The organism is Roseivirga seohaensis subsp. aquiponti, assembly GCF_001267955.1.
In the GTDB taxonomy this organism is placed as follows: domain Bacteria; phylum Bacteroidota; class Bacteroidia; order Cytophagales; family Cyclobacteriaceae; genus Roseivirga; species Roseivirga seohaensis.
In genome coordinates, this window is the sequence record NZ_JSVA01000010.1 from 173,014 (window position 1) to 288,356 (window position 115,343).

Annotated in this window: 99 protein-coding genes, 2 tRNA genes and 1 other RNA gene; 53 read left to right on the forward strand and 49 right to left on the reverse strand. The window is 39.3% G+C overall.

The window, feature by feature from the left end; all coding sequences use genetic code 11:
- The first annotated feature begins 196 nt into the window (after nt 1-196).
- From OB69_RS10290 to OB69_RS10300, 3 genes are all read left to right on the forward strand, one after another.
- Nucleotides 197-973, forward strand: coding sequence for a hypothetical protein (locus OB69_RS10290; RefSeq protein WP_053223642.1), 777 nt, complete (start codon nt 197-199; stop codon nt 971-973).
- A 258-nt stretch (nt 974-1,231) separates the two neighbouring features.
- Nucleotides 1,232-1,423: a hypothetical protein gene (locus tag OB69_RS10295; protein ID WP_157608543.1), complete on the forward strand. Its 192-nt coding sequence runs from the start codon at nt 1,232-1,234 to the stop codon at nt 1,421-1,423.
- Between the two features lie 111 nt (nt 1,424-1,534).
- Nucleotides 1,535-2,854, forward strand: a complete 1,320-nt coding sequence (locus tag OB69_RS10300; protein ID WP_157608544.1) for a tetratricopeptide repeat protein — start codon at nt 1,535-1,537, stop codon at nt 2,852-2,854.
- On the opposite strand, the gene OB69_RS10305 is transcribed toward OB69_RS10300, so the two are convergent.
- The 3 genes from OB69_RS10305 to OB69_RS10315 form a co-directional block, all read right to left on the reverse strand.
- Nucleotides 2,851-3,177, reverse strand: a complete 327-nt coding sequence (locus tag OB69_RS10305; protein WP_053223645.1) for a hypothetical protein — start codon at nt 3,175-3,177, stop codon at nt 2,851-2,853. The two genes, OB69_RS10300 and OB69_RS10305, sit on opposite strands and share 4 nt — an antisense overlap.
- 116 nt (nt 3,178-3,293) lie before the next feature.
- Nucleotides 3,294-3,369, reverse strand: a tRNA-His gene (locus OB69_RS10310).
- A gap of 62 nt (nt 3,370-3,431) precedes the next feature.
- On the reverse strand, nt 3,432-4,769 hold the full coding sequence (locus OB69_RS10315) for a dihydroorotase (protein ID WP_053223646.1): 1,338 nt from the start codon (nt 4,767-4,769) through the stop codon (nt 3,432-3,434).
- Nucleotides 4,770-4,839: 70 nt separating this feature from the next.
- On the opposite strand from OB69_RS10315, the gene OB69_RS10320 reads away from it, so the two are divergent.
- Together OB69_RS10320 and OB69_RS10325 are read left to right on the forward strand one after the other, a co-directional pair.
- Complete coding sequence (locus tag OB69_RS10320; RefSeq protein WP_053223647.1) at nt 4,840-6,165, forward strand: DEAD/DEAH box helicase; 1,326 nt, start codon at nt 4,840-4,842, stop codon at nt 6,163-6,165.
- Nucleotides 6,166-6,217: 52 nt separating this feature from the next.
- Complete coding sequence (locus OB69_RS10325; protein ID WP_053223648.1) at nt 6,218-7,093, forward strand: DUF4097 family beta strand repeat-containing protein; 876 nt, start codon at nt 6,218-6,220, stop codon at nt 7,091-7,093.
- 48 nt (nt 7,094-7,141) lie between these two features.
- On the opposite strand, the gene OB69_RS10330 is transcribed toward OB69_RS10325, so the two are convergent.
- Nucleotides 7,142-8,053: a hypothetical protein gene (locus tag OB69_RS10330; protein ID WP_053223649.1), complete on the reverse strand. Its 912-nt coding sequence runs from the start codon at nt 8,051-8,053 to the stop codon at nt 7,142-7,144.
- Nucleotides 8,054-8,107: 54 nt separating this feature from the next.
- Nucleotides 8,108-9,586: a M28 family peptidase gene (locus OB69_RS10335; protein WP_053223650.1), complete on the reverse strand. Its 1,479-nt coding sequence runs from the start codon at nt 9,584-9,586 to the stop codon at nt 8,108-8,110.
- A gap of 188 nt (nt 9,587-9,774) precedes the next feature.
- Here OB69_RS10335 and gcvP point away from each other — a divergent pair, with 188 nt between their 5' ends.
- A complete protein-coding gene (gene gcvP, locus OB69_RS10340; protein WP_053223651.1) occupies nt 9,775-12,678 on the forward strand; it encodes an aminomethyl-transferring glycine dehydrogenase in 2,904 nt (967 codons plus the stop codon).
- A 180-nt stretch (nt 12,679-12,858) separates the two neighbouring features.
- Here the strand turns inward: gcvP and OB69_RS10345 are convergent, their stop codons facing one another.
- A complete protein-coding gene (locus OB69_RS10345) occupies nt 12,859-13,446 on the reverse strand; it encodes a hypothetical protein (protein ID WP_053223652.1) in 588 nt (195 codons plus the stop codon).
- On the reverse strand, nt 13,443-13,784 hold the full coding sequence (locus OB69_RS10350; RefSeq protein ID WP_053223653.1) for a PadR family transcriptional regulator: 342 nt from the start codon (nt 13,782-13,784) through the stop codon (nt 13,443-13,445). The genes OB69_RS10345 and OB69_RS10350 overlap by 4 nt, the downstream gene beginning before the upstream one ends.
- A gap of 196 nt (nt 13,785-13,980) precedes the next feature.
- Here OB69_RS10350 and OB69_RS10355 point away from each other — a divergent pair, with 196 nt between their 5' ends.
- From OB69_RS10355 to OB69_RS10380, 6 genes are all read left to right on the forward strand, one after another.
- A complete protein-coding gene (locus tag OB69_RS10355; protein WP_053223654.1) occupies nt 13,981-15,990 on the forward strand; it encodes a BatA domain-containing protein in 2,010 nt (669 codons plus the stop codon).
- 1 nt (nt 15,991) lies between these two features.
- Nucleotides 15,992-17,248: a dihydroorotase gene (locus OB69_RS10360; protein ID WP_053223655.1), complete on the forward strand. Its 1,257-nt coding sequence runs from the start codon at nt 15,992-15,994 to the stop codon at nt 17,246-17,248.
- Nucleotides 17,241-17,774, forward strand: a complete 534-nt coding sequence (locus OB69_RS10365; protein WP_053223656.1) for a DUF4199 domain-containing protein — start codon at nt 17,241-17,243, stop codon at nt 17,772-17,774. Before OB69_RS10360 ends, OB69_RS10365 begins: the two co-directional genes overlap by 8 nt.
- A 120-nt stretch (nt 17,775-17,894) precedes the next feature.
- Nucleotides 17,895-18,440, forward strand: coding sequence for a DUF4199 domain-containing protein (locus OB69_RS10370; RefSeq protein ID WP_053223657.1), 546 nt, complete (start codon nt 17,895-17,897; stop codon nt 18,438-18,440).
- Nucleotides 18,441-18,446: 6 nt separating this feature from the next.
- Nucleotides 18,447-19,412, forward strand: coding sequence for a glycosyltransferase family 2 protein (locus OB69_RS10375; protein ID WP_053223658.1), 966 nt, complete (start codon nt 18,447-18,449; stop codon nt 19,410-19,412).
- The gene (locus tag OB69_RS10380) at nt 19,409-20,389 is read left to right on the forward strand and encodes a glycosyltransferase (RefSeq protein WP_053223659.1); all 981 of its coding nucleotides are present in this window, start codon (nt 19,409-19,411) and stop codon (nt 20,387-20,389) included. Before OB69_RS10375 ends, OB69_RS10380 begins: the two co-directional genes overlap by 4 nt.
- On the opposite strand, the gene OB69_RS10385 is transcribed toward OB69_RS10380, so the two are convergent.
- Entirely contained in the window at nt 20,368-21,135 is a 768-nt protein-coding gene (locus OB69_RS10385; protein WP_053223660.1) for a class I SAM-dependent methyltransferase, read from the reverse strand. The genes OB69_RS10380 and OB69_RS10385 overlap by 22 nt on opposite strands.
- A 325-nt stretch (nt 21,136-21,460) precedes the next feature.
- On the opposite strand from OB69_RS10385, the gene OB69_RS10390 reads away from it, so the two are divergent.
- Genes OB69_RS10390 through OB69_RS10400 form a run of 3 tightly spaced genes read left to right on the forward strand, consistent with a single transcriptional unit; the run spans nt 21,461 to nt 25,851 of the window.
- The gene (locus OB69_RS10390) at nt 21,461-22,936 is read left to right on the forward strand and encodes an efflux RND transporter periplasmic adaptor subunit (RefSeq protein WP_071387061.1); all 1,476 of its coding nucleotides are present in this window, start codon (nt 21,461-21,463) and stop codon (nt 22,934-22,936) included.
- An 8-nt stretch (nt 22,937-22,944) separates the two neighbouring features.
- On the forward strand, nt 22,945-24,324 hold the full coding sequence (locus OB69_RS10395; RefSeq protein ID WP_053223661.1) for an ABC transporter permease: 1,380 nt from the start codon (nt 22,945-22,947) through the stop codon (nt 24,322-24,324).
- 15 nt (nt 24,325-24,339) lie between these two features.
- Complete coding sequence (locus OB69_RS10400; protein ID WP_053223662.1) at nt 24,340-25,851, forward strand: TolC family protein; 1,512 nt, start codon at nt 24,340-24,342, stop codon at nt 25,849-25,851.
- 29 nt (nt 25,852-25,880) lie between these two features.
- Here the strand turns inward: OB69_RS10400 and purB are convergent, their stop codons facing one another.
- Nucleotides 25,881-27,224 (reverse strand): adenylosuccinate lyase, encoded by a 1,344-nt coding sequence (gene purB, locus OB69_RS10405; RefSeq protein WP_053223663.1) that lies wholly within the window; start codon nt 27,222-27,224, stop codon nt 25,881-25,883.
- A 204-nt stretch (nt 27,225-27,428) separates the two neighbouring features.
- Between purB and OB69_RS10410 the strand changes: the two genes are divergently transcribed.
- The 3 genes from OB69_RS10410 to egtD all read left to right on the forward strand — a co-directional run bounded on the left by OB69_RS10410 (nt 27,429) and on the right by egtD (nt 30,905).
- A complete protein-coding gene (locus OB69_RS10410; protein WP_053223664.1) occupies nt 27,429-28,544 on the forward strand; it encodes a ferredoxin--NADP reductase in 1,116 nt (371 codons plus the stop codon).
- Between the two features lie 117 nt (nt 28,545-28,661).
- On the forward strand, nt 28,662-29,936 hold the full coding sequence (gene egtB / locus OB69_RS10415) for an ergothioneine biosynthesis protein EgtB (protein WP_053223665.1): 1,275 nt from the start codon (nt 28,662-28,664) through the stop codon (nt 29,934-29,936).
- Between the two features lie 3 nt (nt 29,937-29,939).
- Nucleotides 29,940-30,905, forward strand: coding sequence for an L-histidine N(alpha)-methyltransferase (gene egtD, locus OB69_RS10420; protein ID WP_053223666.1), 966 nt, complete (start codon nt 29,940-29,942; stop codon nt 30,903-30,905).
- Here egtD and paaD read toward each other — a convergent pair.
- The 5 genes from paaD to OB69_RS10445 all read right to left on the reverse strand — a co-directional run bounded on the left by paaD (nt 30,902) and on the right by OB69_RS10445 (nt 34,448).
- Nucleotides 30,902-31,399, reverse strand: a complete 498-nt coding sequence (gene paaD, locus OB69_RS10425; RefSeq protein ID WP_053223667.1) for a 1,2-phenylacetyl-CoA epoxidase subunit PaaD — start codon at nt 31,397-31,399, stop codon at nt 30,902-30,904. The genes egtD and paaD overlap by 4 nt on opposite strands.
- Before the next feature lie 91 nt (nt 31,400-31,490).
- On the reverse strand, nt 31,491-32,246 hold the full coding sequence (gene paaC / locus OB69_RS10430) for a 1,2-phenylacetyl-CoA epoxidase subunit PaaC (RefSeq protein ID WP_053223668.1): 756 nt from the start codon (nt 32,244-32,246) through the stop codon (nt 31,491-31,493).
- A gap of 2 nt (nt 32,247-32,248) precedes the next feature.
- Nucleotides 32,249-32,866: a phenylacetic acid degradation b gene (locus tag OB69_RS10435; RefSeq protein WP_053223669.1), complete on the reverse strand. Its 618-nt coding sequence runs from the start codon at nt 32,864-32,866 to the stop codon at nt 32,249-32,251.
- Nucleotides 32,867-32,875: 9 nt separating this feature from the next.
- Nucleotides 32,876-33,862: a 1,2-phenylacetyl-CoA epoxidase subunit PaaA gene (paaA, locus tag OB69_RS10440; protein WP_053223670.1), complete on the reverse strand. Its 987-nt coding sequence runs from the start codon at nt 33,860-33,862 to the stop codon at nt 32,876-32,878.
- 1 nt (nt 33,863) lies between these two features.
- A complete protein-coding gene (locus OB69_RS10445) occupies nt 33,864-34,448 on the reverse strand; it encodes a TetR/AcrR family transcriptional regulator (protein ID WP_053223671.1) in 585 nt (194 codons plus the stop codon).
- Between the two features lie 69 nt (nt 34,449-34,517).
- Here OB69_RS10445 and OB69_RS10450 point away from each other — a divergent pair, with 69 nt between their 5' ends.
- Both OB69_RS10450 and OB69_RS18600 read left to right on the forward strand, forming a co-directional pair.
- Nucleotides 34,518-35,012, forward strand: coding sequence for a hypothetical protein (locus OB69_RS10450; protein ID WP_053223672.1), 495 nt, complete (start codon nt 34,518-34,520; stop codon nt 35,010-35,012).
- A gap of 121 nt (nt 35,013-35,133) precedes the next feature.
- Complete coding sequence (locus tag OB69_RS18600; RefSeq protein WP_157608545.1) at nt 35,134-35,298, forward strand: hypothetical protein; 165 nt, start codon at nt 35,134-35,136, stop codon at nt 35,296-35,298.
- A gap of 38 nt (nt 35,299-35,336) precedes the next feature.
- Here the strand turns inward: OB69_RS18600 and OB69_RS10455 are convergent, their stop codons facing one another.
- The 6 genes from OB69_RS10455 to OB69_RS10480 all read right to left on the reverse strand — a co-directional run bounded on the left by OB69_RS10455 (nt 35,337) and on the right by OB69_RS10480 (nt 41,579).
- The gene (locus OB69_RS10455) at nt 35,337-36,284 is read right to left on the reverse strand and encodes a hypothetical protein (RefSeq protein ID WP_053223673.1); all 948 of its coding nucleotides are present in this window, start codon (nt 36,282-36,284) and stop codon (nt 35,337-35,339) included.
- Nucleotides 36,285-36,314: 30 nt separating this feature from the next.
- Nucleotides 36,315-37,196: an outer membrane beta-barrel protein gene (locus tag OB69_RS10460; RefSeq protein WP_053223674.1), complete on the reverse strand. Its 882-nt coding sequence runs from the start codon at nt 37,194-37,196 to the stop codon at nt 36,315-36,317.
- 11 nt (nt 37,197-37,207) lie between these two features.
- On the reverse strand, nt 37,208-37,975 hold the full coding sequence (locus OB69_RS10465) for a hypothetical protein (protein WP_053223675.1): 768 nt from the start codon (nt 37,973-37,975) through the stop codon (nt 37,208-37,210).
- Nucleotides 37,965-38,546, reverse strand: coding sequence for an RNA polymerase sigma factor (locus OB69_RS10470; RefSeq protein WP_053223676.1), 582 nt, complete (start codon nt 38,544-38,546; stop codon nt 37,965-37,967). Before OB69_RS10470 ends, OB69_RS10465 begins: the two co-directional genes overlap by 11 nt.
- Before the next feature lie 179 nt (nt 38,547-38,725).
- On the reverse strand, nt 38,726-41,233 hold the full coding sequence (locus OB69_RS10475) for a PspC domain-containing protein (RefSeq protein WP_053223677.1): 2,508 nt from the start codon (nt 41,231-41,233) through the stop codon (nt 38,726-38,728).
- Nucleotides 41,234-41,243: 10 nt separating this feature from the next.
- Nucleotides 41,244-41,579: a PadR family transcriptional regulator gene (locus OB69_RS10480; RefSeq protein WP_053223678.1), complete on the reverse strand. Its 336-nt coding sequence runs from the start codon at nt 41,577-41,579 to the stop codon at nt 41,244-41,246.
- Between the two features lie 239 nt (nt 41,580-41,818).
- Between OB69_RS10480 and OB69_RS10485 the strand changes: the two genes are divergently transcribed.
- The gene (locus OB69_RS10485) at nt 41,819-43,018 is read left to right on the forward strand and encodes a putative type IX sorting system protein PorV2 (RefSeq protein ID WP_245620800.1); all 1,200 of its coding nucleotides are present in this window, start codon (nt 41,819-41,821) and stop codon (nt 43,016-43,018) included.
- Nucleotides 43,002-48,086, forward strand: coding sequence for a putative type IX secretion system sortase PorU2 (gene porU2 / locus OB69_RS10490; protein WP_082338152.1), 5,085 nt, complete (start codon nt 43,002-43,004; stop codon nt 48,084-48,086). Before OB69_RS10485 ends, porU2 begins: the two co-directional genes overlap by 17 nt.
- A 13-nt stretch (nt 48,087-48,099) precedes the next feature.
- On the opposite strand, the gene OB69_RS10495 is transcribed toward porU2, so the two are convergent.
- The gene (locus tag OB69_RS10495) at nt 48,100-49,167 is read right to left on the reverse strand and encodes an acyltransferase family protein (RefSeq protein WP_053223680.1); all 1,068 of its coding nucleotides are present in this window, start codon (nt 49,165-49,167) and stop codon (nt 48,100-48,102) included.
- Nucleotides 49,168-49,199: 32 nt separating this feature from the next.
- Complete coding sequence (locus OB69_RS10500; RefSeq protein ID WP_071426762.1) at nt 49,200-49,787, reverse strand: ankyrin repeat domain-containing protein; 588 nt, start codon at nt 49,785-49,787, stop codon at nt 49,200-49,202.
- Between the two features lie 238 nt (nt 49,788-50,025).
- On the opposite strand from OB69_RS10500, the gene OB69_RS10505 reads away from it, so the two are divergent.
- Together OB69_RS10505 and OB69_RS10510 are read left to right on the forward strand one after the other, a co-directional pair.
- A complete protein-coding gene (locus OB69_RS10505; RefSeq protein ID WP_053223681.1) occupies nt 50,026-52,110 on the forward strand; it encodes a helix-turn-helix domain-containing protein in 2,085 nt (694 codons plus the stop codon).
- Nucleotides 52,111-52,113: 3 nt separating this feature from the next.
- A complete protein-coding gene (locus OB69_RS10510; RefSeq protein ID WP_053223682.1) occupies nt 52,114-52,371 on the forward strand; it encodes a hypothetical protein in 258 nt (85 codons plus the stop codon).
- Between the two features lie 94 nt (nt 52,372-52,465).
- Here OB69_RS10510 and OB69_RS10515 read toward each other — a convergent pair whose 3' ends face one another.
- The 5 genes from OB69_RS10515 to OB69_RS10535 all read right to left on the reverse strand — a co-directional run bounded on the left by OB69_RS10515 (nt 52,466) and on the right by OB69_RS10535 (nt 54,936).
- The gene (locus OB69_RS10515; RefSeq protein ID WP_053223683.1) at nt 52,466-52,681 is read right to left on the reverse strand and encodes a (4Fe-4S)-binding protein; all 216 of its coding nucleotides are present in this window, start codon (nt 52,679-52,681) and stop codon (nt 52,466-52,468) included.
- Nucleotides 52,682-52,742: 61 nt separating this feature from the next.
- Entirely contained in the window at nt 52,743-53,507 is a 765-nt protein-coding gene (gene map / locus OB69_RS10520) for a type I methionyl aminopeptidase (RefSeq protein ID WP_053223684.1), read from the reverse strand.
- A 108-nt stretch (nt 53,508-53,615) separates the two neighbouring features.
- Nucleotides 53,616-53,699 (reverse strand) — tRNA-Leu (locus tag OB69_RS10525).
- Between the two features lie 173 nt (nt 53,700-53,872).
- A complete protein-coding gene (locus tag OB69_RS10530) occupies nt 53,873-54,169 on the reverse strand; it encodes a putative quinol monooxygenase (RefSeq protein WP_053223685.1) in 297 nt (98 codons plus the stop codon).
- Complete coding sequence (locus OB69_RS10535) at nt 54,169-54,936, reverse strand: SAM hydrolase/SAM-dependent halogenase family protein (protein WP_053223686.1); 768 nt, start codon at nt 54,934-54,936, stop codon at nt 54,169-54,171. The genes OB69_RS10530 and OB69_RS10535 overlap by 1 nt, the downstream gene beginning before the upstream one ends.
- 94 nt (nt 54,937-55,030) lie before the next feature.
- Between OB69_RS10535 and OB69_RS10540 the strand changes: the two genes are divergently transcribed.
- The 4 genes from OB69_RS10540 to OB69_RS10555 all read left to right on the forward strand — a co-directional run bounded on the left by OB69_RS10540 (nt 55,031) and on the right by OB69_RS10555 (nt 61,148).
- On the forward strand, nt 55,031-56,002 hold the full coding sequence (locus OB69_RS10540) for a PhoH family protein (protein ID WP_053223687.1): 972 nt from the start codon (nt 55,031-55,033) through the stop codon (nt 56,000-56,002).
- The gene (locus OB69_RS10545; RefSeq protein WP_053223688.1) at nt 55,974-56,408 is read left to right on the forward strand and encodes a GNAT family N-acetyltransferase; all 435 of its coding nucleotides are present in this window, start codon (nt 55,974-55,976) and stop codon (nt 56,406-56,408) included. The genes OB69_RS10540 and OB69_RS10545 overlap by 29 nt, the downstream gene beginning before the upstream one ends.
- 137 nt (nt 56,409-56,545) lie before the next feature.
- On the forward strand, nt 56,546-59,728 hold the full coding sequence (locus tag OB69_RS10550; RefSeq protein WP_053223689.1) for a TonB-dependent receptor: 3,183 nt from the start codon (nt 56,546-56,548) through the stop codon (nt 59,726-59,728).
- A gap of 79 nt (nt 59,729-59,807) precedes the next feature.
- The gene (locus OB69_RS10555) at nt 59,808-61,148 is read left to right on the forward strand and encodes an alkaline phosphatase family protein (RefSeq protein WP_053223690.1); all 1,341 of its coding nucleotides are present in this window, start codon (nt 59,808-59,810) and stop codon (nt 61,146-61,148) included.
- A 93-nt stretch (nt 61,149-61,241) separates the two neighbouring features.
- Here the strand turns inward: OB69_RS10555 and OB69_RS10560 are convergent, their stop codons facing one another.
- Entirely contained in the window at nt 61,242-61,841 is a 600-nt protein-coding gene (locus tag OB69_RS10560; RefSeq protein WP_053223691.1) for a Crp/Fnr family transcriptional regulator, read from the reverse strand.
- A 149-nt stretch (nt 61,842-61,990) separates the two neighbouring features.
- Here OB69_RS10560 and OB69_RS10565 point away from each other — a divergent pair, with 149 nt between their 5' ends.
- Genes OB69_RS10565 through OB69_RS10610 form a run of 10 tightly spaced genes read left to right on the forward strand, consistent with a single transcriptional unit; the run spans nt 61,991 to nt 74,174 of the window.
- Entirely contained in the window at nt 61,991-64,072 is a 2,082-nt protein-coding gene (locus OB69_RS10565; protein WP_053223692.1) for a ComEC/Rec2 family competence protein, read from the forward strand.
- On the forward strand, nt 64,060-64,842 hold the full coding sequence (locus OB69_RS10570; RefSeq protein WP_053223693.1) for an enoyl-CoA hydratase/isomerase family protein: 783 nt from the start codon (nt 64,060-64,062) through the stop codon (nt 64,840-64,842). The genes OB69_RS10565 and OB69_RS10570 overlap by 13 nt, the downstream gene beginning before the upstream one ends.
- A gap of 49 nt (nt 64,843-64,891) precedes the next feature.
- Nucleotides 64,892-66,826 (forward strand): RecQ family ATP-dependent DNA helicase, encoded by a 1,935-nt coding sequence (locus OB69_RS10575; RefSeq protein WP_053223694.1) that lies wholly within the window; start codon nt 64,892-64,894, stop codon nt 66,824-66,826.
- Nucleotides 66,827-66,832: 6 nt separating this feature from the next.
- On the forward strand, nt 66,833-67,429 hold the full coding sequence (locus OB69_RS10580) for a hypothetical protein (RefSeq protein ID WP_157608547.1): 597 nt from the start codon (nt 66,833-66,835) through the stop codon (nt 67,427-67,429).
- 10 nt (nt 67,430-67,439) lie between these two features.
- Nucleotides 67,440-67,808 (forward strand): carboxypeptidase-like regulatory domain-containing protein, encoded by a 369-nt coding sequence (locus OB69_RS10585; RefSeq protein WP_245620801.1) that lies wholly within the window; start codon nt 67,440-67,442, stop codon nt 67,806-67,808.
- Nucleotides 67,798-68,352 (forward strand): NUDIX hydrolase, encoded by a 555-nt coding sequence (locus OB69_RS10590; RefSeq protein ID WP_053223696.1) that lies wholly within the window; start codon nt 67,798-67,800, stop codon nt 68,350-68,352. The genes OB69_RS10585 and OB69_RS10590 overlap by 11 nt, the downstream gene beginning before the upstream one ends.
- Nucleotides 68,353-68,408: 56 nt before the next feature.
- Nucleotides 68,409-71,249 carry a FlgD immunoglobulin-like domain containing protein gene (locus OB69_RS10595; RefSeq protein ID WP_053223697.1) on the forward strand — a complete coding sequence of 947 codons (2,841 nt, stop codon included), beginning with the start codon at nt 68,409-68,411 and terminating at the stop codon, nt 71,247-71,249.
- Nucleotides 71,250-71,301: 52 nt separating this feature from the next.
- Complete coding sequence (locus OB69_RS10600; protein ID WP_053223698.1) at nt 71,302-72,018, forward strand: tetratricopeptide repeat protein; 717 nt, start codon at nt 71,302-71,304, stop codon at nt 72,016-72,018.
- Nucleotides 72,018-72,974, forward strand: coding sequence for an L-threonylcarbamoyladenylate synthase (locus OB69_RS10605; protein WP_053223699.1), 957 nt, complete (start codon nt 72,018-72,020; stop codon nt 72,972-72,974). The genes OB69_RS10600 and OB69_RS10605 overlap by 1 nt, the downstream gene beginning before the upstream one ends.
- A 15-nt stretch (nt 72,975-72,989) precedes the next feature.
- Nucleotides 72,990-74,174, forward strand: a complete 1,185-nt coding sequence (locus OB69_RS10610) for a phosphoglycerate kinase (RefSeq protein WP_053223700.1) — start codon at nt 72,990-72,992, stop codon at nt 74,172-74,174.
- An 86-nt stretch (nt 74,175-74,260) separates the two neighbouring features.
- Here the strand turns inward: OB69_RS10610 and OB69_RS10615 are convergent, their stop codons facing one another.
- The 6 genes from OB69_RS10615 to OB69_RS10640 all read right to left on the reverse strand — a co-directional run bounded on the left by OB69_RS10615 (nt 74,261) and on the right by OB69_RS10640 (nt 79,889).
- A complete protein-coding gene (locus OB69_RS10615; RefSeq protein WP_053223701.1) occupies nt 74,261-74,749 on the reverse strand; it encodes a hypothetical protein in 489 nt (162 codons plus the stop codon).
- A gap of 62 nt (nt 74,750-74,811) precedes the next feature.
- Complete coding sequence (locus OB69_RS10620) at nt 74,812-75,429, reverse strand: ABC transporter ATP-binding protein (RefSeq protein ID WP_053223702.1); 618 nt, start codon at nt 75,427-75,429, stop codon at nt 74,812-74,814.
- Nucleotide 75,430: 1 nt separating this feature from the next.
- The gene (lpxA, locus tag OB69_RS10625; protein ID WP_053223703.1) at nt 75,431-76,213 is read right to left on the reverse strand and encodes an acyl-ACP--UDP-N-acetylglucosamine O-acyltransferase; all 783 of its coding nucleotides are present in this window, start codon (nt 76,211-76,213) and stop codon (nt 75,431-75,433) included.
- Entirely contained in the window at nt 76,210-77,598 is a 1,389-nt protein-coding gene (locus OB69_RS10630; RefSeq protein WP_053223704.1) for a bifunctional UDP-3-O-[3-hydroxymyristoyl] N-acetylglucosamine deacetylase/3-hydroxyacyl-ACP dehydratase, read from the reverse strand. Before OB69_RS10630 ends, lpxA begins: the two co-directional genes overlap by 4 nt.
- Before the next feature lie 24 nt (nt 77,599-77,622).
- The gene (gene lpxD, locus OB69_RS10635) at nt 77,623-78,642 is read right to left on the reverse strand and encodes a UDP-3-O-(3-hydroxymyristoyl)glucosamine N-acyltransferase (protein WP_053223705.1); all 1,020 of its coding nucleotides are present in this window, start codon (nt 78,640-78,642) and stop codon (nt 77,623-77,625) included.
- 17 nt (nt 78,643-78,659) lie between these two features.
- On the reverse strand, nt 78,660-79,889 hold the full coding sequence (locus OB69_RS10640; RefSeq protein WP_053223706.1) for an HD domain-containing protein: 1,230 nt from the start codon (nt 79,887-79,889) through the stop codon (nt 78,660-78,662).
- A 50-nt stretch (nt 79,890-79,939) separates the two neighbouring features.
- On the opposite strand from OB69_RS10640, the gene porX reads away from it, so the two are divergent.
- From porX to OB69_RS10655, 3 genes are read left to right on the forward strand one after another with little or no spacing between them, the layout of a single operon-like run.
- Nucleotides 79,940-81,505, forward strand: coding sequence for a T9SS response regulator signal transducer PorX (gene porX / locus OB69_RS10645; RefSeq protein WP_053223707.1), 1,566 nt, complete (start codon nt 79,940-79,942; stop codon nt 81,503-81,505).
- Nucleotides 81,505-81,939 (forward strand): tRNA (adenosine(37)-N6)-threonylcarbamoyltransferase complex ATPase subunit type 1 TsaE, encoded by a 435-nt coding sequence (gene tsaE / locus OB69_RS10650; RefSeq protein ID WP_053223708.1) that lies wholly within the window; start codon nt 81,505-81,507, stop codon nt 81,937-81,939. Before porX ends, tsaE begins: the two co-directional genes overlap by 1 nt.
- The gene (locus tag OB69_RS10655; RefSeq protein WP_053223709.1) at nt 81,932-83,158 is read left to right on the forward strand and encodes an alanine dehydrogenase; all 1,227 of its coding nucleotides are present in this window, start codon (nt 81,932-81,934) and stop codon (nt 83,156-83,158) included. Before tsaE ends, OB69_RS10655 begins: the two co-directional genes overlap by 8 nt.
- Here OB69_RS10655 and OB69_RS10660 read toward each other — a convergent pair.
- The gene (locus OB69_RS10660; RefSeq protein ID WP_053223710.1) at nt 83,155-83,574 is read right to left on the reverse strand and encodes a BLUF domain-containing protein; all 420 of its coding nucleotides are present in this window, start codon (nt 83,572-83,574) and stop codon (nt 83,155-83,157) included. The genes OB69_RS10655 and OB69_RS10660 overlap by 4 nt on opposite strands.
- Before the next feature lie 130 nt (nt 83,575-83,704).
- Between OB69_RS10660 and OB69_RS10665 the strand changes: the two genes are divergently transcribed.
- Nucleotides 83,705-84,157 (forward strand): GreA/GreB family elongation factor, encoded by a 453-nt coding sequence (locus OB69_RS10665; RefSeq protein ID WP_053223711.1) that lies wholly within the window; start codon nt 83,705-83,707, stop codon nt 84,155-84,157.
- 9 nt (nt 84,158-84,166) lie between these two features.
- Here OB69_RS10665 and OB69_RS10670 read toward each other — a convergent pair whose 3' ends face one another.
- The 6 genes from OB69_RS10670 to OB69_RS10695 form a co-directional block, all read right to left on the reverse strand.
- On the reverse strand, nt 84,167-84,376 hold the full coding sequence (locus OB69_RS10670) for an alkylphosphonate utilization protein (protein ID WP_053223712.1): 210 nt from the start codon (nt 84,374-84,376) through the stop codon (nt 84,167-84,169).
- Between the two features lie 62 nt (nt 84,377-84,438).
- Nucleotides 84,439-86,034, reverse strand: coding sequence for a M1 family metallopeptidase (locus tag OB69_RS10675; protein ID WP_053223713.1), 1,596 nt, complete (start codon nt 86,032-86,034; stop codon nt 84,439-84,441).
- Between the two features lie 45 nt (nt 86,035-86,079).
- Nucleotides 86,080-87,996: a DUF3857 domain-containing protein gene (locus tag OB69_RS10680; protein ID WP_185096898.1), complete on the reverse strand. Its 1,917-nt coding sequence runs from the start codon at nt 87,994-87,996 to the stop codon at nt 86,080-86,082.
- 53 nt (nt 87,997-88,049) lie between these two features.
- Nucleotides 88,050-89,924: a DUF3857 domain-containing protein gene (locus tag OB69_RS10685; RefSeq protein WP_053223715.1), complete on the reverse strand. Its 1,875-nt coding sequence runs from the start codon at nt 89,922-89,924 to the stop codon at nt 88,050-88,052.
- A 109-nt stretch (nt 89,925-90,033) separates the two neighbouring features.
- Entirely contained in the window at nt 90,034-90,486 is a 453-nt protein-coding gene (locus tag OB69_RS10690) for a DUF1569 domain-containing protein (RefSeq protein WP_053223716.1), read from the reverse strand.
- A gap of 25 nt (nt 90,487-90,511) precedes the next feature.
- Nucleotides 90,512-91,936: an amidohydrolase family protein gene (locus OB69_RS10695; protein ID WP_053223717.1), complete on the reverse strand. Its 1,425-nt coding sequence runs from the start codon at nt 91,934-91,936 to the stop codon at nt 90,512-90,514.
- A 92-nt stretch (nt 91,937-92,028) separates the two neighbouring features.
- Here OB69_RS10695 and OB69_RS10700 point away from each other — a divergent pair, with 92 nt between their 5' ends.
- Together OB69_RS10700 and OB69_RS10705 are read left to right on the forward strand one after the other, a co-directional pair.
- Entirely contained in the window at nt 92,029-92,883 is an 855-nt protein-coding gene (locus tag OB69_RS10700; protein ID WP_053223718.1) for a sterol desaturase family protein, read from the forward strand.
- Nucleotides 92,884-93,441 carry an MOSC domain-containing protein gene (locus OB69_RS10705; RefSeq protein WP_053223719.1) on the forward strand — a complete coding sequence of 186 codons (558 nt, stop codon included), beginning with the start codon at nt 92,884-92,886 and terminating at the stop codon, nt 93,439-93,441.
- Here the strand turns inward: OB69_RS10705 and OB69_RS10710 are convergent.
- Nucleotides 93,365-93,676, reverse strand: a complete 312-nt coding sequence (locus tag OB69_RS10710; protein WP_053223720.1) for a hypothetical protein — start codon at nt 93,674-93,676, stop codon at nt 93,365-93,367. The two genes, OB69_RS10705 and OB69_RS10710, sit on opposite strands and share 77 nt — an antisense overlap.
- Nucleotides 93,677-93,863: 187 nt before the next feature.
- On the opposite strand from OB69_RS10710, the gene ssrA reads away from it, so the two are divergent.
- Nucleotides 93,864-94,233: a transfer-messenger RNA gene (gene ssrA, locus OB69_RS18225) on the forward strand.
- Nucleotides 94,234-94,350: 117 nt separating this feature from the next.
- Here ssrA and OB69_RS10715 read toward each other — a convergent pair.
- Genes OB69_RS10715 through OB69_RS10735 form a run of 4 tightly spaced genes read right to left on the reverse strand, consistent with a single transcriptional unit; the run spans nt 94,351 to nt 100,557 of the window.
- A complete protein-coding gene (locus OB69_RS10715) occupies nt 94,351-95,331 on the reverse strand; it encodes a hypothetical protein (protein WP_053223721.1) in 981 nt (326 codons plus the stop codon).
- Nucleotides 95,324-98,578 (reverse strand): hypothetical protein, encoded by a 3,255-nt coding sequence (locus OB69_RS10720; protein WP_157608548.1) that lies wholly within the window; start codon nt 98,576-98,578, stop codon nt 95,324-95,326. The genes OB69_RS10715 and OB69_RS10720 overlap by 8 nt, the downstream gene beginning before the upstream one ends.
- A gap of 1 nt (nt 98,579) precedes the next feature.
- The gene (locus OB69_RS18475; protein ID WP_053223723.1) at nt 98,580-99,212 is read right to left on the reverse strand and encodes a condensin complex protein MksE; all 633 of its coding nucleotides are present in this window, start codon (nt 99,210-99,212) and stop codon (nt 98,580-98,582) included.
- Nucleotides 99,199-100,557 (reverse strand): hypothetical protein, encoded by a 1,359-nt coding sequence (locus OB69_RS10735; RefSeq protein WP_053223724.1) that lies wholly within the window; start codon nt 100,555-100,557, stop codon nt 99,199-99,201. The genes OB69_RS18475 and OB69_RS10735 overlap by 14 nt, the downstream gene beginning before the upstream one ends.
- A 364-nt stretch (nt 100,558-100,921) precedes the next feature.
- Between OB69_RS10735 and OB69_RS10740 the strand changes: the two genes are divergently transcribed.
- Nucleotides 100,922-101,170: a hypothetical protein gene (locus tag OB69_RS10740; RefSeq protein ID WP_053223725.1), complete on the forward strand. Its 249-nt coding sequence runs from the start codon at nt 100,922-100,924 to the stop codon at nt 101,168-101,170.
- Between the two features lie 135 nt (nt 101,171-101,305).
- Nucleotides 101,306-102,568, forward strand: a complete 1,263-nt coding sequence (locus OB69_RS10745; protein WP_053223852.1) for a replication-associated recombination protein A — start codon at nt 101,306-101,308, stop codon at nt 102,566-102,568.
- Between the two features lie 161 nt (nt 102,569-102,729).
- Here the strand turns inward: OB69_RS10745 and OB69_RS10750 are convergent, their stop codons facing one another.
- The 3 genes from OB69_RS10750 to OB69_RS10760 are packed head-to-tail and all read right to left on the reverse strand — an operon-like array spanning nt 102,730 to nt 104,263.
- Nucleotides 102,730-103,506 (reverse strand): SGNH/GDSL hydrolase family protein, encoded by a 777-nt coding sequence (locus tag OB69_RS10750; RefSeq protein ID WP_053223726.1) that lies wholly within the window; start codon nt 103,504-103,506, stop codon nt 102,730-102,732.
- A gap of 3 nt (nt 103,507-103,509) precedes the next feature.
- Nucleotides 103,510-103,767: a hypothetical protein gene (locus tag OB69_RS10755; protein WP_053223727.1), complete on the reverse strand. Its 258-nt coding sequence runs from the start codon at nt 103,765-103,767 to the stop codon at nt 103,510-103,512.
- Nucleotides 103,754-104,263 carry a DUF4494 domain-containing protein gene (locus tag OB69_RS10760; RefSeq protein ID WP_053223728.1) on the reverse strand — a complete coding sequence of 170 codons (510 nt, stop codon included), beginning with the start codon at nt 104,261-104,263 and terminating at the stop codon, nt 103,754-103,756. Before OB69_RS10760 ends, OB69_RS10755 begins: the two co-directional genes overlap by 14 nt.
- 186 nt (nt 104,264-104,449) lie before the next feature.
- On the opposite strand from OB69_RS10760, the gene OB69_RS10765 reads away from it, so the two are divergent.
- The 6 genes from OB69_RS10765 to OB69_RS10790 all read left to right on the forward strand — a co-directional run bounded on the left by OB69_RS10765 (nt 104,450) and on the right by OB69_RS10790 (nt 115,238).
- Nucleotides 104,450-105,616: a THUMP domain-containing class I SAM-dependent RNA methyltransferase gene (locus tag OB69_RS10765; RefSeq protein WP_053223729.1), complete on the forward strand. Its 1,167-nt coding sequence runs from the start codon at nt 104,450-104,452 to the stop codon at nt 105,614-105,616.
- Nucleotides 105,617-107,803 carry a patatin-like phospholipase family protein gene (locus OB69_RS10770; protein WP_157608549.1) on the forward strand — a complete coding sequence of 729 codons (2,187 nt, stop codon included), beginning with the start codon at nt 105,617-105,619 and terminating at the stop codon, nt 107,801-107,803.
- A 138-nt stretch (nt 107,804-107,941) separates the two neighbouring features.
- Nucleotides 107,942-111,322: a methylmalonyl-CoA mutase family protein gene (locus tag OB69_RS10775; protein ID WP_053223731.1), complete on the forward strand. Its 3,381-nt coding sequence runs from the start codon at nt 107,942-107,944 to the stop codon at nt 111,320-111,322.
- Between the two features lie 348 nt (nt 111,323-111,670).
- The gene (locus OB69_RS10780) at nt 111,671-112,210 is read left to right on the forward strand and encodes a hypothetical protein (protein ID WP_053223732.1); all 540 of its coding nucleotides are present in this window, start codon (nt 111,671-111,673) and stop codon (nt 112,208-112,210) included.
- A gap of 63 nt (nt 112,211-112,273) precedes the next feature.
- A complete protein-coding gene (locus tag OB69_RS10785; RefSeq protein ID WP_157608550.1) occupies nt 112,274-114,682 on the forward strand; it encodes a hypothetical protein in 2,409 nt (802 codons plus the stop codon).
- Nucleotides 114,683-114,740: 58 nt separating this feature from the next.
- A complete protein-coding gene (locus OB69_RS10790; RefSeq protein WP_053223734.1) occupies nt 114,741-115,238 on the forward strand; it encodes a hypothetical protein in 498 nt (165 codons plus the stop codon).
- Nucleotides 115,239-115,343 lie beyond the last annotated feature (105 nt).

Consider the following 115,343-nt stretch of genomic DNA (forward strand, 5'->3'; position numbering starts at 1 on the left):
ACTTAAACTTTAGTTGTTTTTAATTTTTTCCTTTTATACCTTCATGGTCGTAAACAAAGTAATTTTCTGCGTTTACAAAAGAACAGAGACACATCTATATTGAACTTCATAGAGAAGTTGGCTTCCCTCCTTATTCTATAAGGGTGCTGTTGGTATGTACATGCCTATCCTTAATCTGTTGTTTAAAAAATTTTGCATGAGAACTTTAAGCCAATCGAATTTTATTAAAATAATTGAAGGAAAAGATTATGATTTCCTCATTAATGGATTTGCTTTCAGTCTAAAAGAGCCTGTTCAGTTAGAAAATGGCCAATTTCACTCACAACACATATATCATTTTAAGAATTGTAGGCTCCCACAGTTGATAGTATCAGAATCGGACGTATCATCACAATGGGTTTTTGAAAACTGTCAGATTGATGAAGTAGCTATTGAATCTAGTAGAGTAGCCAATATTCAATTTGAGAATTGTGTGATTGGTGATTTAGTCTATAAATTTAATCCAGATGCAGGAGCTTTAAGAATTCATGCCTGTAAGATCGATCATTTAGAATATCTCTCAAATTCTAAATTCCATTCCCTCTATATTGGATGCAACAACCTATTGGACAAGGTGAATATTCTTAATAACGGGATTGATAATACAAGTGCATCAGAATTTTACTTATGTCCCGAAAAATTTAATGCCATTAGGATTGAAAAGCTAACAGCATCCAAAATGGAGATAGGAACCTTTGGTGAATATTCAAATTTGTACTTGAATGAAATACGTGCAGACCATTTATTGTTGAGAAACTGTCATAGTAATAACTCGAAGGTTATTTTTAAAAGGATTCGCCCAAAAAGTAAAAATGGCGGGTTGCTTCAATTAATTGACTCAACAGTTGGTGCTTCTGTTTTCGAAGATGACTTTTTTAAATCTTACTTCTCTGTAGAATATAAAAACAGTACCATCGATAGTTTCGCCCTATGAAATGGTTGATTTTCTTTGCTTCTAATAAATCCCACCAATCCGCCTTTATTAAGGAGTAAATTTCAGTCGGTAATTTTTGAAATACCACATTATTCTCCAAGATGAATAGTACACTTTAATGCAGATATAATTTAATTCAAACAAAGGGTTTTATAATATAATTTGGTTATACTAATAGTTGAAATAAAAATTGTTATACTATTGGTGTTGAGTGAAATAGAAATCATATATTCGGGTCTAAACACTAAAACCAACATTATGAAAAAGTTAACCATTTTATTCGTATTTGTATTATTTGCTATGGGCTGTGCTGATAACATGGATACTGTTCCACAACCTATAGAGCCAGATACTACCATTGATGCAAACCTTGATGCTCCAAAAAGCTCTACCCCTGAAGAAGAAGAAGATAAGCCGATGCCTCCAAGATTGCCTAAAACTAATGGCTAAGGTTCATAGTTAAGGTTAACTATATATTTCTGTCTTTTTGTTTTGTTTTGACTTGAAATAATACCGATATTGAGGCGGTAAAATTTCTTGTCTGGCTTTTTTGTGCCTAAAATGAAAAGACTATTCCTTTTGATGATTATGCTTTTTCCCTTGACTCTCATTGGGCAAGTAAAGGAGTATAATGATTTAGTGGGAAAAGCTTTGCATGCTTTGGGTAATGATCGCTCTACAGAGGCTATTGAACTTACTCAAGAAGCCTTTTCATTGGCTTTCAAAAGAGGGGATACTTATCGTATGGTAGTGGCAAAAAGCACAATGGGTTACATCGGCATGACTGTAAGAGATTATGAGTCTGCTTATATAAACTATTCTGACGCGCTGAATTATTTACAGAAGTCTGACACTATTGATTTATATAATAAAGTATCTATTTTACGAAATCTAGCTCTCATTAAATCAAAATATTCTGATTATAAGATGGCAGCTGCCTTCTATAAAGAAGCTTATGAAACGGCTAGAGTTTATGTGAGAAGATACCCTGAATTGGCAAAGCAAAATGGTGATTTGAGTTTGCTTGTAGACCTTCCGTATTTTATGGCCATGCAAATGAAGAATAGTGGAGACTATACAGGAGCGGGTGAAATTTTATTGAATCTTTGGGAGGAATCAGAATTTAAAGGAGATACAGTGTCTTTGGCTAGGGCTCTCAATCAGTTAGGGATTATTAAGCTTGCTAATAAGGATTATTTAGAGGCACAGAACTTTTTTTCCTATGTAGCATTTAATAATGGCATTGATCCAGATACTAGAGCAATAGCCTTACAAAACTTGGGTGCTAGTTATTTAAGGTTAGGGAATTTGGAAAAAGCTGAAAAGTGGTATTCTGAAGCCCTAGCATTAAAAATTGAACATTCAAGTGCACGTTCTCAATTTGTTACTCTCTTAGATTATGGTGAGCTTGAATATAAAAAAGGAAATTCAACTGCGGCCATTGAGAAGTGGGAGTTGGCTCTAAAAACCTTCGATAAAATTGAAGCAGAGCCAGATTTGTTTATGATATATGATTGGCTACAAAAGGCTTATTTACAGATTGATATTACCAAGGCCGCTCGTTATGGCGATTTATATACCTCAAATATCCGAAACTGGATGGATATACAGCGTAACCAGAAGGATAACCCTAGCTTACAAGCTTTTAACACTAGAATAGATCAAGTATTAAGTAGTAGGAGAGAAAAGGCTGAGCAATTGGCTTTGATTAAAGAATACTGGCCATTGGGATTGGGGGTGGTGTTATTGCTTACCTTTTTATTGTATCACTTTCAGTTATTTCTTACCAAGCAAAGACGAATATTGATTGAAAAGCGTGTGCGAGAGGTTAGAGCAGCCAAAGCCCAAGAGATCTTGGATAAAATCAGAAGAGACCTTTAATTGTTTCCTTCTACATAAACAGCATAAAGCGATTTAATCCCTTCACGAAGTCTATGGTTTTCTTCCAGAATATCTAGCTCATTATCTTGTAACTCTCTTTGTATTGGACCTTGGTTTAGAATAAACCAATGTAGGTTAATTTGAGGGTAAACCCTCAAAATGGATTGAAGTGCATCATATCCCGGTTTTGTTTTTTCATCAATATACGATTTAACAGTGGGGCCTGATAGAGCCACCTTCCGAGCAAACTCTGCCGAATTTCCTTTCTCGTAATTGTCGATAATCCACTTTATCTTTTTGCCTGGGTGTTGGTCGAGATCCATCAATACGAATATAAGTTATTTATCCTGATTGATGGATTCACTTGTATATAAAATTGTTTTCAGCACTATTCGGGCATAAAAAAAGAGAGCTACTTAAGTAACTCTCTAAATTTTCTGGGTGGAAGATGGGACTCGAACCCACGACCCTCGGTACCACAAACCGATGCTCTAACCAACTGAGCTACAACCACCATTTAATTGGGTTTGCAAATGTAAGAGTTCGGTTTGAATTTGCAAATACTCTTAACTCATTTTTATCGATCAAATTCTAATCTATTTCCAGAACCTATATTATTTATTTCTCCATTTGAGAACACTCTTTTACCAGAAACAATTGTATTGGTAACTCTAGATTTAAATTGATGCCCTTCAAACGGAGACCATCCGCATTTTGAAAGCACATTCTCCCTGCTTACTTGCCAAGGATTATTTAAGTTTACAATAGCAATGTCTGCATAATAGCCTTCTCTTAAATAACCTCTTCTGTCAATTTGGAATAGGTCTGAAACCGCATGAGAGGTTTTTTCTACAATCTTTTCTAAGCTTATTTTACCTTGATGGTAAAGATCAAGCAATGCGACTAAAGAATGCTGTACCAATGGGCCACCTGAAGGAGCTTTGAAATAGCTGTTTTCTTTTTCCGCCAAGGTATGCGGAGCATGGTCCGTAGCAATTACATCAATCCTGTTTTCTATTACCCCTTTTAAAATTGCATCTCGGTCCGAAGCTGTTTTAACAGCTGGGTTCCATTTAATAAATGACCCTTTTTCAGCGTAATCCTGATCTGAAAACCATAGATGGTGAACGCAGGCTTCTGCCGTGATTTTTTTCTCCCTCAAAGGAATGTCGTTTCTGAAGAGTTCAAGCTCCTTCGCAGTTGAGATATGCAGAATATGAAGTCTTGCGCTTTTCTTTTTGGCCAAGTCAACAGCAAAGGATGAAGAAGCGTAACAAGCCTCTGCGCTTCTAATAATTGGATGTTCACTCATTGGAACATCTTCTCCATATTTGGCCTTCGCTTTGGCGGTATTGGCCTGAATTATTTCTTCCGATTCGCAATGGGTGGCAATAAGTGTAGGGGAATTTTCAAAAATATTTTCTAACGTCTTCTGATTATCAACCAACATGTTCCCCGTAGAAGAACCCATAAATACTTTTACACCACAGACTTTTCGTGGATCAGTTTTCAGAACTTCGTCCAAGTTGTCGTTTGAAGCTCCCATAAAGAAGGAGTAATTGGCCAAGCTGTTTTTAGCTGCAATTTGATATTTATCTTCAAGTAATTTTTGGGTTAACGTGTTAGGTACTGTGTTGGGCATTTCCATAAACGAAGTAATGCCGCCTGCCACAGCTGCCTTGGATTCTGTATAAATTTCTGCTTTATGAGTAAGTCCTGGTTCTCTAAAGTGAACTTGGTCATCAATTAACCCAGGCAATACATATTGACCGCTGGCGTCAATCACCTCATCGGCATTGAGGTGCTGAAGATCCTTGTCGATTTTTTGGATGAAACCATTTTCTATAAAGATGTCGGCTTCAAAAATTTTGTTTTCATTGATCAACTTTCCGTTGAGAATCAGTATTGAAGACATGCTAGTGTTTTTTATTGTGTAATGGGTTAACGTAATTGCAAGTTATTACCAAATAACTCCTCTGCAATTTATGGCCGAAGAAAACATTTCGTTCGAAGAATTAAAATTGAGTCGCCAGTTCCTCAATGCCATAGATGATCTTAGGTATACCGAACCGACACCAATTCAAAAAAGGGCCATTCCAATCGCTTTGGCAGGGCATGACCTATTGGGTATAGCACAAACGGGAACGGGTAAAACTGCTGCCTTTGTACTGCCTATTCTTATGAAGTTAAAATATGCTCAGGGAGATCATGCGCGGGCATTAATATTAGCTCCAACACGTGAGTTAGTAATGCAAATCGAGGATAATGCTAGGGAATTGTCTCGTTATACAGATTTAAGAATCGTGAGCTTATATGGAGGTTTGGGGCCAAAACAGCAAATAGAAGCTATTGAAAAAGGCGTGGATATAATAGTGAGTACGCCACAACGCTTTTTAGATATTTATTTAAAGGGGGTAATTCATACTAAGTTAATCAAAACTATGGTGTTGGATGAAGCCGATAAAATGATGGATATGGGTTTTATGCCTCAGATCAAGAATGTGCTTGAAGTAGTTCCTAGAAAACGCCAGAATATGCTTTTCTCTGCAACCATGCACGATAAAGTGATTTTGCTGACTGAAGACTTTCTGGAATTTCCTGAGAAAATTGAAATAGCTCCACAAGCTACCGTAATTGATACCATTGAGCAGCGACTTTATGAAGTGCCTAACTTTAAGACTAAGATTAACCTACTAGAATATTTTCTGAAGCGAGAAGAGTTTCAGCGGGTGATTGTTTTTACCAAAACAAGAACCAATGCCGATAACGTTTCTAAATTTATTGAGCGAAAGCAGCTTGGGCCTGTTCGAGTGATTCACGCCAATAAGGGGCAGAACTCTCGAATCAACGCCATGTATGAATTTAAGGAAGGAGATATCAGGGTATTGGTTTCAACCGATGTTACAGCGCGAGGAATGGACATTAGCATGGTGAGCCATGTAATCAATTTTGATGTGCCTTTAATAGATGAAGACTACGTGCACAGGATAGGAAGAACTGGTAGGGCCAATAATGCCGGAATTGCCATCACTTTTGCCAATGAATTGGAAATGTTTTCGGTAGCTAAAATCGAAGCACTAATTCAGAATACAATTACTCGTCACAATCTTCCTTCAGAAGTATTTGTAGAAAAAACACCTTTTATAGAGTCACAAGAAATTGCTCGGGCAATTGATGACCTTAAAAAGAAAGATGATCCAAATTTTAAAGGAGCATTTCATGAGAAAAAGAAGAAATTCTCAACCAAGGGAGGAAAGCCATCTTCGAGTAGAACAAAGGGTAAAGGGCAGCGTAAAGGAAAGAGAAAATAGAAATCTGGTCGAATTCTATTAAATTTACTATTAGATCAAAACTCAAATAACAATGAAAAAAATGATTATATCTGTTGGAATAGGGCTGGTTTGCCTTGTTACAGCACCAAAGGCCAATGCCCAGAGGGATGGCGAATTCCACTTAGATAAGACTTATAGCATTGGCGCTTCGGGAACGCTCTATCTAAATTCAGAAGATGCTGAAGTAAGAATTACAGGAAGTAGTAGAGCCGATGCTCATGTTAAAATTGACCGTACGCAAGAAGTAAGAGGCTTTTCTTCTGGCAGATCAGAATTCAATGTGATTGTAGAAAATCGAGGTGATGATTTACATATCACTGAGCGTGAAAGAAGTGGCGTTAGAATTCAAATGGGTTCTATTAGGACTGATTACCGTATTGATATTGAATTACCTGAGTCGGTTTCTATTCGTGTGAAAGGCGAAGACGATGATTATGTGGTTAGAAATGTAAATGGCAAAATTTATATGGAAACCGAAGATGGAGATATTGAAATTATTGATTGCAAAAGCAGTGATTTAGAATTTAGACTTGAAGATGGAGACCTTAGAATTGATGGAGGAAGTGGGGCTTTAACTGTCGAGTCTGAAGATGGTGATGTGGAAGTGAGGGCTGGAAACTTTAGCGACATTGATATTGATATTGAAGATGGAGATGTGATGTTAGAAACTTCGTTATCAGATAATGGAAGGTATATTGTTCGGGGTGAAGACTCTTCAATTGAATTTGTAGTTACCAACGGAGGTGGAGAATTTTCAATACTTAAGGATGATGGTAGTGTTCGCGCTTCAAGTGCATTTGAAACTGTTCGGGAATCAGACCATCGTTCGGAATTCAAGTTGGCTGGAGGTAAGGCCAATGTGGAAATTAGAACCGAAGACGGCAGAGTGAGACTTAGTAGAAATTAATCTACATAAAAAAATAGAATGACAGGCGTAGCGAGAGTTGCGCCTTTTTTAATGTAGTGGTTTTGGTTTTAATCCTTGGTCTTCTTCATTCCATTCCCATTCGCTTACCAATGCCCCTCCAAGAAAATAATTTCTGTGAATCTGTGCTGAACGGTAATTCTTTTTTATCGTGATGGTTGATTCTACATCTAAGATTGGGCTTAGTCGCTTCAAGTAATTTATATACTGAAGGTCTCCAAATCCGTAGTATTCTTGCCATTGAAGCAAAGCTCCAATGAGGGCGCTTTCAGTATCTTTTCCTGATTCAATAAACTCAATGAATTTCTGCTCGATCAAAGTCAGGCCTGATTCGGATGAGGGGAAACGCATTAAGTGTGCTTGAAAAGCTTTGGCCAAATAAGGGAATTCGTTGGAGGGAAGAAGAGTGAAATTCTCCAAATCTCTAGGGTCATTAGAGCAAAAGGCTTGATAAGCATCAGAGGCAAAATTGAAATCATTCCTACCTAAAATTCTTCTCTGCTCAAATAAGCTAGGGTACATTTCAGTGGGTAATTCTCCCAAGCCCATTAGTTTTTTATAGCCTCTAACTTGCCCTACGCAAACTAGAGAAATTTTGACATCACCTCTGTCTTGTTGTTTAAACCAATGAAGTAGCGCAATTAAATTCACTTGGCAGAATAAATCGTATTCAAACCAAAGAACCACTTCATTATAGGTTTCGAAGTTTTGGATTTTCTTAAACTCATCAATAACCTTTTCTTCATAGTCACTTGAGCTGGTTTGAGTAAAAGAAGTCATAAAAGTTTCTCTAGCTCGCCAAAATTCATCTGTTCCGAAGGAATTAAGCACAGGGCCATCGCTTAATACTTCGCGCCAAACCGCGCTGTCTCCGCTAATGCCCGATTTAGTAAGAAGGTAAAGGCTACTATCGCCATTGAGAATATGTAGAGTGCTTTGCATAAAAAAAGGGTTACCCGAAAGTAACCCTTTTCAAATTTAATTCAATCGTGATTTTTAACGATCGTAAGTCATATCATCTGTTCTATCAACAGGTACTCTTTGATCGCGGTTAGCCAAAATCCAAGCAGTATGGAATACCAACTGACCTCTTTGAGCCATTACGTCAAATTCAATTTTGTCAACAGTATCCGTTGGTCTGTGGTAATCAGCGTGAACTCCGTTGAAATAGAAAATGATTGGAATACCTTTTTTAGCAAAGTTGTAGTGATCAGATCTGTAGTAGAAACGGTTGGTATCAGCCGGATCGTCAAATCTGTAATCTAGGTTTAAACCAGTGTATGTGATGTTAGCATACTCAGAAATTACTTTTAAGTGGCTAGAAAGTTTTTCAGAGCCAATTGCATAAACGTAGTTTCTATCGTTTTCATGCTCAGGGTCAACACGACCAATCATGTCGATGTTTAGGTTAGTAACCGTTTTTTCAAGAGGGAAAATTGGGTTGTCAGCATAATAAGCCGAACCTAAAAGCCCTTTTTCTTCACCAGTTACGTTTAAGAAAAGAATACTTCTACGCGGTCTGTTGCCTTCTTTGGCTGCTTGAGCGAAAGCCTCAGCAAGCTCCATAACGCCTGTAGTTCCGCTACCATCATCATCAGCACCGTTGTTAATTACAGTTCCATCTTCATTCTGACCAATGTGATCATAGTGAGAAGAGATTACAATAACTTCGTCTTTAAGGTCGGTACCTTCTAAGTAAGCCATTATGTTCTCAGTAGCGATTTCAGCAAGTTTCTCTTTTACTTGGAAGCTTACAGTTTTCTCTTTTATAGAAGAAGGAGAACTAGCAGCTGCGTCTAATTTTGCAGGAGTTGACCCTAAAAGGTCAGCAGCCATTTGCTTAGTGATGTTAAATACAATACTCTCGTTGCCAGTGTTTTCTTTATCCCAACGAAGTCTCCCTTTCATTCTGAAGGCAGCCTGACGAGGTAAAGTTTGCATAAACTGCTCATCATTAGCGCTAACTACAAAAATGGCTTTTACACCTGCCTGAAGTAAGTTTCTTTGTACCTCTCTTGAGTTTCCTGTTACAATAACACCTTTGTCTTTAATGTCCATTCCAGAAATGGCAGAACCATCACCAATATAAACAGTAGGTAATTTTATTTCTTTGTCCATGTTGGCATTACCAGAGAAGATGAAATCTTTACCATTCATTTTCTTTTTGCCTTTTACTTTCACGTAAACATCAGACCAGTCTGACTGATACATGCTGAATTTCTGACGGTAAGTACCATTTACAGGTCCTACCAAACCAATTTTTTTGTAGAAATCCTCTAGGAATTTAGCAGCCATTTTTTGGCCTTCAGTTCCTGTTTCTCTACCCATAAACTCATCAGAAGCCAAAACGCTAAGCTTTGCCTTCATGTCTTGTGGAGTGATTGTATTCCCGTACTTCATGGCAGTTTTATCTTGCGCCACTAAGCCTTGCGAAAACAAACAAACCACCACCGAAAGTGTTAATAATCTCCTCATTGGAATGTATTGTTTAATGTTGCAGTTTTATTAATTCACCAAAGCTAAAAAAATATTTAAAAGTACGGCTTAACTGTTACGCAAATGGTATTCTTTTTTAGCTGTGAACTAAGGGTTTTCACAGTTAGACTCTTACATTTGTGCTTCTTTTCAGAAGTGAGAATTTACACCCTATTGGAATACTGGATATGACTAAGATTGATTTAAGGAAAACCCAAAAATTTGAAGATCGACACAATGGTCCTGATCAGCAAGATGTAGCGGAAATGCTTAAGGTAATCGGATTGCCAAGCGTAGATGCATTGATTGACGAAACGGTACCTGCAGGCATTAGAATGAAGGAGCCGTTGAACCTGCCTCTCCCTAAATCGGAGTTCCAGTTTTTAAAGGATTTGAGACAGATTGCTAGCCATAACCAACTGTTCAAATCTTACATTGGAATGGGTTATTATGACACCATTGTTCCAGGTGTAATCCAAAGAAATATTCTTGAAAACCCAGGATGGTATACTGCTTATACCCCTTACCAAGCCGAAATTGCTCAAGGTAGATTAGAGGCCTTGATCAATTTCCAAACTATGGTGATGGACCTTACTGGAATGCCAATTGCAAATGCTTCTTTATTAGATGAGGCTACCGCAGCGGCTGAAGCAATGTTCATGTTTTCAGGTTTGAAAAAGAAGGAAAAGAAAAATGCGAATACTTTCTTTGTAGACGAAAATACTTTCCCCCAAACCATTGATCTTTTAAAAACACGTTCGATTCCTGTAGGGATCAATCTGGTGATTGGCAAGATTGAAGAGCTTGATTTAACCAACGAAGATTTATACGGTGTGCTTTACCAATATCCGGCAGGTGACGGTAGCGTAAGAGATTTCAAATCTTTTATTGAAACAGCACAAGCCAATAATGTATTTGTAACCGCAGCTGCCGATTTAATGTCGCTAGCGTTATTAACTCCTCCGGGAGAAATGGGAGCTGATGCGGTAGTAGGTACCACGCAAAGATTTGGTGTACCAATGGGTTACGGTGGGCCACATGCTGCCTATTTTGCTACGAAAGACGAATTTAAACGTCAGATTCCGGGTAGAATTATTGGAGTTTCTATTGATAGCCAAGGCAACAAGGCTTATAGAATGGCGCTCCAGACCCGAGAGCAACATATCAGAAGAGAAAAAGCAACATCTAATATCTGTACCGCTCAGGTTTTACTTGGGGTAATGGCCGGAATGTATGGTGTTTACCATGGTTCAAAAGGTATTAAGCATATTGCTCTTAAAATTCATGGCTTCGCGAAGCTATTAGAGAAAGGCTTGACTTCATTAGAGTTTAAGCAATTAAACGAAGTGTATTTCGACACTTTAAGAATTGAAGCGGAATCTTCTGTTTCAGATAAAATCAGAACGATTGCCGAAGTAAATGAAATCAACTTCAGATACTTCGAAAACGGAGATATTGGTATTTCTGTAGATGAAACTACAAGGGTTGACGACATTCAACTGATACTTGATGTATTTGCAGAGGCAAGCGGCCAGGTAGTGAAATTTGATTTGGATGCTGAGGCAGCCGGCCTAGAAGTTGAACTTCCGAAAAACTTAGAGCGTACATCTGATTTTATGACACACCCAGTGTTTAATCAGTACCACTCTGAGCACGAAATGCTTCGTTATATCAAAAAATTGGAGAACAAAGATTTGTCATTAGTACATTCTATGATTTCTCTGGGTTCTTGTACAATGAAATTGAACGCCACAGCCGAAATGGTGCCTGTAACTTGGCCAGAATTCGGAGGTATTCACCCTTTTGCTCCTTTAGATCAAACTAAGGGCTACCAAATGCTCTTCAACGATTTAGTGGATTGGCTTTCTGAAATTACTGGTTTTGACGATGTTTCTTTGCAACCAAACTCTGGTGCGCAAGGAGAATACGCTGGCCTTATGGTGATTAGAGCATACCACGAAAGCCGAGGCGATATGCAGCGTAATGTGGCTATTATCCCAACTTCGGCACACGGTACTAACCCAGCCTCTGCGGTAATGGCCGGTATGAAAGTGGTATTGGTAGCTTGCGATGAGCGTGGAAATATTGATGTTGAAGACCTTAAGCTTAAGGTAGAACAAAACAGCAATGAGCTTTCTTGCTTAATGGTAACTTACCCTTCAACTCATGGTGTGTTTGAAGAAAGTATCAAAGACATTTGTCAGATTATCCATGACAATGGCGGACAAGTGTATATGGATGGTGCCAACATGAATGCTCAGGTAGGTTTGACTAGTCCTGGCCTTATTGGTGCAGATGTTTGTCACTTGAATTTGCATAAAACCTTCTGTATTCCTCACGGTGGTGGTGGGCCTGGAATGGGACCAATCGGAGTGAGATCACACCTTGCACCGTTTTTACCAGGTAGCCCAGTTGTAGAAAGTGGAGGAGAGCATGCAATTACTGCGGTTTCTGCGGCTCCTTGGGGTAGCGCTAGTATTCTAACAATTTCTTACGCTTACATTGCGATGATGGGTGCTGAAGGTTTGACAAACGCTACCAGAATGGCCATTTTAAATGCTAATTACATTAAAGCCATTCTTGAGAAGGAGTACAAAATTCTATACGCTGGTTCGAAAGGTCGTTGTGCACACGAAATGATTGTGGATTGCCGTGATTTCAAAGCCAGTAAGATTGAGGTAACAGACATTGCCAAGCGTTTAATGGATTACGGTTTCCATGCGCCAACGGTATCGTTCCCAGTAGCGGGTACTTTGATGATCGAACCAACAGAGTCTGAATCGAAAGTGGAATTGGATCGTTTCTGTGAAGCCATGTTGAGTATTCGTCAGGAAATCAGAGAAGTAATGGACGGAATTGCTGACGAAAGTGATAACGTTCTTATCAACTCACCACATACTCAAGCCATGGTATTGGAAGGAAACTGGGAAAGACCTTACTCACGTGAAAAAGCAGTTTATCCTGCTGAATATGTGAAAGAAGCTAAGTTCTGGCCAACAGTAGCCCGCATCGATTCTGCCTATGGCGATAGAAACTTGATGTGTAGCTGTATTCCTGTTTCGGATTATGCTACAGAAGAAGCTGCGGTATAAGCCAAAGTTTTGACTTAAAATACAAACGCCTCGTTACGAAAAGTAGCGAGGCGTTTTTCTTGTGTGCTGAACAAGTAAATTTTTGGACATAAAATCATGAACTTTTGGAGGGTTACCAACCAAGCAAAAGTAACTGCGAAAACCCTCCAAAAGTTGAGTTATTATTAGGGAAGTGTTTTTTTATGCTTGCTGAAGTGATTCTTCGCTTCGTTGATACTTGCTATAGAATTGATAGGGTAGGTAAAGGCTTGCAAAGAGAATAAAAGAGATAATTAAGAAGGTTTCTGCTAACTCAAACTTTTTAGATGATTGAATTTGTTGGTTTAAATAAAACGTATTTAGTTCATCTCTGGCTTCAGAATCTTTAAACCCTGCCCCAGGGTTATTCATATTGTATTCTATTTGAATAGCCTGCATTTTGAGTTCTGAACGTTTCGAGCCTAATAAAGACTGACTAAAAAAAAGTATAGAGAGGCACAAGCACACTACGCTTGCGTAGCCTCCAATAAATGCGAGTTTTTTGATCATGGTGTTATATTTTTTGGTGGTTAAAAATTTTAAGTCGTTTTCAATCTGAATGGCATAGTCAGGCATTACTTTTTCCTTGGCAGTTGAGAAAGCAGAGGTAAAGTCTATTCGTCCCTCTTCTATAAGTAATTCTACTTCGCAAGAAAGGTGGTCTACTAAATCATCAATTAACTCGGGGTTTGTAAAGCCTTGCTGAAGCAAATAGCTTCTAATCTGCTGTGTTTGGCTAGCATTAATCATGATACAGCTGGTTTTTGTTTCCCGAAAAGTAAGGATAGTGTAGACTGAAAGTCAGATAACTCTTGCATGGTGGGAGCCACTAATCCCGTTCCTTTCTTTGTGAGTGAGTAATACTTTCTGGTTCTGTTGCCCACTAGTACGGATTCAGTGGTCAGAAAACCTTCCTTCGTTAATGCATGAAGCGTAGGGTAAAGCGAGCCCTCCTTAATTAGGATTCGGCCCTCCGTTTTCTCTTTTACTTTTTGTACAATCTCGTAACCATACATTCTTTCTTCTTCCGAAAGCAGCTTTAGAATAATGGGTTTGAGTATGCCTTTTAATAATTCTCGTGAATACATAGAACAATAATACATCATAATACGATGTATTCAAAAATTCTTAGAGATTTTTTTAGAAGAGGGGGGCTATACTGACCAGAAGAGGCTTCAACCCTTGTATATTAGCAACCATTCGAATAAATTTTGAGCAGAACTACATATTCAAATCAATTTTTACGTAGTTATGTTTTTGAAGCCATAGAATAACAAATCCGCTTTGACGATATACACTGTTTTAACATTTGCCAATCCAGCAGTACTGTGGGGGCTTTTAGCTTTGGCTATTCCCGTCATCATTCACCTTTTCAATTTCCGAAGGGTGAAGCGTGTACAGTTTTCCAATATCGCCTTGCTGAAAAAGGTGAAGGAAGAAAGCTCTTCTAAACGCAAACCAGTGGAACTGCTCATTTTACTTTCGCGGCTCATGTTTATTGCTTTTTTGATTTTGGCCTTCGCGCAGCCTATTTTCAAGGATAACGCCAACGATCAGGAATTGTCTGATGAAGTACTGATCTATCTCGATAATTCATTGAGCATGGATATGCCAGTAAGCTCGCAACAAAGTGCATTCGATAGAGCTTACTCCCTGTCCACAGGTGTGGTAGATGCTTACCCTGAATCAGCCAAGTTTAAATTTCTCGAAAACGGTTACGGCAATTCTTTAAACACCAGTTATACGGCTTCGACTATTAAAGACAGGTTTACAGAATTAGAATTATCTGGGGTAGGAAGAAGTATGGATGAGATTCAATCGCGAATTGCGGCCAGCGGCTTTCGTGGAGATGTTTATTTGATTTCCGACTTTCAGAAAAATAATGAAAACGAATTGGCCTCAATTGCCAGCGACTCACTGCGTAACTATTATTTAATGCCTATTGAAGGCGAAAATAACAGCAACCTTTATTTCGATACGGCTTATTTAGAGAATAGCTTTTTGCTTGGGGCAATGAAAAACAACCTCAAGGTGGTGCTAAGGAATGAAGGTACAGAGGATTTTGAAGATGTGAATGTTCGATTGTTTTTTGACGACCAACTGTCAAGCACTGCTGTGGTAAATGTGTCTGCCAATGGAATAACCGAGCATATTTTTGAAATTGATCAGTCGGCAAAAGGGCTGAGTAACGCCAAAGTAATCCTTGACGACTCAAAAGTCTTATTCGATAACGAATACTTTTTAACCCTTAATAATATTGAAAGGGTAATTGTTCACGAGGTGAAAGGTCCTGATTCTAATGGCTTTATAGAACAGCTTTATGCAGACAATGAGTTGTTCAATTATCAGGCTTTCACCGCCAACAATATTGATAATAATGAATTGCTGCAAAGTGATATCATTATTCTGAACCAGCTTTCAGATTTTTCAAATCAACTGATTTCGGCACTAAAAACCTTTTTGGAGAGGAATGGTACGGTGTTGATCATTCCATCTGCCGAAAGCAACTTCCAGACTTTTTCTCAATTAGGACTTACCATAAGGTTCGATTCTGATGAACGTTTAGGCTTGGGGCAGCCTAATTTTCAGAACCCATTTTTTGATGGTGTTTTTGAAAATACAAATGAGGCCATTGCCATGCCAGAAGCTTCCATCACTTACCGATTGATCAATAGCGAATTGGGTATGCTGAATTTTAAGAATGGCAGAGAATTTCTTTCTAAGGCCGAATTACCTTTAGGAAACGCCTATGTTTTTTCGAGTGATTTCAGTGCAGAAGCTACAAGCTTCCCGAGTCATTCCCTTTTTGTACCTGTTATGTATAAACTGGCTTTGGGCAGTAAAGTCAATCTTTCTAAGCTCTATTATCTCACGGATGAGCAAACTATGGTGTATCCATTGGAAGAAAATTTAACAGCCAATGATATTATAACGCTTTCAGGTGGAGAGAGTATTATCACCCCCGACCAACGTATTTCGGGTAAAAACTTGATCATGGAAATCCCTAAAGATGAATTGAGTGCTGGGCATTACACCATTATGAAGGGGGAAATAGAATTAGGTACCATTGCTTTTAATCAGTCAAAAGCCGAATCGTCTGTGGAACGTCATAGTATTGACGAATTAGAAACCTTAGCGCAGGCCAAAAATATCAATGTAATTCAGGCAGAAGATGGTATAGAAGTGAACCGCGAATTGACGGCAGGAATTAAAGGAATCAACCTTTGGAAATATGCTTTAATGCTTGGGCTTCTTTTTCTTTTTGCGGAAGTAATTTTAATCCGATATTTGTGATATGGAAATTTTAATCCGTGCTGCCAAGGTAATCGATCCTTCCTCTCCGCATCATAATTCGACCAAAGACATCCTTCTTCAAGATGGTGTTATTAAAAAAATTGAAAACCAGATTAGTTTTGAAGGAACTGTAATTGAACATGAAAACCTGATGGTTTCACCAGGTTGGTTCGATATGCGGGCTCATTTTACTGATCCAGGAAAAGAACACAAAGAAGATATAGAGTCGGGTTCTGCGGCTGCCGCTGCTGGCGGTTTTACCGATGTATTACTACTGCCCAACACCGACCCGGTCACTTCTAATAAGAACAGTATTAGTTATTACTTAAAGTGGAACAAAGGTGCGGATGTAAATTTACACCCTGCTGCTGCAGTTACTTTGGGTTGCCAAGGCAAAGAGCTTACCGAAATGATCGACCTGCATACTGCTGGTGCAGTCGCTTTTACAGATGGTATTGAGCCGATTTGGCATACAGACATTCTTTTAAAGAGTTTACAATACCTTCAAACTTTTGATGGAGTATTGATCAACCGGCCTGAAGATAGAATGCTAACCGCTTTTGGCACCATGCATGAAGGACAGGTGAGTACAATCTTGGGAATGAAGGGCATGCCTGAATTGGCAGAAGAAGTAATGATCGATCGAGATTTGGAATTGCTGAAATATGCAGGAGGAAAAATCCACTTCAGTTTGATTTCTTCGGCTGGAGCTGTAGAAAGAATTAGAAGGGCTAAGGCCGAAGGGCTAAAAGTAACAGCCGATGTTGGTATTCATCATTTACTTTTCACCGATGAAAACTTAATGGATTACGATACCAGTTTTAAAGTCAACCCTCCTTTCAGAAGCGAAAAAGATAGACTTGCCCTTATCGAAGGTTTGAAAGACGGAACGATTGATGTGATAGTGAGCGATCATCAACCGCACGACCAAGAAAGTAAGCAGTTAGAATTTGATTTGGCTGATTTTGGAATTATTGGGCTTCAAACTTTTTACCCCGCTTTGCTCAGTGCAATGGGAGATAAAACTGAAGCTTGCATCGAAAGAGTTACAGCTGCTCCCAGAAATATTTTGGGAATTGAACAAGCATCCGTTACAGAAGGTGGAGGTTCTTTAACTATTTTCTCACCGACAGTGAAATGGACTTACAATGGAAAAATGAACAAGTCTAAATCAGTAGCTTCTCCATTCTTCAACGAAGAAATGACAGGGAAAGTGGTTGGCATCGTAAACAACGGAAAGTTTATTTCTAATGATTAAAGTCAATCCAAAGCTTACCCGTATATCGATTAAATATGGTGCGGTCACGGCCCTATTTACTATTATAGCTTTTTTGGTATTCTACTTTATGGGGCTTCAACCATGGCGAAATCTGCTTTCTTTCCTGTTAGATATTATGGTAATCGTGATTTTCCTTTTTCTGGCATTAAAGGACTATAAAGATAATGTTGGTGGTGGGGAGTTTAGATTTTATCATGGAATGACCATCGGGTTTATTGTTTACGTGACTACTGCGGCCATTTTTGCCCTTTTCTATTTGATTTTTATTTACTGGGGAAATCCTGACTTTTTGAGTGAATACATTAAAACAGCACAAGATGATTTGGTGAATAGAAAGGAGATGATTGTAGCTGCATTAAGCGAAGAAAGTTATTTAGAGCAATACAAAATGATCGCAAATACCACAAGAAGTACGTTGGTATTCGATGTTTTTATTAAGAAGTTATTGATTGGTTTAGTGGTTACACCAGTGTTTAGTATCATTTTAAGGTCTAGTCGAGCTTAAAATAGTTCGCTAATCCTCAAAATGATTCGCTTAAGTAAATTGAATCTTAACATTCATTATTTCTCTATTACTTCCTGAAAATTATTAATTTCAATTCATCAACCTTAAAAATTAGAAATTATGGAGACAGATAAAAGTCAGATAATGCCGATGGCATTAAAAACAGGTTTAGTCATTGGAGCTATTACAGGAACGTTAAGTATTTTAATGTACGTAATGGACGAGTCACTTTTGGCTTCTGGAATGGTAAGTCTATTCATGCTTGTAATTATAATTGTTGCGCTGATTATTGGTGGATTAAAAATACGAAAGGCAATAGGTGGTTTCTGGAGCTTTGGACAGGCTTTTAAAGGTATTGCTTTGATGGGCTTCATAGCTGTTTTAGTGAGTACTTTGTTTCAAATCGTTCTTCATCAAGTAATTGACCCAGATTTAGGTTATAGGTTAACCGAAATAACAATGAAAACGACTGAGGATATGTTAAGGAAATTTGGAGCAACTCAGGCTGATATTGATAATGCTTTGGCCGCAGCGAGTGGGACTAACGCTTATTCAATTGTCAATCAGCTTCTGGGAATAGTTTGGGCTGGAGTGCTCGGAAATGCTTTCATTTCATTAATATTGGCCGCAATTCTTAAAAGAAATCACGAAGAAGACGAATTTTAGAAAACATTGGTACAAGTTTCAGTAGTAATACCGCTTTATAACGAAGAAGAGTCGTTGCCTGAACTAGTAAATTGGATAAGCCGTGTCATGATTGAACACGGCTTATCTTATGAACTGGTAATGATAGACGATGGCAGTAACGATAGTTCTTGGGAGCAAATCCAAAAGCTGTCTCCGAATTTCCCCATCAAAGGATTGAAATTCAATCGTAATTATGGAAAATCGGCTGCCTTGAATGTAGGCTTTAAGCATGCGGAAGGCGATGTGGTAATTACTATGGATGCTGATTTGCAAGATAGTCCTGATGAAATTCCAGGTCTGTATGCTATGATCAAAGAAGGATATCATTTGGTGTCTGGTTGGAAGAAAAAGCGCCACGACCCAATTTCTAAAACCATTCCTTCTAAATTTTTTAATCGAATTACCCGAATTTTATCGGGCATTAAACTGCATGATTTCAATTGTGGTTTAAAAGCTTACGACCATAAACTTGTTAAAACGCTCGAGGTATATGGCGAAATGCATCGCTACATTCCTGTAATCGCTAAGCGTAATGGCTTTACTAAAATTGGAGAAAAAGTAGTAGAGCACAGGGCAAGAAAATACGGTACTACCAAGTTTGGTTTGGAACGCTTCATCAACGGTTTTCTTGATTTGATTTCCATTTCCTTTGTGTCGCGTTACAAGAAAAGACCAATGCATTTTTTCGGTACTTTGGGCACACTTTCATTCCTCATCGGGTTTGTTTTTGTGGGGTGGATCTCATGGCAAAAAATTCATGCGATTTATATTCAAAAGAGCAATGTGTATAGAGATGTGGTGGATCAACCCCTTTTCTTTTTGGCCATTGCAGCCATTATTATAGGTGTCCAGTTGTTTTTAGCAGGTTTTTTGGGCGAAATGATGACCATGAATTCGCAAAACAAAAACGACTATATTCTTGAAGACCAAATTGGTTTAGATAAGAAATGAGGTTCTATTCGGTAATCATTCCTGTTTACAATCGTCCCGATGAAGTAGATGAACTGCTCAAGTCTTTAACACTTCAAACCTACACTCAGTTTGAAGTAATTATTGTGGAGGATGGCTCTACAGAAAGATGTGATCAGGTAGTTGAGTCTTACCAAAACCAACTTTCCATTCAATATTTCTTTAAAGAGAATTCAGGCCAAGGCTTTTCAAGAAATTACGGTTTCGAAAAGGCTAAAGGAGATTACTTTGTGGTTTTTGATTCAGATTGCATTATTCCTGAAGACTATTTCGAAAAAGTAAATCAGTTTTTAGATCATACTCCATTAGATGCTTTTGGTGGCCCTGATAAAGCGCACCCTTCATTTTCTCCATTGCAGAAAGCTATTAGTTATTCTATGACTTCGCCTTTTACTACGGGTGGAATTAGAGGGAATAAGAAGCATGCAGGCACTTTTCACCCTAGAAGCTTTAATATGGGTATTTCCAAAGAAGTGTTTGAAACTACGAAAGGCTACAAAATCACCCGAATGGGGGAAGATATTGAGTTTAGTATTCGAGTAATTGAAGCTGGTTTTAAAACAGGTTTAATTCCCGAAGCCTTTGTTTATCATAAAAGAAGAACCAGTTTCTCTCACTTTTATAAACAGCTACACTTTTTTGGCAGGGCACGTATTAACGTAAACCGTTTCTTTCCAGGAGAACTAAAAGCGATTCACGCTTTACCTGCTGTTTTTGTGCTTGGGTTGTTGGTTTGGCTTACTACTATTTTCTATTCCACAGTTCTATTTACCTTAGGAGGAGCACTGCTTACCTTATTTATATTATGCATTTTCATTCATTCTTCTATACTGAATAAAAGTATGGATGTAGGTTTGTTAAGTGTAACGGCAGCTTTTACTCAGCTTACAGGTTACGGAATGGGGATGATTTCAGAAATATTAAAACCTAGAGGCGATCAACCTTTTTCGCAAAAGTAAATGATTTCATTGGCTGGAAGCGCATATTTTTTCACAGTTTCAGCTGGCAATTCCATCACAAATCGATCTTCTGTTACTTTAAAGCCAGCTTTCTCTAATCGCTTGCCATAATCTAAACCAAACAACCGAACATGATCATTCTGCCAATAAACGCGCTCTCGTTCTTTAGGGTCGGTAATTGTGGGGTCTTCTAGTGTTTCTTTTCTACTATAGTCTTGTGGAGATTGAATAATAGCCCAGCCTCCTGGCTTTAATACCCTATGAATTTCGCTCATGGCTTTGATGTCATCATCCACGTGCTCCATTACATGATTACAAAAAACAACATCAAAAGTATTATCCTCGAAAGGAATGTCATGAACGTCCATTTTCACATCGGCCAAAGGCGATTCTAAATCCGCAGTGGTATAATCAATATTAGGCATTGCTTTAAACTTGTCGATAAAGCATAGTTCTGGCGCTATGTGCAGAAGTTTATTAGGGGCGGTAAAGAAACTCGTTCTTTCTTTTAAGTAGAGCCACATTAAACGATGCCTTTCTAATGACAGGGAGTCGGGGCAGAGGGCATTTTCTCTAGGGTTCAGCCTTCCGTAAGGCAGAAACTTACGGTAGCTAATTTCACAAATTGGGCAGGTAACATTGTTGCCACGCATAAAAATGCTCACCACCTTTAGCAAGTGATGACTAAATAGTTGAAGGTATTTTCTAGGTACCTTTCTAATAACAAAACTGATGAACCTTTTCATTCGAGCGATTTGCGCAAAGATAGAAGATAAGATTAAAAGCATGGCTTGCCACTGAAAGGAACATGCTGTTGTCTGCACTGAATATTTACCGTTTTTATAATTGAACCATAGTTCGGTTAAACTAAACCTGTGTTAAAATCATCTAAGATCGACAGAAGGGGTTCGAGAAACTCACTGGTGTAAAAGCACGTAATTCAGTGATTTTTAAACATATCGAGCCTTTTTGGCTTTTACTTTAGTGGCTGCATATTTCTGTATATGGAATTGCGGACAGATTTAATAGCCCTAGTTTTGCACATATTTTAAAACAATTATAAAAAGAGTCATGAGAAAAAAACTCATTATTATCGGTTTGGTTGTCGTTACAGCTATCGTTGTTACCCTCACCGTATTTAAAACGGATACAACTGAGGATGCAGTGTCATTATTTGCTACCGCTGAAAAAGGTGAATTTACTGTAGAGGTAACCACCACTGGTGAACTTTCTGCTGAAAGGTCTACTAAAATCATGGGGCCAACAGCGGCAAGAGATTTCAATATTAGAACAATGACCATCACCAAGTTGGTTGAGGAAGGAACGCAAGTGAAACAAGGTGATTATGTTGCCGACTTAGATAAGAGTGAGCTTTTCGAAAAAATTCAATCTGAAAAGGAACAGCTAGATGCTCAAGTAGCAGAATATGAGTATGCTAAAATTGATACTGCTCTTACCCTGAGCGGAGAAAGAGATAAACTATTGAATCTTGATTATTCAATAGAAGAGAAGCAATTACAAATCGAACAATCACAGTACGAACCACCAGCAACTAAAAAGAAATACCAAAATGAGCTGGATAAGCTTTTAAGAGATAAAGAGCGTGCTATTGACAACTATAAGTTAAAGGTAGAACAAGCTAAATCAAAAATGATTGATGAAACTGTTGATCTTAACAGAAGAAAAACGAGATATAATAATGGCTTAAAATTATTAGAAGACTTTACAATTTATGCGCCACAAGATGGTATGGTAATTTATACCAAAGGCTTTGGTGGAGAACGCATTGTTGAAGGATCTCAGCTTCAGGGTTGGAGCCCTGAAGTGGCAGAGCTTCCAGATTTGTCGAGCATGATTTCAACTACTTTTGTTAATGAGGTGGATATTAGAAAAGTAAAGCTAGGCCAACCTGTTGAAATTGGTTTGGATGCATTTCCCGATAAAAGACTTACAGGAAAAGTAACTAGAGTGGCTCGTGTAGGTCAGCAAAACCCAAATTCAGACGCAAAAGTGTTTGAAGTGATAGTAAGGGTAAACGAAAGTGATAAAGAGTTGAGACCATCGATGACAACTAGTAATGTGATTGTTACTCAGAAGCTTACAGATGTTATTCATGTTCCTTTAGAATGTCTTCATGTTTATAACGATTCTATCAACTACGTAATTAAGAAAAACGGTACTCTTCAGGAGGTTAAGGTTGGTTTAACCAATAGCAACGAAGCGGTTATTGAAAAAGGAGTTGAAGAAGGTGATGTTTTATACCTAAGCAAACCTGATGGCATTGATGGAAAGGAACCAAATTTGATTCCTGAATTGAATGGCACCAGAATGCAAAAATACGAACTAAACCCTTCTGAAAATAAACTGGAAGATGACAGTAAATGGGTAATGCCTGATGGTACACCTATGAGTCCTGAGGTGATTCAGAGATTGAAAGACCGTGGTATTACAGACCCTTCTCAAATGATGAGAGGTGGCTCAGGAGGGCAGCGGCCATCAGGGACTGGCGCTTCTAGAGGCGGACGTTCAAGTCAACCAAATCAGTAAATTCAATTATGAATAAGCAAAGTTTATTATCCAATTTCTATATCGCGCTCGAAGCGGTGCTTGCCAACCAGTTGCGCTCTTTGCTCACTGCCTTGGGTATCATTTTCGGAGTTGCTGCGGTAATCGCTATGCTAGCTATCGGTAACGGTGCCCAGAAAGAGATTTTGGAGCAAATTGAATTGGTAGGGGTGAATAATATTATTATTCAACCCGTAGTAGAGCAAACCGAGCAGCGCATAGGTGAATCCGATGAGAATGATAAAAAGAAGTTCTCGCCAGGGCTAAAATTGCTTGACGTAGAGAGTATTCGCAATAACATTCCTGGAGTGGAAAGGTTGAGCCCTGAAATTCTGCTAGAAACTTATATCATTAAAAATGGTATAAGAAGATCTTCAAAATTAGTAGGTGTAGAGCCTAGTTATTTTGAGGTAGCCAATTTTGAGTTGGATGGAGGAGAGGTTTTTAATGAAAACCAATTAAGAGTTGGTGCGCCTGTTTGTATTATTGGTAAAGGTATTCAAAGCAAGTTCTTCCCTCAAGAGAACCCTATTGGACAGAAAATTAAAGTAGGCACTCAGTGGTTAGAAGTAATTGGTGTATTGAAAGAAAGGTTTATCTCTGAGAAAGCCATTTCTAACCTTGGTATCCGTGACTATAACATGGATGTTTACACCCCAATTCAAACGGTTTTAGTAAGATACATTAACCGTGATTTGGTGACTGGTTCTGGACTTAAAAAGAGTTTTGGAGGTATGAGCATGATGAGTTTTGGAAGAGGGATGAGCATTTCTATTTCGGGAGCTTCTTCTGACTCTGAAGACTCAGCGCCTAAAAACTACCATCAAATTGACCGTTTGGTAGTTCAAGTGAGCGAATCTGCTAAATTAAGTTCTACTGCAGAAGTTCTATCAAGAATGTTGGAAAGAAGGCATTTTGGAGTTATTGATTATGAAATCACTATTCCTGAGTTGCTTCTAAAACAACAACAACGAACACAGAATATTTTTAACATCGTGTTAGCCGCAATTGCTGCCATTTCACTGCTGGTAGGAGGTATTGGAATTATGAATATTATGTTGGCGTCTGTAATGGAGAGAATCAAAGAAATTGGTTTGAGACTTTCAATTGGTGCAAAATCTACTGATATTGTTTCACAATTTTTATTTGAAGCTGTGTTAATTTCAGTAACGGGCGGTATTATAGGTGTGATTTTGGGTATTGCATTAGCCTTTGCAGTATCATCTTTAGCAGACTTCCCAACCGAAATTAGCTTTGCTTCAATTGCAATATCATTTGGTGTGGCTGCTACTGTAGGGCTTATTTTTGGAATTACTCCTGCTAGAAGAGCTGCAAGTCAAGATCCTATTACATCATTAAGACACGAATAAGATTCTAAAAACATTATGAAAAAGGTCATATTATTATCATTACTATTTATAGGTCTGGCTCAAGTATCCTTTTCCCAACAAAAAAGAGTGTTAACTCTGGAAGAGGTGATTCAGTTGGCAAGAGAAAACTCTAGAAGTGCGAAAACAGCGCAAACTAGGAGAACTTTGGGTTATTGGAGTTACAGTGTTTATAAATCCCAATTAAAACCTCAATTGAGACTACAAGGGACATTACCAAATTACACTAATAGATCTATACCAGTTACACAGAATGATGGTTCTGTAGTATTTCGTAAGGTAAATCAGAATAATTCGGATTTAAGTCTTGGCTTAGAGCAAGTGTTGCCTTGGACCAACACTACAGTCTCATTTGAAACTAACTTAGCAAGGTTTGATGATTTTGATGGTGACAATAAATACTATCAAGGTGATCCCGTTGGTATTTCAATTACTCAGCCTTTGTTTAATGTAAACCCTTTTAAGTGGGATAGTAAGATTCAACCGTTAGAGTATGAGCAATCAAAAAGGTCGTATGTCCAGTCTATGGAGCAAGCATCTCAAACCGCAGCGAACCTGTTTTTTAGATTGCTTGTTGAGCAGAAGAATTTACAGATCGCTTTACAGAATGCTCAGGCCAATGATACTGTTTTTAAAGTGGAACAAGGTCGTTATAACATTGGAACCTCGACTGAAGATCAATTATTACAAACAGAGCTTGATTTGTTAAACTCAGAAAGTGCTGCTCAGCAGGCACAGTTAGAAGTTCAATCACTTTCACTGGAGTTAAGAAACTTTATTGGTCTTACGGAAAATGTTGATTTGGAGCTAATAGCACCCATGGAAGTCCCAGTTTTTGATATTGACTATGAAACGGCTTTGCAGTATGCTAAGGATAATAGAGCGGAGTATTTAGACTTTCAATTGGATAGACTACAGGCTGAACGTAATGTCGCGTCTGCACGGGCAACTCGCTTTAACGTGTCAATATCTGCTTCATATGGCTATAATAGTGCGCAAAGAGATGAGCTAAATGAAGTTTACCAATCAAGTAATGTAGCTGCTGGTTCACAATTCAGGTTGAGTTTTAATTTGCCTATCCTTGATGGTGGTAGAAATAAAGCTAGAATGAATCAGGCATATGAGCAGCAGAAGCTGACTGAGTTTACGATAGATCAAAATATGATTACTTTCGATCAGGAAATTGCAAATGCGGTAAGAAACTTTCAGCAAATTATTGAGCAAATAGAGTTGGCTAAAAAGAGTGAGGAAATAGCCTTGAAGCGTTTTGAGATTACTAATGGAAGGTATTTGGCGGGTAAAGTTGATATTCTTACCCTAACAAATGCTAGAACTAGTAAGGATAGTGCGATACGAAACTATGTTCTTGCTTTACAACAATACTGGGACGCTTATTATGAGTTAAGAACATTGACTTTGTATGACTTTAGGAACGATGTGCTTCTATACAATGAACTATTGGAATACGATCCAAAAACAGATTCAGTAATTGAAAAAGCTAAGAAATAAAAAAAAAAGCCCCGTAAGGGGCTTTTTACTTATAGGCCAGTATAATTAAATGGACTGATTTGCATCAGTTCATTTTTTATTTCTGCTGATACTTCTAAAGTTTGAATAAACTCCTTCATCACTTCAGCAGTGATTTTTTGATTGGTTCTCGTTAACCCTTTTAAGGCCTCATAAGGTTTTGGATAACCTTCTCTTCTAAGTATGGTTTGAATAGCCTCAGCAACTACTGCCCAGTTATCTTCCAAGTCTGCGTCAATAGCAGCTTGATTTAACTCTAACTTCTTAATTCCTTTTTCAAGCGATTTTAAAGCGATAAGCGTATGACCTAATGGCACTCCAATGTTACGTAATACCGTAGAATCCGTTAAGTCACGCTGTAGCCTAGAGATAGGTAGTTTAGCAGAGAGATGTTCGAAGATAGCATTGGCAATTCCCAAGTTTCCTTCGGCATTTTCAAAGTCAATTGGGTTTACTTTGTGCGGCATGGCCGAAGAACCTACTTCACCTGCTTTAATCTTTTGTTTGAAGTAATTCATGGATACGTATTGCCAAACATCTCGAGAGAAATCGATCAAAATGGTGTTAATCCTTTTCATATTATCGAAAAGGGCTGCAATATGATCGTAATGCTCAATTTGTGTGGTAGGGTGGCTGCGCTGTAAGCCAAGTGATTCTTTCACAAACTCATTACCAAAGTCAATCCAGTCGATGGCTGGGTAGGCCACGTGATGTGCATTAAAATTACCAGTAGCACCACCAAATTTTGCCGCAAACGGAATGTCCCCCAACAGAATCATTTGTTCTTCAATACGATTGCTAAATACATGCATTTCTTTACCTAGCCTAGTTGGAGAAGCGGGTTGGCCATGTGTTTTGGCCAGCATAGAAATGTTTTTCCATGTTTCAGCCATTTCGTTAATCATATTTTTCACCTCTAAAAAAGAAGGCTCGATCACTTCATGCATCGCCCTTTTTAATGACAAAGGAATGGCAGTGTTATTAATATCCTGCGATGTTAACCCGAAATGAATGAATTCTATATGTTTTGTAAGGCCAAGCGCTTCAAACTTGTCTTTCAGAAAGTACTCAACCGCCTTTACATCATGATTCGTGGTTTTCTCGATTTCTTTGATACTCAAGGCATCTGCCTCGGTGAAATTTGTGTAGATAGCCCTAAGCGCATCAAAAACTTTAGAGTCTACATCTGATAATTGCGGAAGAGGAGTTTCGCATAGAGCGATGAAATATTCTACTTCAACTTCAACGCGGTATTTAATTAGAGCAAACTCAGAAAAATATTCTGTGAGCGCATTGGTAACCCTTCTATAGCGACCGTCAATTGGCGAAATTGCCGTGAGTGTATTCAAATCCATTTTTTCGGTTTAAAAAGAAAGGTCAAAGATACTAAAATGTACTGGCTTGAACCTCCATTTCTGTAACTCTTCCACTGTTTCTGTATCTAAATTGGCAGAACAATTCATAGTTCAGCAGATGATGATTACTTTTGCATTCTTTTAAACTACTTTCTACGCATTGGTGTTGTTACACTGATAATTTCTATAAACAGAATTTAAAGCATGGCATTCGGATTATTCAAAAAAAAGCAAACAGAGAAAAGTGAAATTCCTTCGGTGAAAGCCGGACACTTAAACTTAACAGTAAAAGAAGTAGTAAACGAAACTGCTGATGCCATTAGCATTTACTTTGAACAACCAGCTTCTGGAAATATTAAGTACAAATCAGGTCAGTTTTTCACGCTTATTGCCAACATTAACGGAAAGCAAGAACGAAGAGCATATTCACTTTGTACTTCACCATTTGTAGATGATTACCCAGCTGTAACGGTAAAGCGTGTTGAAGGTGGTTTGATGTCAAATCATTTGGGTGATAACTTGAAAGCAGGTGATGTAATGGAGGTATTAGAACCTATAGGAAACTTCACTACTACTTTCGATTCCAATAACGAAAGACATATTGTTCTTTTTGGTGGCGGAAGTGGAATTACACCTTTAATGTCAATTGCTAAATCTGCGTTGAATCAAGAGCCTAAATCAAAGGTTTCTCTTATTTATGCCAACAGAGATTCTGATTCAATTATTTTCAAATCTGCTTTGACACAAATGGAAAATGATAATCCAGAGCGTTTTAAGGTAGTACATGTGCTAGGCGAAGCACCACCTGAATGGAAAGGTTACAAAGGCTTGCTCACTCAAGATATTATTAAAGAAGCGCTGGATATGTTGCCTAAAATGGAAGAAGGGCAAACAGAATTCTTTATGTGTGGCCCAGGCCCAATGATGGATATTGTAGAATCATCATTGTCTAACCTAAATATTCCGAAGACTCAAGTTCATAAAGAAAGTTTTACTTCGGATGCGGCTAAGAAGAAGGAGAATGAGCCCGTGAGCAATGAGATTATTGCGCGCGAAGTAACCGTTATCTATGACGGTGAAGAATTCAAATACACTGTTGAACCTGGCGAGACTATCCTTGAAAAAGGTTTGGATGAAGATATTGATTTGCCTTTCTCTTGCCAAAGCGGACTATGTACAGCTTGCCGTGGTAAATGTGTTTCTGGAAAAGTGAAAATGGATGAAGATGAGGGACTTTCTGAAGCGGAACTGAACGAAGGTTATGTGCTTCCTTGCGTTAGTCATCCACTTACCGATGATGTTGTTATTGAAATTGGTTAAGTCTTTCTGAAAATTTTCAGAACTTTTAGCAAGGGTTATTGGTCTTATATTAGTGCGGATTGAAAAACTAAGTTCGTACTATTAAAATGATTAATTAAGAAACGCCCTTGCTTCACTATGAGTTCTTCAACAGATCAGGTTTTACTTCTTAATACTCTTTTAAACGATTACCTCAAGGTAAGAGCGCTAACCAACGAACTTTGCGAGCCTTTACAACCAGAGGACTTTGTAGTGCAGCCTGTGGTAGATGTTAGCCCACCTAAATGGCATTTGGCGCATACCACTTGGTTTTTTGAAAACTTCGTGCTCAAGCCAAATATGGCTGATTACAAAGTCTTCGACAAAGATTATCATTTCCTGTTCAACAGCTATTATGAAACTGAAGGCGAGCGCTGGATTCGTTCCGAACGAGGAGCTTTATCTCGCCCTTGGGTAAACGAAATTATGGCTTATCGTTCGTATGTAGATGAGCACATGAAACATTTTCTTTCAACAGACGAGGAGGTTGATGATAAGGTTATCGAAGTATTGAAAATTGGTCTCCATCACGAACAGCAGCACCAAGAGTTACTAGTTTACGACCTCAAACATATTTTGGGAATCAATCCATTGTTCCCCGTTTATAAATCTTTTCAGGAGGAAAAACATCAGCCGAATCTCGCAGAGAATTTTCTTGAAGTAGAGGAAGGTGTTTATACCGTTGGTTATCAAGGGAATGATTTCCATTTCGATAATGAGAAAGGTGTGCATAAGGTTTTTCTTCACCGCTATCGAATTCAAGATCGGTTGATCACCAATGGTGAATTCATGGAATTTATTGAAGCTGGTGGTTATCAAGATTTCAATCATTGGTTAATGGAAGGTTTTGAATGGGTGAAGAAGGAAAATATACGAGCACCTTTCTATTGGCTCAAACAAGATGGGGTTTGGAAGCATTATACCTTAGCAGGCTTAGAAAATATTAACCCAGATGAACCTGTAAGCCATGTGAGCTTTTATGAGGCAGATGCTTTTGCCAAATGGAAGGGTAAACGTTTGCCTACAGAGTTTGAATGGGAAGTAGCTTGCAAATTGCACGAACCTGAAATTCCAGAATCAGCCAACTTTGTGGACGATCGAAATTTTAGACCTATGCCTCGTCAGGGTAAAAACACTCAATTTTACGGAGATGTCTGGGAGTGGACAAATAGCGCTTATTTAGCTTATCCGTTTTATGAAAAGCCAGAAGGGGCGCTAGGAGAGTATAATGGTAAGTTTATGATCAATACCATGGTACTCCGAGGTGGTTCATATGCCACGAGTCGTAACCATATCAGGCCTACATACCGAAACTTTTTTCATCCACACCTACGTTGGCAGTTCACAGGAATCCGACTAGCAGAAAACTTTTAACTTATGAGCGATACTACCGCTACACTTTCCACCTTTGCAAGGGATATTCATTCAGGACTTACTTCAAACCCTAAATGCCTTTCCTCAAAATACTTTTATGACGAAAAGGGCGATCAGCTTTTTCAATCTATTATGGATTTGGAAGAGTATTACCTTACCCGTTGCGAATTCGAAATATTTGATCAGCAGAAGGAAGAAATTCTAAAAAGTTTCTTGGCTAATGACACGAGTTTTAAACTAGTAGAGTTAGGCGCTGGAGATGGTACAAAGACGAAAATATTACTAAAGCATTTTACAAACGAAGGGGTAGATTTTTCCTATTCACCAATTGATATCTCGCAACATGTGCTGGATATTCTCTCAGGTGATTTGAAGAAGTCAATTCCAAAACTACATGTAAATGCTATTCAGGGAGATTATTTCGATGCCTTAGCTAAACTTAATGAAAACCATTTTCAGAAAGAAGTGGTATTATTTCTAGGCTCGAATATTGGGAATTTCTCCAACGGGTCAGCTCCGAAGTTTCTAAAAAGGTTGGGTGATAACTTAAGCTCTGGAGACCTTCTTTTTATTGGTTTCGATTTAATGAAAGACCCTAACGTTATCTTGAGTGCCTATAATGATAAGTTAGGGGTGACTAAAGAGTTCAACTTAAACTTGCTTGTAAGAATCAACAACGAGCTTGGTGCTAATTTCGATTTAGAAGGTTTCGAACATTTTCCAACCTATGACCCTATAACAGGCGAAACTAAGAGTCATCTAGTCAGCAATAAAGCACAGCAGGTTTTTATTGAAGCTACAGGCGAAACTTATTCGTTCGATGCTTGGGAAGCAATTCACACAGAAGTGTCACAAAAGTATAGCTTGAAAAGTATTCGTCAGTTTGCTGAGCAAGCAGGCTTTAAGGTAATGAAGAATTTTACTGATAAAAATAATTACTACGTAGACTCGCTTTGGGAGAAAATCTAAATGGGTTTAAACTGTTCAAAAGCCTGATTACAATTATGGCAGAAATGTAAGGAACGACAAAGTGCTGGGCCAAAAGGCGTTTTCATTTCTGTATTCGTACTATCGCAATATGGGCATTTAGAGTGCTCTAATAAATCAATATCGACAATCAAATTGTGCTTTGGAGGAGGAGCAAGACCGAACTTCTTTAGTGCAGCTCGGCCTTTTTCAGAAATCATGTTAGAATTCCACTGCGTTTCAAAAGAAAGGTGGACATCAAAATCGTCAATCCCATTTTTTTGGAGTGTTTCTTCAACGTCACGTTTCATGTAGTCCATGGCAGGGCAACCTGAGAAAGTTGGCGTCATATTTACTTTGACTTTCCCAGAATCTTCAATTTCAATTCCGGTAATAACCCCCAAATCGTTGAGCGAAAGCACAGGGATTTCAGGATCCATAACTTCATCTAGCCATGTCCTAATTTCTTCCACTGATATGTCCTTCGTATTGCTCATTGTGCTTTTACAACATTATGTCCGATCAAAAGTTTCCCCAAATGACAAATGACAAATGACAAATGACAAATGACAAATGACAAATGGCTTCTTACCAATCAGCCGTAGGATCCATTTTAAACACTTCCGACATTTCGTCCAATAAAGGCTGGAGGTGCTCGGTGTGCGTCCCATAACGGCCGCCATACACTGGAGTGATGCTATTTAAATCCGGCATTTTTAGGCTTGTTTCTTTCAGAATCGCGCTAATCTGTTCGATCCATTCTTCTTTGATTACTTCTTCGCCACGGAAAATATCTTCCTTAATTAATTCGGCTTCGAACTTAGAAGGCTCAAAAATTCCCAAAGCATAAGGCATGGCTTCTTCTAGCGAATTCTGAAGTCTAGAAACACTTTCTTCAGTAGCAGAACCCAATTGCTTCATCCAAATTTTGGCGTGCATCGTGTGATACTTGATTTCGCCTTTAATCTTCTTGGCTAATAGTGCCAAAGGCTCATAAGATGAACTTGCCAAATGTGTAAACCTGATTTGCTCGGCCATATCAAATAAGAAATGCCTGATTAAGCTAAAATCATATTCACCGTTCGGTAATTCTACCAACTGGCAATTATGAAACTGGTCTGCATTTCGCATAAAAGCAACCATGTCTGGTTCAGATTCTCCCAACTCTTCGAGTAGTTTATAAATCTGCCAACTCTGACCTACCTTGTCTTGTGCCATAGAAGAAAAAGCAATGTCTTCTTCTAACAAAGGGCCAAAACCTGTCCATTCAGAGTTACGATGACCTAAAATGAGCTGATCGTCAGCGATTTTATAAAGTAAATCTTTTAATGCTTCTGTGTTCATCTCTAAGCTTGTTGTTCTTTAAATGCTTTGATTTTGTCGCTTGCTTTATAGTCAATCGCGTCACGGTATTTTTTCTCTTTCAGGGTATCCCAAATGTCACGATCGTCTTCATCAGAAGCTAAAATATGTTCAGACTTCACTACCCAAACATTGAATACTGGTTTGTCGGATTGAAAGTCTTCTTTCGCTTTCGCTAGTGCATCTTCATAGTCCTTGGCCATTACGCTTCCCGCATACTTATGCTGCTTGCCGCGTTTAGCCAAATGGAAAATCTCGAAACTTTCGCGTTCTACGCCAGAGGCTTTATTATTTACCAGATTGTAAACATCTTCATTGTTATCAGTATACTCCGATACCTTTATGTTTTCGGTTTTAATTACGCAAAGCGCATTGCAGAACATGCCTCTTCGGCTAAACTGTTCTTTCGCGAATAGGAAAGCCATTTCTTCGTTGGGTGCGTGAACAGGGCCTGCGTGCTCAAAAGGCTTACCTTCTTTGGTTTCTATAAAAGCCTCATAGGTCTCAAACTGGTCGAGGTTTCCTTTCTCAATAATTTGAGTGTCGGTGGATTCGTCAATACCAAGACGGGTTACCCGTGGGTCTAATGATTTCAAATTCATAGGAATGTATTATGCTAAAGGAGCTACGTATTTGGTTTTTGGAGCCAATAAAGCTTGACGCACCCAAGCACCTCTTTCTTCGGCTACGCGCCTAACCGCCAAACGCTCTTTGTTACATGGGCCATCTCCATTAATTACTCTTTTGAATTCCTCCCAATCAGGCTCGGTAAACTCCCACTGACCTGTTTCAGGATCTTTTCTCAACTTATCATCAGGTACAGTTAAGCCAAGTTCCCAAATTTTAGGTACATACATATCTAAGAATTGCTGGCGACATTCATCGTTAGACGACATTTTTACTTTCCAGCGCATCAAAATTTCTGAATGAACCGAAATTTTATCTGAAGGTCCAAAGAAGTGCATCATTGGCGCCCACCATCTGTTGAATGCGGCTTGCATCATTTCGCGTTGCACTTTTGTGCCTGTTGCTAAATGAATTACGCAATGATGGCCATACTTTAAATGGAAAGATTCTTCGGCACAAATTCTTTCTAATGCACGGCAATATGGACCGTAACTTCCTTTCGAGTTTGCTATTTGATTTACAATTGCTCCTGCATCTACCAGCCATGAAATAAAGCATGAGTCGGCCCATGTAAAGGCTGGGTAGTTAAATATGTTCGAGTATTTCGATTTGCCATTGATCAAATCGGCAATCATATCCTCTCTTGATTTGCCTAAAGTTTCGGCAGCAGAATATAATAATTGAGCATGGCCTACTTCATCTTGCACCTTTGCCATAAGGGCAAGTTTTCTTTTAAAGCCAGGCGCACGGGTAATCCAAGTACCTTCTGGTAAAGCTCCGATAATTTCTGAGTGAGCGTGCTGCTCAATCATTCTAATCAGTTGCTTTCTATACAATTGAGGCATCCAATCTGAAGGCTCTATTTTTTCGCCTCTGTCGATTCTTGCTTCAAATTCTGCCAATTTCACTGGATCCTCGTCAGTGAGGGCTGTAGCTTTCATGGCTTCGAATGAGTTTCCACCTCCGTACATATCAATTCTTTTTTAGTCCGTTTAACAATAGGCCCGATAGTCTTTTCCCTACTTCTTCCGGACTCAAGCTGCCATCGGGCTTATACCAATTGTGAGTCCAGTTTAACGAAGAGAGAATGGTAAGCATCATGAATTTTTCATCTACTAGCTTGAATTCGCCAGAAGCCATACCATCTCTTAATATTTTTTTGAACCGTCCTTCGTAGTCATCGCGCATGGCTAAAAACTCACTCAGGTGGGGTTCGCTTAAATGCCTCCATTCATTAAAGAAAACGGCAGAGGCGTTCGTATCTTTTGTAATTACTTTTACATGAGCGATCATGGCTTTTTCCATTTTCGCTGCATTACCACTGGTTTCTTCGTCTACTTCCTGCCAAGCACTATAAAATTCTTCGGCCATACGAAAGCATATGCGTTGCAAAATTTCTTCCTTTGATTTGATGTGAGAATAGAGACTTGCAGCCTCAATACCCAAATCTTGCGCTAAATTGCGCATTGAAGTAGCAGCATAGCCCCTAGATTGAAAAAGAGTGGTTGCTTTTTCTTCTATTTGTTGCTTTCTGCTTTTCTTTACGACAGTTTTCATTTGCTGCGAATATAAACATACTAACGTTCGTTAGCAAGAGATTGTTATTAGCTACAATTTACACAAACCATGCAATTGAACGACCCTAATTTTAATAAAAGTGCATTCATCAAAAAGCTTGAAAGTATAATCTATTTAATGTTTGTGTTGCCTCTTGCGTTTTTTGGTTATGCCTTTTTAGAACGAGAGGCGAGTGGTGAGCTTCGGTCTGTATTTTATGAGGATCCTGATATTATGTTTCATGCTGTAATGGCAGCGGGTATTGGGTATGTATTGTTGAGAACGGTGGCTACTTGGAAAAAAGATGCGCTTAAGGTTTTAAAGCAGGTGCCTGAGCTAGATTTGAAATTAATCAAACTAAAGAAGTCTATCATTTACAGAAATATAATGTGGTCTTTTGGGGCAACCATTGGTGCTTTTGGTTTGTATGAAAAAGGCGACATGGTGTATGCACTTGTTTTTAGTTTGTTCTTGATTTTAATTACTGCTAACCGCCCTAGCCCAAAATATTTTTCCAAGTTCTTTGGCTTGAAGGGAGAAGAAAAAAAGTGGATGGAGGAATAAGCTTCAAGAATCTTTATATTTAAATCATGAGCGAAACTAATACCACTCAAAAGCTTCGATTTCCTAGTAGTACTTTAATGACTACTTTTCCTAGCTACATTTTTTTGCTGGTATTAGCTTTATGGCAATCCGTGTCATTCTTAATAATTATGGAGTGGAAGGCGAGGAGTGGAGAGTTGTTTTTGCTTCTGTAGGTTTGTTTTTGTCTTCTTTGTTTTTGATTGCTCCTTTATGGGCCAAGGCTTATGTAAAAAGGAAACTTGGAACACAAAAAAAGGCCGAATAAATTTCTTCATTCGGCCTAGTAATAATTAATATTTTCTTTTAGAAAGTCACCCCAATAGTAATTGGGTTAAGTTCTGGGCCTTTTCCGTTTTCAAAAAGTTCGTTGAAATCATAGGTCATGAACATATCGAAACCATTGATGCCTATTTGAAGTCTGGCACCATATCTAAAGTCATTCACAAAGAAACCACCTTTGCTTTTTACTTTATCACGGTCGCCATTGGTGCGGTCGATGTACTTGGCTTTGTTGCCTAAGCGAAGGCCAGCATAAGGTCCAACTCCAATTCTGAAACCTGTTTTGCGACTAAACGCAACGCGCACATCGTCTTCTTCATACTTTCTTACAATTCTCTTTCCTCTGCTAAAATCGAACATCGGTACAGCTTTTACATTGAGGTAAGAAACTTTGAGTTTGCTTTTTAAGGCGCTCCCGATATTGGTTTCTTCTACAAAATTGAGCTGACCACCATTCGGGTCTAAACGAGTAGCTGCGTTTTCGAATTTATAGTTATACCAGCTAAATCCTCCACCCCAATCTAAATACAATGGGCCACTAACGTAGGTGGTGTGGTTCCAGTTTAAACCTACATAAACAGAGCCTAAAGGTTTTACTTGATAAAGGTCGCTAGATGAAGGGAAGCTCCCGTTGTTTAAATAATTGTTGAAGCCAATTTCGAAATCAAGGCTTTTTAATGTGCCGTGATCGTGTTGCTCAATGTATTCGAAATTTCTAGGTCTGTTGCGGCTCGACCTCCAGTCTGAATCCCAATCATCTTCTATTTCTAAGTTGATTCCTAAGAAACCCATGCGTAGGTAAAAGTCATTGTCGTTAATGAAGATACTGTTTGAGTTCCTTTTAGGAATGCTGACCACGGTATCTATTCGCTCGAGATCGTCTTGTTTCCCCCATGTCCATTGGGCGCTGAGGCTTTGATTTACCAATAGGAGAGCCATGGCAATCAAAAATATGTTGAATTGCTTTTTCATTTTTGTTGTATTTTATTTTGAGTTGTTGTTTTAGAAAATCACCCCGAATGTTACAGGATTAAGTCTTGGTGCGTTTGCTTCTTCTTCAAATAATTCTGAAATGTCATAGTTAAAGAAGATATCGAAAGAACTCCAACCCATTTGGGCACGCAAACCGTACTTGAATGGATTAATGTATAGACTGTCTTTGAATTTGTCTTTCTGACCATCACCATTCAAGTCATCGTATTTGTATTTAGTGTGGCTACTAATTCTGTAGCCAGCATATACCCCTGCGCCTATTCTGAACGAGTTATATTTACCAAACGAGAAGGTTGGAACCATGTGCACATTCAGGTGCATCATATTGATTTTGCTTTTCTTGCCTACACGATCCATACGCTCAACAAAATCGACAGATTGGTTAACACGGTCTACTACTACTTCGACCCTAGTGTTTTCAAAGCTTAAATCTTGAATGCTTGCGCCAATACCCCAGTCCAGATAAAGTGGGCCTAAAATACGTGTTGCATGATCGAAGTTGAGGGCTGCATACCAAGAGGTGAGTGGGTTTAAAGTGAATAGCTCGTCACTACTTGGTAAATCACCGTCTTGCAAATAATTGTTTAAACCAATGTAGATGTTCACAAAACTCTGTGTTCCTTTTCGTGGGTAGTACCTGTCGAAATCATATCTGCCATGCTTTTCTTCTAGGGTGTTTTCTAAAGCTTTTGGGCTGTATTTGGCTACAGGAACTGATTTTGAAAAATCCCATGCTGAGTTTTCAGTTTCTCCCCGATTGAAAGTTGAGGTTTTGGGCTCAACTTTTAAGTTCTGGTTGAGAGAAGTTTCACTTTGAGCTTTAGCTAGGTTAGTGCTCAATACGACCAATAAGAGCATACCTATGACTTTTGTTGTAGTTATTGTTTTCATATTTCGAGTTGTTATTTTTCTTGTTTGAAGTTAGGAGCGTTCTCTTCTTCCTCTTGATCAATCGATCCGTACTTGAGTTCATTGGTAACAAATTCGTTCTTTGCGGTTCTCAAATCAGATAAGGTTTCTTTGGTTTTACTCACCCCCTTGGCGATACTGATCAATCCATCCATCATGCTGAATTTCTTCTTGTTTTGCATGTCGATTTCGAACGATTCATCAGTATAATCTTTTAATGTTAGAGGCATTAATTTCAAGTAATCGAAATCAACTGAGGTATTGACGGATAGTGTTTGTGCAATGTCAATTTTATCTATGTTGATGATCACACGAGATTGATCAACAGTTTCGATCATATCTACGGTTGGTTTTGTGTCTACCTGAGCGGTTAGTTTACTTGGTGCTGCGATTTGCTGCGGCTGAACAAATTGAATACTTGGTGCAGCCTCTTTTTCTTGAGATTGATCTTTGGTATTTTGTTTCTCTTTTGAAGGAGTGTCAATGTTGTTTTGGTCAGGTGTTTTTACAGCTTCATTCTCCACTTCTTTATTGGCTTGAAGCTGCTCAAGGTCTGCACCTGATTTTTCAGATTGATTGATGTATAAAGCACCGGCAGTAAGGATGATTGCAACACTTGCTGCTATGCTTAACCAGAAGAAAGCACCCTTTTTCTTTTTGGCGAGATTGCCTTCTATTTGACTCCAAGCGTTTGCTGGAGGGGTTATTTTATGGTTGCCTAGTTTTTCTCGAAAGAGATCATCTATTGGGTTACCCTTCATTGCTCATTAATTTAACTTCCATACTATCTTCTGCTTGAACTAACATCTTTTGAAGATGTGCTCTTGCTCTGCTCAATTGGGATTTCGAGGTGTTCTCGCTAATGCCCAACTTCTCTGCTATTTCCTTGTGAGAAAAGCCTTCGATGGCGTAAAGGTTGAAAACGGTTTTGTAACCCGTTGGCAGTAAGTCGATCATTTTATGCAAATCTTCAACCTCTAATTGATTGTGGAGTTGCTGATAATCGGGTTCTCTTTCTGCTTTTTCAATCTCTACTTCCAAAAACATGCTTTTGTTTCTTCGAATGTAGGTCAGCGATTCGTTGACCATTATTCTTCGAATCCAGCCTTCGAAACTTCCTTCACCAGTAAACTGATCGATTTTTCGAAAAACTTTTGTGAAACCACAAACCAAAACGTCTTCTGCTTCTTGCAGCTCAATCACATACCGTCTGCAAACAGAGTACATCAATGGAGCGTACTTTTCGTACAGTTCACATTGCGCCTTTCTGTCGCCTTTACGGCAAGCTTCTATAAGCTTTTCTTCAGATTTTGACTTTTTGATTTGAAGCATTTTTTGGTTGATTCACAAGGTAGATGTATGAATGTTAAACTTGGTTGCATGGCCCTGATAAAAATTTCTACGCTAGGGCTTTATTGTTTTTTAATGAGGTGTAAAGTTCTTGATTTATAATGAATTAACCCAATGCATAAATTATGCATTGGGTTAATGTTAATTGGTTTGAGCTGTAATTAAAACTTGGTAATTGTTGCTGAACGACCTTTGTCTCGGACGTTTAGCTGGCCTTTGCCTTTATAACTTACTGAGGAAAAACCTTCAGCCCTAACGTTCAACTCTTGGTTTACATTAATCCGAACTCGACTTTCATTGTCAGTTTCTATTTCGGCTATTTCTACATTGGCATCATAACCATATAGCCTAGCGTCTTTTTGTAAAAGAGCTTCGAGCTTGTTTATGTTGTTTGATAAGTTTACTCTTGCTTCATCTGTAAGGAAAAGCACTAGCTCTCCAACTTCGCTGTTTAAGTTTACGATGGCATTGTCGTACGCTCTAATATTAATGAGATCAATATTAAAGTTCTCAACATTCAAGTCAATATTGTTGGAAACTTGTATTCTACTCAATTCAGGAACCGTAATGGTGATTTCCATATTCGAGGTTTCTTCTTCATTAAATTTGAAGTCTACTCGCGATAAGCTCAGTTCGCTATTGAAAATACGTAGGTCAGGAGTGTCGAATGAGGTCTTGCTCGACACTTCCATTTCATATTTATCTCCCTTAACTAAATTCACTTTAAAACTGCTACTTAGTTTTAGACTTGAAAATTCATCGAGGTCGAATTTTTGAGTGTTCGATTGACTACTATTGTTCAGCGCCTCTTCTGATTCACAGGTAAGGCATACAAGATCTCCATCCTGAAAAACCCAAGTGTTGTTGTATGCTTGTCTCCAGCTGTATCCATATCTGAAGTATTGCAAGATGGTCCGCATTCCCTCATTTATTTTGAATGGTCTGCCTTCTGGAATAAAGAATGTAATATCAGCTTCTTGGGCTCTGAACTCTACTCTTTCAGGGAATGTCATTTCCGAATCAAAAGTAATGGTGCTACCGTCAACTTTGTATCCATAACTAAGCTCTTGTGCTCTTTTTTCAGCGTCATCTAAATCTCTGCCTCTGGCTCTGAACCTTTTCTCTACTCTAAACTGATCAGAATCACTCATACGAATATCTAAATCTGTAAAGTCAGAAGTATAAGTGTCGTTGTAAGCATAGTAAGAATCACTATCCCATCTGTAGCCTCTTCTGGTAAAGCGACCATTTCGAACTTCGTTCATGCTGAGCGTTATGGTGTCGGCTTCTATTTCAAAATCATCGGCGACTCGATAAATGCCTTCATCTCTGAAATCACGAACTACATTTGGCAGGGTAGCGAAAGTGCCAATTATGGCAATGAACCAGAAACCTAAAATACTCCAACCAACAGCTGGGCTCATTACTCTGCGTTTTGCAATAATGGTTATACCAGCAATAAATAAATAGAGTACAGGTATAAAGGCTGTAGCGAGTAAGAAAATGAGGCCAATTTCCGGAACGGTGTTTCGGAACATTTCGATTGGGAAATATGCAAGGTCACTATCCCATAGAAACCAATCTGAATTGTAAAGGCCCATAAATACACCCGTGGCTATTAGTAAAGAAACCATTACAGATAATGCCGTAGTGGCAATTATTGCACCTGTGGCGATACGAATTACCGCTACCAGAAATAGCATTAATGGAGCGAAAGCACGTCCTAGTCCAACGAATATTTTACCTATTAATCGGAAGGGGAAAAGTAAGATTTTGGTAAATGTACCTTCTCCCTTTGGTTCAAAATCAGTGGTTTTACTTTTCTTGTAATTGGTGTCAATGTTCGATAAAGTAACAGCCTCGCCTTTCATTTGCATTTTGTCGGTAAGCGAATTAGCCTCAGGAGTAATGATCCATAGAATTATATACAACACTACCCCAGTACCAAAACCAAATAGTAATACAAGGAAAATGATCCGCACGATCATTGTGTCGATATTTAGGTAATTGGCTAAACCAGACGAAACACCTCCGATTACCCTTTGGTCTGGGTCGCGATAAAGCTTCTTCAGATTTTTGTTTTCTGCTAAGTTTGAGCTTCCAGGAGTAACTGCCCACATAATAAAATAGGCAATGAAAACGAGCGCACTGGCTGGTCCTGCAAACACTAAACCAAAGGTTACGGCAAGTATTCCTATCCTTATCCATAAGGGATCGAAATTGTAATAATGAGCAATTCCGGAAGCTACCCCACCTAAAATTTTACGGTTCAAATCACGATAAAGCCTTTCTGTTTTTTGATAGCCAGAAGTGCTACGCTCAGATGATGCGCTTTGGCGATCTTCTTTATTCTTCTTTTTCTTTTCCTCTTTTTTAGGAGCAGGCTCAAAGTCATCTTCTTCTTCAATAGCTTCAAAGTCCGAGATGTTTCCCATTGTTTTAATTAGGGCGTTTACATCTTCGGCAGAAACAACCTGATTGCCATCTTTAAGTTTTTCTAAAAATATTTCAGCTATTCGACCTTCTATGTCGGCTATAATTTCTTCACTGTCTTCGTAAGAAGAGAAGTATTTATTGATGGAATCGAGGTAGTGTTTGAGGGTTTCGTAACCGTCTTCCTCGATATGGAATATGATGCCACCTATATTTATGCTTATGTTCTTTTTCATGACGGCAGGATTATGAGTTGTTTTTTGTGATGATTTGAGATGTTGATTCTACCAGTTGAAGCCAAGTGTTACTTAAGCTTTCTTTAAATTCTTTTCCCTCTTCGGTAATTGTGTAATATTTTCTTGGCGGGCCAGAATTAGATTCTACCCATTTGTACTCTAGCAATCCCGCTTTTCTGAGGCGGGTGAGCAGTGGGTATAATGTGCCTTCAACGACTATGATTTTCGCTGAGGTGAGTTCTTCGAGCATGTCTGAAGCGTAAACTTCACCTCTCGAAATAATATGCAGAATGCAGAATTCGAGAATTCCTTTTCGCATTTGGACCTGAGTGTTTTCTAAATTCATCTCTTAACCTTTAAGATGTTCGACCTTTTCATACACAAACATACGCAATAAGGTACTATGTGTTGCATAGTACTGTATAAAAAATATTACTATGCTTAATATTTTGTTAAAAACGGCTGTTTTGAGGTAGTCCGAATGTTTTTTGCTTACTTTGTGGAAGGGCATTAAAATATTTATCATGGAGTTGAGTTCTAGCTATATCCTCAGCTCCTGTTAATAAATATGTTGAATTTTGATTATTGGAGGGATACGATTTACTCGTGAGAAAAAACCTTAAAAAACTACAATGGGGGATATTACTAATTCCTCTATTTTTATTTACACCTAGACTACAAGGTCAAAACACGCCCAAATACAGCAATGAGTTTTTGGCGATTGGCGTTGGCGCGCGAGCATTGGCAATGTCTAATGCCATGACCTCCGTAGCTGATGATGCCACCGCTGGTTATTGGAATCCCGCAGCGCTGACTGATATTGAATATCAATATCAATTTGCTGCCCAGCATGCTGCCTATTTTGCAGGAATTGCTAACTACGATTACATTTCATACGCCAGCGCAATAGATTCAGATAGTCATTTTGCATTGTCGGTTATTCGTTTAGGAATTGACGATATTCCCGACACACGCTTTTTATTTGATGATAATGGCCGATTGAATTATGATAATATTGACTTTTTCAGCTCGCAGGATTATGCGTTTATTTTATCTTACGCCCGTTCTGCTGGTTTTATTTTTGGAAACGCTTACGGAAAAGGATTGACTTTTGGAGCCAACTTTAAAGTGATCCGCAGGAAGGTTGGTGACTTTGCAGATGCTTGGGGCTTTGGCCTTGATGTAGCCATGAAGTACCGTCACTATGACTGGGACTTTGGTATTATGATAAGAGATGTGTCGACCACTTTTAATTCTTGGGCGATTAACCAAGAAAACTTAGCGGCTATTTTTTCTCAAACTAATAACGATCTACCCGGTAATTCTGTTGAACTCACTTTGCCTAAGCTTATTGCCGGTGCTTCTAGAACTTTTCCTATCAGTGATAAAATTGGGTTGCTTACTTCGGCAGACTTGGTATTTACTTTTGACGGTAGAAGAAATACTTTGGTTAAAACTGGCTTTGCTTCTTTCGAACCTCAATTTGGTTTTGAATTCGATTATGAGGATAAGTTCTTTGTTAGAATGGGTATTGGTAATTTTCAGAGGATCAAAGAATTTTCAAGAGCGGCCGGAAGTACAGATCAGATGTATTGGACTTTTCAACCCAATATGGGCTTAGGGATTAAGCTTGATGATTTGGTGATTGATTATGCGTTAACCGATATCGGGAATGTGGCGGAGTCACCTTATTCTCATGTATTTAGTTTGAGGTATTCTTTAGAGGCTTTGTCAGGGATGTACGCTAGAGATAAAAGAAAGGAGAGAGATGAGAAGAGTAAGTAGAATCGGGTTTCTTGCTATGGCTAGCCTGATGATGATTTCTCAGGTGGCTCACGCTCAACTTATTGGTAATGAGTGGATCGATTATAGCCGATCTTATTTCAAAATAAAAACGGGTTCGGACGATATTCATCGCTTGACCTACGAATCACTTTTGGCATCGGGCTATGATTTTTCTGAAGCGGGAGCCAATAACTTCAAGTTATTCCATAGAGGAAAAGAAGTAGCTATTTTGGTGAATGATGGGGGAGATGGTGCCTTTGGTGCTGGAGACTATATTGAATTTTTTGGAAAGAAGAATGATGGAACCCAGGATACAGAGCTTTTCAACTTTCCAACCGACCAAATTCACAAGTTCTATAATTTGTTCTCTGACACCACAGCGTTTTTCCTAACTAATTCAGAGGGAGCAGCGGGAAAAAGAATGGAAGTGCTGAACGAATCTACTGCTGGACTTACTCCTGTTCAATCTCATACAAACGAAATTCTTCAAGTTTATACTTCTCAGTTTTCCTTTGGTCAATATTATCAAATAGGTAATCCAAACGGAGAAGTGAAATTATCGCGCTATGATCGTGGGCAAATGTTTGTGAGTGATACCATCATGAGAAATGAATTCACCTTGCGAAGTGGTAAAACCTATCGAGACTTTGTAATCAATAATGCTACACTCGGTGTTCAGACTGAAGGTACCCCAAGGCTAACAGTTCAAATTGTAGGATTCAATAACCGGTTGCACAATACTTCTATTCATGTGGGCCCAGACACAGAAAACTTAAGAACAATATCTCAAGACATTCATCTGAATTATAGCAATTTCGGAACAGATACTAAGCAAATTGAGTGGTCTGATATTTCATCAACAGGCCGACTTATTGTTCGTGTTGAAGCAGTAGGCTTTCCTGAAATTCCAGATGATAGGGTGGCGGTTGGCTACATCAAACTTTCCTTTCCGCAAGAAGTAGATGCTCAAGCCAGAGATAAACTGATTTTTAACTTGCCAACCAAGGCTGGAAATAGCCTTGTAGAAATAGAAAATGTGGTGGGTGAATCAGACCTGTATGATATTACCGATTATAGAAACATAAGGAAATCGACTACTACTTTAACTGGGAGTACCTTGAGCGGTGTAGTGAAGTCGAATAATGAAATCAGAAAGGTTTTTATGAAGAGAAGGAGTGCGTTTGTAACTCCGAGCATAGAGAAGGTAACGTTTAATTATGAAGATGTTACTGACAATAACTACCTCATTATATCGCACCCCGAGCTTCGAAAACCAGTGGCTGGCCGTTATGATGACCCCGTTCAGGCCTATATCGACTACCGAAGCTCAATTGAAGGAGGGAATTTCAATGTGCTTTATGCCGATGTAACCAAGCTTTATGACGAATTCAGTTATGGCGAATACACGCCATTGGCCATTCGTAGGTTTGTTAGGCATGTATACAATAATAGTGATCCAGAATACCTATTCATTATTGGTAGAGGAAGAAGGGTTGATAATCAGGTACAAAGGCTGCCCAGCCCTCTAGCAGTTTCTAGAAGGGATTTAGTACCAACTATGGGCGCCCCCGGATCAGATATTCTTTATACACAGGCATTAAACGGAGTGGCCAACATCCCAACAATCCCTGTCGGGCGACTGTCAGTAAATGTTTCTACCAGCGTGGCCAATTATTTGGATAAGGTTAAAGAAAAAGAAGCGTCATTAAAAGACTCTCCTTGGACCAAGAACTTTGTTCACTTAAGTGGAGGCTTAACTAGTGACGAATTGGTGCGGTTTAAAGGCTTTATTGAAGGTTTTGGCGATCAGGTAAGTGCAGATTACTTAGGAGCAAATGTTAATAATGTTTCCAAAAACACGAATAACGCAGTTCAAAAATTTAATATTTCAGAAGAAGTAAATAAAGGAGTAGGGCTGATTACCTTTTTCGGACATTCATCTTCTAGCTTTACAGATATTGACATAGGTACAGTGTCGAACCCTAGTAATGGTTACAATAATCAAGGTAGATATACTGCTTTTATTGTAAACGGCTGCCGAGGAGGTGAAATTTTTGATCGTACCTCTTTCGGAGAAGATTGGCTTTCTGCCGAAGGAAAAGGAGCAGTTAATTTTATAGCTCATTCCGATGTCGGTATTCCAAACTCTTTACGAGATTATACTGCCGAGTTTTACAAATTACTGGCCGATACTTTATGGATGACACAATCCATTGGTAATATTCAGAAAGAAACCATTAAGAATTATTTGGCCAATAATTTTCAGATTGACCAAACTGACATTGCAGCGGTTGAACAGATTCTTTTACAAGGAGATCCTGCAATTCCGTTGTTCGGTCACGATAAGGTAGATTATACTGTAAGAACAGAAGATATTTTCTTAAGATCGAAAGACGGTAGGGAAATTACAGCCGCTTCACCTTTCTTCGAACTTGGAGTAATTGTAAATAACGGTGGAAGAACCAGTACCGATTCACTTTCTGTTACAGTAAATAGAAAACTTGATGATGGAACCGTGGTTAACCTTCCTTCTGTAAAAGTAAAACCAGTACGCTATCAGGATACCGTTTTCTATGAAATCGCAAATCAAGGATTGGATTTCTTTGGTGAAAATCGTTTTGAAGTAATTCTCGATGCTGAAGGGAGTGTAAACGAAGGAAGTGAATTGAACAATAGCGCAGAAGCTTCTTTCTTCTTTCCGGCAAAAGGAACATTCAATACAGCTCCATTTAACTTCCAAACAATCAATACTACTTCGGTAGACCTTGTGGTGCAATCGGCTGACCTAAAGCTAAATGATCGTTCTTTTGTAGTGCAGATTGATACCGTAAATACTTTCGATAGCCCTTGGAAGAAAGAACAGGTTTTAACGGGGAAAGGAATTGCTACATGGAACCTAGATTTAGTGCCAGCTACGGTAAATGATACCATACAATATTACTGGAGAAGTGTTTTTCAAGATGAATTGATTGTAGACCCAATCCCGTGGGAAAACTCTTATTTTACTTACATAGAAAATAGTGTGAGAGGTTGGGCACAAACCGAATTTGACCAGCTAACCAATTTGAGACTAAGCTCTGTAGCTAAAAGTGAAGATAATGAAGCCTGGGTATTTGCAGGAACCACAACCAACATAGAAATTGAAACCTATGGCTCTGAACATGCAAGCGGCCAGCGCGCTTCTGATGTGGTGGTGAATGTAAATGGACAAGCCATTATTCCAGCAAACCCCTGCAACTTGAGTACTTTTAATGCCATTGCCTTCAATAAGGATAGCGGCCAACCATATTTCGTACTACAAACCGATGGCGTTTTTGATGAAAACGATCCATTGAAATGTGGTAAATCACCAAGCTATATCAACTCATTTACCAACGAATCATTATCTGATGTAAATATTGCGCCAGCGCAAAGCTTAATGCGCCAGTATGTAGATGGAGTAGATGATGGTGACTTCGTGCTTTTCTTTTCTGTTGGCCAGTTGAATTATGACGATTGGAGAACAGATGTAAGAGACGACATGGAGAGAGTTGGAGCCAGCCGTTTTACCATTAATGCGCTTCAAACAGGAGAACCATATATTATGTACGGCCGAAAAGGCCAAGTAGCAGGGCAAGCACAAGAAGTGGTTGGTGAGCCGATTGGTGCCGATGATAATGCACGAAAAGCTAGAATTACTTTTGATGCCGCCATTGTAGCCAGTATAGATAGTGGCAGTGTTCAGTCGCCAACCATTGGCCCAGCTAGTGCTTGGGGAAGGTTCACAAAAGATATTGAATTGGAAACTACCGATGAAATCACCTTTGATATTGTAGGTGTGGCACCTAATGGAACCGAAACAGTTTTGTTTCCGAATATTGCTTTCGATGATGCGGATTTGAGCGGTGTAGACCCTGTGCAATATCCATATTTACGCTTCTATGTGGTGATGAAAGACAAATCTTTGGCCACGCCACCACAACTTAAAAATTGGTCGGTTTCGTTTGCTGGCGTTCCAGAAGGAGTGGTTTCATTACAGAATGACAAGAATACGAATATTGAATTAGAAGAGGGAGAGCCGTTTAATGCTCAATTCAGGTTCACCAATATTTCAGAATACAGCTTTCAAGGGCCGCTTGAAGTACGTTACATTCTCTACAATCAAAATACGAGAGAAGAGGTAACTGCTACCATTGAGATTCCAGCCGTGGCAGCAGGTGAATTTGTAGACTTTACAATACCTGTAGACACCAAAGGAAAAGTAGGGTTGAATGATATGGAGGTTTTTGTAAACAACGGAGGAGAACTTGAGCAGTACTTCAATAATAATGTAATTAGGCTCGAAGGCTTTTACAATGTGTTAAGAGACGAGACCAACCCAGCCATTGATGTTACTTTTGATGGGGTTAATATTCTAGATGGAGATATTGTTTCTCCACGTCCGTTGGTGGCGCTCGAATTACGAGACAATAACCCTTATCTTTTGAAAACCGATACTCTTGGCGTTGAAATCAAATTAGGCGCTGCTTGTGATGGTTGTCAATTACAACGAATCAATTTCTCAGACCCCAATGTGACATTTACACCGGCTACGGAAAACTCTAATTATCGAGTACAGTTTCAACCAGACGGACTTGAGGATGGTGTTTATTCTTTGCAAGTAGAAGCTACTGATGCCTCAGGAAACCAATCAGGAATTGGTCCTTATACCATTACTTTTGAAGTGGTTAATGAGGCTACGGTTACTAATTTTTACCCGTATCCAAATCCATTTTCGAGCAGTACAAGGTTTGTGTTTACACTTACAGGTACAGAAGTGCCAGATCAGGTAACCATCCAGATTTTCACGGTTTCAGGTAAAGTAGTTAGAGAAATTACGCAAGATGAACTTGGGCCAATCCGTATTGGAAATAACATTACCGATTACGCTTGGGATGGAAAAGATGAATTTGGCGACCAACTGGCTAACGGCACTTACTTATATAGAGTAAAGTTAAAAGCCAATGGTCAGGATTTGGGCGCTCGAGCCACCAAAGGCGACAGAGGGTTCAATAAGCTGGGATTTGGTAAGTTGGTTATCCTTAGATAACCAACTTCTTAATTCATTCAGCTTTGGCTTTCATTTTAAGTCCAAAAAGTGGTCTCAAAAACCAAACTCTTCTAATAATCAATTCATAGAATCCGAAGCAGCCTAAAAAAGTAAAGGCCACGACCAATACAAATTGTATGATTACGGGTATATCTAGTGGGAAAATCAATGATGACCCTAAGTACAGAAATGCCATATGAATAATGTAAATCGGATAAGCCGCCTGACTTAAGTAACTCAAAGCTTTACTCGGTCTGTTCAGGTATTTATACCCAAAAGCAAAAACAGAAAATACCCAGAAGCAGGTTTCTGCCGCTACTAAATAGTTTTGTATTTGGGGTTGAAGCTCTAAAATACGAACTGTATAAAGTGCCGCAGCAGCCAAAATGAGTAACCATCTCCATTTCAGAATAAAGCCCCAGAATTCTTTACCACTATAAACGCAGCAAAAGCCAAAGAGAAAAGCCAGAAGCCCTAGAAAGAAGCCATGCCAAGTCTGAGCGTATAGTTCATAAGGGTTAGGTTGAACAATGAGTACCTCGGCAGTCAATGATAATACAATCACCATAAAGCCAAAAGGACTTTGGAATACCTTTTTGATAAGAAGACCAATTTTTCCGTTTTCGTGTTTCTTTAAGTAGAAGAAAAAGGGTGAAAGCAATAGTACGTACACGAAAATATTTCCTAAAAACCATAAGTGACCAGGGTTTAAGATATAAGTCATTTTTTGACCATAGTAATACTGAAGAATGATAATGTGCAGAGGAGCAATGCAGGCTGTTCCGAATAAATATGGAATTAGAATTCGGCCTGTTCTTTCCTTAATCAGCGCTTTCCAACTTCTCCTTTTAATGGCGAAAAATACTCCCATGCCACTTACAAAGAATAGTAGTGGAATTCTCCATACATTTAACATCGACATGGGTGTCCAAATAGCGTTAATCGAATTTTCGCTTTGAATAAAGCCGATGAAAAGCCCCCATGGCTGAAACCCAATCGCGATATGGTAGATCAGGAGTAAACCAATGGCGATTACCCTGATCCAGTCTATATCGTACCTTCTTGTGTTGATTGCTGTCATGTTTTTGAGTTTTTGACCTTTGTATTTTTAGTTTATTTAAGCATTTCAGCAATTACAGGACGGGTCTTTTCGATGTGCTCCAAATCAACCTTCAAGCCCATTGGTGCTAGCTGTTTTCCGAACATCTCATAGATTCCTTTCACCTCGCTAAATGGTACAGAAATAGACTCTAATGCAGTCTGTTTAAAATTATTTTTAATGGTTTTGTCTGCATTGTTAGCCAGTAGTATTTCAACCACCTCCGTATTGCAAAAATAAACCGCTGAATGCAATGCAGTGGAACCATCATTATTTACTTGGTTGATGTCGGCTTTTGCTGCAATCAAAGCTTTAACCACTTCCGGCTTATTAAATAATGCGGCTGTAATCAACGGGCTAGATCCGCCAAAAGCCTCTTTTTCATTTAGGTTTGAACCTGCTTTAATATGTTGCTTAATGGCTTCTAAATCTCCTGAGATTGCCGCTGTGTGAATGTCTATTTTAGGTGCTTTTACTTTTTCTGTAACTGCACTGTTTTCTGTGGTGTTTTCTTTTTTCTGAGCACAAGAAGTGCCTACAAACATTAAGCAGATAGCGCTAAGGAGTAAAGTTTTGCTGATAATTGTTACTTGAGTTTTCATGATTTTATTTTTCCTTTAATCGTTTGATTTTGTTCTATGCAAAGGTGATTAGAAGCCAGAAATGGTGATTAGAAGCTATGCTGATTAAAATAGCAAGTTTGCGGACATCATAGTTTTTATGATGCATGAGTATAAATTATGATGCATTTGGTGATTTTTCCTCCTAAATTGAAGTGTTAAAGTTGTTTTTCGCTTCAAAGAATATTGACTTCCTTTGTGAGCGTTTTTATTTCTATTTATGACCGATTTCAATCAGCATGAGAAAGACTTTTTAAGCCAACTCACTAGAGTGGTTGAAGAGAATATATCTGATGAAAATTTTGGAGTTTCGGAACTAGCAGAGGCCATCAACATGAGTCGTTCAAACCTTCTGCGTAGACTAAAAAAATCCACGGGTCTTTCCGTCAGTATATTCATTCGGCAAGTACGGTTGAAACGCGCCATGGAATTGTTGGTGAATTCTTCTCAAAATGTAACCGAAGTTTCTTATGCTGTTGGCTTCAGCAGCACCTCTTATTTTATAAAGTGCTTTCGCGAAGAATATGGTTTTCCTCCAGGAGAAGCCAGTAAAAGATGGCAACTCGAAGAGCCTACCAGCCCAGTTGAGGGTAAGCCTGTTCATGAAAAAAGTAAAATTGCATGGGGATTAGCCGTGTTAACCGCGATTATTCTTGTGATTGCTTATTTCGTCTTTAAACCTTCAAGCGAATCGGCTCCATTGCAATTGGAAAAATCAATAGCCGTGTTGCCCTTCAAAAACGATAGTAGCGATTCGACTAACATCTATTTGATCAATGGCCTGTTGGAGTCTACTTTAAATAACCTTCAGAAAATTAATGACTTACGGGTGATTAGTAGGACGTCTTCTGAAAAATATAGAAACACCAACAAGTCAATTCCAGAAATAGCGAAGGAATTGAATGTGAATTATTTTGTGGAGGGTAGCGGGCAGAAAATTGGGAATCAAATTTTGCTCAATATCCAGTTGGTAGATGCAGCAACAGATAAGCAGCTTTGGGCAAAACAGTATACCCGTGAGGTAACCAGTATTTTTGAATTGCAGCAAGAAATAGCAATAAGCATTGCCTCTGAAATTCAGGCGGTGATTACCCCTGAAGAGCAAAATCGAATTGAGAAGATTCCAACAGATAACTTGGAAGCTTATGATTACTTTTTGAAAGGCCAGAATCAGTATGTTATAGGTAATACCGAAAGTTTAAATGAAGCGATAAAATACTTTAATAAAGCGATTGAGCTAGATGAGCAATTTGCCTTGGCTCATGCGGGCTTGGCCATGAGCTACTATTACTTGGATATTTTCAGAGAAGACAAACGATATACAGTTCAAATCAATAGTCATTCCGATAAGGCGCTGTTATATGACCCAAAACTGGCTGAAAGCTTAATGGCTAAGGCCATGTATTATATGCATACTCAAGAATACAACTTGGTTGTGCCATATTTAGAAAGGGCCTTAGAATACAATCCCAACTCTGCTTTTGTTATTAATACGCTTTCTGATTTTTATGCCAACGTAAGGCCCAATACTGAAAAGTACTTGGAATATGCTCTAAAAGGAATTCAACTGAATGAAGCAGCCAATGATTCGGTAATGAACAGCTACATTTATTTACACTTAAGTAATTCATTAATACAAACCGGTTTTGTAGATGAAGCCCTTATGTATGCGGATAAATCGCTAGAGTATTTTCCGGGTAACGCCTATACCAACTACGCAAAAGCATATATGCTCTATGCTAAGAATCATGATTTAGATGAAACATCGAGTTTGCTTGTAAGGGAGTGGAAAAAGGATACTACTCGGTTGGATATTCTGCAAGAGGTTGCGAAGGTCTATTACTATAAGCGAGATTATGATAGCGCGTACTTTTATTATCAAAAGTTTATAAACCAACGAGAGGCAGCCCATCTTAATATTTACGTGCATCAAAATGCCACCATTGGGGTTGTTTTTGAAAAGATGGGTTACAAGGAAGAGGCCAAAGCCTTTTTTGATGAATATCTAGAGTTTGTTCAGCAGGATGAGTCAATTTATAAGAACATAATGCTTTCGGTTTATTATGCTTATCACAATGATTTTGAAAAATCGATCAAGTATTTAGAACTGTTTTCAGAAGAGGATAATTATCAATATTGGTTAGTGCTGTTTAGTGATGACCCGATGACAGAGAAAATCAGAGATTTGCCGGAGCACAAACGGTTAATGAAAAAGATTGAATCAAAGTTCTGGAAAAATCACGAGCGAATACGAGCTTCTTTAGAAGATAAGGGCTTGCTTAAGCCACTAACTCAATTGAAATAACATATGTTCGATAGCAGAGAATACCCCAAGTCTTTAGAAGAAACTACCTTCGAACGCTGGCTAGAAGAAGGCCGCGAAAGCAAAATGCGTTATGAATACATGCTTGTAGTTTGGGACGATCTAGAAAGCGATTATCATCCCGAATATGTGGAAAACAGAACCTTGATTAACAAACATCCTTTTTGGGGAAACGCCACAGGACACAGCACCACCGTGGCTGTTTACGATTTATACTCTGAAGCCCGAATTACGGTACAGTAATCAACCTTAAATCTGGCGAAACCCTCCAATTACCTCACAGGTGGTAAATCACTTTATTCAAAGCCCAAATAGGGAAACTTTTGGAAGGTTCTTCCTACATATAGTAACTCAAAGCACCAGAAGGGCACTTAGCGATTTGGTCTTTTAGCGCTTGGGTCGAAGCATTTTCAGCTTTAATCCACGGTTTCTCTTTGGGGTTGTATACTTCTGGTAATGCTTTAACACATTCGCCAGCATGTATACACTTCTGCGGTTTCCAAACCACGGTAAGTTCACCGTTTGAATATTCCTTTACGATCTCCTTTTCCATAGATCAAGATAAGGTAAAATTTCTTTATAAAATATGGGTATGCTGAAACCCCGAGATAGGGTTAATCCCAAATACCATTGCACTCAGTAAGAATTACAGGCTGATCGTCTGTAATTAAAATAGTGTGTTCATGTTGGGTAATATAACCTCCTTTATTGCCTACTAATGTCCAACCATCTCTAAGCTCTACGGCTAAGTTTGATTTGGTTGAAATAAACGTTTCAATGGCCACCGTGGTGTTTTTCTTAAACCTTTGATGATTGCTTTTTACCCTGTAATTCAAAATATCATCAGGCGATTCATGCAAACTTCTGCCTACTCCATGACCAGCTAAGTTTTTAATTACTTTAAAGCCTGATTTCTTTGCTTCGGTTTCAATGATTTGGCCAATGTCCGCTATTTTTACTCCTCCTTTAATGCTGTGAATGGCTTTGTGTAAAATGCTTTTAGAAGCATCTACCAAGGGCTGATGATTGTGAATATCCTTTCCCAAAACAAAAGACCCGCCATTGTCGGCCCAAAATCCATTGAGCTCGGCAGAAACATCAATATTGATGAGGTCGCCTTCTTTGAGTATTTTCGATTTGGAAGGAATTCCGTGGGCACCTTCTTCATTTACGCTGATGCATGAATAGCCAGGAAAACCGTAAGTTTCAAAAGGCGCAGATTTGGCACCATAGCTTTTTAAAATCTGTCCTCCGTAATCGTCTAATTCTTTGGTAGACATACCCACTTGGGCATGTTCTCGCATTAGCTTTAAGGTAGTACCCACTACTTCGCTAATCTTTTTCATTCCAATTAATTCAGACTCTTTTGAGATCGACATATTTTAACCTTTTAGCTTAGAAGATAAACTGCAATTTACGGAGAAATTAGAAGTTGACTAATTGATTTGAAAGCAATAAAAAAACCTCCCGAAATTCGAGAGGTTTTGTACCCAGGGCCGGGGTCGAACCGGCACGATCGTGAAATCATTGGTGTTTGAGACCAACGCGTCTACCAATTCCGCCACCTGGGCAATTATCTTTATTTCCAAGCGTCTATCCTCCGAAGCTTCGGAGCCGCCACCTGAAATTAAAGCCTCTGTAATGATTTTCCGATATTTTGGAGAATCCACCGAGGAGGTGTTGTATTGGGGTTGCAAAAATGAGTAAAGATTTTTTATGAAACAATAGCTTCTGCCAGTAAATTTTAGTCTACTTGAATAAAGCCTTTAAGCGAAAAAGCAACGGGTTTATCAGCAAATTTAGCCTTGGTAGCTTTCCATACTTCGCCAAATAGTTCTGAATGGCGATAGCGGTTCAGTGCTTCTTCATTTTCCCAATGGCTATAAGTAGCAAAAACGCATCCGTCATTATAATCTCGCATCAACTCAAGGTATTGGCAGCCCTCAAAATGACGAATACGGTCTTTGGTTTCGTTGAACAATTCGATAAAGGCTTCAACTTCTTCGGCCTTAAAAGTCATTCTTACAATTCTTGTTAACATTATTCTTCAAATTGAATGAGAATTGGGCTGTCGTAGCTCAAGCCCAAAAGGGTCGAGGCATTGCCCTGATTGATTCCTATTTCTAAAACGTTCAAACTATTGAATACAAAGAATACTTCACCAGGGTCTACATCGTAATATTGTGAGTGAATACTAGAAGCGGATTCTCTTCCGAAAACCAGTTTGTAATTTCTGTTTTTACTTAGAATATCGAAATCCACTTTACTGATATTGGTGATGAGGTTGCCGTAATGATCCACTCGAATAACATGGCCAGAAATTTCTTTTCTAGTAGCTCGAGGTTTTCGTAACATCAGTTGGGTGTATTCTGTAACTGCCTCACCCAGAGCTGAAATTTCTTCATTCACGACCAGGCGCAAAACAAAATCGGCCAACATACCACGTTGAGGAAAAGTAGAATTATCGTCAATAGATAACTTTACAATGGTTTCTGGAGTTTTATCACTGATCAAACTTAATATTCCGTTATCAGGGGCAACAAAAAAATGATCTTCAATTTTAGCCGCTAAATAAGAATCTTGATTAGCTTGTGCTACGTTAGTGCTAAGCAAGTGTACGGTACCTTTGGGGAAATCTCTGAAAACGGAACTAACGACAAAAGCCATATGGGCAATATCGAAAGGTTCGATATCGTGACTAATGTCAATAAGTTTTAGGGTACTGTCTTTAGAAATCAAAGAGGCCTTTAACGCGGCCACGTAATGGTCGGTGTGTCCAAAATCAGAAGTTAAAGTGATAATGGCCATAAAAGACTATTCGGTTAAAATTTCTAAGTTTGTGAATAGCAAAAGTATCGAAAATTTTGAGGCTAAATCAATCAAATAAAACATAGTTAAGCGTTTGGTAGAAAAATTAATTATACTCGAAAACATAGCCATGGTCGACTTTTTGGGCGTGGCAAATGAGAACATCAAAGAAGTGGCCTCTGCTTTTCCAAAAAGCAAGATTGTATCGAGGGGCAACGAGATTCTCATTCAAGGAAATGCCTCGGAGATTATCCAAATCAACGATATTCTGAACTCCTTGGTACAACATTATCATAAGTTTGGAAAGGTTACGCATGATAATGTGAAATCGTACATCAAAAGCGAGGCAGAATATATTAGTAGCCAAGGTGATGATGGGGTTTTGGTGTATGGTAACCGAGGAAATACCATTAAACCAAAAACAGCCAATCAAAAAGCATTGGTAAAGGCAGTTGAAGAAAATGATTTGGTTTTTGCTGTAGGCCCTGCCGGAACAGGTAAAACCTATATTTCCGTAGCCATGGCAGTACAAGCCTTAAAAAATAAAGAGGTTAAGAAAATCATCATTACGCGTCCGGCTGTAGAGGCAGGCGAAAATTTAGGCTTTCTTCCAGGAGATCTTAAGGAAAAGATTGATCCATATTTAAGGCCTATTTACGATGCACTGGATGAAATGATTCCTTCAGAAAAGCTGAAATTTTACCAGGAGAATAGGGTGATAGAAATAGCGCCTTTGGCTTATATGCGAGGCAGAACGCTGAATCATGCATTTATTCTTTTAGATGAAGCTCAGAACACCACAGCCATGCAAATGAAAATGTTTCTGACGCGTATGGGGCCAAACTCGAAGGTGATTGTTACTGGAGATATCTCTCAGATTGATTTGCCGCGAAACCAAAAATCAGGTTTGGGAGAGTCACTTAAAATTTTGAGTGGCGTTAAAGGAATTGCAAGAGTAGATTTAGATGCCAAGGATGTGGTGCGCCATAAATTGGTCAAAGAAATAATTTCGGCTTACGATAAACATCAAGAACAAAATGATAAGAGTAAAAAAAGTGGAGAATAAGGAAGAGCTTGACTTAGCTTTTGCCATCCGTGAAAAAGTGTTTATTGAAGAACAGCTTTGCGATCGCGAGGAGGAATTCGATGAATTTGATGCGGAGTCCACGCACTTTATTGCTTATTATCAAGGTGAACCAGCAGGTACATCCCGTTACCGAACCACTAAAAAAGGTGTGAAACTAGAGCGTTTTGCGGTGTATGAAGAATACCGAGGCAAAGGAGTAGGAAAACGTTTGGTTCAAATGGTTTTGGCCGATGTTGAAAATAATGTTGCCAAGCCTGGTACTCTAATTTACCTCCATGCACAGCTCACCGCAATGCCATTATACAGTAAATATGGATTCACTAAAGTGGGTGAAAAATTTGTTGAGGCTGGTATAGAACACTTCGAAATGCGGAAAACTCTTTAGTTTTTTGTTTCCCCAATATTAAGAAAATGTAATACTACCCTGTGGATTGATTAGGGTATTGTTAACCTTTTTGCAGATGTTAAAATCTAACATTTGCCCCAGAATGGTAGCCATAGTTTTGCGCAAAAAACAACACTATGAGACTTAAATTCTACCTAATTAAAACCAATAGTAGGCAACTGGGGATAGCCTTACTATTGTTGACCTTCACGGTTTTTCAATCCCTAGCGCAAGCAACTGATGCTACAATTCAGGGCGTTATCACAGCTACAGATGGTAGTACTTTACCAAGTGCCACCATTCTTGTAAAGAATACAGCCACTGGTTTTCAAACTGGAACAATAACCAATGCTAATGGTGAATATCGTTTTATTCAGGTGCCATTAGGTGGGCCTTACGAGATCACCGCTTCTTTTGTGGGCTATGGCTCAAAAAAGAAGGAAGGTTTTATGGTAAACCAAGGTGACCAGCTAAAAATCAACTTCGAATTATCTGAGACGGTTACAGAAATGGAAACCATTGTGGTAACTGGCGATCAAATCCGTTCTTCTATCGACAGACAAGGGGAGGCTACTATTGTAAGTACTCAGCAAATTCAAAACCTACCTTCTGAAGGAAGAAACTTTACTCGTTTGGTGAGTTTATCTCCATTGCAAGGCGGAGGAAGCTTGAATTTGGGAGGACAGAGAAGAACTTCAACTGGAGTTACTATTGATGGTTTGAACGCTAGAAATACTTTAACCGCTGGTGAAATCGGACAAGGCCCATATACCATTTCGCAGGAAGCGATTAGAACTTTTGAAATTTCAACAAATGATTATGATGTAACGCAAGGCCGACAAGGCGGTGGTGCTATTAAGGCAGTTACAAAATCGGGTACCAATGATTTGCAAGGAAGTGCTTTTGTTTACCATAGAAACGATAAGCTTCAAAACGATCTTGATATTAGAGAAAATCCAAGAACTGCCGACTTCAATAATACACAATATGGTGTGAGTTTAGGTGGGCCAATCATTAAGGATAAAGTTCACTTTTTCGCAGTGTTCGAAAGGCAAGAAGCAACCGATCCATTGTTTATTGCTGATATTCAAACTGCTGACGATGAGAACAGATCGGGCTTGACTAAAGCCAATTTGGACCGTTACCTACAAATAGCGAGAGCAAAATACGGTTTGAGTAATGATCAGCAGGTTGGTCAATTTGAGCGCTCTTCTGAAGCAAGTACCTTCTTTGCCCGCGTTGACTGGCAGCTGAATAACATTCACCGATTGACCATCAGAAATAATTACAACAAATACACAAACCCATTCAGTACTAGCGATAACTCTAGTTTTGAATTGGCTGAAAGTTACTCTGACTTTAACTCTCAAGAGAACACTTTGGGTGTATCATTGCGATCGGCTTTCAACCCTAACTTTACGAATGAGTTTAAATTGCAGTATCAGCATGCTGAAAGAGCTTACAACCCAAGCTCACAATTGCCTTCTTCAAACATTCCAAGGGCAATTGTAAACGTTCAGTCTACACTTCCTAATGGTTCTTCGGCCAGCAGAACTGTTCAATTGGGTGGTCAGCGTTATTCTCCTGAAACTAACTTGGAGAACATGATTCAGTTTACCAATACGGCTTATTTGTCAAGAGGAAATGTGAATTTCACTTTCGGAACAGACAACATGATTACCTATTTGGAAACCTTACTTTCGAATGAGCAAAATGGTCGTTTCTTCTTCGACTCGCTAGATGATTTTGAGAATTTAACACCAAGCCGTTATGCTAGAGAGGTGCCATTGCAAGGTTTGCCAATTGTAAAACAAACCGTTTTGGATTTGTCTCTTTTTGCGCAAGCAGAATTTAGTTTGCACAAAGATTTAGAAGTGATTGCTGGTGTAAGATGGGATGGAACAATCTTTACTGAAGCTGCCGAATTCAACCAAACAGTATTTAATGAATTGGGAATTAGAACAGACAATCGTCCACAAGATTTAGACAATATCCAGCCAAGGCTTCAAGGAATTTGGAACATTGGAGGTAAAGATTCAGACATCATCAAATTAGGTGGTGGTATCTTCAACTCTCAGCCGCATTACTATGCCCAGGTAAATAATATTCAAAACTCAGGAACCTTGCTTGGTGCAATTGATGTAACGGGTGCCGATGTTCCAACACCTGATTTCAATGCCTACAGAAACGACCCAAGCACAGTGCCGGGCGTACCAGCTGGTCAAGTGCCTTTCAGTACGATTAACGCTGTAGGTGATAATTTTGAAGTGCCAACCACGGCTAAATTCAACATTGATTACACCCACTACTTTGGTGATAAATATTCAGTTTCTGTAAACTATTTGGCAAGTAAAACCACCAACAACTACGTTTATCAGGAAGCTAACTTGGTTAAAGATCCATTCTTTGTAACCAATGAAGGTAGAGAAGTATTTGTGCCTGCAAACACCATTACAGCAAGCGGTATTACCGACTGGACGAACAGTAGAATTTCGAACCAAGTAGGTAGAGCTTTAGTGTTAGAATCTGACGGAGAAGTTAAGCAGCATGCGATTATTATTTCTGGTTCTGCTCAGGTAGGAAAAGATGGATACTTTAATATTTCATACACAAGAAATAGCTCTAAGGACAATTCTTCATATAACTGCTGTGTGGCCAACACTTCTACTTTCTTACCAGTAACTGGCGATCCAAGAGATTTGAACTACGGTTATTCTGACAACAACTTCCGTTCGAAATTTGTAGTAAACACTGCGTCACCTTCTTTCCACGGTTTTGTACTAGGGGCTACAATTACAGGCTCTGGCGGAAGTCCTTTCAACTTTGTGGTGGATAACAACAACAGAAGTGCAAATGGTGACTTCAACCTGTCAAACGATCAGGCTTACATCTTTGATCCGAACGATGCAAATACACCACAAGCCATTAAAGATGGTTATATGGATATTTTAAACAATCCAGATGTACCGCAGAATTTCAAAGATTACTTACAAGATAACTTCGGTCGTTTTGCTGAAAGAAATGCAGGTGTAAATGGGTTTTATGCCAACATTGATCTTCGTTTGTTGAAGAAAATTAAGTTAGCGAACGGTCATGGTTTAGAGCTCTCTGCCGACCTATTCAACTTTGCAAATTTCTTAGATAGTTCAAAAGGTAACAGCCACGTATATAGCAGAAACTTAGAGTTGATGCGAATTACAGGCTTTGATCAATTAGCCAAGTCTTATAACTATTCAGTGCAAACTGGCGCTGGTAACGAGCCAATCAACGGAACACCATGGAGAGTTCAAGTAGGTTTACGTTATACTTTCGGCCAATAATGGTTTTTCAAAATAGATAGATTAGAGTGCTAGGAGTAGGGGTGAAAGCCTCTGCTCCTTACTTTTAAATAGATATAACATGAGAAAATATACAGTATTAATATTAGTGATGCTTTTAGGTTTATGTCTAAAAGCTCAGCAATCAGAACATGTAGTTTTGGTCTCAATTGATGGGTTTCGCCCCGATTTCTACATGGAGGCCAAATGGCCTGCGCCAAACTTAAAATGGATGGCCGAAAACGGAACAAAAGCAGAAGGCGTTCGTGGTGTTTATCCTTCGGTAACCTATCCGTCTCATACAACTTTAATTACAGGAGCAAAACCAGCCCGTCATGGTATTTACTATAATTCCCCATTCGAAGAAAAGGGTCAAACGGGTGCTTGGTATTGGTACGAAAACGATATCAAAGTGCCAACCCTTTGGGATGCAATTCGAGCGAAAGGAATGAAATCAGCGGCTTTTATCTGGCCTGTTTCAGTAGATGCGCCTATCGATTATAATATTCCAGAATACTGGTATTTAAAAGAAGGAACGGATCGTATTGAACCTATGCGCGATAAAGATATTCCTAATGGCTTTTTCGAAGAACTTGAAAGAGAGGTTTTAGGGAAAATGAGCAACACCACGTTTAACGGTGAGTTTTTTAATAGAGAAGATAGAACAGGTGAAATGGCTGCTTATGTGTTAGAAAAGCACAAGCCAAATTTCATCGCATTACACTTAATTGGTACCGATCATTTTCAGCACCAAGGCGGAAGAGATGGTGAAATGGTGCCTTTTGCTGTAGCCGCAGCCGACAGGGCGATTGGCAAAATCAAGGAAGCCGCAGAAAGAGCTGGAATTCTTGATAAAACAACTTTTATCATTTCTGGGGATCATGGTTTTGTGGATGTGCATTCACTTTTGAGCCCTAATGTTTGGTTGGCAAATGCAGGCTTAATGTCTACTGCCAAAGATCGCGGAAATTGGAAAGCCGCTTTTCACACTTCTGGCGCAGCTGCTTTTTTAATGTTGAAAGATCCTAAGGATACTAAAACCTTAAATCAGGTAAAGCAGATTTTAAATGACCTACCTGAGAAAACTAAAAAGCTTTTTAGAGTAGTGTCGAAAGAAGAATTGGCTCAAGTAGGTGCCGATCCAAATGCGTTTTTGGCCATAGCGCCAATACCAGGCGTAGCGATGTCTGGTTCAGCTTCTGGCGATGATTTGAAAAGAGGTTCAGGCGGAACGCATGGGTACTTCCCTGATTTCAAACAAATTGAGACTGGTTTTGTAGCTTGGGGAGCTGGTGTTACCAAAGGTAAGCTTGTACACAAAATGGGTTTGGAAGATGTTGCGCCTGTAATCGCAGCTTTATTAGGGCTAGATTTCGCAGCACCTGACGGAGTTCTGTTTCCAGGTATTCTCGAAAAGAAATAAGTATTACTTCTGGTTTGTTTGTTTTGCTAATTGGAAATGCTGCAGTAGGAAGGGGGTCGCTACGATCCCCTTTTTTACGATACAAATAATGTGTTATGCAGTTTTCTTTAACCTAATAGGTTTTAACTTTTTAATAATCTGACTTACGGTTTGGCGTGTCATGCCTGTCAAATCACCTATTTCCTGTTTAGTGAGCAATGAAAAAAGGTGATGTTTTTTATTCTCTGAGTCTAAAACCTCTCTGTCAAAATCATTGTAAATTACTTGCAGTCGTTCAATACTATTGGCCGAACGAATACTGAATAGGCGTGCTTCAGCAATACTCCATCGCCTTACTGTATTTTTGTTGAACCACTCGGAAACAGCTGGGTCTTCTACAATAATTTGTTTAAAAAAATCGAGAGGATAAACGCGTAAATGGCAAGGAATGATGGTCTTGGCAAATTCAAAAAACTGTCCGTTTAAGTATTTCAAATTCCCAAAGGTGTCGGGCGCGCTCAGAATATCATAGGTAATATCTTGCCCTTGGCTTCCGTAACTGCCCAATTTTACGGCTCCAGATACAATTTCATAAATAGAGTTCGTGTGTTGGCCAGGTTGGTAAATTTGTTGATCCTTAGCTACATAGACTTCCTTTATCAATCTTTCTAATGGATAAGCATTAGACGAACGCAGAAGCTCGATCAAGTTCATAGTTTAGGCTGTTGAGTTAGGTCAAATTTAGAGATTGAGAAAGAACAGAAGTAAATTTTAGTGTTATGCTTTCTTTACTTCGGATGAATGGCTTCAGTATTTTTCAGTAATTACTTCATTATAATAAACCAAATATTTATTTTGATTGTGTGAATTTTAATTCGTTTCCATTTATTCGATTCGCTGCTGCCTTTATCCTCGGGGTGGTTGTTTACCATTATGGTCATGAATGGATTGATATTAAGGTTTGGTTACCTATTACGCTTTTCATAGTCTATGTTTTTCTGGCGCTCCGCAACTCCATTCGCTTTCAGTATGTGCTCTCTATTTTGGTTTTGGTCATCCTTTTTTGTTCGGGTTTTCTTCGGCTGAAAGAACACAGAGTCGATAATTCTTCCTACCATTTGCTACACATCAACCAAGATATTGAAGCTTACCGCGCGGTGATATATGAGGAACCAGCCATAAAGGCCAACTCGATCAATGTTCGGCTTGAGGTCACTGATGCGCTTGCTGAGAAATGGCAAGCAGCTTCGGGTTATGTGAATGCCTATGTCAGTAAAGAAGCTGGCAAAAACCTTCAGTATGGCGATATACTTTTGGTGAAAGGTTCGCCAAACCTTACCGAAGAGCCTGCCAATCCGGGCGAATTCAACTTCAAAAACTATCTAGTGTATAATAATATCTTCCATCAACAATTTATTGGAGAGAATTTTCAATTACTTGGGCGTGATGTTCCTTGGTGGAAATGGCCTATTGCGACATCAATTAAAATCAGAAATCAATGTGCCGAATTACTCAAAGCCAGAATTTCAGACCCTGATGCCAGAGGTGTTTTGTTGGCCATTACTTTGGGGGTGAAAGATGAACTGGATACAGAGCTTCAAACCTCATTTTCGACAGCAGGCGCTATGCATGTTTTGGCCGTTTCGGGTTTGCATGTGGGTATTATTTACGGAATTATCCTCCTGATTTTTAAGCGACTTAAACTGAATACTTGGAAAAGGCGCTGGTGGATGGCCTTTATTAGCATTGTGCTTTTGTGGTGCTACGCATTCATTACTGGCCTTTCACCGTCTGTGCTTCGGGCTGTCACAATGTTCTCATTTGTGGCCATTGCCAAAGCGAAAAACACCAATAGCAGCATTTATAATACCTTAGCTGCTTCTGCTTTTGTGCTGCTTTGTTGGAACCCCTATTTGATCATGAGCGTAGGTTTCCAGTTGTCGTATTTGGCCGTTTTTGGTATCGTATACCTTCAACCTAAGTTTTACAATTTATTCGATATTCATAATTACTGGCTAGATAAAATATGGGCAATTAGTTGTGTTTCCTTAGCAGCTCAAATTGCGACCGCTCCTTTGAGTATTCTGTATTTTCATCAATTTCCGAGCTATTTTCTATTCTCCAATTTGTTCGTAATTCCTGCCGCTTTTGCCATGCTTATTATGGGTTTGGCGGTACTGGTCTTGGGTGGAATCCCATATTTGGGTGAAGCCGTAAATTGGCTCACAGAATCCTTTGTTCGAATCGTAAATTGGCTGGTGCATTGGGTAAGGTGGCTTCCGGGTAGTACTTTAGATGGTATTCATCTAACTACGGGTGAAACATGGTTGATTTATGCTGTCATTATAATGCTTATCATTTTATTGGCAGAAAGGCAATTCAAATACTTGATGTGGGCAATGTTTTTTTGCTTCGCTTTTGTATTTAATCAGGTCAGTCATTGGAGCGACTATAGAAATGCAGAGTTCAGTGTGTTAAACGTTTCCGGAGAATCGGTTTTGGATTTTAGGGTTGGGAATAAAAGTAAGCTGGTGGCCGATACTTCATTCTCGCAAAATCTAGATCGAATTCAGTTCCATTTAGAACCCAAAAGACAATTAGCGGGTAGCAGCCTTCTTCCGTCCGAAGATCAATTAGAATTAGCGATTGAAGATTTGAATGGACACCAGTGGATTGTTTTTCAAGGCCAGCGAATTTTTAAACTTAATCAAAAAATCAAGGTTGAATTTGAAAGGCCGGTGGAGGTGGATTACCTCATTCTTTCAAATGAAAGTGTTTACGATCTAGCTGATTTAGAAGGGAATTTCGAGTTTCAAGAATTAATCATCGATAAATCAAATCGGAAGTTCTTGGCCGATAAGCTCACAAATCAGGCAGAAACGCTAAATTTGAAAGTACACTCCATCTATCGCGATGGCTATTATTCAAGAATATGGAAGAAATGACTTTAGTGAAATACCAAGTGGCCAACCGCGTTGCCACGATTACCCTTAACCGTCCCGAAAAAAGAAATGCCTTAAATGCCGAAATGGTAACACAACTTAAGCAGGCATTTACTCAAGCAGAAGAGGATGAAAATGCCAAGGTCATTGTATTGGATGCCGCTGGTGATTCCTTTTGCGCAGGAGCCGACTTGGCCTATTTACAGCAACTTCAGAATAACACTTTCGAAGAAAATTTGGCCGATTCAAATCATTTGAAAGAGCTTTTTCTGCAAATCTATCAGCACCCAAAAGTGGTGATTGCCAAAATTCAAGGCCATGCCATTGCGGGTGGTTGTGGTTTGGCTACGGTTTGCGATTTTTCATTCACTGTACCCGAAGCCAAATTCGGCTATACCGAAGTCCGTATTGGTTTTATCCCAGCCATTGTGAAGGTTTTCTTGCTTCGAAAAATAGGAGAAGGAAAGGCGAAATCGCTATTGCTTACCGGTGAGTTAATTCCAGCCGAATTGGCCGAATCCATGGGTTTGGTGAATACAGTAGTGGAGGCCATTGACTTGGATATGGAAGTGGCCAATTTTGCTCAAATGTTGGTTCAGAAAAACTCTGGTCAGTCTATGGCTTTCACCAAGCAAATGATTGCAGCCGTGCAAAGTATGGATGTGGAAGAAGGCTTAAACTACGCTGCCGAAATGAACGCGAAAGCCCGAGCCTCGGAAGACTGCCAAAAAGGAATTGCTGCTTTTCTGAATAAGGAAAAGATTGTGTGGTAGAATGAAACTAAACAGGTCTCGTTCAAATTAATCTTTATCTTCACTCTTAATGAACCAAGGGCTAAACATTCTTAAAAAATACTGGGGCTATAATGCCTTTAGGCCTTTGCAGGAAGATATTATCAATGCTTCGCTGGAAGGCAACGATGTGCTTGCTTTGTTACCTACGGGCGGAGGTAAATCTATTTGCTTTCAGGTTCCTGCCTTAGTGAATGATGGACTTTGTGTCGTTATTTCTCCCCTCATCGCCCTGATGAAAGATCAAGTGTATCAATTGAAAAGGCGGGGTATTACAGCCGAATCCCTTCATGCGGGAATGTCCAAGCGCGAGATTGATTTTGCTCTAGATAATTGTGTCAATGCCGACATCAAGTTTCTTTATGTTTCGCCCGAAAGGTTGAAAACCGAGCTTTTTCAGGAACGGATCAAGATTGTTCGTGATACTCGTGGTGTCAATTTAATTGCGGTAGACGAAGCACATTGTATTTCGCAATGGGGCTATGATTTCCGCCCGGCTTACTTAGAAATTGCTTCCATACGCGAGCTTTTGCCCGAAACGCCCATTATGGCGTTGACGGCAACCGCAACTGAAAAGGTAAAAGCTGATATTCAGGAAAAACTAGAATTCAGGAACAAGAAAGTATTCACCAAGAGTTTTGCCAGGGCCAATCTTTCCTATTCAGTTCGGTTTGAAGAACATAAGGAAAGAAAGCTTTTAGAAGTGCTGAATCGAGTGAGAGGATCTGCGGTGGTGTATGTGAGTACCCGAAGACACGCCAAGGAACTGGCGCTAATGCTGCAAAGAAGCCACATCAGTGCTGATTTTTACCATGCTGGCTTAACGCATGAAGAACGAAGCTTGAAACAAGAAAACTGGATTCACAATCGTACAAAAGTCATTGTTTCTACCAATGCCTTTGGAATGGGAATTGACAAACCAGATGTTCGGGTAGTGGTTCACATGGATTTGCCCGGAAATCTGGAAGCTTACTACCAAGAGGCAGGAAGGGCCGGTCGTGATGAGAAGAAAGCTTATGCGGTAATTATATGCCACCAGAAGGACATAGAGGAATTACGAAAGAAAACAAAGAATTCACTGCCCGATGTGAAATTGATCCGAGAGGTTTATCAAATGTTGGGTAACTATTATCAGTTGGCCAATGGCAGTCATCCACAAGATAGCTTCGATTTCGATTTCCAAACCTTTTCCAAAAATTTCGATCGACACCCGATGGAGATTTTCAATGGTATTAAAGTGTTAGAGTCTCAAGGAGCGATTTTATTGAGTGAGTCTTTTTATCAGCCTTCACGATTAATGTTTGGGTTGAACCAAAAACTAATGTATGAATTTCAGATTGCAAACGCCCAGTTTGACCCGTTAATCAAAGCCATTCTTCGGCTTTACGGTGGAGAAGTTTATAACAACCTGATCATTATTCAAGAGAATAATCTAGCGGCCAATTTAGGACTTACAGTAGATGCTTGCCGAAAAATGCTGAAACACCTTCATGAGCGTGAGGTGCTGGAATATATTCCTCAAAAAGATCAGCCGCAGTTGTCCTTTTTAATGCCGAAATATCCGGCTGATAAGTTGCCAATCGATAACCATCAAATTGAAAGTAGGCGTAAGTTGATTACTGCTAAAATGGAATCAGTAATTGCTTATTTACACAATGAAGAGCGCTGCCGAACACAACAATTACTAGAATATTTTGGTGAGGTGAATTATGATCCTTGCTTGGTTTGCGACAACTGTGTTCAGAATAAAAGAAAGGCTGAAGAGCTAAAACTGAGAGCAAAATATGAAACACAAATATTCTCTTTAATAGGCCAATCTACCGACTTGGATGTGAATGGTTTGGTGAATGCTATAGCGCCTGAAAACAAAAATGTATTGACAACGCTTGTAGCTGAACTGGTCGATCATGGAGTTTTGAAGTTTGACGAATTTGGGAAGCTAGAAAAGGGCAGGAAGGATACTTAAATATTGATGATGAGTTTTTTTGACGACATATATAATAAGATTTTTAAAGGGAAGGCCGAAGGTCCGGCTGAGTTAATCCATGAAACATTGGAAAGAACCAGTCGAGAATCTGAAAGTTTTCTAGCTTGGGCGGATAGCCATAAAAGGACTGAATTACTGACTGAAATCTATAATGCTTACCATCTGAAAAAGAAAGGTATAGTAGCAAAACTCAATCTTCACTTGCTAGAAACCAAGTATTCAAACGGTTTTGCGGTTACTTATGACCATGAAATATCAAGTGATGACTTCAGAAACTTATTCGATTATTTGAAAGAGAAAACACTTGAGTTCGATTACAGACTGGCACAAAACGACCGTAGAATCATTGATAGGGAATCTTTTGAAGAGGTGATTGAAAAATGGTATTTAAAACCGCAGGGTTTAGAACTAGAAGAAAAAAAAACCAATCAACTTTACGGTAATATTCTCATCGAATACGTTATGATCGATCGAAAGCCCAGTTATATAAAATTGATGGCCAATATCTATCAAGATCGTTTATATTCCGAAGCTTTACCTTTCGAGGAGTTTATTGAAAAATTGTTTGATCGAAACCTCTAATTTAAAAAGAATGAAATCTGTATTGATTACCCTAACATTGATTTTTGGAAGCTTATTTACACCTTCTGAGCAGCCAACTCAAATTTTTAACACCAAACTTAAAATTACAGTTTTAGATGAGCTTGGTAATATAGTAGAGGGAGCTAAAGTGACAATCTATAAAACTCAAGCAGATTATAATGCTGAGAAAAATGGAGTGCAGCCCGCGCAATTGACCAATAACAAGGGGCAAGTTACTTTCAAAAAACTAGACGCCATTCCTTACTATGTTTTGGTTAGAAAAGGCGATATGGACAATGCTGGTGGCGGAGAAATTGTAAGCAAGCTTGAGAAAAATAAGTTGAACAAAGCCAATATTGTGATTTCGGATGGAGTTTAATTTAAGAGAAAAACTCCTTACAGAAATTAAGGAATACCAATCTGAATATAAAGAAGAGCAGGCTTTCAAACCTAGGTTTGAAAGCCTGCTTAGTAATTATGAAAATTGCTTTGAAAGGTCTTTGCTGATGGGGCATATAACAGCATCTGCTTGGATTCTGAACCATCAGCGAGATTCTATATTGTTGCTACATCACGCCAAATTAAACAAATGGCTGCAGCCGGGCGGTCATGCCGATGGCGATGAAAACGTGAGGGCAGTGGCCTTAAAAGAAGCTGAGGAGGAAACTGGTATTTCAGGTTTCGTTTTCGCTTCAAACCAAATATTTGATTTGGACATTCATACCATTCCTGAAAGGAAGGAAGTGCCTGAACATGAGCATTATGATGTTCGGTTTTTGCTTGTAGCGCCAGAAAGGGCAGTTCCACAATTAAATCACGAATCAAACGACTTAAAGTGGATTCATTTCAGTAACCTGAAGGAAAAAATAAGTCACGAGCCTTCTTTAATGCGTATGTATGCCAAAACAAAGCAATTTATTTAGTTGAAAACCATGTTCCTATGCAATAAAATTGCTTGAGTGCCCTATATTTATCTTTGATGAAGTTTAGCAAAAAATCCACTTTAATTCTGAGTCTTGTTGTACTCTGGTCTCTTGTGGCCTTGGTGTTCGTGTTTGTTCCGAAGTCGAACGATAAGGAGATAACTGTAGAGCCTCCAACAGCTCGAGCAGAGTTCTTTTCAAGAGAAAACGTACAGCAAAGAAGTGAATATATTCATCAGATGCTGGCTAACCCAGAAACAAATGAAATTCCAGTCAATATGCGTGAAATGGAAAATGAATTTGTTCAGGATTTTAAACTGAAAGCCAATCTCAACCGATTGAAAATGAGCGCTGCAGGAGCGAATTCTCAAAATGCTCCTAGCTTGCTTACATGGAATTCTCTAGGACCCAATAATATAGGCGGAAGAACAAGAGCGGTGGCTATAGATGTTACTAATGAAAATATAATTTTAGCTGCTGGAGTTTCCGGAGGCGTTTGGCGATCTACCAATGGCGGCCAAAGCTGGACAAAAACTACTAAGTCTGATCAGTTGCACAGCGTAACCTGCATTGTTCAAGATACCCGGCCAGGAAAGGAGAATGTCTGGTATTATGGTACGGGCGAATTAGTGGGAAATTCAACGCGTTCACCGGGGGCACCATTTCGCGGAGATGGAATTTATAAATCTACCGATGGAGGACTTAATTGGCAGCCTTTGCCTTCCACCCAAGTGAATAATCCAGAAAAATTCAATTCTCCATTCATGTACGTTTGGGACATCACCTTAAACCCAAATAGTGCTAATGATGAAATCATTGCTGCCATTTATGGAGGAATTGTACGCTCAGCCAATGGCGGCCAAACTTGGGCTACGGTGTTGGGAAATTCGCTGTATGAAGTGGGGAATAATGTTGATTTGAATGATGTTCCAGCCATTTTTTATACCGAAGTGTATAGAGCTGCCAATGGAGTTTTTTACGCTTCATTAAGCCGATCTACAAATACAGCCAGTGCTTTTTCTCCGCTTGCGGGAATTTATAAATCTGATGATGGGGTGAATTGGACGAGGATTGTGGTTCACTCAAACTTAGCATATAGACGTACAGAAATAGGAGCTTCATTGAGTAATCCGAACATCGTTTACTTCCTTTCCGATACAGGTCAAGGCCATAAACTGTTAAAATACAACAATGCTACTGGCGCTGTTGACGATAGGTCTGTGAATTTACCCGATGGCACCGATGAAGAAATTGAATCATTCGACTCGCAAAGCTCATATGATTTATTTGTAAGGGTACACCCAGCAAATGAAAATACTGTTTTTATTGGTGGTACTAACATTTATAGATCGACAGATGGTTTCGCTACCAAAGCAAATGTTACCTGGATAGGTGGGTATAACCCAGATGTAGAAGGAAATAGTAGTTACCCAAATCATCACCCCGACCAACATGATTTGGTTTTTCTTCCTTCTAACCCAAATGTGATGATTTCAGCCAATGATGGTGGGCTTTTTAAAACAACTAACAATTTGGCCAGTCCTGTAGTTTATGAATCGCTCAACAACGGTTATATCACTACTCAATACTACACCATAACCATGAGCCAATCTCCAGCCGATAACTTTGCGTTTGGAGGTTTACAAGACAATGGCAGTATTCTTTCAACCATTGGTGAAAATAATAATGGCGTAAGACTGATTGGGGGAGATGGCGGCTTTACCGCTTCTACCAGATTTGGGATTAACTATTACACTTCTTTTCAAAATGGGCAAGTGTATAGGCTTACCCTAAACCGTAATTACTCGCTTTCTTCTTTTGCTCGCGTAGACCCTTCAGGCGCTGGTGCTGACCCTTCTCAGCCTATTCTTTTTATCAACCCTTATGTGCTCGATCGGAATAATGGAAACAGGATGTTTTTTGCAGGGGGTAATTATTTATGGAGAAACAGAAATCTAAGTCAGATTCCTTCAGGTGAACAAACCAAAACTGATGTTAACTGGGAAAGGCTGGAAATAACAAAGATTGCTTCCGGTTCCATTTCTGCCATCGAAACCTCTTCTGACCAAGAGAATATTCTCTATTATGGAACATCCGTAGGACAGGTATTCAGAATGGATTTTGCAAACTCTAATGGCTATACGGTAAGTGAAAGAACTTCAAATATTTTCCCTTCAGGTGCTTATGTTAATTCTATAGCGGTAAACCCAACCAACGCCAATGAAATCGTGGTGGTGTTTTCAAATTACCAAGTGAAAAGTGTTTTTAGGTCGGTAGATGGAGGCGCAACCTTTGAAGATATTTCTGGAAACTTAGAAGAAGACCCCTCTGGATTGGGAGGAGGGCCATCGGTACGCTGGGCAGAAATTGTTCCGAAAAACGATGGGGTAACAGAGTATTATTTAGCCACCAGTGTGGGGGTTTTTAGCACCACCGCCTTAAATGGTGAAAGCACTATTTGGTTACAAGAAGGTGAACAGTCCATAGGAAATGTACCTGTAAATATGCTTGATTACCGTAGGTCGGATGGAAGAATTGTGGCCGCAACACACGGAAATGGGGTATACCAAAGCCAAATTAACGGAGTTGTTCCAGAGCCTGCTATACAGAGCGGCAATGGTTTGGTGGTCGAAAATGCTTTTCCCAATCCATTCACAGACAATATTGCTATAAACTATACATTGCCCGAAACCGATATGGTAAGGGCCAGGGTTTACAACACTGATGGAAAGCTGGTGAAAACAATTGCTTTAGGGCTTGGCTTTCAAGGTGAAAACGAAATTTTTTGGGATGGAACAGACGTTAAGAATAGCCCAGTTCCTCCTGGCATCTATTTGATTCGTATGGAATATCAGGGCGAAATCAAAGTTCAGAAGGTGATATATTCTAGGGAATAATTCATTTTGGAAACAACCTGTGGATCGTATCTTTGCAGCCTAAATCACAATCATGAAATCTATACTTAAGGGAGTAATCTGTTTGTCTTTTTTACTTGCTCTGTCTTCTTGCGGAAAAAGCGAAGAGCAGTTAGTAGAAGAGGGGCGAAATTTAATGGGGCAAGAATCTTATGCCGAAGCCATAAAATTATTCAACAAAGCACTTGAGAAAAACAGTAATAATTACACCGCCCTTAATGCCAAAGGAGTAGCCTTGCTAAGAATTAATGAGTTAGATGAATCAGCAATTACATTTGGCCAAGCCATAAGAGTAGATAGCACAGATTATAGAGCGTATTATAACAGGTCGAACACAAGACGCTTGCTTTCTGATGACCAAGGAGCAATGCTGGATTTAGACCGAGCGATTTTACTTCAACCCAATGTTGCAGATTTATACATAAACCGAGGAGCAATTCTTTTTAAGTATGGTGAATTCGACCGGGCACTTTTCGATTTTGAATTTGCTTTACGATTTGATGCCAATAATCCGTTAGTTTATTTGAATAAAGGGAAAGCTGAACTTAGAATTAATAATTCTGATGATGCCATCTATGATTTCAAAAAGGCTATTGAGTTGAAGCCTCAATATGGCGAAGCTTATTATTGGTTGGGGCTTGCCGAATTAGCATTGGAAAACAGAACCGATGGCTGTAGTTATTTATCAACTGCTGAATCCTTAAATTTTGAAGGAGCATCAGAAGCCATCAGCCAAAACTGTATGCAGTAGTGGCAATCATTGGTGTCGATATTAGTGCAGCCAAATCTATTCTAGAACAAGGAGATTTAGTGGCCATACCTACAGAAACTGTTTACGGTTTGGCAGGGAATGCCTTTAATATTGATGCTGTAGCTAAAATTTTTAAAACCAAGAACAGACCTACATTCGATCCGCTTATAGTTCATGTAAACAGCCTTGAAAGGTTAAGCGAATTCACTGAAAAATTGCCAGAAAAGGCAGTTCAATTAACGAATGCGTTTTGGCCTGGACCGCTTACAATTCTTTTAAAAAAGAAAGCAATAATTTCGGATTTGGTAACCGCTGGGCTAGACACCGTGGCGGTTAGGATGCCACGTCACGAGCTCACTAGAGAATTATTGAAAGGCTTAGATTTCCCTTTGGCCGCTCCTAGTGCTAACCCTTTTGGCTACATCAGTCCAACTTCTGCCCAGCATGTGCAACAGCAATTAGGAGATAAGATTGACTATATATTAGATGGAGGAGAATGTGGCGTTGGAGTAGAATCCACCATTGTGAGCTTTGAAGATAAGTTGCCAAAAGTTCTCCGTTTGGGTGGAATATCAATTGAAGAGATTGAACAAGTGATTGGTAAGGTGGAAGTAAATTCGCATTCTTCTTCTCAGCCTCAAGCGCCAGGAATGCTTAAGAGCCATTACGCACCTAAAAAGAAAATACTAGCAATAGACGACCTTGATATTGAAGCCAACGATTTATCTGCTTTCGGATTTTTAGGATTCAGTAAACCAGATCATCGTTTTAAGCTTGAAAATCAGATAGTATTATCTGAAAGTGAAAATTTGAATGAGGCGGCTAAAAACTTATTTGGAAGCCTACGAACATTAGATCAAAACCCAAATATCTATACCATTGTGGTTAGTTTTGTACCAGAAATGGGGTTAGGCAGAGCCATTAACGATAGATTAAGAAGGGCAACAGCAAAATAGAAAAGAACAGAAAATATGAAGAACATTACCGACTTTGACTTTAAAGGAAAGCGAGCACTAATTAGAGTGGATTTTAACGTTCCACTAAACGATAAATTCGAAATTACTGACGATACCCGAATCAGGGCGGCAATTCCAACTATTCAATATGTTTTGGATAATGGAGGAGCGGTAGTATTAATGTCGCATTTGGGCAGACCGAAAACTGGGCCAGAGGATAAATATTCGTTACAGCATTTAGTTTCTCATTTAAGCGAAGTGTTTGATAGAAAGGTATTGTTTGGAGATGATTGCGTTGGTGAACAAGCAAAATCCTTATCAGCTAACTTAAAGAGCGGTGAGATTCTTTTGCTTGAAAACTTGAGGTTCTATACCGAAGAAACCAAAGGCAATGTAGACTTCGCAAAATCATTAGCTGAACACGGTGATGTGTACATTAACGATGCATTCGGAACAGCACACAGAGCGCATGCTTCAACTTCTATTATTGCTCAATTTTTTAATGAAAAGGGCTGTGGGTATGTAATGCAGGCAGAGCTTGAGAATGCACAGAAAGTGCTGGATAAATCAGAAAAGCCATACACCGCTATTATGGGAGGAGCAAAAATTTCTGATAAAATCATGATTATAGAAAGGTTGTTGGAGAAAGTAGATCACCTCATTATTGGTGGTGGAATGTCTTATACCTTTTTCAAGGCCATGGGCGGAAATATCGGAAACTCATTAGTAGAAGAAGATAAATTACCACTTGCTTTAGAATTGATTCAAAAGGCAAAATCTCTAGGAGTTGACCTTATGCTCCCTATCGATTCGGTAATTGCCGATGCCTTCAGCAATGATGCCAATACCGATATTGCCATGAACAATGCCATTCCTTCTGGTTGGATGGGCTTAGATATTGGACCACAAGCAGCCGAAGTTTTTTCTCGTACAGTAAGAGATTCTAAAACCATTTTATGGAACGGCCCAATGGGCGTTTTTGAAATGGAAAATTTTGCCAACGGCACAAAAGCTGTAGCCGAAGCCATCGTTGAAGCAACTAAGAATGGAGCTTTTTCATTGATTGGTGGAGGTGACTCTGCGGCAGCAGTAAACCTTTTGGGCTACGGAGATGATGTGTCTTATGTTTCTACTGGTGGAGGAGCCTTGCTTGAATATATGGAAGGCAAAGAGCTTCCAGGCGTTGTGGCTTTAGGATAGTTAATTAACCACATTACCAGTAAAAGTAAAGAGCCGTTTTAGATATCTAAAACGGCTCTTTTCATAGTTAAGGTTGTCTGAATTTTTTATTGTTTCACCAAGTTGAAAACATAAGTTCCATTTGTACCATTCATTCCTGCGGCTACTCCTCCGCTGGCTACAAAATCAACAGTTAAGGTAAATGTGCCAGCACTTGCGTTAAAAGCCGATACTACAAAAGTGTTACTAGAGTTTCCATCAATAAAAATTTGATTGATGTTGGTGCCATTGAATGCCCATGATCCTGTAGCTTTAAAAACAGGATCACCGTCTGTAGTCGAATACGTTTTGCTCGAAGCCGTTCCTCTTAAGGTAAGAGTGAAGTCGTCAAAGCCAGTAGCGGCAACACCGTTAAAGGTAATTGAAGTAGCTTCATAAGTAACGCCAGTAGTGCCTACTAAATCTAAAAGCCTTTGCTCTTCAGCCGTAAGGGTTGGAGTGTCGTCTCCGCCTCCACCACCCCCACCACCACATGATGATAAGGTAAGTGCGAATAGCGCGATCAATAAGAATGAGAGATGCTTGATTCTGAACATAATTCTTTAGTTATAAAACCAATAATAATTATAAAATAGGGGATTTCAACCCTTTCTCTATTTTATTTAAAGTCGGGAATGTTTATAACCTTATCACAGAAATCATATTCATGTTTCTGGTTTGAGCTTATAATGACTAATTTCTTATCCAGCGCCCTTTTTACGTGGGCCAAATACCAATCAGTACCTTGTTCATCTAAATTAGAAGTGGGTTCATCTAAAAAACAAATAGGGCTTTGAGAGTAAAAGGCCAAGCCGAGCTTTAACCTTTGTTTCATACCTGACGAAAAGTTCTGAAGTTGCTTGTCTCTATCTTTTTCTAAATAGACATGCTGAACAAAGTCGTCAATAGAAACCCCCTCCGATAAGCGCTTAAACTTGAAATGAAATTTTAAAAACTCATCTAAAGTAAATTCTTCAATCAGTTCTAAATAAGGAGTGACTATGTCTAAATGCTTATAGAAGTCTTCCTCTAGTATGTTTTCATCTCCTTTAAAGTAAGAGACAGTTCCTTCAGTTGGAAGAAAAACACCCGTAAGAGTTTGAAGTAAGGTTGATTTTCCACTACCGTTTGGGCCGGTAATGGCATAAGAAAATTGAGAATCGAATTGCATATCCAGTTTCCTGAATATCCATTCCTTCGCATATTTTTTCCCTAGGTTTTCAACCTCAATTCTCATTTCATCTGGCCGTATAGCCTTTCATTACACCTCGGTCAGAGCTTCTAAAGAAATTGATAATTTCATCTCTTTCTCTTGATGGCGGCATTTCTACTTCTAAAAGGTCAAGTGCTTTTGAGTTATTTAAGCCTTTAAGAAAGATGTATCGGTACACTTCTTGAATTTCGGCTATTTTCTCGTTCGCAAAACCTCTTCTTCTTAAGCCTACGGAGTTGATGCCAGCATAACTCAATGGCTCACGTCCTGCTTTTGTATATGGAGGAACATCTTTTCTTACCAACGAACCACCAGAAACCATGGTGTGTGCTCCAATTTTCACAAATTGATGAACAGCTGCCGCGCCTCCAATAATGGCCCAATCTTCAATAGTAACATGGCCTGCCAATTGAACTGCATTAACTAAAATACAATTGTCTCCAATATGGCAATCGTGTGCTACGTGTGTGTAGGCCATCACCAAGCAATCTTTGCCTATGGTTGTTTTTTTTGTGGCGTGTGTGCCTCTATTCAGTGTTACACATTCTCGAATTACGGTGTTGTCACCAATTTCAAGCGTGGTTTCTTCTCCGCCAAACTTTAGGTCTTGGGGAACTGCTGAAATAACCGCTCCAGGAAAAATTTTCACATTTTTGCCAATTCGTGCACCTTCCATGATGGTAACATTGGGGCCTATCCAACTGCCTTCATCAATTGTAACATTTTTACTTATGGTCACAAAAGGCTCTACCACCACATTAGGGGCAATTTTTGCTTCTGGATGAATGTATGCTAAAGGCTGATTCATTGATTTTTAACAATTCTAGCGGTCATTGCGGCTTCGCAAACAAGGGTGTTCCCAACGTAAGCGGTACCATTCATTTGAGCAATACCTCTTTTGATAGGGGCAGTTAGCTCACATTTAAATTTAAGAGTATCTCCTGGAATCACCATCTTTCTGAATTTACATTTGTCGATTCCAAGGAAGTACGGAGTGTAATTTTCTGGATCAGGCACAGTATTGAGTACCAAAATCCCACCGATTTGCGCCATTGCTTCAATTTGTAAAACACCCGGCATCACAGGGTTACCTGGAAAGTGTCCTAAGAAGAAATGCTCGTTCATTGTAACATTTTTAATCCCTGCCACCATTGTTTCATCCAAATGAATGATTTTATCAATCAAAAGGAAGGGGTAGCGGTGCGGAAGAATCTGCATGATCTGGTTGATGTCCATCACCGGATCTATTTTTGGGTCGTATTGTGGAGCCGAATTTTTTGCCAACTGCATCTCCTTTTTTACTTTTTTAGCAAAAGCTACATTGGCTGCGTGGCCTGGCCTTGCTGCTAAAATTTGAGCTTTCAATGGTCTTCCAATTAAGGCTAAATCACCCACAACATCCAGAAGTTTATGTCTAGCGGGTTCGTTTTTATGTCTCAGTTCCACATTATTGAGAATACCCTCATGTCTAACTTCAACTTTTGGTTTGTTGAAAAGTTCAGCTAAATAATCGAGCTCATTTTCTTTCACTACACGATCTACAACCACAATGGCGTTGTTCAAATCTCCACCTTTGATAAGGTTATTTTTGTGCAGCATTTCTAACTCATGTAGAAAGCAGAATGTTCTACTTGAAGAGATTTCTTTTTTGAAATCACTGATATGGTTCAGTGACGCATGTTGACTACCCAATACCGGAGAATTATAGTCTACCATTACCGTAACTCGGAAATCGTCTAAGGGCAATGCAGCAATTTCTACATCTCTTTCTGGGTCTTTGTAGCGAATGCTCTCCGTAATTTCGTAGAAATTTCTAAGTGCATTTTGTTCTTCAAAGCCTACGGTTTCTAGAGCATCAATAAACATTCTAGAACTGCCATCCAAGATTGGAGGCTCAGGGCCGTCTAATTGAATAAGTACATTGTCTATTTCTAAGCCCACCAAAGCAGCTAAGGTATGTTCAACCGTGTTGATTCTTGCTCCATTGTGTTCAATGGTAGTTCCTCTTGAAAGGTCAACGACATAATCTACGTCTGCATCAACTATAGGCTGGGTTTCAAGGTCTATTCTCTGAAACTTAATTCCGTGATTTGCAGGGGCGGGGTTAAAGGTCATGTTTGAAATTACCCCTGTATGTAAACCTACGCCTGATACCGTTACCGGTTTTTTGATCGTATGTTGTTTGTTCTTCATTTTCTCCTCAAAAATTCGACAAATTTAACCCTTTTTTTCGAGTTGGCTGACTCTTCTTAATAACTCTGGAAGTTTTCTTATCGCAATACTTGCCTTAAGAAATTCCCTGTGATCCATAATTGGGGTTCCTGTGTAAATGCCTTGGTCTTCAATGGTTTTTGGAACACCAGACTGAGGGCCAATAACTACTTTGTCGGCAATTGTTAAATGGCCAGTAATTCCTGCTTGCCCACCAATCATTACATTTTTGCCAATTTTTGCACTGCCCGAAATACCAGCTTGTGAGGCAATGGCTGTGTTTTCTCCAATTTCAACGTTGTGGGCTATTTGTACTAAGTTGTCTATTTTAGCTCCATTTTTAATAACAGTAGACCCCATCGTTGCACAATCTACAACAGTATTTGCGCCAATATCCACATGGTCGTGAATGACTACATTGCCAGTTTGTGGAATAGCTTTAAATGTGCCATCGGGTTGAGGTGCATAACCAAAGCCTTCGCTGCCAATCACCACCCCCGAATGGATTTTACAATGGTTGCCAATTATGCAGTCGGCATACACTTTTACTCCAGCGAATAAAATGGTATTTTCTCCAATGGTTACATTGTCGCCAATCACGCAATTGGGGTGTATTTTTGTGCCCTTTCCAATTTTTACATTTTCACCTAAATAAGAAAAAGCACCTAAGTAAACGTCTTCTTCAATTTGGCTTGATATACTTTGAAAAGAAGGTTGTTCAATGCCCGATTTCTGAATTTGAGTGAGCTTTTGGTACTCCTCTAAAAGTTTAGAAAAGCTTGAGTATGGGTCGGTAACTCTTATTAGGGCCGCACTTATTTCTTTTTTTAACTCTAAATCTTCTTTTACAATTATGGCCGTAGCGCTAGTTGTATAGATGTATTCGGTGTATTTTGGGTTGGCCAAAAAAGCAATACTTCCAGCGGTGGCTTCTTCAATTTTTTCTAGCCGACTGACCATCTGGCTTCCATCTCCATCTACCTTTCCTTCAAGAAGTTGCGCAACTTGTTGTACTGATATTTCCATTCATAAAATTTTGAGTGTCACAAAGATATGTCTTTTGGCCAGCATCGATAATATTTACGGACGATTTTGCTCATGGCTTTGATGTTCGGTAAGTCGGCTGCTTCTGTTACACCTCTTACTTCGCCTGATTTAGAAAGAATTAGTATCTCCTTATCTGAGGCCATATAAGCACTGTTCGTCAATTTGCCGTGTGAGAAGTAATATTTCACATCTTTAGCTTCCAATTGGTAGGCTTCCGCAATTTTCGCTTCATCTGCTTTAATTTCTTCTTTGGAAGGTGGCTCGTTTGAAATTGTAATTCTAAAGAGCTCTCGATCTAAGAGCATTCTACATAGTTTTGATAAAATAGGATCTTCATGATTTACCCAAACCTTAATTGCTGCCCAAACATCATAATCGTCTAGTTGTAAAAAGGCATCTAAAATGGCGGGTTCATTGACAAAACGATCAATCCCAACTTGTTCTTTCAGGAAAACACCTAAGGCTGGCGTGTAGAAGAGTGGTTTCTCCTTTTTAGCTAATTTTCTTGCTCGCTTAATAATAGCAATGAGCATTTTTTCTGCACTCACGCTAGTTTTGTGCAAATACACTTGCCAGTACATTAACCTTCTGGCACTCAAGAAATTTTCAATACTGTAAATTCCTTTTTCTTCAACTACCAATCTGCCTTCATGTACATCGAGCATTTTGATGATTCTGTCAGCTCCAATTGTGCCTTCTGAAACGCCAGTAAAGAAACTATCTCTTTTGAGGTAATCCAGTCTGTCGATGTCGAGCTGACTGGAAACAAGTTCGGAAAGGAATTTCTTAGGGTAGCTACCATTGAAGATTTCAAGCGCAAGATCTAGCTGACCATTGAATTCTTTATTCAGTTTAGAAATGATCATCCTAGAAATTTGCTCATGCGGCACGCCTTCTAACAAACTAAATTCTAGGGCATGAGAAAAAGGGCCATGACCAATGTCGTGTAAGAGAATGGCAATCATTGCGCCTTCAAATTCTGCATCAGAAATTTCAACGCCCTTGTTTCTGAGGTTTTCTAAAGTGGCTCCCATCAGGTGTTTAGCACCCAATGCATGGTGGAATCGGGTATGGTGCGCACCAGGGTAAATCAGGTCTGTAAGACCCAGTTGCTTGATTCTTCTAAGCCGCTGAAAATAGGGGTGATCGATGATATCGAAAATCAGTTCGCTTCTAATTGTGATAAATCCGTAAACCGGATCGTTGATTATCTTTTTTTTGTTCAAAGTTTGTGCGTTAATTCCTTTAAATTCGGGCTTGTTGCTAAAGCGAAGCTATGCAAAGATATAATATTTTATGGGCAGACGATGAGATAGACCTGCTTAAACCACACATCTTGTTTCTTACCGATAGAGGATATGACATCACTCCAGTTGCGAGTGGGGCAGATGCTATTGAGGCGGTTGAAAACCAGCAGTTTGATGTGGTTTTTTTAGATGAGAATATGCCTGGTATGACGGGGCTAGAAACCCTCAAATACATTAAGAGTAAGCGGCCTACTTTGCCTGTGGTAATGATTACTAAAAGCGAAGAAGAAAGCATTATGGAAGAAGCCATTGGCTCTCATATTGCTGATTATTTGATCAAACCTTTGAATCCAAGTCAGATTTTACTTTCCGTAAAGAAAATTCTTGATAATAAAAGGCTAGTAACAGAGCGCACCAATATTGAATACCAGCAGGAATTTAGAAACATCAGTATGGCCTATAATGAATATATGGACCATAAAGAGTGGGTGGAAATTCATAAAAAGCTGGTGTATTGGGAACTTGAAATTGATAAAACTGAAAACAAGAGCATGGCCGAAATTCTGGATATGCAGAAGATTGAAGCCAATAGTAATTTTGCTCAGTTTGTAATCGATAATTACGAAGATTGGTTGAATGATCCCAATATCGATCGACCACTGCTTTCGAATAACTTGCTGAAAACAAAGGTGTTTCCTCAAGTAAAGGATAAACCTTTATTTCTTATTGTGATTGATAATCTGCGTTACGACCAATGGAAAACCATTGAAGGTGAGTTGACAGATTACTTTAATATACTAGAAGAGTCAGCCTATTATTCGATTTTGCCTACCACTACAGCTTATGCCAGAAACTCTATTTTCTCAGGTCAAATGCCTTTAGAAATGTCGAAAAGGGAAAGTGATTTATGGGTGAGCGATAATGATGAAGATGAGGAAGGTAAGAATAATAATGAAGAGGAGTTCTTAAAGCGGCAGATTCAAAGATTAAGGTTGAACATAAAAACGAGCTATAATAAAATCATTCATTCTTCACAAGGAAAGCAGTTGAACGACCAGTTTAATAACCTGCTTCAGAATGATTTGAATGTTGTGGTTTACAATTTTGTAGATATGCTCTCTCATGCCCGAACCGATATGCGAATGATTCGTGAGCTTGCAGCAGACGAATCGGCTTATCGTTCATTAACTAAATCATGGTTTTTACATTCTCCATTATTCGACCTTTTGAAAATGATTAGCGACAAAGGCTTACGGGTAATGATTACCACCGATCACGGTACATACCGAGTTAAAAAGGCCTTTAAAATTGCCGGAGATAAATCGGTGAATACCAATTTAAGGTATAAGCACGGAAAGAATTTGGGCTATAAAGAAAGTCAGGCTATTTATACGGTGCGTGACCCAGAGAAAATTCACTTACCAAGACCAAATGTCTCTACATCCTATGCATTTGCCACGGAAGACCTCTTTTTCGCTTACCCGAATAACTTTAATCATTACGTAAAGTACTATAAAGACACGTTTCAACACGGAGGTATCTCTATGGACGAAATGATTATTCCTTTTATTTCGCTAAATTCGAAAAGGGCATAATGACTACTGAATTGCGCTTGGAATCAAAAGGGCTAAACGATTTGGAAAACGTAGCCCAACAAATAACCGCCTTTGGTAAGGAGCATAATATTTGGCTGCTAATGGGGCAAATGGGAGCTGGTAAAACCACACTATCAAAAGCAATTTGCGGTAATTTGGGAGTAATGGATTTAGTGCAGAGCCCAACTTTTTCGTTGGTAAATGAATACCTGACTAATAGTGGACGCACCATTTACCATTTCGATTTTTATAGAATTGAAGACATTGAAGAATTGGCCAATATTGGAGTGGAAGAATATTTCGATTCTGGTAATTTGTGTTTGATCGAATGGCCTGAAAAAATTAGTGAATTGATTCCTGATGAGTATATGAAGATATTCATTGAGGTATTAGACGATAGTTCCAGAGTAATTAAACTGACTAAACATGACTGAGGGTAAGAAATCGGGGTTTGCTGAATTGGCCAAGGAGAGTAGCCTTTACCCCCAAGAAAAGTTAATGAAAGTGAAGTCTGGGAGTAAGTCGCTTAATATTTCAATCCCCAGCGAAGTATCGTATCAGGAAAGTCGGATTGCGCTTACCCCTGCTGCTACTGGTATTTTGGTTAATAATGGACAAGAGGTACTAGTAGAGCAAAGTGCAGGTAAAAAGACATTTTTCTTAGACAACGACTTTAGCGAACAAGGTTCAAAAATAGTCTATTCGAATAAGGAAGCATTTGAGGCTAATATTATCGTAAAAGTTGAACCGCCTACCTTAAAGGAGATTGCTTTGATGAAACCTGGTTCAACCCTTTTCTCCGCTTTACAATTGGGTAGCTCATCAGCTGAATATTTTAATGCCCTAAACAGAAAGAAAATTACCGCCATTGGCTACGAAATGTTGGAAGACAAAGTAGGTGGGCTTCCTATTGTGAATGCCATGAGCGAATTGGCAGGGAGTATGGCCATTCCCATCGCATCTGAATTAATGAGTACCGTAAGTGGGGGGAAGGGGGTAGTTTTAGGTGGAATCACAGGAGTTCCGCCTAGCAGAGTTATAATTCTAGGAGCAGGCACCGTAGGCGAATATTCAGCTAGGGCGGCTTTGGGTTTAGGGGCCGAAGTTCGAATTTTCGATAATGAGCTCTATAAACTTCGAAGAATAAAACATAAGCTTGGAAGCCAGGTTTTCACCTCTACCATCGACTCGGTAACATTGGCACAATCTTTAAAATCTGCAGATGTTGTTATTGGCGCCTTGCGTGCAGAAAAGGGCAGAGCTCGTTGTGTGGTGACAGAGGAAATGGTGTCTCAAATGAAATCTGGTGCTGTAATCATTGATGTTTCTATTGACCAAGGTGGCTGCATAGAAACCTCTGAATGCACGAGTCACGATAAGCCTACTTTTACGAAATATGACGTGATTCATTACTGTGTTCCAAACATCGCTTCTAGGGCTGCTCGTTCCGCTACCACGGCTTTGAGTAATATACTAACACCCGTTCTTTTAAAAATTGCGGAAGTAGGTGGGGTAGATGATATGATGTACCAGTATGGGTGGTTTAATAAGGGGGTTTATGCCTATAAAGGAAGTACAACTAATTTGGCAATCGCTAGAAGGTTCAACCTTCCTTTTAAAGACTTGGGCCTTTTGCTGGCCGCCCGTTTTTAACCCGACTCAAGAATTGTTTTGCTTATTTTTTTGAAAATGTCTTTGGATGCTTTTCCAAAATTTTCACTCTCTATAATCTTATGAAAATCATCAATGCCAAGGGTGCTTTTTATAGTGTCATTCGTGAATTTGTGATAGGCCATACTCCAATTTCTGAAAGATAAGGTGTCAATTTCTCGCATACAGAGGGTAATGACGCTATGATGTCGCTGGTCAGCTCGAATGTTTTTGTACAGTGCGTTAATTTGATTAAAATCTCCTTCCAGTATTTGTAAAAACTGATTGTTGTGAAAAAGAAGGCAGCCAGTAATGTGATGTTTGGTATTAAACTCACGTGCGGTTTCAAGAATACTTTCTATATCGTAATCTTCACTATTAAGCACAGCTTTGCTGTAATAAATTAATTCATAAAGCATGTGAGTCTCGGTTAGGTTTGAAAGTTAACAATACTTTTTAAGTTTCTAAACTATAGTCGCATTAGGCGGGCTTTGAAGAAATTTGTTCATACCATTTGTAAGGGAGGATTTCTTGAACCATTTTGCGTGAATGCTAGAAGCCAAAGCCAAACTTTATGATTCATGCTTAAAACTTGTTCATGAACGAGTGACACATATCGAAGATGCTATGCGTAATGCGCAGGCTTCGGCCAATGAGGAAACAAAGAGTAGCGCTGGTGATAAGTATGAAACTGGACGTGCTATGATGCACCTCGAAAAGGAGAAATTAGCTACCCAGCTTTCAGAGGTTTCTAAAATGAAAATGGGCTTATCTCAAATCAATATTGATAAGAGGAACGAACAAGTTGAACTTGGCGCTTTGGCTATTACCGCAAGCGCTAAATATTTTATTTCAGTTTCGTTAGGGCAAATTAAGGTGGAAGGGGAGGCTTATTTCGCAATTTCGCCAGCTTCACCAATCGGCAGGGCTATGCTGGGCAAAAAGAAAGGAGATTCATTTGATTTCGGAGGAAGGCAAATCAATCTCCTTGAAGTTTTCTAAAAATTAGACTTAAGCCTTCTTCAAAAACATTGTTTTTAGAACAATCTGGCTTTTACCTACTCTACATTCCACTTCTTCCGGACTACCCGTGAGTCGAATGCCCTTAATAAGGTTACCTCTCTTTAAGGTAGTGTTCATTCCTTTTACTTTTAAATCTTTGGTTACGTGAACTGAATCACCGTCTTCAAGAATGTTGCCGTTGCTGTCTTTCGTTTCCATTTGTTATTGAATAAGCCGCAAAGATAAGGGTTTTGTTGAAAAGGGTTTTCGGTTCAAAAAACCTACTTTTCCTTTAAAGTAGCTTCAAAAAGTAACCATGCATCTGGGTCAAGAATTACCTTAACGGGCTTATTGTTTAGCTTTGGAGTCCATTTTTGGTTTTTTGAGTTAACTAGAATGGTTTTTCGTTCTGTTGAACCGTCCGAATACACTAATTCAATTTCTAAATTGAAAGTGAAATCTTCTTTCTGGGTTTGGTTCAACTCTAAGTTTAGTTGGCCATTAGAGTAACTCCATGTGGCTTCTATTTCTGGCTGACCTGCTTGATACACCCATTGTTTGAAAAAGGTATCAAAGTCTTTTCCCGATACATATTCGAACACTTCTTTTAGGTCATCTGATAAAGCGTTTGATAGTTTGTACTTGTCGTAGTATTGGCGAATGGCCTCCCAAAACATTTCGTCACCCACTTCTTTTCTAAGCATATGCAGCACCCAGCCGCCTTTTTGGTAAGTGTTGGCATTCAGAATTTCCATATAGTTTTCTACAGAAGTGTCTACAATAGGTACTCGGTTCTTTTTACTAAAAGCAATTACCTGATTTCTATTTCCTAAAACAGTTTCCCAAGCCTTGGTTCTGCCATATTTTTGTTCCATATAAAGAATGGTGAAATAGGTAGCAAAACCTTCGCTCAACCAAGCGTGATGCCAGTTGCCTTCCGATGCCGAATTACCAAACCACTGGTGGGCAATTTCGTGTGCGAGTAGTCCTTCTACACTTCGTTTTCCTGTTACAGAGTTTTCAGAATAGAAAATATTACCTGCGTTTTCCATTCCTCCAAACTGTGTTTTAGATTGAACATTGGCCAATTTGGCAAAAGGGTAATCACCCACATGGTTAATAAACCAATCTAAAATTGGAGCTGCAGGAGCATAATCATAAAAGCCTTTTTCTCTGTCTTGAGGGTAAATCCAACTAGAAACTGTTGCGCCATAAACATTGGCTACATTCTGAATTGCAAAACGAGCTACGCCAATCACCATTACTTTGGTAGGGAGTTCAACTTCTGTTTTCCAATGTGTGAGCATGGTTTTATCATTAATATTGGTGCGCTCTACCAAAAGCCCATTGCCCACTACCTGATAGTGACTCGGTGCAGTTACCACCCATTCCACAGTGGCTTTGTCAGAAGGGTGATCTACAATGGGCAGCCAGTGTTGACCACGATCGGGGTAATTATCTCCGAAGAAGGTGCGGTCGCCAAATTTGTTTTTGGAAATGATAAGGCCAGTTTCTGGAATTCCTTCATAGGCAATAGTGAAAGTTTGGCTTTGGCCTGCCTTGCCTGCATAGTTGATGTTTAATTTATTCCCAGAATGCTCAAAAGGTATTTTTTTATCATCGGCCATTAAGGCAATTACAGTCATGCCCTTGCCACTTGGTTTTGTTCTAACAAGGTCTAAATCGAACTGTTGAAGATCCTTCTTGAACTTCACTGTAACCAAAGCAACTCCATTGATTTTGTCAGAATCATCCGTCAATTGAATTTCAAACCGGTAATGCTGAACATCAATTGCACTGAGCCTTTCTTGGTGTTTTTGGGCAAGAAGCGAGAAGCACGTGAATAATATAGTTATGGAAAAGATTATTCTTTTCATATTGAACTTAGGTGTTGAAAGCTAAAAACGGAATTTAAATAAAAATCACTGTTTTTCCACTGTGATTTGCTTATTGTAAGCCTCAGTAATTTGTGCTAAGTAACTTTTAAGCTGTTTGTATTCTTTAGGGTCATAGACGGCTTTTTTTAATACGTAAGTTGAAATTGCTATCATTTTCTGCTTAGAAGGGTCTAAAAGAGTTTCAAATGAGAAATCAATTAATGAGTTTGAAAATTGAACACTCTCAGGTATTACTGAAAAAGAATAGCCATCTGGAATCTCAATAATTGTATTAAACTGCTTCTTCTGACTGTAGGTAAAATCTACGGGGTAAGTTCTGTCCTCGGCTTTTAGTGGGTTTATTGTAGGAGCCTTGTTCAAGAATGGGTGAAAATAAATTTTTCCTTCAAAAGTTGACACTGGGTATGAAGCTTCATACTTAAGTGTATAAGGTGTTGAAGGAGAGTTTGTTTCAGGGTATTGGATATCTCCAATAAGGTTATAACTATTGTTAAGCTCTGTTTGAATTAAATTCTTGTTTCTTATGTACCGGAGGGCATCGTAATCGGTTAATGTTTTTACAAATTCCCCCTCAAGTTTAAGTGTTGATGGATTCAATGTAAGTTTCATATCCTCACTTTCTAAAGAAGGCAAGGTTATATTTAGATCGACCCAACCTTGTTTTTCATTATCTATGATTAGCCCTTTCTCATTGAGGTATTCAGCGGGTAGTTTACCAAATTCTAACTCTTTTTCTGTGGCTTCTGTGAGATAAAGCTGCTGATCTACCTCAACTAAAATGGCCAAAGTATTAAAAAAACTCTCGAAAGGGTAATCGATCTTTATCTTTCCATGATCTCGAGTACTCAGTATAACGGGATAAGCTTCAATATCAAAAGCCCTTAACATTCCTATTAAGAAAAGGTTGAGTTCCGCAGTAGATCCTGTAGTTTCATTTAGAAACTCCTTTACATTTTTAGAGGCATATTTTCCTCTCATTCGATTCCATCTGTAGTTTTCTTTTACATACCGAGTGAGTTCTTTGGCTTTTTCAAAGTTTTCCAATTTTGAAATTTCTTGTAGGCGCTGATCATCTTTGATCATTTTCTCTACACTTTTTGAACTCGATTTGATGAACTTTCCGAAATTATCAGACTTGAGCATGCTCTCAACCATCTGAGCCCAAGTAGTTATTATTTCTTCTTTTGAACCATTCGGACGAATAATTTTTGCCAGCTGCCAATCCATTTTGATTATATAATCATTTATAGAGGTTATGTATTGAACATCAGTAAATGCAGGAGTGTCTTTCATGGCAAACTCGTACACCATTTCTTTAAAGTCTATCGTGGCAAACCTTCGGCTACCAATTCCCACATGTGAGTTTGAATAATCAAACTTCTTAATCCCTTGTGCTAGGTAGGTGTATTCATAAAAGGGCACCACATGCACTTCGTACTCACTGTATTGTGTAGGTATTTTACTTTGAAACTCCCAGTCAGGAAGGTTAAACATGAAAGGTGATTTCAATATGTAAGAATATTCGATTACCGACCCCTCCTTAACTCCTGGAATAGCAAATTTCTTTTGATGCCAATTGCTGTTGATCTTTTCGTCATAAATATCACTTTTGTTCAATTCATTTTTCTGATCAACTCCATTTACCAGTGTGTGGCTCATTGCTTTAATGTCATAAATCAATTCCGTATTTCGCATATCCTGCTGATAGTATGGAATATTGATATTTGAAAAATCTAAACCAGATTTTGTTAAAATCTTAATTCGTCTGGTTCTTTCAAACACTATAATGAACCTGCCTTCTTCCTCAATAAAGTTAGCCACTCCTCCATCAAAAAGAACAACTGCCTCAGCATCCTCGTATTTTTCGAAATCATCACTTTGAAGATCCGATAAACTAACTGCTCCAAATTTGATTTTCTCTCTTTGAGCCTTCAAACTCAAGCAAAAACAAAAAAGGAGAGTGGCGAAAAGAGGTTTGAAATAAGCTGTCATAATTATTTTAGCGTGATTAATGTCTTGGCTCTTGATTCATTAATAGAAGATATAAATTCAAAAAAATCAGTATAATCTTCAGGTTTGTATCGGCCAGATTTAATTATAAATTCTCGAGTCAGAATAATCTTATTATTTATTTTTTCGGATGTAACGGAAAAGCTTCCGAAAATTGAGTCAATATTATCATTTCCATTTGAAAGAGTAACCTTAATGCTCTCATCAATTGTTATCTCAAATTCATCTTTATAATGGATAGGGTAAGGAAAGAAGAGAGGAGATTTCCTTTCACTTGGTCTTTCAATTTTTGGAAAATCTAGTCTGGGTAAATTCAAGACTTTGGCTTCTCCAAACTGCTGACCATAGTCGGATAGATTCATTTCAGCTTCCACTATTATTTCTTGAGAATCACGCGTTTCTTGGTTGATTTTAGTGATGGTTGATGGAGACTGTTGATAGGGTAGCTTTGATTTTGCAAAACGATCTATTTCACTCTTAGATTCATTTTTCATGTAGTATAGTAAGGTTTCAAAGTCATCGCCCCTGAACTTGCTATTTACTTGTGCCTGTATTTTATTTTTAGCTTGGATGGAAATATCTATTCGTGTGTCTCTTCGCGTTTCTACATTGGTCATTGCAGGAATCTGGATGATTTTGCTTTGAGAAGAATTGACTAAAAGCGCTTTACGGTTTTGTGTAAAGGTTCCTAGATAACCAAAAGGGTTGATGTTACTTGTGGTCTCTAACCAAAGTGTATCTGTTTTGGTTGGAATGGCCAAAATGACATGATTAAACTGCTGACTTGGGAAATTAGTGTCGATATCAATAGGTACTTCATCTGCATATACATCAGTACAAAAGGCTTCAATACCCGCTTCTGCTAAAAGTGCCTGCATGTAATTGGTTAATGCCTTACAGTCACCATATCTATTTTGAGCCACGTAACTCGCGGGGTAAGGAAGCATTCCTCCAATACCAATTGCAACATTGATATACCTAATATTATCCTGTAAATAATGATAAAGGACATTGGCTTTTGACTCTATATCTGGCAAATCTTGAGTTAAATTTTTGACAACCTGCTTCTCACTTTCAGGTAAATCATGAAGGCCATAGCTCAACTGATTTAGCCATTCTCCATAAGACTGCCATGACTGAAAGCTTCCAGAGGGACCATATTCGAAGTTCAGAGGTACTATTGAGACTTTAGGAATGAGCTCATGAATAGGAGGAGAAAATACTTCTTTTTTAATGCTTTCAGCAGTGTAATTTCCTGTCCATTTATAAATCACTTTACCACCTTCTGTATTTTTAATGGCTTGATTTATATTCTGTTCTTTTATTGATAATTGAAAGTCGGTTGGTGTGGTTAAGGTTAATGATGCCTTTTTTGTATTTGTATTTAGAGCTATTACAGGAGTCCATTCATCAATCGAAAGAAAGCCATTGTAAGAAATAGAATAGCTGTATTTAAGCACGTAAGGATATTGATTGTAGCTTAACTCAAAGACTTTATTAAAATCATCTTCGTAAAGGGAGTAACCAGAAATGCTGCTTACATCTACAGCATCTCTCTTTTTTAGCTTTTTTACCTCATTGCCAGAGGCATTAATTATTGATGCACTAAGGTCTTTGATCTTATTCGATGCTGAAAAAGGTATAGCAACTTGGGTCATATGCTGACCGTCATGATTATTGATTTGAATCGATATTTCTACCCAAACTGAAAGTTTTTCCCCTTCAATTTCTATCTTTTTATCATAAGTTAAGACCTCAGCACTATTGTCATTTCTTGATTGCGCTGATAGTGTAAGGTGACAAAATAGGTAACCAATTAGAAATATGGTTATTGATAAAAAGGAACTGTTTTTCCTCATTGCAATTAATCTATCTGAGATACTTTGTATTTAGTAAAGTAAAAATAAAAATAGGAGCTTTCTGTGATCTGATAAACTAAAAGTTGTGATATGTTTTATTAGCGTGAGATTAAGCTTTGAATTGACTTAAATGATGGTCAAGGTGCTTATAAAACATATTGTTCCATTCGTTGATGCTTAGTCGTCCAAACGAAAGTGACTCCTTATTGTCGAAATGTGCTTCGCCAAGTTCTTGTGTTTTTGAGAGGTAGTCAATCAGTCTTTTTTTCTCAGTTTCGAAGTCTTTTTCGGTAGTCATTAAAAACTGAGGAGCGGTTCTTAAATTCTTTTTATATGGCTTCTCGCTTGTCACCATTCCTTTCACGAAAAACCTCAACATCAATTTCATCATTCCTTTTGGTGGCTGATGTGTGCCATCATAAATCATTTCGTAAGTCACACTGCAATGGGCTAGCATTTGCCCCACATTCATTTTGCCCCAAAGCGGTTGGCTTTCTGGTGTGAGTTTATTGATTCTGTCAATGACCTCTTGAGTTACCTCTGGCTTAAAAATGTTCTTCATTATTGTCTATTTAAAAAATTGAAATCTAATACATACCTACTTTGCCATTCATTGATTTAAAAATGGAAGGTGAATTAAAGCCTACGCCATCTTTAAACACAATTTCCATTTTACGGATATTGCTCACATCCGCTTCTAAATCTCCATCTATGATCAGGATGTCGGCTTGTTTTCCTACTTCTAGCGAGCCTACTTTATCGGCACGCTCTAAAAATTTAGCACCATCCAAAGTGGATATTTTTATTGCTTCTGTTAGCGTAAAGCCTGCCTCAATAAAAAGCTCGATCATGCGCTGATTGGCGTAGCCTGCAATGGTTCTACCCGCCCCAGTGGGGTCGGTGCCTGCCAAAAGTTTTCCGCCCATTTCGTAAAACATTTTCTCCCAAGCCATTTGTTTTTGAAATGCAATAATAGAAGTAGAGTCTCTTCCTTGCTGACGCTTATGGCTAGTTTCTAGGCTTTCACGAATTTCAGGACTCATGGCTTCTAAACCACCACCCAAAACTACTTCTCTATTGGTGTAAGGTTCAAAAACAGTAAGGGTAGAAGTTACCGCTACGTCTTTCTCGATTAAGAATTCCATCAATTCTTTCATTTCTGGAGCGTCTACTGGTAAGGCACGTAATGCTTGTCCGCGTTTAAAAGCAGGACAGAAGTCATCTACCTTGTCGCCTACAAAATCAGAGCTTTGGAAGAAACCATGCTCAATATTGTCTATGCCAATTTCGGCTGCTTCACGATAGGTGACAGAACAGATATGACCAGTTACTTTTTTGCCTTTGGCGTGCGCAGCGTTTACTACGCTTTTTAAGTCTTCCTTAGTAATGTTCTGATAAACTTTAAAGGAATTGATGCCTCGATCTGCCCAATAATTCACCATTTCTGCAGCTTCGTCTGAGCTTTCAATCACACCCACTTCCGGTACTGATGTGCCTTCTCTTTCTATAAAAGGACTTGTTAAGTCCATTTTGGGACCCAACATTTTTCCTTCCTCAATCCATTTTCTAATGTTCAAATCAGTTTGCGGTTCAATACTACCCGCAGTACGAATGGTGGTTACACCTCCGGCCAAATACAGACGAGGAAAAGTAAATGTCATTTGCGAAACGCTAAAAATTCCATCGAAAGGTTTGGGGTAGAAAATATGTTCGTGAAGCATGACCATTCCGGGCATTATTGTTTTGCCTGTGCAGTCAATCACCTTCGCGCCAGCCGGAATCGATACTTCACCCGTATTTCCCATGGCGGTAATAATTCCATTTTCGAAAACCAAAGTTTGATTCGTTTTGATATCTGCACCAGTGCCGTCAATGGTTTTAGCATGCGTAAGGGCAACAATATCTTCCTGAACAGCTACATAAGGACGAACTGCGCGTGAGAATTCTTGAGTAAACGATAATTGTATGGTAAGAAAGAAAAGCGAGGAGGTAAGGAGGCTTCTTAATTTCATGGTCGATGATTAATGATTGAAAGTTAAAGAATTATGCTTTCTAAATTAAGCTTGAACGTTGCATATGTTAGGCAGGCAGAATAAATTGTAAGATGGAAAGTTTGGTAAATTTCTTTGATAATATTCCCACAGAGTTTCGGGCGGGGATTTTAATTGGCGGAGTGGTGGTTTTTTGGGTTGTCGAAGGCACGCTTCCACTCTTTACTTTCCAGTATAAAAAAGTACGACACGCTGGGCTTAACCTATTTTTCACCTTAACTACAGCCATTATTGGTTTTGGTTTAGCCGGTGTACTCTTGGCGGCTTCAGATATGGTTGCTAATAATCAGTTTGGACTCCTTTATATCGTAGAATTACCACTTTGGGGACAATTGATTGTAGGTGTTTTATTGCTCGATTTTATTGGCGCTTACTTAGTGCATTATACCGAGCACAAAGTAAAATGGATGTGGAAATTTCATTTGGTACACCATAGCGATACCACGGTAGATGTTACTACGGGTTTGCGCCATCACCCAGGTGAAACCATTTTCAGAATTGGATTTACTATTCTTGCCGTAATTATTGTAGGCGCACCTATGTGGCTTATTATGGTGTACCAAAGCCTTTCTGTGCTCTTTGCTCATATAACTCATGCTAATATTCGCATGCCGAAATCAGTAGATAGAGTGCTTTCTTGGTTGTTTGTTACGCCATTAATGCATAAGGTGCATCATCATTATACGCAACCTTTAACCGATACTAACTTCGGAAATATCTTTTCTATCTGGGATCGTATTTTCGGCACTTTTGCCCAAGTGGAAGATACGAAAGAGTTGATTTATGGGATTGATACCCATATGAATCCTAAAGAGAATGATGATATGGTGAACCTGCTCAAAATTCCATTTCAGCCTTACCGGGTTCCAGAGAATGAACAAGTTCAAAACCTTGTACCGAAGAAATAAATGAAGCTTTCACTAGAGCAAAAGGCGATTCCTTATTTAACCAACCAGTTTGCTCAAGCTGGCAAGGTGATTTTTATTTCTATTCGACCTGAAAGAGGAAAATTGCCAATAACTATTGAAAAAGTTAATGCCATTGAAGGTGTAGGTTTAGCAGGCGACCATTACGCATCAAAAGGAGGAAAGAGGCAAGTAACGCTGATTCAAGCTGAGCATATTAAGGCTGTCGCTTCTATGGTTGGCCAAGCTGAAATTAACCCTTTATTATTAAGAAGAAATATTGTTGTGGAAGGAATTAATCTTCAAGCCTTAAAAGGAAAGAAATTCCGAATTGGAAATGCAGTGTTGGAACATACTGGCGATTGTCATCCTTGTTCCAGAATGGAAGAGAACTTAGGAAATGGCGGTTATAACGCCATGCGTGGGCACGGAGGAATAACCGCAAGAATCTTAACCTCTGGTTTGATTTCTCTTGATGACACGCTTAGTCCAATGGAGCAGCCTCAGGAATTTCCTTCACCAACTCTACATTCTGCGACTGATCAGGGCCTCCAGCCATAATTAATGTACCTCTGGTGCCATCATTGGCTTCGATTACAAAAATCTCTTCCTCATCACCTGGGTTCGTCATGCCATCAAAGCGATACGTTTTCACGATTTTGAGTTGGTAAGGTGTGTACTCCTTTTTGCTGGCTGTGGCCACAATATTCTTTTCCTTGGCCGTAAATTGCTCTTTAAAACCTTGTTCGTTTAATTCTGCCAATACTTGTGAAAGTGTTCTATCTGTAGTTTTCATAATGCGTTTTTTAAATTTGTTCTTACATAACCTTTTTAGGGGCGTAGGGTTTTAAAGAATAAGTATAAGTGCGGGTTTTGAAACTTTCTAGCAACATTCTTTTGTTCAAGATGTTTCAGAAGATGTAGAAAAGACCGTACTTTCGCAGATTCAATGGAAAGGCAAACGGCCTTTACTTATATAACATGGGGCCGACTGGAATTGACAGTAGGTGTAATGCAAGTGTAAGCATGCAGGGAGTTGTGAGTATTTCCCTTAAATAAAACTTTCACATTTATAATTGGCGAAAGACAATACGCCCTTGCTGCCTAATTAAGAATTAGTAGCAATGTGTCTCTCTCACCCCCTGGTTTGCCGGGTGAGAAATCGAGGCATCACACGCAAACCTGGCCATTTCTAGGTATCGTGATGGAAATGGTAAGATCAATTGCGAATAAGGTGTAGATTAGGTTGGTTGCTGACCTTGCTACACTCGAAAACTAATCAGCAAATAAGCATGTAGAAGGCGCTTAGTGTTCCTTATCTGGACGAGGGTTCGAACCCCTCCGGCTCCACCTTCGCCCACCGAAGCGCATTTGCGCGAAGGTGGGCTTTATTTTTTAAATCAATGCCTGTTGTTTCGAAGCCTTAGTGCGAGTTTCGGTCTGGGGTGTAATAAGTGTAGAATTTTTCAATTATAAATTTGGCTGGACTTCGTTGTGTAATATTATCTCTAATAACCCACTCGCTTCCTCCTCAATCCATTGATCTTTGCTGATCAGTTCTTCTATGAGTTGGATATGCTCCGGTTGAAAATCGGTAATCTCTAGTCCTGAAAGTGGTTGTTTATGATTCCAAAAGCTATTGTGATCAGGGGAATCTACTGGTAATCGATCTATAGTGTTAGGAGGCATTAATAGCGAAAGACTTACTCCTTTTTTCTCCAATTTGGTCTTAATATCTATGAAGATCTTCAGACCGTGGTAGTCCCAATCACAGGAGTAATAAATGGGTAAACGTAGCTTTTCATCGGGAATATCTTCGATAATTCGGGTGTTGTTTCCGCCTACATACCAAAGCTCTACATTGTTCTCTTTGGCTGGCCAAGGGTCTTTCAGGTAATTGATGTTTTCGCATAGAACGATAAGAGCGGGCTGTAAGCAGTCTACCACAAAACGCCATTGCAGATTTTTGGGGTCTTTTTCGGGGAAGTCCTGAATGTCCAGAATTTTACAAACGGCTTTTTTTATGCTTTCCTGCTGTTCCAGGTACTTGGAGCCTTTGCCTTTAAATATATTGGTGGAGAAAGTCCGTTGGGTGGTGAGTTCTGCTTTGAGTGTATCCCTTTTGGCGGCTATAAACATTAAGGTGAGAATATCTTCTTCAGGATAGGGACGTCTGCCGTCATGTTCAAGTTGCTCTTGCTCAAAAAAGTCCTTGTATCGCTGGAAGTAAGGTAAGAGGTGCTCATTGAAAAAGGGATAGTAGTCTTTCTGCGCTTCAAGTATGTTTAGATTTCCTGGTTTGGGTTTGATGAATTTCTTACGGTTAATCAGATGCTCTATATAATCGTGCCCTCTTAGACTGCTCCTGGTTTTCCCCTTTTCATAAAGCTCATTCAACGCCTTGAGGTGACGCCATGTGAGTTTTCTATTATGGATATGGTCTTTATTCATAGTTTATATCGGCTTGACTCCAGATGGCCATAGGTGGAAAATTGACAGGATCGTCTTGGTCTGTATTTTTATGTAAGATGTATACATACTGCGCTCCATCTCTAAAACGGCCAACGGAGCCTACAGACATGGAAATAATCTGGTAGTCGTACTCTTCAGCAATGTCGTAAAGCAGGTCAAAATTCGAGCCCAGGCCTTCGGCTTCATCTATGGGCATAAAGCGCAAACCCGTTTTTTGACGTTCCTTTTCTTTCCGCCCTATTACCGATAAACGGGCAATACATAATAATGAGATAGCCGCATAGGTCTGTCCGGTGCTGCCAATGTTGGTTCTTCCAGTAGCCGACTTCATTGAAAAAGTAAGATCGTAATAGGAAGCGGGATCGAGAAGCCTTGGAATATCTGCTTTCACAGTTTTAGAACCGCCACAAGTATAAAAGGCTTTGACCATAACCTCTTCCAAGCTTCTTTCTAAGGCCAATTCATTGAAAAGATCTTTGCCGGAATTATCCGAAAAAAGGCTCGTTTGATTGTCTACATCATTTTTAAAAGTGTTAATCCATTCTTTGAGGTAGTTAGAAGAATGGGCTCTGTTTAGCCGCACCTGGTAACCGCCTGTGATCTGCTTTTCATCGGCAGTAAAAAAATTATCAATTCTCCGAGCAACGTTCAGTTGTTCGCCTACAGCAGCATCTACTTCATCTAAAATGGACTTTATTTTCTGAATTTTACGAGAGGTGATTTGACGGTTCTTTTCATTGATTTCATTGAGGTAGTGCTGAATTCGGTCTATAATATTTTGTTCCGTAACCGCCTGATCTCGTAGTGCCTCTGGTAAAAGGTTTTCTCCTAGCTCCATAAAATCGAAGTTGGTTCCGAATTTATATTGATCGCCTATTAAATAGGTGCTGATTATATGCTTGTAATGGGCTTGATAGTCTGTTTCTGCTGTATTGAATACTAACCGCTCTTTAATAGGTTCTTGTACATAATGGTACTCTCCTTCTTCAAGATTGGGCAATTGATCGCTGAATTTCAGCCAGGTTGTTTTAGAATCTTCCAACCCTTTGTCAGCTTCTTTAAAGTGGTTCGAAAGATCAACTATTTGGCGAGCATCAACTTTTTGTTGGTGACTCGCAATTTTGGAGCTTATAGTTTCTGTTTCCTCACTGTCAAAATCGTAATGTTCAATAGTCTCGGGTTCAAGAGTATACTCTTCCAGTATTTCATTGAATTGAGCTGTAGTATCGCCATTATCTTTCCATCTCTCATTGGGCTGTGTAGAAGTTTTGGCAGGGTTAGTCAACAATTCGAGAATGGCTTTAAGGCTTTTCTGCTTTTTCTCCCTCCATTCATTATCCATTAAAGCTTGCTGGTAGTCTTTATGTGCCTGTTCATAATCTTCGGTAATCCTCTTCTCGTCCTTAAGGCAGTGAAGTGATTTTTCAAATTCTTCCTGGCTCAGGTTAAGGCCATCAATCTCCCGTTCGGGAAGTTCCTTGTCTGGCTGTCGATAGGTTTCATATTCCTTTTTGGGGTTTTCTCTTTCCTCAAATAGCCTTTGCAAACTCTTTAGCTGCTCTGTTTCTTCCTGAAGCAAATCGATCTCGGAATCCAGTTTATCACTAAAAGCATTAAAGTAGGCTTTAATCTTTTCCTTATCTGTGGTATCAAAAATGCGCTGGGGAGTATAAGATACGAATTCCCGGATGCCATTTAAGTTCAGCCAAAATCCATCCTCTTCCGGATCTATTATGGAAAGTGCCTGGATAAATTCCTCAGGTGAGGGTAAAAATTGTCCGCGATCAACGGGTTTAACACGGGGTAATTTTTGAAAATGCACCAGGGCACTTTCTTCTTCCCGGCTAAGTGCTCTCTCTTGATGCAAAGCCCAATATCCCAAAGATTCGGGGTTGGTAAGGTTGGCATAACCTTTAAGTGTATTTTTTAGCTTTAGTTCTGCTGTTAACTTTTCCAGTTTGGCCTGAATTGCGATTACAAATTCTTTATAAGTTTCCGGCCATTGGTTTTCTTTAAAATAGGTTTGCAAACCTATAGCGGTAAGGTTGTTCTGAATGGCTTTAATGATGTGGTTCTGATGGCGTAAGGCACGGTTTTGTTCGTAGTGTTTTTGAAGGGATTGTGCGTTGCAATTTAGCTTTACGAGCAGATTTTGAGCCTTTTTCAGCGAATTATGTTCTGGTACAAGATCATCATAAGCCATTTTTGCCCGGTCGGTTTGGTCTGCTGTTCCTTGAGAGGCTTCGCTGATCTTGTCATTTTCTGTGGTGGCCCAGTTTTCCACCTGCATTAAGTACTGGGAGGCTTGGCGATAATCCGATATACTTTCCTTCAGTTTCTCCAGAAGTGTGTTTCGGTTTTGGTACTTGTACAAGAGGTCTTGTTTAAGCCAGGTTCTTTGCGTTTCGTCTCGCTTATCTTTCTTTTGCTTTAGCTCAGCATAGTCTTTTTGTTTCCGTGTAACGCGATCAATTTCCTGTCTGTTTCTGCCATATTCCCCCATTTCCGATTCAAAATCTTTCACGGCTTCTTTGAACTTCTTGTGAATTCTTTTGGCTTCACTATCTCCAAACAGAAAGTTTTTTAAGCTGCTACTTTTGTTAGTTTCAAGTGTTTTGCCTCTTGAAAAGGATTGGATGATCTGGGCAAAGTCCTTTAGGGTTTTATCATTCTCGGCCAAATTGAGCGGCAGGAGATTGTTATTGTAAAGGATCTCGTGATAGCTCTTTAATCTTTGCCAAGATTCGCAGATAAGGCCTTCATTTTCCAAATGTTCTTTTAAAACATCCAGCGGAAGAATTTCTTCATTCTTTGAGAAATGTTGGGTTTCAAGAGGCTTTGCAAAGGAAGTTAATTGCTCAAAATTGTATCCGCTTTGTACAATGAAGGCTTCCGTATGACTTCCGGTAGATTCTATATAGACTCCCAGGCCAATGAACTGACTCTGTTTCACTTCTACATTCAAAAAGGCGTAGCCCATATCGGTGCCTCTGCCTGTTGATTGCAAAACCATGCCAGCCGGTTTACGTTCGTCCGTACCCTTAGTGGCCGATTCGAATGCGGCTGAACCTACAAAGATGAGTTGTAACAAGTCACTGATCATGCTTTTTCCCGTTCCGCTATCCCCAATAAAATCGGTTCTTAAAGGGTGAAACCGATAGTTAAAATCCTGGTGATGGATGAGTCCCAGAGTGGATAAACTGTACAGACGAGGGAATTCTTTCATATCATAGAGGAGTATTGGTCTTCAGCCACTCTTCCAGGCCGTTGATGTAGTCTGCGTAAATTTTATGGATACGCTGAAAAGCGGGCCAGGTGTCAAAGGTGTCGTCATCTAATGTAATCCAACCAATTTTAGAGAATTCCCTAAGTGCATCAGAAATGATCTTATCCAGCGCATCATCATTCATTCGCGTGGGATTGGTGCGCTTGGCTTTTGCAAGGGTGCGGTAAAGGCCGGGTTTAAGGTCTTCATATTCCAGTCGGATCAAGCGCTGAAGTTGCCTTACGGAATGGAGTTCCACATATCCGTCTATAAAGACAATTTTGTAGAGCATAAAGGCTACAATGACATACTCATTGGGCATAAAATACCGGTGTTCTGCATCAATATTGCCTCTGGATCCAGAGCCGAAGTTGAGGAAATAATACTTTTCGGAAGACTCGCCTCCATGATCGAGAAATACCTGATAAAACTCCTGATAATAGTCTTTTAAGGAATCTTCATGCTTTTCCAAAAAACGAAACCAATCGGATTGGGTAACTACATTTTGGATAAACACACCTTCTTTTAAGGCATAGTCCAACCGGGCAAAAAGCTCAGGGGCTTCGGGATCGGAGAAAAAGTCAAACTGCTTCATGCTGCTTCTTTTGGATCAACATTTTCCGAATCTGTAAAGGCTTATTTCCCTGATTTTCAGTCATTCCCTCATCAAAGTACAATTGCCATCCATACAGGCTATGCTCCTGAAGCACCCGGTAAGCAAGGTCAATAGCCAATTCCAGGTTTTGATCGTTTTCATTTAAGGCTTTAAAAAAGTAGGGAGTGAACGAAATCTCAGGTGTTTGCTGCAGGTCTTTCTTGATTTGATTTAACCAGATGTCGACCTTGTTTTGTTGCTGAAACCGCTCCCTGGATCTTTGGTAGACTTTCTTTTTGTTTTCCTTATTTTCAGTGTACGTGTGTTTCCTTTTAGCGGTAGAAGGGAAAAGGTCTTTCTTACGCTCTACTATGGTAAACTTCGGCTTCTGCCTGTAAAAAATCCACTCTGGTACAGGATCGGGTAGCTGCAATACTTTTTTGGAATGTACCGTTTCCACTGTGCTGTATTCCAGTAGGTAAACCAAAAAATTTTCTATTCGGGTATTGAAGAGGGGTTTATTGAGATTGGTGAACAGTTGTTTGACCTTGGGTTGAATACGGTCTAAACGCTGGTCTACCATGCTCAACAGCTTTTTCATCTCCTGAATGAATTGTTGAACAGAAAATACCTTATCACTCAGCTCTTTATCATCAATGCGAATGGCTTTCTGTTCCAGCAATTGTTTGATGTGGTCTAATTCCCGAAAAGCAGCATTCAACTCTTTGTTTTGCTTCCGGATCAGGTCAAAACGTTCGCTGATTTCCTTGAGGTTTTCGAGTATAGAAGTATCGTCCTTTTTAATCTGGCTCTGTCTTATTTCGTGAACAGACTGATCAATTTGTCGTTCGAGATAGTCTATCTGATGTCTTAGCTGTGGCTTGAACGTATTAAACTTAATGTCCAGCCAGTCCTTAAGGACTGATTCTGTATCGCAAGCTTCTAAGTCCTTCTTTAGTTCTGTACATATTTTTTCTATTCGTGTCGGTTCAAAATTGCCATATAATGTTTCCGAAGCACGCTTGCAAAATTCACAACCATATTCCTTAAAGAAGTATGCCTGTCTGTCCTCATCATATCGTATAAAATAGTGTTGCAGATCTGATACAACGATATTGAAGTGATCGGTCTGTTTCCGGTGATCTGGCTCTTTGGCTCCAGGGTGCATTTTGTCCAAAGCTTCGTGAATGTCAGACTCTTTAAAAGTGCCGTCCCGAAATGCTCCATCAAGAATTTGCTGATACAACCAAGCTATAGCCAAGCCAACCTCTCTCTTGGGAAATAAAAGGTTATAATGGTTTTCTTTGTTGAGTTCTTTAAAGAAGTCAAAAGAAGTTTCATTCATGATTTAATAACAGACAATCGTTAAATTCGGCAGTAAACTTTATTCCCTAGGAGGCATGGTTTAGTAAAGTACTAAATCTATATAGATTATAATAATAAACGAGTTAAATTTATTGTCGTCTATGATCGACCCTGTGTTGACCTGTTTAAATTCTGAATGGTTTATGAGAGGCTACATGAAAATACCGTATTATACAAGTGACATAATTCTTAACATATTAGGTTAGAGAAAATCAGAAATATTAACATATTTATTTGATAATAGACATGAAGAGCTTATACTTTGCAGTCTGTTAAATCAAGGTGACTTGGGGTTTTGCTTATTTAGATTACCTTAACCAATTCCTCTTCAGTATCTTTGCGCTATGCGTTGCTCCTCAGGTAAAATTCAATACGATTCTCAGCACTTGGCCGAAAATGCCCTGATCGATCAGCATATCTATAAAGGCTTTGCAGAGCACCAAGGGCCACAGAATGTATATGAATGTCGTGACTGCGGTTATTGGCATATGACCTCTAAAAATGCGGAACGTTTGCCCCGCCTTCAAGAAATGATTGACTCTGGCGAAATGCGAAAAAAACAACAAGCCAGCCAGTGGGAGCGAAGGTTTTGATGCTCTTGATAAACTCTCCAAAAGTTTAGCTCGTAATAAAACCGACTTATATAGAACCATAGAAAATTGTTGAATAACTTTTGGCGAGTTGTCATCACTCTTCTCACATAACCTTCCTAATTTCGTTGCATGGAAATGTCTCAAAAACCCCTTGCCGAACGCATCCGTCCCCAAACTTTAGACGACCTGATTGGTCAAGAACATTTGGTAGGAAAAAACGGGGTGTTGCGCAGGGCCATAGAGTCGGGAGGAATTCCATCCATGATTCTATGGGGACCTCCTGGTGTGGGTAAAACCACCATCGCCAATATTATTGCGAATACGGTTAAAGCGCCTTTCATCCCTTTGAGTGCCATCAGTTCTGGCGTAAAAGAGATAAGAGAAGTAATTCAAAGAGCAAAATTTCAATCGAAAACCATTCTTTTTATTGACGAAATTCACCGCTTTAATAAGTCGCAGCAAGATGCCCTTTTGGGTGCGGTAGAAAAGGGAGATGTTACCTTGATTGGTGCTACCACAGAAAATCCTTCGTTTGAGGTTAACTCGGCCCTTTTGTCGCGATCGCAGGTGTACACGCTCAAAGCGCTCTCTAAAGAAGACCTGCTTCGTTTGGTGGAAAGCGCCATTCAGAAGGATAAGATTTTGAGTCAGAAAACTGTCCATTTAAAGGAAACCCAAGCACTGTTTAGTATTTCTGGTGGCGATGCCAGAAAGCTGCTAAACTTACTCGATTTGGTGGTGGAGAATCTTGGAGGAGAAGAAGTAGAGATAACGGATGACAAAGTAATCGACATTGCACAACAGCGAGTGGCCATTTACGATAAGTCGGGTGAACAACATTACGATATCATTTCCGCTTTCATTAAATCTATTCGCGGCAGCGACCCCAATGCTGCGGTGTATTATTTAGCGAGAATGATTGAAGGCGGTGAAGACATCAAGTTTATTGCCCGTAGGTTGGTCATATTGGCTTCGGAAGATATTGGCAATGCCAACCCAACGGCATTAGTAATTGCCACCAATGCATTTCAGGCGGTGAGTATGATCGGCTATCCTGAAGGTAGAATCATTTTGTCGCAGTGCGTTACTTATTTGGCGGCTTCCGCTAAAAGTAATGCAGCCTATATGGCCATAAATGAAGCCCAAGCTTTGGTGCGTCAAACGGGCGATTTACAAGTGCCATTGCCTATTCGTAATGCGCCTACCAAATTGATGAAGGAAGAGGGCTATGGCAAAGGCTACAAATACTCGCATGACTTCCCTGGCAACTTTGTAAACCAAGAATTTATGCCTGCCGAAATCAAAGGAACTAAACTGTACGACCCGGGTAAAAACCCACGCGAAGAAGAAATGCGCAAGCGCTTACAAGCCATGTGGAAAGAAAAGTATGGGTATTGAAGTAGTATTGAGTACCTAGTATTTAGATTTTGGACTTTGATATCCACAATTAATGGTCGGAACCCTCCAAAAGTTCTCTTTTATTGATTGAATGAAGCCATTAACTCCTGTTGATCTAGGAGCATCAACTTTTGGAGGGTTTTCTCAGAGTATAGTAGAAACTAAGCCTTGATTAGCGAATTCTGAACTACATAATTAGCGGTTTCCTTTGCCCAAACCTGATAGGTAAGTTTAGAGGGGTGAACGCCATCACTAAAGAAATCGGAAGTGGTCATGGACGGATCTATTTTATCGATCCAATTTTCAAAACTGATTTTCTGGGCATCGTAATAAACATTTTCATGTTTGGCGATGGTTTGCTCAAGCCTTTCGCCCATCATTTCAACCAAGTTCCCCATAGAAAACTTAATGAGGCTGGTAAAAGCAGGAAATAGCTTAATTGGGGGCATGCTGGTGAAGAGAATCGGAGTGTTTCCGAACTTTCTCTTCAAAGCAATAATCAAAGCATCAATATCTTTTGCCCACTGATTTGGGCTGTTGAAAGTAAACGAATCGTTTCCGCCAAGGCCAACCACGAGGAGGTCGGCTTCTGTTTCTTTAATTTTTGGGATTAACCTTTCCGTTACGCGCTTAGCAGTATAGCCGCTTTTCGCATATACCTTCCAGTTGATATTTGTATTGAGTTCAGTGGCCAAGTGATTGGCAAAAGTTCCGGTAAAGCCTTCTTCGTGCGTTTTCACACCCACCCCGGCAATGGTGCTTTCGCCAAGGGTAATGATTTTAAGTGGTTCGGAAGAAGGGAATGATGTGACTGTTCCTTCAGTACCTCTGGCTTCGGGTAAGGAAGGCACGCTGGCGCGTATTCTTTTGCCTTGAAAGTACATAATTGGCAACAGGGGAATGGTAATCAGTGCGCCCAAAATGTACTTGCTGTTCATCTTTTATCCTCTACATTCAGAAATGGCCTTCTCCAAAATACCGAGTACTTTGTCTTTGTTCATGCCAATCATTGAGGCAGGAAAACCCACTTCCAAATTAGAAATGCTTAGGCTTTCTTCGGCTTCAGAGTAATTGAAATCGAGCGAAATTCCATTTTTGGAAAGGTAACCGCTAATGCCTTGAAGTTCGATGCCCTGACTTTTCAATTTAGCCCTTAAGCATTCGAATGCTGCGGGATTTACTTGATCAAATTTCGTCATCTTCTTCGTCTTCTTCTGGTGAACCCTGAACTTCAGCAATAGGCTTAAAACCTTCTGGTACTTTTTGCTCTGCTGTATGATGGAAAATCTCCAAAACTGGCGATTCCTTCACTTCAGGAATGGTAAAGGTAACCAACATATTGTTCAAGCTTTCGCGAATACGTTCATAAGCTTGTTTTACATCGCTGGCGGTTACCATCATCAAGTTAGAAATCTTCTTTTCTTTACCTGAATCGGCATCTGCAGCCATGTATACTACTTTGCAATTAAAGAATGTATCAGCATCTGGGTATTCGAAAACATCGGTTACCCTACTTTTTGCTATGCCAGTTACTTGAAATTCGCCCATTACACGCTGGCCAATTTCTTCATAAATTTTAGCTTCGGCTTCGGTAAAAGAAAGGGCATCGGCCAAGTAAGTTTCGCTCACGCTTTTAGTGCGACCTTGCTCGTCTTCCTTCATATACTTCACCTTACAGGTAAACCAAGTCTTCATAATTCCATTCTTTAAATGAGGGGTCAAAAATACAATTGATATTGATGAAAACAGTAGAGATTTGGAATTTCTATCGAAGAAAATTGCCCAAGATTTAGATGTAATTACCTCTGGCTTATAAGTTTTATATCAGCTATCTTCTCGAAGTCGAATTTTTTGTTAAAAATTTCGGTACTTCACGCCAATATGAGTCAAGTATTCCCTTACCCCAGTCAAATTGTTGTTACTTGTTTTCCAAAACAAAGCCCTTGGCTTGCTCAAGAAATTGAAGCGCTAGGCTTTAAAATTGAAAGCCAGAGTATTACAGAAGTAGAAGTAAACGGCTTTATGGATGATTGTTTAAAGCTCAATATGTTTTTGCGTACTGCAGGGCGGGTGCTTTTTCAAATCAGAAGATTTAGGGCGAAAAATGCGGATGAGCTCTACAGAGAACTGTCCAAGATTCCTTGGGAAGAATATTTCGACACAGATGATTACTTTTCGATTACCTCTTATGTAAAGAATGACACCATTACAGATGATCGTTTTGCCAACCTAAGAGCGAAAGACGCTATTGCTGATCGGTTTGTGAAGAAAACAGGTAAGCGTCCAGACTCTGGCTCAGATAGAGATGGTGCTGTTGTTCATTTATACTGGAAAGAGGATAAAGTGCGTGTTTACTTCGATACTTCAGGGCAAACCATTGCCAAGCACGGTTATAGAAAAATACCAGGAAAGGCGCCAATGATTGAGTCTCTGGCGGCCTCGGCTATCATTGCCAGTAATTGGGATAGAAAGAGCACATTTGTAAATCCAATGTGTGGAAGTGGCACTTTAGCCATTGAAGCAGCTTTGCTAGCTACCAATACCGCCCCGGGTTTATTCCGCGAAAACTTCGGTTTTATGCATATTAACGGCTATAGCGAAGACTCATGGCAAGGTTATATACGTTTGGCAGAATTGCAGCGTAAAAATCAGCTCGACTTTAAAATTATTGCATCAGACTTGAGTAGTAGTGCGGTTACAGCCGCTAAAATGAATGCTCGAACCGCGGGTGTTGATCACTTAATAGATTTTCAGGTTTGTGATTTCAGAGAAACAGAAATTCCTGAAGAGCCTGGTGTAGTAATGTTCAACCCCGAATATGGAGAACGACTAGGGGCCGATAAAGACTTGGAAGAAATCTACTCTGCCATTGGCGACTTTTTCAAACAACAGTGTAAAGGGTACATGGGCTATGTGTTTACCGGAAATTTAGACTTGGCCAAACGAATAGGTTTACGTACCAAGAGAAGGGTAGAGTTTTACAATGCAAAAATCGACTCACGTTTGTTAGAGTATGAATTATATGCAGGAACACGTAAAGAAAAGTAATTGAAAATATTAAAGAAGATATGGTCTAGTTTTCCTGTGCAACTACTGGTTGTACATGTTAAATACAACCAATTTTTATTGGTGTACTGGTTCATTTTGTTTTCGTCAGTAGGAGGAAGTTTTGGCGAAAATTTAGGAATACCATATCTGTTTTTAGACCCTGTTTATTTAGATGAAGTTTCCATTTGGGGCTTTTTTATCATGGGTATAGCTGTGGCTGGATTTGGCATGGCCTTTAATATTACCAGCTATATTCTAGATGGGTTCAGGTTTCCTTTTTTGGGTACTTTACCCAAACCTTTGGCTCATTTTTGCATTAATAACTCCATAATTCCTTTTAGCTTTTTGGTGTTTTATGTGATTAAAATAATCCAGTTTCAACACGATACAGGAGGAGGAGCTGGTCAAGGAATTGCAATTAAAGTAGCTGGAGTGTTGTTGGGGTGTATTGCCTTTTTGATTTTCCTGTTTGCCTACTTCTTTAAAACCAATCGAGATATTTTTAAGGTATTGGGGATTAACCAGCAACTAAAAATAAAAAGAACCAACAGCCAAAAACTCAAAGCCTTTAGAAAATTGCAATCCTTGAGAAGAAGTAGGGTGAAGGTGAATTATTATTTGAGCCTCAATTTTAAATTTTATTCTACCAGACGTTTCGAGGAGTATTATGATAGAATGGCAATTTTAAGGGTTTTTCTTCAGAATCAACGAAATGCCATTATCATAGAATCACTGGTGCTTTTGATTATTTTTGGTCTGGGGCTTTTTCAAGACGTAGCCATTTTTCAAATACCAGCAGCAGCTTCTGGGGTACTTTTGCTTACAATGATTGTGATGCTTACCGGTGCTTTAAGCTTTTGGTTTAGGTCATGGATTATCAGTGGAATTGTAGGCGTATTTATACTGCTGAACATTGTGTTTGCTACGGATTTTCTTAGTTATCAGTATCCAGCTTATGGTCTAAATTATGAGAGTGCTCCGGCTGAATATAAGCTAGAAAATCTTCAAGAATATGCTTCTGAGCAAAATGTAGAGGCCTCTAAAGAATATATGCTTAAGGTGCTTGAAAATTGGAAAGCAAAGTTTAAGGAGGAAAAACCTAAAATGGTGTTGGTAACTGTGAGTGGTGGAGGGCAGCGTTCGGCATTATGGACTACCAATGTGCTACAACATGCCGATTCTGTATTTGAAGGTGAATTAATGAATAACACCTTTATGATTACTGGTGCTTCGGGAGGATTGTTTGGAGCCGCTTTTTACCGAGAATTAGCCTGGAAGAATTTGAATCCACAAGCCCATGAGCATTTGGTCGATATAAGTAAAGATGTGCTCAATCCCGTTATTTTCACCCTACTGGTAAACGACCTTTTCGTGAAGTTCAGAAGCTTTGAATACGGTGGGTTTAAGTATAAAAAAGAAAGGGGTTATGAGTTTGAACAGCGACTAAAATCTAACCTCCATGGCTTATTGGATCGGCCTATTTCTGCGTACCGAGTGCCAGAATATAATGCTGAAATTCCTTTGCTAATTGTAGGCTCAACCATTACAAATGATGGACGAAAATTGTATGTTTCTCCTCATCCAACCGCATTTTTTAATACAGGCGCGAACAAAGATCATTCGAAAATTCAAGGAGTAGACTTTAATTTGCTTTTGGCTCAACATCAGCCCGATAGCCTAAGGTTTTTAACTGCGTTGCGAATGAGTGCTACGTTTCCGTATTTTTCTCCTTCTATATCTTTGCCTACAACTCCCAAAATGAGTATTGCCGATGCTGGGATTTCCGATAATTACGGAATTTCTGATGCCACCACATTTCTGCATGTCTTTAAAGATTGGATCAAAGAGAATACTTCGGAAGTAGTGATGATTACCATCCGAGACTCAAGCAAAGAGCCTCCAGTGGAAGAAGATCATTCAAAGAACTTAGTTCAGAAATTTATTTCACCTATTCAAGGTGCAGTGAGAAGCTGGGATCAAATTCAGACCATTAAAAACGAACAGCGCTTCGATATGATTTCATCTGATTATGGAAGTCATTTAAGACGTGTGGAATTCGAATATCAAAATCAGAAGTCGAACCGCGCTTCTTTAAGTTGGCGATTAACAGACCGTGAAATCCAGAATATTCTGGATGGAATTAAAGACGACATCAACCAAAAAGCCTTGAAGGAACTAGAGAAGTGATGCTATTTCAGTTCTTGATAGATGTTTTACTCTATCATTTCATTTGCAAAGACACAGTTCTCCATTCCTCCTAACAACTGTTAGGAAACTCACGGCTTTTGCTTAAATTCGCAATCCAATAGCTTAGAACACCATTTTATGCAAGAAGTAGCACCATACAAACCCAAAAATAAAGTAAGATTAGTAACAGCCGCCTCCCTTTTCGATGGCCATGATGCCGCCATCAACATTATGCGGAGAATCATTCAAGCCACTGGCTGTGAGGTAATCCATTTGGGGCATGATAGAAGTGTAGAAGAAGTAGTGAATACTGCCATTCAAGAAGATGCTCAGGCGATTGCCATGACTTCTTACCAAGGTGGGCACGTGGAGTACTTTAAATACATGCACGATTTATTGAAGGAAAAAGGTGCTGGGCACATCAAGATTTTTGGTGGAGGTGGAGGTGTAATTCTGCCAGAAGAAATTAAAGAATTGATGGATTACGGCATTACCCGAATTTACTCTCCAGATGATGGACGTAAAATGGGTTTGCAAGGCATGATTAACGACATGGTGCAGCAGTGCGATTTTCCTACAGGAGAAAACCTGACAGATGAAGTAGATCATATCGTAGAAAAGAACATAAAGTCGATTGCGCGAATGATCTCTGCTGCGGAAAATTTCCCTGAAGAATCGAAAAGCGAAATGGACAAGGTGCACACCATGGCCGACAAGGTTGAAACGCCTATTCTTGGAATTACAGGAACAGGTGGCTCTGGAAAATCATCTTTGGTTGATGAATTAGTACGCAGGTTCTTAATGGACTTTGAAGATAAATCCATCGCTATTGTATCGGTAGATCCTTCGAAAAGGAAAACAGGCGGAGCACTTTTGGGCGATAGAATTCGAATGAATTCAATTAACAATTCTCGTGTTTATATGCGTTCGCTGGCCACTCGTCAATCGAATTTGGCACTTTCAAAGCACGTTCGCGAAGCGGTTCAAATCTTAAAAGCCGCTCAGTACGACCTTATCATTTTAGAAACTTCTGGTATTGGGCAATCAGATACCGAAATATTAGACCACTCTGATGTATCGCTTTATGTGATGACGCCAGAGTATGGAGCTGCAACACAGTTGGAAAAAATCGATATGCTCGATTTTGCCGATGTGATTGCCCTCAATAAATTCGACAAACGTGGTGCGTTAGATGCACTGCGTGATGTTAAAAAACAATTCCAGCGTAACCACGGACTGTGGTCTGCTAAGGTGGATGATATGCCAGTTTATGGCACCATCGCTTCGCAGTTCAACGACCCAGGAATGAACTCACTTTACCGTGTAATTATGGATAAAGTGGTAGAAAAAACTGGCGCTCAACTGGAATCTACCTTTGAGATTACCAACGAGATGTCGGAGAAGATCTTCGTGATTCCTCCACATAGAACGCGTTACCTTTCAGAAATTTCTGAGTCAAATCGTTCCTACGATGAGTGGGCGTTAAACCAAGCTGAAGTGGCCGATAAACTTTACGGTTTGCACACCTCAATGGAAACGCTTAAAAATTCGACTATTGCCGATCGCGACCGATTGATTAAAGGCTTACAAGAAACTTACGAAACCGTTAAATTAGATCTTGATCCAAGAAATTGGATTATGATTGAAGAGTGGGAAGCGAAAAAGAAAACCTATACCGACCCTGTTTACTCTTTCAAGGTTCGTGACAAAGAGATTAAAATCAAGACACATACGGAGTCGCTTTCTCACACGCAAGTGCCAAAAGTATCTTTGCCAAAATTCAGAAGTTGGGGAGATATTCTAAGATGGTCGTTGCAAGAGAATGTACCGGGCGAATTCCCTTATACTGCTGGTATCTATCCTTTCAAAAGAGAAGGCGAAGACCCAACCCGTATGTTTGCGGGTGAAGGCGGGCCAGAAAGGACTAACAGACGTTTTCACTATGTAAGTTTAGGAATGCCAGCAGCGCGCCTGTCTACGGCTTTCGATTCAGTAACACTCTACGGAAACGACCCAGGTTACCGACCAGATATTCATGGTAAAATTGGTAACTCTGGCGTAAGTATATGCTGCCTAGACGATGCTAAAAAACTGTATTCAGGCTTCAACTTGTCTGATCCAACCACATCTGTTTCAATGACCATCAATGGCCCTGCGCCAATGTTGCTTGGTTTCTTTATGAATGCCGCCATTGACCAACAATGTGAGATTTACATCAAGGAGAATGGATTGGAAGCTGAGGTTGAAGAAAAAATCAAAGCGATTTACAAAAAGAAAGGAGTGACGCGTCCACAATACCAAGGCGAGCTTCCTGAAGGAAATGATGGTTTGGGGCTGATGCTTTTGGGCGTTACAGGCGATCAGGTTTTGCCTGCCGATGTTTACCAAGAAATTAAAACCAGAACACTTTCAGTGGTGCGAGGTACGGTGCAGGCCGATATTTTAAAAGAAGACCAAGCGCAGAATACTTGTATTTTCTCTACTGAATTTGCCCTTCGTTTGATGGGTGATGTTCAACAATATTTCATCGATAAGAATGTAAGAAACTTCTATTCCGTATCCATTTCGGGTTACCATATTGCCGAAGCGGGCGCAAATCCAATTTCACAATTGGCCTTTACTTTGGCGAATGGCTTCACTTATGTAGAATATTACTTGAGCCGTGGAATGGACATTGATAAGTTCGGGCCGAACCTTTCTTTCTTCTTCTCGAATGGAATTGATCCTGAATATGCGGTGATTGGCCGTGTAGCCAGAAGAATTTGGGCGAAAGCCATGAAGCAGAAGTATGGGGCAAATGCCAGAGCGCAAATGCTGAAATACCATATTCAAACTTCAGGTCGTTCGTTGCATGCGCAAGAAATTGATTTCAATGATATCAGAACTACACTTCAGGCTTTGTATGCGATTTACGATAACTGTAACTCGCTGCATACCAATGCTTATGATGAGGCGATCACCACTCCAACCGAAGAGTCGGTGCGTAGAGCAATGGCGATTCAGTTGATCATTAATAAGGAACTAGGTTTAGCGACTAACGAAAATCCGCTTCAAGGGTCGTTCATTATTGAAGAACTGACCGAATTAGTAGAAGAGGCTGTTCTTTTAGAGTTCGATAGAATTACCGAGCGAGGGGGCGTTCTTGGTGCGATGGAAACCATGTACCAGCGAGGTAAAATTCAGGAAGAATCACTTTACTACGAAACGCTAAAGCATACGGGTGAATTCCCAATTATTGGGGTGAACACTTTCTTGAGCTCTAAAGGTTCGCCAACGGTATTGCCAAAAGAGGTGATTCGTGCTACGCCTGAAGAGAAAGAATATCAGATTAAAATGCTTGAGCAACTTCAAAAAGGAAATGCAGATAAAGCAGAAGAACTGATTAAGAAAATTCAAACGGCAGCAGTTCAGAATCAAAATATTTTTGAAGAATTGATGGAGGCTTGTAAGTATTGCTCACTTGGTCAAATTACTTCGGCATTATTTGAAGTAGGCGGCCAGTATAGAAGGAATATGTAATTGGAAGAATGGTTGATTAGTGAATTGGTCATTTGCCAGGAGTCTATGGCATAGAGTCGATAGACATAGTCAACTAACCGTCACTTTGAACTCGTCCACGGTATGACAGTTTAAAGTGACTTTGTTTATTCAATTTCTCAATTTTATCTCTCTTTTTGTAGCTACCTTGTGGATGTTGAAACGCTGGGATATAAGTAGCGTGATTGCACAAACCATCCCAGAAGTTTCGGACCCCGTGAAGGAAGGAGTCTCCTTTTGAGTTTAGACTGTTTCCACTGAAGAATTTTTTGATGGAGTTGATGGGTGAAGGATTAAAAAATTATATAGATGTCAGTAAAACACTAACTCATGGCCATTCGCTTAGTTCTATTTTTTACAATAACTCTTTCGAGCCTCAGTTTACATTCCCAAATCATAGATAACGATTATAGTAAGATTGGAGAGATCCAAAGTGACCCACACGTTCGGGATAAATTGCCTTTTCAATTTTTCGTTAATGTTGACAGAGATATTGTCCTGATCGGCTATGGTATTAAGCCTACAAAATTTGTGGCGTACAGGTTAAGCGATTGGTCGGTAGTTAGTTCCTTCGACACAAAAGGTTATGTGTCTGAAGCAAAGAGTTATTTTGATGAAGAAAATAACGATATCTTTTATGTGAAAAAGAGCAGAGGTAAGTCGGTTTTCAGAGTTGATTTTAGAACGGGATATGTTGAGAAAATGAAATGCAAGGAGACACCTAAAGGATGTGATTTCTATAATTCAAAAGACAAGGATTATGTCTCATTATGGGATCAGAACTATAGTGATTTCTATTTTTTCTATAAGAGCTATCTGATTTTTAACAATAGGAAAAGCATTAGTCTTTACAAACGCATTAATCCTTAATACGTGTTTTTTATCAAAATGGAGTCTAAATGGTTTAGTAGGGTTTTATCTAAAGTATCAATATTGAAAAAGCTCATCAGTCTTTTATTTTTTATTGTTGGGCTTCAAATATCTCTCAAAGGAGATTTGGTTGCGCAAACCCCGTCTAATGAACAGTCCATTTATCTTCAACTCAATAAATCGGTTTTTGAATTGGGAGAAGACCTGTGGTTTAGCGCTACTGTTTTAAACGCGCAGAGTTTACTTCCTTCCAGGCAGGATTCTTCCTTGTTTGTAGAGTTAAGGAGTAAGGCTGAAAATCAAGTTGTTTTTAAAGAGATTTTCGAAATCAGCAATGGCTTTGCAGAGGGGCATATTTTTTTAGCCGACACATTAAAACAGGGCGAGTATAGTCTTTTTGCCTTTACTCGAAATTCCTTTTCCGATGAGGTAAAAAAGGCCAAAAGCATTCTGCTTAAATCAAGAATTACCCCTTCAATATTAGTAGATGTAAACTTCGATAATGCCTTAATGACCAAGGAAAATTCGTTGTCGCCAAAAGTTAAAGTGGTGAGAAGGTCTGGTGAGTTGGTAAAGAACGCTAAAATTAATGCTGAAATATGGAACGAGAATAAACGTGTAGCTAGAGTCAAAACTACCACCGATAGTCTAGGGATTGCGATACCCATATTTAGCAAATTAAAAACATTCGAAAATTTAGTGTTGAAGATTGACGTGGATTCCGATTTGGGTGAAGAGCAATTTGAACTTCCAGTTACCCTGCCAACAAATACCCAACGTATCCAATTCAATTTGATGCCAGAAGGAGGAAACCTTGTACAAGGAGTTTCTTCTCAAATTGCTTTTAAGGCGGTTCAGCAAAACGGAACACCCATTAATATTGACTCTGCTGTTGTTATAGATGAAAAAGGAGCGTTGGTTACCTCCTTTAAATCGCGCCATAACGGAATGGGCAGCTTTTACTTTTTACCGCTTCCATCCAAGCAATATTCGGTTTCTATTATTGCCCCTAAAATCGATTCGATTTTTAACTTCCCTCAAATATATGAGGCTGGGTTTGTTTTAAATGTGTCCAAACAAACCGAAAATGAAGTTCTTTTTGCTGTTAAAAAAAGTGAAGGTTTTGAAGGAGATTCATTGACCTTTAGGATAGAACAACGTGGCCAGTTATTTTATGAGTCCAGAATCATTATGTCGGGTGATGGCGCCCTAGTGAAAATACCAACACAATCGTTGCCTAGGGGTATTCTTAAAGCTAACCTGTCGAATAGTGCTGGGCAAATATTGTCGGAGCGTTTGGTTTTCGTAAATAACCAAAACAGTCTGAATATCACTTACAAGCTCAATAAGGCCAATTATACCACAAAGGAAAGGGTTGATCTCAAACTAAAGGTGACGGATAATCAGGGTGCCCCAGTTCAGACTGTGCTTGGTCTGTCGGTTGTGGATGAAATTTTCAAATCTGTTTTTGATGAAGATAATATTGTTTCCTTTTTCTATTTGTCGAATGAAATTAGGGGGCAAGTGCATAACCCCAAGAGCTATTTTTCTGGTGATTTAAAAAGAGATAGAGATAATTTAGATTTGCTTATGCTTACCCAAGGCTGGCGTTCTTACCGTTGGCCTCGAATTCTATCAGAAAATTTAACCGATTCAGACTTAAAAGTTACGGTAAAGATTAATCCTAATTCGGTATCGAAAAAGGTGCTTAAGGCCCTTGACCAACAAAAAATACAGGTGGTATCTATGTTTGGAGCTTCAATTTTAAGCACAGATAAGAGCGGAGAACTGTTAATATCAGACAGTATGTTGTATTGGTCAAAAGGCGGTAAAATGTTTTTTAAAACCGATCAGCTTGAAGGGGCTCTTTTAAATTTTCATACACCTTTTGATGCTACGGTTAAATGGAGTTGGGATATGCTTGACCAGCAAAAGAGAATATTTGCTTCAACCAAAAACTGGAATGTTCTTCCTCAAATAGAAAATGATGTAAAAAGGCTTGACGACTTTGTGGTTGAAGCAACTCAAGATCAATATGGAGTTGCTGGTGGCCATGCAAGGAATATAATTGAAGGTAAGAATACCGACTATGTTTGCACATTTGACATTCTTAACTGCCGTAACCATTCGTTTGGCAGAAAACCTAGGGACGGTGAACGGCTCTATATAAATGGAGTTCTAAAAACCTACAGAGCGCCTAAAGAAGCAAACTCTACTACTTACTTTAATGGTTATTATGGGATTCCTGAAGTGTATGAACCAGATTACGATAAAGTACCAGAAGATAGAGTTTTTACCGATTTTCGAAATTCATTGATTTGGAGACCAAGTATTCTCACCAATGAAAATGGTGAGGCAACGGTCTTATTTTTTACTTCAGATATCCGATCCATTTTTAATGTTCATATTGACGCTTATGGTGATAATGGGCAAATGGGAGCGCTCAAGTTTGATATTAAAGTGTTGAAGTAAGAAATACATTTATGTCTACGGTTATGTATTTGGCAGGTGAATGTTTATTTTTCTAGCTATGTCAAGCCTTCATATCAGACCACGGTTTAAAGAGACTGTAACCGGAACCGCCAAAGAATACATTAGTACTATCAAAGAAGCCATGGATCAGAATCAAGAATTCATAGGGCTTGTTTCCGAACAATATTGTGTGATTAAAATTTGCCTTGAAGAAAGGCATTATTGGTCGCCAGAACTGACGCTTACTTTGGAAGAAATATCAGAGGGGAGTTTAGAGGTAAGAGGTCTGTATGGCCCGAAACCAAGTGTTTGGGCTGTGTTTTTTATGTCCTATGCTGCGCTTGGGGTACTTTCTTTGTTTGCTGGGGTATACGGGCTTTCTCAGATAATGCTTGAAAAGGAAGCTCCTATTTTATGGGTTATCCCAATATTGGCCGCTATTGCAATAGGCTTGTATTTAGTGGCTCAAGCCGGCCAAAAAGTAGGTGCCGAGCAAATGTTCAGAATCCATCATTTTTATGAGCAAGCTATAAAGCACAGGGTAAGTTTGGAATAAAGAAACTACTGTCACTTTGTAATAAGATCTCGCAACTGTCGCAGGTTCTCCGAACCTGTGACTTACTTTGGACTTTAAGACTCTGTCCGTTTAATATTAAAGAAG

What these genes read in the sequence shown, in the direction of transcription:
- OB69_RS10585 (WP_245620801.1), top strand. Translation starts at nt 67,440, where the DNA reads ATGAAATCTGTATTGATTACCCTAACATTGATTTTTGGAAGCTTATTT.
- OB69_RS10550 (WP_053223689.1), top strand. Translation starts at nt 56,546, where the DNA reads ATGAGACTTAAATTCTACCTAATTAAAACCAATAGTAGGCAACTGGGG.
- paaA (WP_053223670.1), bottom strand. Translation starts at nt 33,862, where the DNA reads ATGTACGGAGGTGGAAACTCATTCGAAGCCATGAAAGCTACAGCCCTC.
- OB69_RS10575 (WP_053223694.1), top strand. Translation starts at nt 64,892, where the DNA reads ATGAACCAAGGGCTAAACATTCTTAAAAAATACTGGGGCTATAATGCC.
- OB69_RS10370 (WP_053223657.1), top strand. Translation starts at nt 17,895, where the DNA reads ATGGAGACAGATAAAAGTCAGATAATGCCGATGGCATTAAAAACAGGT.
- OB69_RS10295 (WP_157608543.1), top strand. Translation starts at nt 1,232, where the DNA reads ATGAAAAAGTTAACCATTTTATTCGTATTTGTATTATTTGCTATGGGC.
- OB69_RS10390 (WP_071387061.1), top strand. Translation starts at nt 21,461, where the DNA reads ATGAGAAAAAAACTCATTATTATCGGTTTGGTTGTCGTTACAGCTATC.
- OB69_RS10400 (WP_053223662.1), top strand. Translation starts at nt 24,340, where the DNA reads ATGAAAAAGGTCATATTATTATCATTACTATTTATAGGTCTGGCTCAA.
- OB69_RS10335 (WP_053223650.1), bottom strand. Translation starts at nt 9,586, where the DNA reads ATGAGGAGATTATTAACACTTTCGGTGGTGGTTTGTTTGTTTTCGCAA.
- OB69_RS10510 (WP_053223682.1), top strand. Translation starts at nt 52,114, where the DNA reads ATGTTCGATAGCAGAGAATACCCCAAGTCTTTAGAAGAAACTACCTTC.
- OB69_RS10735 (WP_053223724.1), bottom strand. Translation starts at nt 100,557, where the DNA reads ATGAATGAAACTTCTTTTGACTTCTTTAAAGAACTCAACAAAGAAAAC.
- OB69_RS10655 (WP_053223709.1), top strand. Translation starts at nt 81,932, where the DNA reads ATGACTGAGGGTAAGAAATCGGGGTTTGCTGAATTGGCCAAGGAGAGT.
- OB69_RS10660 (WP_053223710.1), bottom strand. Translation starts at nt 83,574, where the DNA reads ATGCTTTATGAATTAATTTATTACAGCAAAGCTGTGCTTAATAGTGAA.
- OB69_RS10710 (WP_053223720.1), bottom strand. Translation starts at nt 93,676, where the DNA reads ATGAAAACTACAGATAGAACACTTTCACAAGTATTGGCAGAATTAAAC.
- OB69_RS10480 (WP_053223678.1), bottom strand. Translation starts at nt 41,579, where the DNA reads ATGAATTTAGAAAACACTCAGGTCCAAATGCGAAAAGGAATTCTCGAA.
- gcvP (WP_053223651.1), top strand. Translation starts at nt 9,775, where the DNA reads ATGACTAAGATTGATTTAAGGAAAACCCAAAAATTTGAAGATCGACAC.
- OB69_RS10615 (WP_053223701.1), bottom strand. Translation starts at nt 74,749, where the DNA reads ATGTTCAGAATCAAGCATCTCTCATTCTTATTGATCGCGCTATTCGCA.
- OB69_RS10665 (WP_053223711.1), top strand. Translation starts at nt 83,705, where the DNA reads ATGCTAGAAGCCAAAGCCAAACTTTATGATTCATGCTTAAAACTTGTT.
- OB69_RS10305 (WP_053223645.1), bottom strand. Translation starts at nt 3,177, where the DNA reads ATGGATCTCGACCAACACCCAGGCAAAAAGATAAAGTGGATTATCGAC.
- OB69_RS10745 (WP_053223852.1), top strand. Translation starts at nt 101,306, where the DNA reads ATGTCTCAAAAACCCCTTGCCGAACGCATCCGTCCCCAAACTTTAGAC.
- OB69_RS10690 (WP_053223716.1), bottom strand. Translation starts at nt 90,486, where the DNA reads ATGAAGAACATTTTTAAGCCAGAGGTAACTCAAGAGGTCATTGACAGA.
- OB69_RS10685 (WP_053223715.1), bottom strand. Translation starts at nt 89,924, where the DNA reads ATGAGGAAAAACAGTTCCTTTTTATCAATAACCATATTTCTAATTGGT.
- OB69_RS10700 (WP_053223718.1), top strand. Translation starts at nt 92,029, where the DNA reads ATGGAAAGTTTGGTAAATTTCTTTGATAATATTCCCACAGAGTTTCGG.
- paaD (WP_053223667.1), bottom strand. Translation starts at nt 31,399, where the DNA reads ATGAGCAATACGAAGGACATATCAGTGGAAGAAATTAGGACATGGCTA.
- OB69_RS10515 (WP_053223683.1), bottom strand. Translation starts at nt 52,681, where the DNA reads ATGGAAAAGGAGATCGTAAAGGAATATTCAAACGGTGAACTTACCGTG.
- OB69_RS10765 (WP_053223729.1), top strand. Translation starts at nt 104,450, where the DNA reads ATGAGTCAAGTATTCCCTTACCCCAGTCAAATTGTTGTTACTTGTTTT.
- lpxA (WP_053223703.1), bottom strand. Translation starts at nt 76,213, where the DNA reads ATGAATCAGCCTTTAGCATACATTCATCCAGAAGCAAAAATTGCCCCT.
- OB69_RS10720 (WP_157608548.1), bottom strand. Translation starts at nt 98,578, where the DNA reads ATGAAAGAATTCCCTCGTCTGTACAGTTTATCCACTCTGGGACTCATC.
- OB69_RS10750 (WP_053223726.1), bottom strand. Translation starts at nt 103,506, where the DNA reads ATGAACAGCAAGTACATTTTGGGCGCACTGATTACCATTCCCCTGTTG.
- OB69_RS10460 (WP_053223674.1), bottom strand. Translation starts at nt 37,196, where the DNA reads ATGAAAACAATAACTACAACAAAAGTCATAGGTATGCTCTTATTGGTC.
- OB69_RS10545 (WP_053223688.1), top strand. Translation starts at nt 55,974, where the DNA reads ATGATAAGAGTAAAAAAAGTGGAGAATAAGGAAGAGCTTGACTTAGCT.
- OB69_RS10675 (WP_053223713.1), bottom strand. Translation starts at nt 86,034, where the DNA reads ATGAAAAGAATAATCTTTTCCATAACTATATTATTCACGTGCTTCTCG.
- OB69_RS10790 (WP_053223734.1), top strand. Translation starts at nt 114,741, where the DNA reads ATGTCAAGCCTTCATATCAGACCACGGTTTAAAGAGACTGTAACCGGA.
- OB69_RS10455 (WP_053223673.1), bottom strand. Translation starts at nt 36,284, where the DNA reads ATGAAAAAGCAATTCAACATATTTTTGATTGCCATGGCTCTCCTATTG.
- OB69_RS10345 (WP_053223652.1), bottom strand. Translation starts at nt 13,446, where the DNA reads ATGATTAATGCTAGCCAAACACAGCAGATTAGAAGCTATTTGCTTCAG.
- OB69_RS10290 (WP_053223642.1), top strand. Translation starts at nt 197, where the DNA reads ATGAGAACTTTAAGCCAATCGAATTTTATTAAAATAATTGAAGGAAAA.
- egtB (WP_053223665.1), top strand. Translation starts at nt 28,662, where the DNA reads ATGAGTTCTTCAACAGATCAGGTTTTACTTCTTAATACTCTTTTAAAC.
- OB69_RS10590 (WP_053223696.1), top strand. Translation starts at nt 67,798, where the DNA reads ATGGAGTTTAATTTAAGAGAAAAACTCCTTACAGAAATTAAGGAATAC.
- lpxD (WP_053223705.1), bottom strand. Translation starts at nt 78,642, where the DNA reads ATGGAAATATCAGTACAACAAGTTGCGCAACTTCTTGAAGGAAAGGTA.
- OB69_RS10500 (WP_071426762.1), bottom strand. Translation starts at nt 49,787, where the DNA reads ATGAAAACTCAAGTAACAATTATCAGCAAAACTTTACTCCTTAGCGCT.
- OB69_RS10695 (WP_053223717.1), bottom strand. Translation starts at nt 91,936, where the DNA reads ATGAAATTAAGAAGCCTCCTTACCTCCTCGCTTTTCTTTCTTACCATA.
- OB69_RS10320 (WP_053223647.1), top strand. Translation starts at nt 4,840, where the DNA reads ATGGCCGAAGAAAACATTTCGTTCGAAGAATTAAAATTGAGTCGCCAG.
- map (WP_053223684.1), bottom strand. Translation starts at nt 53,507, where the DNA reads ATGTCGATCTCAAAAGAGTCTGAATTAATTGGAATGAAAAAGATTAGC.
- OB69_RS10760 (WP_053223728.1), bottom strand. Translation starts at nt 104,263, where the DNA reads ATGAAGACTTGGTTTACCTGTAAGGTGAAGTATATGAAGGAAGACGAG.
- paaC (WP_053223668.1), bottom strand. Translation starts at nt 32,246, where the DNA reads ATGAACACAGAAGCATTAAAAGATTTACTTTATAAAATCGCTGACGAT.
- OB69_RS10445 (WP_053223671.1), bottom strand. Translation starts at nt 34,448, where the DNA reads ATGAAAACTGTCGTAAAGAAAAGCAGAAAGCAACAAATAGAAGAAAAA.
- OB69_RS10780 (WP_053223732.1), top strand. Translation starts at nt 111,671, where the DNA reads ATGGCCATTCGCTTAGTTCTATTTTTTACAATAACTCTTTCGAGCCTC.
- OB69_RS10315 (WP_053223646.1), bottom strand. Translation starts at nt 4,769, where the DNA reads ATGTCTTCAATACTGATTCTCAACGGAAAGTTGATCAATGAAAACAAA.
- OB69_RS10755 (WP_053223727.1), bottom strand. Translation starts at nt 103,767, where the DNA reads ATGACGAAATTTGATCAAGTAAATCCCGCAGCATTCGAATGCTTAAGG.
- OB69_RS10740 (WP_053223725.1), top strand. Translation starts at nt 100,922, where the DNA reads ATGCGTTGCTCCTCAGGTAAAATTCAATACGATTCTCAGCACTTGGCC.
- OB69_RS10380 (WP_053223659.1), top strand. Translation starts at nt 19,409, where the DNA reads ATGAGGTTCTATTCGGTAATCATTCCTGTTTACAATCGTCCCGATGAA.
- OB69_RS10570 (WP_053223693.1), top strand. Translation starts at nt 64,060, where the DNA reads ATGGAAGAAATGACTTTAGTGAAATACCAAGTGGCCAACCGCGTTGCC.
- OB69_RS10410 (WP_053223664.1), top strand. Translation starts at nt 27,429, where the DNA reads ATGGCATTCGGATTATTCAAAAAAAAGCAAACAGAGAAAAGTGAAATT.
- OB69_RS10350 (WP_053223653.1), bottom strand. Translation starts at nt 13,784, where the DNA reads ATGTATTCACGAGAATTATTAAAAGGCATACTCAAACCCATTATTCTA.
- OB69_RS10530 (WP_053223685.1), bottom strand. Translation starts at nt 54,169, where the DNA reads ATGTTAACAAGAATTGTAAGAATGACTTTTAAGGCCGAAGAAGTTGAA.
- OB69_RS10395 (WP_053223661.1), top strand. Translation starts at nt 22,945, where the DNA reads ATGAATAAGCAAAGTTTATTATCCAATTTCTATATCGCGCTCGAAGCG.
- OB69_RS10580 (WP_157608547.1), top strand. Translation starts at nt 66,833, where the DNA reads ATGATGAGTTTTTTTGACGACATATATAATAAGATTTTTAAAGGGAAG.
- OB69_RS10360 (WP_053223655.1), top strand. Translation starts at nt 15,992, where the DNA reads ATGGAAATTTTAATCCGTGCTGCCAAGGTAATCGATCCTTCCTCTCCG.
- OB69_RS10325 (WP_053223648.1), top strand. Translation starts at nt 6,218, where the DNA reads ATGAAAAAAATGATTATATCTGTTGGAATAGGGCTGGTTTGCCTTGTT.
- OB69_RS10560 (WP_053223691.1), bottom strand. Translation starts at nt 61,841, where the DNA reads ATGAACTTGATCGAGCTTCTGCGTTCGTCTAATGCTTATCCATTAGAA.
- tsaE (WP_053223708.1), top strand. Translation starts at nt 81,505, where the DNA reads ATGACTACTGAATTGCGCTTGGAATCAAAAGGGCTAAACGATTTGGAA.
- purB (WP_053223663.1), bottom strand. Translation starts at nt 27,224, where the DNA reads ATGGATTTGAATACACTCACGGCAATTTCGCCAATTGACGGTCGCTAT.
- OB69_RS10670 (WP_053223712.1), bottom strand. Translation starts at nt 84,376, where the DNA reads ATGGAAACGAAAGACAGCAACGGCAACATTCTTGAAGACGGTGATTCA.
- OB69_RS10630 (WP_053223704.1), bottom strand. Translation starts at nt 77,598, where the DNA reads ATGAAGAACAAACAACATACGATCAAAAAACCGGTAACGGTATCAGGC.
- OB69_RS10465 (WP_053223675.1), bottom strand. Translation starts at nt 37,975, where the DNA reads ATGAAGGGTAACCCAATAGATGATCTCTTTCGAGAAAAACTAGGCAAC.
- OB69_RS10705 (WP_053223719.1), top strand. Translation starts at nt 92,884, where the DNA reads ATGAAGCTTTCACTAGAGCAAAAGGCGATTCCTTATTTAACCAACCAG.
- OB69_RS10620 (WP_053223702.1), bottom strand. Translation starts at nt 75,429, where the DNA reads ATGAGAATTGAGGTTGAAAACCTAGGGAAAAAATATGCGAAGGAATGG.
- OB69_RS10475 (WP_053223677.1), bottom strand. Translation starts at nt 41,233, where the DNA reads ATGAAAAAGAACATAAGCATAAATATAGGTGGCATCATATTCCATATC.
- OB69_RS10330 (WP_053223649.1), bottom strand. Translation starts at nt 8,053, where the DNA reads ATGCAAAGCACTCTACATATTCTCAATGGCGATAGTAGCCTTTACCTT.
- OB69_RS10775 (WP_053223731.1), top strand. Translation starts at nt 107,942, where the DNA reads ATGCAAGAAGTAGCACCATACAAACCCAAAAATAAAGTAAGATTAGTA.
- OB69_RS10385 (WP_053223660.1), bottom strand. Translation starts at nt 21,135, where the DNA reads ATGAAAAGGTTCATCAGTTTTGTTATTAGAAAGGTACCTAGAAAATAC.
- OB69_RS10450 (WP_053223672.1), top strand. Translation starts at nt 34,518, where the DNA reads ATGCAATTGAACGACCCTAATTTTAATAAAAGTGCATTCATCAAAAAG.
- porU2 (WP_082338152.1), top strand. Translation starts at nt 43,002, where the DNA reads ATGAGAAGAGTAAGTAGAATCGGGTTTCTTGCTATGGCTAGCCTGATG.
- OB69_RS10300 (WP_157608544.1), top strand. Translation starts at nt 1,535, where the DNA reads ATGAAAAGACTATTCCTTTTGATGATTATGCTTTTTCCCTTGACTCTC.
- OB69_RS10505 (WP_053223681.1), top strand. Translation starts at nt 50,026, where the DNA reads ATGACCGATTTCAATCAGCATGAGAAAGACTTTTTAAGCCAACTCACT.
- OB69_RS10555 (WP_053223690.1), top strand. Translation starts at nt 59,808, where the DNA reads ATGAGAAAATATACAGTATTAATATTAGTGATGCTTTTAGGTTTATGT.
- egtD (WP_053223666.1), top strand. Translation starts at nt 29,940, where the DNA reads ATGAGCGATACTACCGCTACACTTTCCACCTTTGCAAGGGATATTCAT.
- porX (WP_053223707.1), top strand. Translation starts at nt 79,940, where the DNA reads ATGCAAAGATATAATATTTTATGGGCAGACGATGAGATAGACCTGCTT.
- OB69_RS10495 (WP_053223680.1), bottom strand. Translation starts at nt 49,167, where the DNA reads ATGACAGCAATCAACACAAGAAGGTACGATATAGACTGGATCAGGGTA.
- OB69_RS10595 (WP_053223697.1), top strand. Translation starts at nt 68,409, where the DNA reads ATGAAGTTTAGCAAAAAATCCACTTTAATTCTGAGTCTTGTTGTACTC.
- OB69_RS10715 (WP_053223721.1), bottom strand. Translation starts at nt 95,331, where the DNA reads ATGAATAAAGACCATATCCATAATAGAAAACTCACATGGCGTCACCTC.
- OB69_RS10435 (WP_053223669.1), bottom strand. Translation starts at nt 32,866, where the DNA reads ATGAATTTGAAATCATTAGACCCACGGGTAACCCGTCTTGGTATTGAC.
- OB69_RS10470 (WP_053223676.1), bottom strand. Translation starts at nt 38,546, where the DNA reads ATGCTTCAAATCAAAAAGTCAAAATCTGAAGAAAAGCTTATAGAAGCT.
- OB69_RS10610 (WP_053223700.1), top strand. Translation starts at nt 72,990, where the DNA reads ATGAAGAACATTACCGACTTTGACTTTAAAGGAAAGCGAGCACTAATT.
- OB69_RS18475 (WP_053223723.1), bottom strand. Translation starts at nt 99,212, where the DNA reads ATGAAGCAGTTTGACTTTTTCTCCGATCCCGAAGCCCCTGAGCTTTTT.
- OB69_RS10600 (WP_053223698.1), top strand. Translation starts at nt 71,302, where the DNA reads ATGAAATCTATACTTAAGGGAGTAATCTGTTTGTCTTTTTTACTTGCT.
- OB69_RS10365 (WP_053223656.1), top strand. Translation starts at nt 17,241, where the DNA reads ATGATTAAAGTCAATCCAAAGCTTACCCGTATATCGATTAAATATGGT.
- OB69_RS18600 (WP_157608545.1), top strand. Translation starts at nt 35,134, where the DNA reads ATGGCAATCCGTGTCATTCTTAATAATTATGGAGTGGAAGGCGAGGAG.
- OB69_RS10535 (WP_053223686.1), bottom strand. Translation starts at nt 54,936, where the DNA reads ATGGCCATTATCACTTTAACTTCTGATTTTGGACACACCGACCATTAC.